Below are 115,343 nucleotides of genomic sequence, written 5' to 3' on the forward strand. Positions count from 1 at the left end.
AGCTGCCGACATGCTCAACGATCGGGTACTGCCGTTTTATGAGCAGCAGCACATAAGGCTTCTGCGTATCCTTACTGATAGAGGTACCGAATACTGCGGAGCAAGGGAACATCATGAGTTCCAATTGTACCTGGCCATTGAAGATATAGATCATTCCAAAACCAAGGCAAAAAGTCCACAGACCAACGGTATTTGTGAACGTTTCCACCGTACCATCCAGGACGAGTTTTACGCAATAGCTTTCCGTAAAAAGATCTACAATTCGTTAGATGAACTTCAACAGGACCTGGATAAATGGCTTGATTACTACAACAATGAGAGAACACATTCAGGAAAGCACTGCTTTGGCAAAACGCCTATGCAGACATTGCTGGATAGTAAGCATTTGGCTGACGAAAAAATGCTGGACTTGATTCATGAAAAAGTCGTAACTTTACCCATGCCGGGCGAAGCGGAAACAGGCTCTGGTGGCGACCAACCTGTCAGGAATATCCCGGCCGATCGAAATGACCAAGGGGCCGTCAAAAGCCCCTTATCTTACAATCATTTTGGGAGTAATATCCCTTAAGAAAACGCGGTCTAAATTTACCCAACTGTCAGATAATATCGGAGCTATTACAATTGATCAAAGCTGCTGAAGAAATACCATTCTTTAAATGGTCAACTCTAACCTAATAAAGCCCAATTCATCTGCTATATTCTCAAAAATCCAAATATCGCCCTCCCGGACAAAGTAACGCACCAGATTAGTTACCAGTTGGGGTACTGGGGCTTCTGCCACTAACGCAAAGTCTTTGTTGTAAACAGAAAGATGTATGTTCCTATCTATAGCTTCAGGCAAAAGTTCACCGGCTTCTTTTACTTCTGCAAACTCAATCCTATAGGAAAAGCGGTAATACCGCTCATTTTCATCATCCCAAACCGGTGGTGAAAAACTTACTTGTTCCAATACTTTTTGATAATCCACCATCAGGGTATCAATTTTAATTTTCAAATTATCGGTAGTGCTGGTTTCAGGCTTATTTCCACAGGAAAAGCCGATCATTGTCAATATGAGCAGTGGTATTTGTTTCATGATCTAAAACTTAGGACGGTGTAAATTAAAACTACTTTATCGAAAAGCGAGGTTAAAAAAAAAGTTAAGGTGACGCCTGATCGTAATGAACCAATAAATTGCCCGTATTTTTGAAAATATAACCACTGTTTGGGAGGTTACGGGCCCCATTTAGCGCCATTTTTTCCTTAAAATCAGTAACTTACCTGAAGTTATTAACCTCGCATTTTATTTTTACTCCACATGCCAATTATTAAAACCATGGTTCTATTATTCGCGGCTATTCTATTTGGAGGCTTGGTATTTTTGTTGGGCTTTTTACTTTGGATCAGCCCTGGAAAGCCCAGCCCTTTTCTGGACAGTGCCGGCAATCCCTTGCCAGAAAGTGTATCAGAAAAAGTGTTTGTACAAGTGGGCGGTGTACGACAGGGCATGTTTATAAGAAGCAAAAACATCCACCGTCCTGTTTTGCTCTATCTGCATGGTGGCCCGTCCTTTCCTAATTATTTTTTGATTGACAAACACCAACCTGGCCTGGAAGACTACTTTTCAGTCTGTTACTGGGAGCAAAGGGGAGGGGGACTTTCCTACAGCCCCGAAGTGGATTTGCAGAGCATGAGCTATGAGCAATTGGTAGCCGATGCGGTGGAAGTGACCCACTATTTGCGTAAACGATTTGGCAAAGAAAAAATTTATTTATTAGCTCATTCCGGGGGAACGCCTATTGCTTTACAGGCAGCAGCCCAAAACCCTCAATTATACGAAGCCTATATGGCCATGGCACAGATTACGGACCAGGCTGAGTCAGAAAAAATTGCTTACGAATACATGATGCAGATCTACCAACAAAAAAATGATCACAAATCGTTTAAGCAGATGAAGCAATACCCCATCCTGGAAAAAAATTCACTGGTTTATGACTTTTACACCTCACCCATTCGGGACAGAATGATGCACGAATTGGGTATTGGCACTATGAGGGAAATGAAATCCATTTTCAAGGATGTTTTTATCCCGGTATGGACCTGCATGGCCTATACACTTGCCGAAAAAATCAATATCTGGAGGTCTAAATTTTTCTTTTTACCCAAAACCAATCTCCCTAGAGAAGTGCTGTCGAGAAATTTTGCCGCTGAAGTGCCAAAATTGGATATACCGATCTATTTTTTCAGCGGTAGGTATGACTACACCGTGAACAGGGAGCTTTCCAAAGCCTATTTCAGAAAGCTTGAAGCACCCTTAAAAGGTTTTTACACCTTTGAAAATTCGGCACACAGCCCTTTATTTGAAGAAAACAAAAAAATGAGACTGATAATCGAACGAGACGTTTTAAATGGTAGGTTGGACCTTGCAGACAAAGAATAAATTCTTTGGAATAAGTTAATTGAAAGGACGGTAACCAATTTTAAATCAAGATTTTTCATCGGTTTATGGCCACCGGTAAGTCCCGGAATCAGGTCATAATTTAACCACAAAGCACATCAGGGTACCAAAATTCGCACCCTGAATGTGCCATGCGGTTGTTTTTCTAATTTTGGAAAACCAATCTTCTATTACATTGATCCAGACAAGTACCCCTTCCATTTGTAGGAATGAGGCTGTATTTCGACGGTACTTTCATCTACCTGGAACTTCAAAGGTTGGGGATTTTTTCAGTATGACTCGTGCTGAGAAGGTTTTGATATCAATTTCTAAGTTCAAAAGGGCCACTTGACATTGATTTCAACAACAACCCGATTTACAAACCATAAACAATTCCCAAACCTAAGGAAATGTAATTCAGATTGGCACCGATAGAAGTGGTACCGCTTGAAAAATCACGGGAAAGAGACCTGTACCTGATGCCGGGCTGGATTTTAAATCGCTCCGATACAGGTATCGAAATTCCGGATTCTAATTGCCAGCCAAATCCGTGTCCGGAATCATTTACTAACTCTCCGTTGCTATCTTCCAATTCAAGGTGATTCCAAAGCCCTCCTGCCTTGAAGAACACCCTGGAATCCCCGGTTCCCACCGGTACGAAGTACTGGACACCGTAGGTATAACCGGTTTCCTCAACATCCATATTAGGACCTGCAAAGGTTTGGTCAGAGGAAAATCGGTTCCAGCTCCATCCGGCATAGACTCCGAGTTGTGTCATAAAATCATAGGAAATGACCCCTTCAAAACCAAAACCTGTATTGAGCTTGGAATTACTATTTAAATCTGAGGTAGGGAAATTGGCACCTGGCCTGAATTCCAAACTCCAGTTCCTTTGGCTCCACCCTTCATGGGAAAAGCCCATCAAAATAACGAAAAGCATCCCGATCATCCATGACCGGTTTGCGGAGGAATTTTTTAAAATGGTTTTCATAGCTTGTTGATTATAATAAAACAAACTTAGTGAAAACTTAATCTTTATATTATGAAATAAATCAACTATAGTTATGATTTACTTCATAATTAAATTCGTATAAAAATACTATTGATCGTATTTCAGTTAGAAGAGGTCGAGGTTAGGATGGATGTATGGGTTCCGTTCATTCTGACGCAAGATCATAGCCATTCTATTGGAAAATTAATGCGGCAATTTGGGGATGTTAAATGTAATTATAAGCACTACTCATTTCCAGGAATGGAATCAGGCCAGGACTTACGGTACTTGTCTACTGTAGCTTCATAACTTTTCGCCAAGCTATCAGCCTCTTCCTCGCTATAGACACTTTTTGCCTTTTTAAAGAAATCCTCTTCCTCATCCTTTAAATGATGTTTTACTTTTTCTACCAGTTTTTGGAGGGTGCTCAACCAATGTGGAGAACTCATATCTGTATCATTTAATTCCTGGATCAGTTTGTCCATCTCATGATGTTCTGCCATGCCATGTCTGGCATCTTCCTGCATTTTATCTGTATCGATCAGCGGGGAGTAAAAATAGCGTTCTTCCGCAACGGCATGCACTTCCAGTTCTTTTTTTAGGTCTTCCCAAAGCTTCTTGCGTTCTTGAGATTCTCCGGAGGTAGTTACGATTTTGTCACAAAGGTTTCTTTGGATATCGTGGTCATTTTTTATGGCTTCGTAAATTTTCATTCGATACTATTTTTACATGTTTCAAAATAAAAACCTCTTGTCATTTTGAGTTATTCGAAATAAGTGGTCTAAGAAACTACAAGATACCATTTTTCGGTGGTAAGTTCGCTGCCCTTTGGCAATCGATTCCACCTGAAGTTTATGCTTTAGTTCAGATTGCTCCCTTTTTAGGCTGAGCCTGCCTAAGCCCGCCTCCGCTCAGGGACCGGGATGGGACCAATGGCGGTTAGTGATGATATGATTATTTGACGGTCTGATAGTTTGATTTACTGATGGCAACATTAATGTATCTGTCTATGTTGACTGCGGTGCCTGAGCGGAGTCGAAGGCAGCGCAGTCGAAGGCGATGGGCTAATGTGCTGATGGTTTAGTTACCACTGTTGGAGTCAACTAAACAGCTAACCGGTTAAACGATTAAACCATTACCCTTACCTTTACATCAAACCTACGCTACCATGAACCTCTTCGATTTCTTTGATACCATTTATCCGATCAGTCCTGAAGCAAAAAAGGCAATGGAACAGATTATCAGGGAAAAAAGCTACGCCAAAAATGAGATCGTACAGGAAATTGGCAGTAGGTGCCGGACGGTATATATCGTGAAATCCGGAAGCGCAACGATTTTTTACTATAAAGATGGCAATGACATTACCGAACATTTTGCGTTTGAAAACGACATCATTGTACGGGCTGAAAGCTTGTTTACCAGAAAACCCACCTCCAAAGGAATTCAGGCTATTGACGAAACCCTTATGCTAGGTATCGATTCGGAAAGCCTATTTCTACTTTACGATCGACACCACGATCTGGAAAGGCTTTTTCGGCTTATCTTTGAGAACGAATACGTGAATACAGTCAAACGTCTCGAAAGTTTGCAGTTTAAATCGGCTAAAGAAAGGTACCTGGAGTTGCTCGAATCCACCGATATTATTCAAAAAATTCCTTTGAAGTACATTGCCTCTTACCTGGGAATCACTCAGGTATCACTCAGCAGAATCCGGTCAGGGCTAGGCTGATTATTTAACATTTGTAAAAGGTTTTGTCTCCCAACCACCTGACCTTTGTCAGGCTAAATAAAGCGCGAGATGAATACAGACAACATACACCTTGGATTAAAAGAAAACTGGAAACAGTTTACTATTCTGGTCATTGTAAACGCCTTTGTGGGAGGGATGATCGGCATGGAACGAACCATCATACCCCAATTTGCCGAGATGGAATTTGGCATCGCTTCAAAAACAGCCATTCTGTCATTTATTACGGCATTTGGAATTACCAAAGCCGTCGCTAACTATTATACGGGACGACTTGCCAACCGTTTTGGTAGAAAAAATCTACTGCTAGTTGGCTGGCTCCTGGCCATGCCCATTCCGTTTATGCTGATTTTTGCAGGCAGCTGGAATTGGGTGATTTTTGCCAATGTACTTCTCGGGCTAAGTCAGGGGCTGACCTGGAGCAGTACCGTCGTCATGAAAATCGACCTGGTGGGAGAAAAGGACCGGGGGCTGGCAATGGGCTTAAATGAGTTTGCCGGCTACTTTTCCGTAGGTGTAGTGGCCTTTCTGACAGGCTACGTGGCCAACAAATACGGCATTACTCCCTACCCCTTTTACATTGGAATTTTCATCTCCGTGGTCGGTTTTGTTCTGACGGCACTCTGGGTAAAAGACACCCGGGCATTTGTGCACAAAGAAAGTGCTACCGATACTACCGGGCAGTTGAAGAATGTATTTGTGGAAACTACCTTCAAAAATAAAACCTTAAGTTCCGTGACCCAGGCAGGTTTGATCAACAACCTGAACGATGGCATGATCTGGGGCTTGCTGCCAATCATTCTTGTCTCACTAAACTACAACAATGAAAACATCGGCATCATCACGGCCATATATCCTACCGTTTGGGGTATCGGGCAACTTTTTACCGGTAAAATGTCTGACCATTATTCCAAAAAAGCGATGTTATTTTGGGGCATGTTATTGCAGGGTCTGGCCATTTTACTGATTCCCTTCAGCGATAAATTTTATATGCTGGCTTCCCTTTCGGCTATTCTCGGTTTGGGAACAGCCCTGGTATATCCCACCTTCCTTTCCACTATTGCCCAGGCCACCAGTCCGAAACAACGGGCAGAAAGCATCGGAACATTCCGGCTTTGGCGGGACCTGGGCTATGCCTTTGGTGCGGTAATTTCAGGAATAACAGCCGACTTGTTTGGCATTGAATACGCTATATTACTTATTGGGGTACTGACCATTGGTTCTTCTCTTGTCATTAAATTTCGAATGCCGGAGAAAATTTCCACCAAAGAGGAAATAACCTAGGAAAATTTGGGGCCCCAACATACCAAAAACAAAGAGACTTGGGTAGAAATACCGATCTCCTCCCGTCAGGGGTTTACAAATCCCATTTATCTGTACCACGGAATTGCAAATTCCGAGGAGCCGTGCTGTTCGACATTTGTAATGTCGCATCACAGATAGTCAGGATTTGCAATCCTGCATTCGAGAACTTCCGAGCAATGAACCTCCCTATTCCTTGCGTATCTTCACATTCCTGAACGGATACGGATTGTCGCTGAGACGTAATTCCTTGCCACTTTCCGTGGTCACATTTTTGAGAATCACTTCTTTGGTTCGCACATGAGGGTACTTTTCCTCATAGGAATCATCCGTCATTTCCGGGTTGAAATTGCCGAAAATGGCGGGACCCTGGTAATCCTCGGGGTGATTGGAATCCTCGATGTGCAGGTTTTCAATAACGATGCGCTCCGGCATGTAGGTCGTGTAGCCGAAATCATGCTGCCCGGAATTGGAGCCGCCAATCAAACTGGCGCTGGCCGTTCTGCCACCCGCAGGAATGAAAACGCAATCCCGAATAATAAATTCCCCCTCCCAGGTGCTGCCATAGTCGGAACGCAGGTTGATAAGCGTTCGGCCGTTTAGGGTAGAATTTTCCACCAGAAAAGTACCCGTACCGATGGCGTTAATTCCCATATGACCCAAGGTAGAATGGCGGACGGTAGCATTGGCCACGCCCATATGGGCATCAAAGCGGGAAAAGGTGCAATGATCCAAAATCAGGTTTTTGCAAAAATTGGAGCCCATAATGCCCCAATAGGTGCGATCGTTAATGTCATTGGTCTGGCTGCAATGCTCAAAGGATACGTTGATAGAGCGGCTCAGGGAGATATCGTAGCTGCCCATGGACACCGGAACACCTGCCGAGCCAATGGTCTGGTAGGTTTTGTGTCCGGTAAGTAACGTATTTCGAACCGTCACGTCGGAACAGTCGCGGAAATTGAGAAACCCTCCGTAGGGAGCACCATGCTCTCCTTCACCGGTAATGTGGTGTTCCAGGCCTTCCAGCAGTACATTCGAACGCCGGATGGCGATGCCTCTGCTGTAATAGGTGTATTTCGATTCGGCCTGGTTGGCAATGGTGGTAAATCGCCCTCCCTTAATGGTCAGAGGTATCTCGTCCATGGGTAGTGCAGTGATTTCTGTGATTTGATCGAAATCCCAGATGATCGGCGCATTGGGATCCACGTTCCCATCTTTGTCCACGATAAAAATGTCCGTTTGCGGAGAGCCATCGTTTTGGTTAGGACCATAACGAATATACCGTCTCACATTGGCATCAGTAACCGTCACCAGGCAGGGCCCGGGAAAGGGAACCTCTAATTTCTTTTGGTTTCTTTCAAGGGAAGAAATGCCTTCGAGATCAAAGGGACGGAGGGTGGAACTCACCAGAAAAACGGGTTCGGTGCGGTCCTCCACTTCGGTATCGTCAATGATAAATTCGGCCGTCCCGAAATCGGTGTCAGTCTGGATTACTGCTGTACGCACCTTCCCTCCAATATAGTACTTGGCTCCATCGTCGGCCTTCACCAAAAGGCCCTGCTGATTGGCAATCGCATGCGTCGCTGCAATCGCGTCTATATCATCCGTTTTACCATCCCCTTTGGCCCCCAAATCACTGTAGCGGACCAGCCGTTGATTTTTAAAAGTAAGGAGATCCTCAGGGGAAACATTTACGTGTAATTCCCCCTTTTCATTGGTCTCTACCTGAGTTTGACCGACGTTGTTGGTAATCAGGATATTTTTCCGGGGATCCTCGTTTTGTGCCTGTGCCGGAAGCATCCAGGCAAAGCAACAAAGAAAGGTAATTAACAGCAGGCTTTTCATAGTGTATGGGTTTATCATTGCGATCAATTTATAATGAGTGGGAGAAACAAGCATAGGGCAGTGCTTCTCCAAAACGTCAGCATAAACTAGAAATTTTCACGCGTAAACCCAAAGGATTTTCGATTAGCGGGACAAAATGAAAATGCAATGGTGTTTTTGGGAACAGAAACTAATTTTCAAAGGATCACCGCCATCAAAAGAACGTTTGGCTGGCTATTTTTGCCGCCGTGTGACTAATATCATAAAATTTACCCAAAACATTATGTACTTTTCGGCAACACCTTGGTTCCTTTTATGCCGAATACCATGCCAAAAATCAGAAAAAATATCGCCATAAGTGAATCGGGATTCGTCTTTGATCCCCTTTCGGGAGAGTCCTATTCCTTAAACCCCCTTGGACTAGAAATCATTCATTTGATCAAAAATGGGCAAACATATGAGGAGTTGTCGGAGGTCCTGCTAGCGAAATATGAGGTGGACCAGGAAACGCTCGACAGGTATTTCTATGATTTTATAGCTACACTCAAGCAGTTTAACCTATTAGAAGTGGAAACAGATGCCTAAGCTCACAATTGCACTATCCGGGCTCAACAATATCGATAGCCCCGGACCGGGTATACCTGTCATTCGTGGAATCCGGGATTCCAAAATACTGAATGCCCGGATAATCGGACTGGCCTATGAAAATCTGGAGCCTGGTGCTTACATGCATGATCTAGTGGATAAATCCTACAAAGTCCCCTATCCTTCCGACGGCGTAGAACCCTTGCTAGAGCGCTTAAAGTACATCCACGAAAAAGAACAAATTGACGTATTAATCCCCAATTTTGATTCGGAACTTTTCACCTTTATGAAGTCTGAAAAAACTCTTCGGGAAATCGGGATCACTACATTTCTACCTACAGTTAACCAATTTGAAGAACGGCATAAATCCAACCTTCCGGAGTATGGGAAAAAGTATGGGGTCAACGTACCCTATAGCGAACCCATCAGCAGTGTTCAGGATTTTTTGCAGCATAAGGAGAAATTCGAATTTCCTGTAGTCGTAAAAGGAAAGTTTTACGATGCGTACATGGCGTATGATCTGGATCAGCTCGGAATGTATTTCAACAAAATTGCCTCCAAATGGGGACTTCCCATCGTTATCCAGCAATTTGTCAAAGGTACCGAAGTAAATGTTGTGGCGTTGGGAGATGGCAACGGAAACACCATTGGGGCAGTACCCATGCGTAAAACGTATATCACGGACAAGGGAAAAGCATGGGGAGGAATTACCTTGGAGGACCCTTCCATGCTGGATCTGACAAATAATATTATCTCCCAGACACATTGGAGGGGAGGCATGGAACTGGAACTGATTCGCACGGCCAAAAATGAGCTATACCTGATCGAGATCAACCCCAGATTGCCTGCGTGGGTTTACCTGGCTGTTGCGGCAGGACAGAATCTACCCGAGGCTTTGGTCCGGCTGGCGTTAGGAGAAGAGGTTAGACCTTTTCATGGGTACGCTACTGGAAAAATGTTTATCCGGTATTCCTATGATATGATTGCAGACTTAGACGAATTTGAAAAACTGTCCACCAAAGGTGAACTGTAACCCCTAAAAAGCACACCGCCATGGAAAAGCTACCCTTTGAAAGACCCACGATCCAAAAAATCAGTGCGGGTATACCCAGCAAACACGGTATTTCAAGAAAATTGGAACCACTATCTCATATAGATGGCCTGTCCATCAAATCCCTGATTGATGATTATGGCTCACCCTTATTCATCTTATCAGAATCCAGCATTAGAAAAACCTACAAGGAAGCTTACAGGGCCTTTAGTTCCCGGTATCCCAATGTGCAATTTGCCTGGTCGTACAAGACCAATTACTTGAATGCGGTTTGCAATGTATTCCATCAGGAAGGCGCCTGGGCAGAGGTGGTTTCTGGTTTCGAATATGACAAAGCGGCTGCCAATGGCGTTTCTGGGGAATCGATTATTTTTAATGGTCCAGATAAAAGTAAAGAAGACCTGAGAAAAGCCATTCAAAATAGTTCCCTGATTCATATCGATCACTTTGACGAGCTCTATGAGATTATCCACCTATCCAGGGAGGTGGAAGAGAGGCCAAAAGTTGCCATCCGAATCAATATGGACGTAGGCGTTTATCCAAAGTGGGACCGGTTTGGTTTCAATTTTGAAAATGGAGAGGCTTGGGATGCGCTTAACAGGATCAAGGCCAGCAAAAATCTCGACCTGATCGGGCTGCATACCCATATCGGTACCTATATGATGACGACTGAAGCCTATAAAATTGCAGCGTCAAAACTTGCCCAACTGGCTGTTAGCCTGGAAAAAAAACACGGTCATGTCATCCAGTATATAGATATGGGAGGGGGTTTTGCTTCTAAAAATACACTCCGTGGAGCCTATTATCCTGGTACTGATACTACTCCCTCTTTTGATGATTTTGCAGAGGCCATCACTTCTGCTTTGATGAGTTCTGAAATCAAACCAGATCACCTACCCATGCTCATACTGGAAACTGGTCGGGCGTTGATAGACGATGCCGGTTACCTGGCAGGCACTGTATTGGCTAACAAAAGACTATCCGACGGACGAAGAGCAACCATCATTGATACAGGGGTTAACCTGCTCTTTACGGCATTCTGGTACGAACACGATATCCGCCCCATCGAACCCATTTCAGACCAAATGGAGGATACGACCATTTATGGGCCTCTTTGTATGAATATTGATGTCATCCGGGGAAACGTCATGTTTCCCTTGCTCAAAAAAGGCGATCACTATGTGGTAAGGCGTGTAGGCGCCTACAATACCACCCAGTGGATGCAATTCATCAACCTTCGTCCCCAAATTGTGATGCTGGACATGAAAGGCAAGGCGCATTTGGTTAGAAAAGGCGAAACCCTGGATACTATTAACTCACAGGAAATAACACCGGAACATCTCCAGAATTTTAACCTCTAAAAGGCCCGGATCCATGAAGAAGCTGGAATGGTTTCCACATGCCCTGTTCAACAGTTATGCTCAGGTGTTTTTTTCGAACAACAAATGGTTTGGAATCATCTTGTTGCTGCTCACTTTCGTGGACTTTTATGTGGGAATTTATGGCTTGCTTTCCGTTTCCGCAGCCCTGCTTACCGGATATTTCATCGGGCTAAGTGAGTACCCTATCCGTCAAGGATACTATGGATTCAATAGCCTACTGGTAGGAGTCGGTCTGGCGATTTATTTCCAGCCAGGTCCTCTACTTTTGTTCCTAATATTGATTTCCGGGGTATTAACGCTTTTTATTTCACTGGCCTTTGAGGGCATCTTAGGAAAATACGGTCTTCCATTTCTTAGTTTGCCTTTCATACTGGTGTTTTGGCTGCTCCGCCTGGCTTCCAGACAGTTTGAAGCCCTCGGACTGAATGAAAGAGGCATTTATGTGCTGAATGAACTTTATCTTCTGGGAGGCAATCAATTGGTGAGTCTTTATGAATGGTGGAACCAATTTCCTTTTCCTTCTTCGCTAAAGGCCTATTTCCTATCGTTAGGGGCCATATTCTTTCAGCAAAATGTGTTTGCCGGAGTATTTGCAGCAATCGGCCTGCTGATATATTCCAGAATAGGCTTCACGCTTTCCCTATTAGGATTTTACATAGCCTATGCCTTTTATTTGGTGTTAGGGGTTCCTTTTACGGAGATCTCCTACAGCTTTATTGGCTTCAATTATATCCTTACCGCAATCGCTCTGGGGGGATTTTTCATTATTCCCAACAAAAGCTCTTTTGCCAGTCTATTGATCATTATCCCGATAGTTGCTGTCCTGAGTATTTCCCTACAGGAAATCTTCAACCTGTTTTACTTACCTGTACATTCCTTCCCTTTCAATCTGGCCGTACTGACGTTCCTGTATGGATTAAAGTTTCGGATGGACAACCGCATAGGCCTAAGCACCATTTTCTGGCAACAGAATTCCCCTGAAAAAAATCTATACAACCATCGCAACTTCATGGACAGGTTTGGTAAGGACAGTCCTATTCCTATCTACCTCCCCTTTTTCGGGGAATGGACAATTACCCAAGGCCATAAGGGATCTTACACCCACAAAGATGAGTGGAAGCATGCCTGGGATTTTGAAATCAAAGACGAAGAAGGAAAAACCTTTAAAGATGAAGGAGACTATCCTGCTGATTATTACTGTTTTGACAAAAACGTTCTTGCACCTGCCTACGGCACGGTAGAAAGTGTGGTGAACGATGTGGACGAAAACCCTATTGGAAAAAGAAACCTGGAAAAAAACTGGGGCAATACCATCGTCATCAGGCATTCAGATTTTTTATTCAGCCAATTAAGCCATTTACGAAAAGGAAGTATTGTCCCGCAAATAGGAGATAAAGTCAAAAAGGGGGACATCATTGCCCGATTGGGCAATTCTGGAAACTCTCCCTATCCACACTTGCATTTTCAGCTACAGTCTACTCCCCATATCGGTTCCAAAACAATAGATTACCCGATTTCGGATGTTTGGATGCGTTATCAGGATAAAGACTCCTTGTTATCGGTAGCCAATCCACCTGTTGGAGCGTTGGTGTCCTCATTGAATCCGCATTCAGCACTGAAAAACGCATTTTCATTTGTTACCGGTGAGCAATTAATATTTAAAAGTAAGGATGAACAGGAAATTACCTGGAATGTAAAAAAGGATTATTCACTAAACCGGTACCTGGAATGCGAGCCGAGTGGATCCAAAGCCTATTTCAAATTGGATGAGGCGATGCTGCATTTTACTCACTTTGAAGGAAACCGAAGATCGACCCTATACCGATTTTATTTGGCTGCTTACAAAATCAGTTTCGGTTTTACCAATGGCTTAGAGTTGAGGGATAGCTTTCCAGTAAATATGGTCTTCCATCCCAGGAAAATCTTCTTGCAAGATTTTCTCGCTCCCTTTTACAGATATCTGCGAGGAGAATACAGACTTCGCTATCCTGAAAAAGGCAAAGGACTTTCCCTCAAGCCTGTTGAATTAAAAGGAGAAGTCATCAAAAGTTCTTTCGGCAGAAAACTGGACTCGTATTCCTTTGAATTCCTTATCGACAATACTGGAATCAGAAGTTTTCATTTTCAATCCAGAAATTCAAACCTCGAAACTACATGGATAGAATCATTATCAGCATAAGCATTATTTTGGTGCTATTCGGGTCCAATTTTGTAAATGCCCAGGAACAAAAAAGTCTGCCTGAAACTGACAGGCTCACCTATGTATTATTCCAACAAAAAAATTGGGATGGATTGATTTCTGAAGGTCGAAAGGCCTTGAAATCTGGTATAGACTACTATTACCTGAGGGTCAGATTGGGCTTGGCTTATTACGAAAAACAAAATTTCCATCTGGCGGCCAAGCATTTAGAAAAAGCCTTAAAAATGAATGATTCCGAAGCTTACGTGAGCGAATACCTGTATTATTCGTATTTGATGGCGGGCAGACAAGCTGAAGCCCGTTTGATGGCTGCGGGGCTTTCGCTTGAACTCAAGAGAAAAACAAAAACGGAAAACCGGAACTTTATTGCTGGTTTGGATCTGGCTTACAACTACACGGGAATCTCTGAGACGGATGTTTTGGACAATTTTACTACAGATATCCCCATGGATAAAGACGGTACTCAATTCATTCCAAAACAGCATCATTATTTTTTCCTGGGCCTTCAGCATCAAATATCCTCACGTTGGTCTTTCTACCACGGATATTCCAACCTTCAAGTTAATCAACTCCGGTACACCCAGGCTTCCAATGAGTCCCAATTGGAGAATGATTTCCAATCGGAACTGCATCAATATTACGGCCATATGAGTTTTTTGGTTACTAAAGGACTTACCTTGTCCGGAGGCTTACATTATGTCAATTCAAATTACCAGACATTGACTGAGGTATCGACCGGATCTCCTGGCCGGCCTTCCATTCGCACAGTTGCTACTACCGTCAACAATAATAATAGGGTCGGCTTTGTCTCGCTTTACAAGCGATTTGAATACATCACCTTTGGAGCTAGCTATTATAGAGGAAACATTTCCGATTTCATTCAAAATCAAACTGACTTTAAACTGATCGCCTATCCCTTGGGAAACCTCCATTTGTACTCCATCACAACAGCCTCTTATCAAAACCAGGACTTCAAAGACGGAAGCAATAACAACAGGCTGGTCATTGATCAGCAATTGGGACTGAAGGCTACTGAATGGCTTTGGTTAGAAGCCTATGGCACCTTTGGGGAAATCGAGAACTACTTTATGAAAGACGGGTTGGTCATCTTTAACCGCATGGATTTGGTCAGGCAAAGGTTTGGTGGACGCTTAATCTTCCAAGCTAGACCTAAATGGTCCTTTACAGTGGATTATACCTACTTGAAGAACCAAAGTCAGTTTATTCAGACCCCCTTTACAGGAGAAATTTTCAATCAAAAAAACTATCAATTACATTCCTTAACTGCAATTACATCATGGAGATTCTAATATTCCCCCGCAAGAAAGGCGTCCTGGCAGCTTCACGGCCCTTAATCAAAAGCTACTTACTGGCTTTTATGCTTTTGCTATCTTTTTACGTGCGCGCGCAGGATAATGTCATCAATGCTTTCAAGCAAAGTTATGAGCTTGAAAAAACAGGGGATTACAAGGCAGCGGCGGAAGCGTTACAAGCCATCTACCAATCAGATGGCTATGAGATCAATTTGAGACTGGGTTGGCTCCAATTCCAGGCAGGGCAGCTCGAAGAATCCGTGAATTATTACCAAAAAGCAGTCAACTTGAAGCCTTATGCCATTGAACCAAAGTTGGGCTTGGTTTTACCCTTATCCATGCAGGGAGACTGGAATCAGATCATAGGGATATATCAGAAAATCCTGCAATCAGATCCGCAAAACTCCCTGGTAAACTACAGGTTGGGGCTAATAAATTACAATCAAGGAAATTTTGACAAAGCGGATCCTTATTTGGAAAAGGTGGTCAATCTTTACCCTTTTGATTACGATGGTTTGATTCTTTTGGCCTGGAACAAATTAAATCTTCAAAAGACAAGAGAGGCTTCGGTACTTTTTCAAAAGGTACTGATGAACAATCCTGACGACAAATCAGCCCTGGAAGGGTTGAAATTGATTAAATAGTTTTTAAAAGTTCAGTTGACACATTTCAGCCTTTGCTCGAATACACCGGACTTGGTGCGCACAGGGACAGCAATACATCGTTCCAAACGGTGTTAAAGACGAGCTTGGATCCACCCTCCAGGTATTCGAGTGTTGTGTGCAGTGGGTTAGGTTGCTACATGGATTTCGACTTCTATAAGCTCTTCAAAAGTACCCCATGCAGCGTCAATACCGATATAGAGATTCTGAACCGCTTCAAAAGCGATTGTTTTTCCATCCAGGGTATAGGTGCCTTCCTGAAAATGATAATACCCCACGATTGTATCCGGGTCCCGAAAGGTAATGGTCTTTTGATAGCTGCTATCCCGGTTTAGCAGCAGCGAAAAAAGGGGCGGTATCTTTTTTAAATACCGCCCCTTAATCAGGTGATTATTTACAACTCTTATTAGATTGTTAAACCCGTTCCAATTTTATGGGATAGGTTTTTTGGGAAGCCCATTGGGGAACGTAGATGTTTTCATCCCGATCCACACAGACATCATGCGGATGCATGAAACCCTGGAAACTCATGTCTTTTCGTTGTTCCTGAAGGTTCCCGTTTACGTATTCAGGAGCAGTACCTCCGGGAGTAGAAACTACCCGATCCTGGTTGTCCAAAACGGTGATATAACCCGAATTGGGATAGGCCTGTGTGGTGCTTCTGTATACGGCAGCATAAATATTGTCTCCGCGCAACACCGGTCTGCACACAAAAGAACCTGGAGTAGGGATGGTTTTCATGTATTGTCCATCCAGGGTAAATCGCTTGTACTGCATATTCCCCCGGTCGGTAATGAGTAAGGTAGGGTTGTTTTTGTCCCTTGTATCCACCAGAATGCCATGACAGCAATTGAAGGTTTCATCGGTATTTCCGGAACCACCAAATTGCCGAATCAGTTTACCTTTGGCATCGTACTGGGTGACGTAATTTTTGCCATACCCGTCCACCACGTAAATGTCGCCATTGGCGGGATTGATGGCCGTTTCGGTAGGCACAAACTGGCGCGGATAGTCGTAGTTGCCGGTTTCCCTCGGATAATCCAGTACCATGATTTCTTTTCCTTTCAGATCGGTTTTGATTACCTGGCTACGTGTATTATCACAAATGTACAAGAACTCTTCCCCACCCTCATCGCTAATGGTCAGGCCATGGGCTCCGGGATAGGTAGTACCCCAGGTTTCCAGCAATTTGCCCGATTTGTCATAAATGATGACGTTATTTTTGGTTTCATTGGTCAGTAGGATCAGCCTTCCCTTTGCGTCCTCCACCATCTCGTGGCAATCATTCACAGGGTTTTTGGCGGGATCCAAGTCTCCCCATCCTTCGATGACCCGGTAGCGGTGGCTACCATGTCCTAAAATGGTTTCTTTTTTCATGGCATGGGTTTTATGAGAAATGATGTTGGGAATCAGGGCACCGCCAGCAACGGCCAAGCCTGTTTTTCGGATAAATTCCCTTCTTGGGTTTGAATTTTCTTTCATCTGTTTATATTTTTTTTTTAGCGGTCAGGTGGCATTTCGCATGATTGAAAATCATCCCTCCGTGGGTTGCTTGCGGTATGCTCGATTTCATGATTGATGATTAAGCCAATAAGTCCAGTTCCGCTTCTCCTTCTCCATCAGGAGTGGTGTAAAACGGACGTTTTTCGATTTCATAATTCGTTTCCGGGTGAATGCCCAGGGCATGGTAGATCGTTTGATGCAGGGCCGCTATCTTGATGGGCTTTTCTATGCTTTTACATGGCCGCTCATCAGCGGTTTTGCCATATACATGGCCTCTTTTGGTCCCTCCCCCAAACATCAATATAGAACATCCATCCGTAAAATGCCGGTGCATGCCGTAATTCTTCATGTCATCAATAATATCGGGCACCTCCACCTGATCTTTCACCTTAGCACCGGGCCTTCCTTCAGTAAGCATGTCCCGGCTAAATTCGCTGGCAACGATAATCATGGTTCGGTCCAGCCTGCCGCTCTCGTCCAGGTCTTTTACGAGTTGTGCTATGGGCGCATCGATCAGTTTTTTCATATCTACCAATCGGGTATGTCCGTTTTCGTGGGTATCCCAACCTACAAACGGTTCGTATTCGGAGGTCACACTGATAAAACGGGCACCTTGCTCTGTCAGCCTTTTGGCCATCAGGCATCCCAATCCAAATTTTCCCGTATTGTAAATATCGTATTTTTCCTTGGGCTCCTTGCTCAGATCAAAAGCCTGTGCTTCGGGAGATTTCAAGAGGCGGTAGGCCTGCTCCATGGACCGCTTCAGCGACTCTTTTTGGTAATCGCTGCCCAATTCACCCATCGCACTTTCCTGCACCAGGCGTTCATACAATTGGTTCCTAGCTTCAAACCGCTTGGTAGACATACCTACCGGAGGCCGCACGCTTTCCAGCCCGGAAGTAGGATCAGGAATTAGAAAAGGCCCGTATTCACTACCGAGAAATCCGGCACTGTGAAATGCCTTTAACTCTTCCCCTTCTCCAACGGTAAATCGCTGCCCAATGTTAATAAAGGGGGGAATAACCGGATTGACCGGACCCAATTCTTTGGCCATCCAGGATCCCATATGAGGCACCGCCACCGATTGGGGAGGCTCGTAGCAGGTATGCCAGTGGTATTGATGACGGGTATGCAGAATGTGACCCAGGTCTGCCGCCACATAAGAGCGAATCAGCGTACCACGATCCATCACCTGTCCAATATTCTCCAACCCTTCCGAAAAATCAATGCCATCCAGCGCCGTAGGAACGGACTTAAAAGTGCTTAGCACTTCCTTGGATTCCATGCCCTTACGGAAAGGGGTGTATCTCTTTGGATCAAATGTTTCTGTATGGGCCATTCCTCCGGCCATGTACAAAAGAATCACCGTATCGGCGGAACTTTTGATTTTATCCTTTGAAGTACAGGATCCCAAAAATCCAGACATAGGCGCTCCCGCAGCCATGGCTGCCAGGGTGGCAGCGCTGGTCTTTTTCAGAAAATCCCTTCTTCTCCAATTATAATTCATCGTAAATGCTTTTAATCAGTAAATTAATTGAAATTCAGGAAGTAACAAAACGGCCCAAAACAAATCTTGTATCGCTTCCGGCGGTGGGTCCTCCCCCAATACTTCCATGGCCACGTTGAATTCACTTTGATGAGGATCTCGACCCAAAAGCTTCCGGTACGTCTCATGGATAATGATATCGCCATCCTCGTATTTTTCCTTCCACTGCTTTGCGCCTTCTTGTAGCGCTTCGTTCAGTGTCTCCCCATTGGTCAGTTCCAGTGCCTGCAACAGGCTGGCCTGGCTGTCTCTGCTGGTGGAGACCACCTCCCGGTTGGGTCGGCCTAACGCTTTTAAGAAATCCGTATTAGCTACCAGGGAAGCTCTCGCAAAAGGCATGGAAGCCTCTTCGGAAACCGCCAGTTCGTTGGGATCGTATTTAAGGGCCTCTTTTTCAAATATGGGATAAATGTACTGGCTGACGCCATCGGAAAACTGCTCGGCTGTAAGTCTTCTTCGCACCACCCCTTCAAATACAAAACTATCATCCGTCAAAAGCAACGGATCATCAATACCTACCGAAGGCTGTTGATATGCCTGAGAAGTGGCGATTTTGAAAATCAGGTCTTTCAGGTCATAACCCGAGTCTTCAAAATCCGTCGCCATCCAATCCAGTAAATCCTGACTCCAGGGAATGTTGTCCATCTCATCAGCAGGCTCTACCAGCCCTCTACCCATCATTTGCTTCCAGATCCGATTGACAATCGTTCGGTACATCCTTCCATTAGCTGGTTGGACCAAATACGTGGCGAGTTGCTCCAGTTTCTCCTTGCGATTGGCTGTACTATCGATTTCACCCAATTCTTCCCACAGTATTTTAGTACTTGCTTTTTTACCAATGGGCTTTTCACATCGGCTGACTTCCAGGGTGCTGTCCGCGAAAATATTGGCAAAGGCATAAGCTTCTTCCAGCTTCCAATCGCTGACAAAGCTATCATGGCAGGAGGCGCACTTCAGGTTCAAACCCAAAATTACCTGTCCCACGTTTTGTGCGGCCTGCATTTCGGTAACCTGACTGGCATTCACATCTCCTCTCCACCTTATACCCTCTATGAATCCTTTGGATTCTTCGGTTGGATTGAGCAACTGTTTGACAAATTGGTCATAGGGCTTGTTATCCCGGATAGAGGTGTACAACCAATCCGTAATGGCAAACCTCCCCTTCGTGATGTAACCGGTGCCTGTATAATCGTTCCTCAGGGCATCATTCCAAAAGGTCATCCAGTGGGTGGCGTAATCGTCATTTCGGTTAAGCAACGTTTCTACCCAAGCGGCCCGCTTGTCGGGACGGGTGTCCTTTTGAAAGGCTGCGTACTCTTCAGGACTTGGCAACAAGCCAATAATATCCAGGTATATTCGGCGCAAATAGGTCTTATCGTCCACCGGCTCTTTCCAGGAAATGGAATTGTCTTGAAAATATTCATCTACCCAAATATCTATGGGCTGAACCAGCCCGTCCCTAGGCGCCGGTACATTTGGCCGCCGCGGAGCCAAATCCGCTACCCGGAACTCGCTGACTTCACTTGCCGCATCCGGCCAGGGGGCTCCTCTATCTACCCATAATGAGATCAGGGCAATCTCATCGGCAGAAAGCACCTTCCCTTTAGACGGCATGGCCTCTTTGTGATCCTTGGGTAATTTTATTCTCCTCACCAACTCGCTTCTACCGGATTCTCCGGGTACAATCACCGGACCGGACTCTCCTCCGGTAAAAACATACTCTTTTTCATCCAGTCGGAGTTCGCCTTTAATCTTGGCATCGCTGTGGCATTTGTAGCAGTTGTGGGCGAAAACAGCCCGTACCTTTCCGACCAATTCGATTTGCTTTTGCTCGCTGAGATCTCCTTCGCCTTCAAATGCCACCAAATCCACCTTTAGGTCTTCCGGTGCGTATTCTTCTTCGGTCCAGGGAAAGGTACTAGTTAGGTAATCTTCTCCATGGGTAAGCGAGGCTCCAAAATGACCGGCCACCGAGACCCCTATGGCGGAAACAAATAGCACAGATCGAAAAGCCTTTACTGCCTGCAGGTTACGACCCTCATCTGTCTTCTTTAGAAAATAAATCAGCAACAGGCCAATAATAGCGGTAGCTATACCTGTCCATTGGTGCACATCCAGAGTGCTGCCTCCATAGTCTTCCACAGTAGCCAGTATCCAACCGAGACCCGCAGCCAGAACGGCTCCGGCTACTCCAGCCCATACCAGCAAGTCTATGCCCGGTCTTAACTTATGGTTAAAATTTCTTAAGGTAAATAATTCCAAAAGGGCTGCAAACAGTAATAAACTCACTGGAAAGTGTACCGCCAGGGGATGCAATCGTCCCATAAACTTCCAAAGCCAGAAGGGCTCAGTACTCTCCGCTGCTTCCTGAAGTCCTGCAGCCAGCAATCCATCTCCCAAACCGACACAGAGCAATACAACTGCTGTCACCAAAAAGATGGTCGTTCTTTTATATTTCATTTTATTCATATCTTTCTACCTACACCGAGTATTTTTAATCCGCCCTCAGGCAGCATCCCACATCAAGAGGAACGGAAAGTTGCTTCACCACTTCCGAAATTAGGATCAATACATCACAATAATAGTTAAATTCATTAAAATTACTAGCCTGTACTATCCTGTCTATAACTCAAAATATAAATAAAGCAACATAGAATAGCAAACTGTTTTACACCTGTGCTACAGTACAGTACAGGATTGGGCTTTGACAATGATGGTATAAATTGCTACTTTTAGAATCTACGCAGACGCAAATTAGATGAAGAGCCGTAATCTCTTACTTGTATTGCCCTTTCTGGCACTTGCTATTTATTGGTCATGGCCCAAAGATGACCTGATAAGTTACAACCGTGACATAAGGCCCATCGTCAACCAAAAATGCATTTCCTGCCATGGCGGCGTGAAGCAATCTGGCGGATTTTCCCTGCTTTTTGAATCGGATGCCAAAATGCCTACTGAATCCGGAAAACCAGCCATCATTCCCGGGGATGCAGATGCCTCCGAAATGCTTACGCGCCTACAGCACTCAGACCCCGAAATGCGAATGCCTCTGGGAAAAAATCCCCTTTCCGAGACAGAGATTAAGCTGATAAAAAAGTGGATCAATCAAGGTGCCAACTGGGAAAAACACTGGGCTTACATTCCTCCGGAAAAAGATATATCCCCGCCTTCACTTCCCAGGGAGCTTGAGGCGAAAAACGAAATTGACCACTTCATTTTCAGCAAACTTTCGCAAATGGACCTGGCCCCTAATCCGCCAGCCCCCAAAGAAATACTTCTACGCAGGTTGGCCCTGGACATTACCGGCATTCCTCCTACATTAAAAGAATACGAGGACTTTCTCAAGGATACTTCTCCGGAAGCCTATGAAAAGACAGTAGACCGCTTGCTGGACTCTCCGCATTTTGGGGAGAAGTGGGCCTCTTTTTGGCTGGACCTGGCCCGATATGCGGATTCGAAAGGTTACGAAAAAGACCTGCACCGTGAAATCTGGAAATACCGGGACTGGCTCATCGAGGCTTTCAACCAGGACATGCCCTATGATGAATTTACCGTCAAGCAGCTTGCCGGCGATTTACTTCCTGATCCCACGGAAAACGACTTGCTGGCAACCGCATTTCACCGAAACACCATGGCGAATGACGAGGGAGGCACCAATGACGAAGAGTTTCGGGTCGCAGCGGTAATGGAGCGGGTAGGCACTACTTTTGAAGTTTGGCAAGGCACGACTATGGCCTGCGTGCAGTGTCACAGCCACCCTTACGATCCGATACGACACGAAGATTTCTATAAATCCATGGCCTTCTTCAACAATACCCGCGACAAGGATCTGTACAATGAACAACCAAAAGTATTTACCTACGAACCTACCGAAAAAGCAAAGGTCCGACAACTGCTGACCTGGGTTAATGAACAAATTCAACCTGAGGATAAATTGCCTCAAATAACGGAGGCCTTTTTGCACCGGCAAAAAGAAACCCTGCTTTACAAGCTCGGTCATCGGAGAGTGGAAGCCGAAGAGTTTCAGGACAAAAGCCGCTTTATAGAACTGGTAGGGCATGATCAGGCTTCCATATGGCAAGTCCAGGACAGTTCCTGGGTCATGTATGAGCAGGTAGACCTGACAGAAGTAGAGGCGATTTCCCTGGGCTATGCTTCGCTGACCGGGGGTAAGGTAGAAATCCGGCTGGACTCCATACTGGGCACCAAAATCGGTGAAGGAACGTTTGAAGTCACGGCGAAGGGTTTTCCCGGAAACCGGCCAGAACAATGGCAAACCCTCACTATTCCAATTCAGCCTACGGAGGCAAAGCGTGATGTCTATTATTATTTTAAAAAGGACCGGGTTTTTGCGCAGGACCTTGTGCGGGTAGACTGGCTTTATTACCAGGAAAAGTCACCAGAGATAGCCGGCTATTCAGCAGAAATCCGGGCAAAAATAGACTCCCTGCAGGAAATCAAGCCCGTGCAAACGCCCATACTGGGAGAATTGCCAAAAGACCAGACCAGGAAAACGGCTGTTTTTGAACGTGGTGACTGGCGAAGCAGGGGAAAAGAAGTGCAGGCCGGTATCCCGGAAATCATGGGCACCATTAACCAAGCAAAACCCAACCGAATGGATTTTGCACAATGGCTGGTCAGTGAAGAAAATCCCCTGACTGCCCGCGTCATGGTAAATCGCATTTGGGAGCAGCTTTTTGGGTTTGGCCTGGTGGAGAGCATGGAGGACTTTGGAAGTCAGGGCATCCCTCCCACCCATCCCGAACTACTGGACTGGCTGGCCGTAACCTTTCGGGAGGACCTGAACTGGTCGGTCAAATCCCTGATCAAAAAAATCGTTATGTCCTCCACCTACCGTCAACACTCCACTGTAACTGAAGAAAAGCAAAATAAAGACCCCTATAATAAGTACCTGTCCCGGGGCTCTCGTACCCGACTACCGGCAGAGACGATCCGGGACCAGGCGTTGGCGATCAGTGGCTTATTGAACCCCGAAAGCTATGGGCCCAGCGTGATGCCTTTTCAGCCGGAACACATTATCAGTTTTGGCGGTAAATTCTGGAATGTAAGCGAAGGAGAAGATGCCTACCGACGGGCTGTCTACACGTATTGGAAACGAACACATCCTTATCCCTCGATGGTAACCTTTGATAATCCCAGCCGGGAAGTATGTACGTCCCGAAGAATACGCACAAATACCCCACTGCAATCCCTGGTCCTACTCAATGACCCTGTTTATTTGGAAGCAGCTACGGCCTGGGCACAAAAAATACTGAAAGAGTATAAAACGGACATCAAAACAGGCATCGAAAAAAACCTGCAGCTCATTACCGCCAAAGTCCCTGAAAAGGAAAAGGTCGCCGTATTGCACCAATTATACCAGGAATCTCTCGCCTACTATATGCAAGAGGGAGCGGATTTGGATGAAGATCCGGAACTAGCGGCCATGCGGCTGGTAAGCAATGCCATGCTAAATTTAGACGAATTTGTAACCAGAAGATAAGATGACTATTTGGGAAGAAGCATTTCTCCGGAAAGCACAGTACAATAGCCGCAGGCATTTTTTAAAAAAATGTACTTCCGGCATTGGAGCGCTGGCATTGGGCTCGCTGATGGGTTGCGGTCGGGAAGGTAGTTCGGCTGCTGAGACAGCCTTCCTCGCCGGGCAGGGACCCCATTTTGCTCCAAAAGCCAAAAGCGTCATTTTCCTTCACATGGCAGGAGGTCCTTCGCACCTGGAACTCTTCGACTACAAACCCACCCTTCAGAAGCTAAATGGACAAGCCACCCCGGCGTCCCTGATGGAGGGAAAGGAGTTTGCTTTCCTTAAAGGAACACCCAAACTACTGGGACCTCAGACCAATTTTGCGCAATATGGCGAATCCAGAGCTTATGTCTCCGATTACCTCCCCGAATTCGCCAAAATGGTGGATGAGGTTAGCTTCCTGAAAGCCATGCATACCAACGAATTCAATCATGCACCGGCCCAATTGTTCATGCATACCGGAAGTCCAAGACTGGGCAAACCGAGCATGGGTGCCTGGTCAATTTACGGATTGGGATCGGAAAACGAAGACCTGCCGGGCTACGTGGTGCTCAATTCAGGAGGAGGGGCCATCAGTGCCGGAAAAAGCGCCTGGGGCAGCGGCTTCTTGCCTACCGTCTACCAGGGAGTGCAATGCCGTTCTCAGGGAGATCCGGTATTGTTTTTATCTAATCCCAGTTCCATTGATGAACATCTCCGGAAAAAATCCATTGATGCCATCAACCAAATCAATCAGATGGAATACGAACAGGCTGGAGATCCGGAAATTTTGACCCGGATAGCCCAATACGAGCTGGCTTTTCGCATGCAAACTTCTGTGCCGGAAACCATGAATATCAATGATGAACCCGCGCACATTCATCAAATGTACGGTACAGAGCCCGGCAAAGCTTCCTTCGCCAACAATTGCGTTCTGGCCCGAAGACTGGTGGAAAAAGGTGTTCGTTTTGTGCAGCTATTTGATAACCGCTGGGATACCCATGGCGTAGGCGCCGGAAACGGAGTGGGAGAAGGAATGCGCAGATCCTGCAAAGCCATTGACCAGCCCATTGCCGCTTTACTGAAAGACCTGAAACAACGCGGGCTATTAGAACAAACACTGGTGGTATGGGGAGGAGAGTTTGGCCGAACGCCCATGATGGAAGCACGTACTGGTGAAGGATTTGACGGTAGGGACCATCACCTGGCGGCCTTTACCATGTGGATGGCAGGTGCCGGTGTCAAAAAAGGAAAAGTTCACGGCGTCACCGACGAAATCGGCTACTATGGCATCGAAGGGCAGACCCATGTGCACGACCTCCAGGCCACAATTCTTGAAAGGCTAGGCTTTGACCATGAAAAGTTAACCTATGAATTCCAGGGAAGAAACTTCAGGTTAACCGATGTGCATGGAAAAGTTATTAATGAAATCCTTTCCTGATTAATGACAACTGTTTTTGAATACAAATTTGCTCCGATCAACCCAATTTAGAAAGCTAAAATGGGTTTGATGGCGGCCCCTTCCTTATCCACACTTCGTGAAGTAACGGTTGCGGTCGTTCTGAAAAGCCCTTCTGTCGCTACTTCGGAGGATGGATTGAATGGGGTAACTTGAGTTAGTTCGGCACCCTGGCCGGTTAGCATCAATCCATTTTTCCCCATGGCCATCAGTTCCCCTTTCTGATCCAGGACAAATCGAAAATTGTTTCCTCCTATCCGGATGCTATAATTAATCTCGCTGGAATCGGCAAAAAATTCAAGAGCTGAATGCTTATTTACAGGCGGGTACCTCCTGTGAAAATCGCTTTCAGTGAGGACCTTCCCATCGGCCACATGGGCAGTTTCCCAAAGCAATTGACCGCTTGAATCAAATTTGCTGACATAAAACCCGTTGTATTTTTGGGCTTTAAACCGGAACGGATTTTTTCCAAAGGACTTTTCACCAGATAAACCGCTGATATAAAACGCTCCGCTGCGCTCATCAAGGCTAAAGCCAAAGAAGGCTCCAATTCGGTAGGCCTTTCGGGACGGACCAGGTCCAAAAGAGGAATAGTTGAAATAATTGTAATCCTTTGCCAGTACAAAATGGCGATCATTTTCATCCAGATGGAGAGAAGGGCGGATCGCTTGATTTTCAGGACTGTAATCTAGATCGAAATTTTTGATCAATTGCCCGTTGGAATCGAAACTGACTACCTGACAATGCAGTGTATTGGATTCCATGTCTGCGTCCTTCAACACCATGTATTTTTCCGTACCTACCTGTCCGGCAAAGGTCCACTGTGGGTTCCACCTGCTCTCAGGGATTTCGGGCAAACTAACCACCACCTGATCAAATCGGAAATCAGAAATCCGGAACCGATTGAGCAAAAAGTTCAGATTCGGGGTTTTACCCAACCTGAATTTATCAGGATCTTGATCTGCTGTCAAAAAATACAGATAGGCCTCATCGGCAAATACCGCATGAAGCGATTCGCCCATCAGCTTTTGCTGGTCTTCAAAAGACAGGCTACGAAGCAACTTTCCATCGTGCATGTGATAAATGAAAGCTGTACCCGGGCCTTTGAGGGAGGGGGAAATTTCCACCACAAAAACCTGCTCCCCGTTGGGAGATGCCAACAGCTCTGTTTGTCCGTTTGCGGAATGTGACGGGAGGGATATCTCCCATCGTTTCTGCCCGGATTCATCGAAGTGAAGGACGGTAAATTGCCTTTTTTGACTTTTAAATCCTTCCAAAATACCTTCTTTTCCCAAGTCCAAAACCTGACGCTCAACTGCTGGCTCATTTACCAGGCAAGCATTTTGCCGGGCAATTAGTCCGGTGAAGCTAATCAAAAGAAAAATCAACGTAAAAATCACCACTCCCCTCATAATGCACTAGTTTAAAAGTTGCTATTTGCTGTTTATAATTCAAATTACATAATTATTAATGTGAATTACAAATTATTAGCTGTTAAAAATTAAAGTGTCTGGAAAAAATCCACCATAAGCGGGATGTTGGTTAGATTTAAAAGGATGATTAATGAAAACATTACCGGTCAATTCTAGGTTTTTACTCTAAAATGGAATTTCTATATTACTTATTTTAGTTATTTTTATCCAAAACCCTTTTATCTCTAGCAATTAATCAGTCAATCGTCTAAAGCGTCAAATCATAAAATGTCTGAAAAACGACTAAGAAAGACTTTACGGCTGTTCGATGTGTATGCCATAAGTACAGGAGCCATGTTCAGCTCGGGTTTCTTTTTATTGCCCGGGCTTGCTGCAGCCATGACGGGTCCTTCGGTGGTATTGGCCTATCTGGTGGCTGGTGCCATGATGTATCCTACCATGCTTAGCGTAGCTGAATTGGCCACTGCCATGCCGCGAGCTGGGGGTGCTTATTATTTCATTGACCGAAGTTTAGGACCCTTGTTTGGAACTATTGGTGGCATCGGATCGTGGTTTGCTTTGATATTTAAAAGTGCTTTCGCGCTGATAGGAATGGGAGCTTACGTGTCAATTTTTATAGATGTGCCCATTACACCTGTTGCCATAGGATTGACCCTAACCTTCGGATTTACCAATATTATTGGTTCAAAAGAGGCCGGTTGGTTACAAAAAGTGTTGGTTGCTACGCTAGTGATAATCCTTACCTTTTATACGGTTCAAGGTTTGGCAAAAGTATTTCAATTCGATTTTTTCAACCATCTCAGGGAAGAATACGATGTTTTTTTTCTTGATGGAACCAGGGGATTTTTTGGTTCCATAGGCCTCGTCTTTGTTTCTTATGCAGGCCTGACCAAAGTGGCAAGCGTGGCGGAGGAAGTTCACAATCCGGATAAAAATATTCCATTAGCCATGTTTCTATCATTGGCTACCGCAACCATTATCTATGTGGTGGGCGTTTTTATCATGGTATCGTTGCTTGACAAGGAGGTGTTTTTTTCGGATTTGACACCCGTCGCTACTGCAGGAGAAGTATTCATGACATGGCTGCCAGGAAAAACCGGATTGATTCTGGTGGTTATTGCAGCCATTGCGGCTTTTGCTTCTACTGCCAATGCAGGTATCATGTCAGCGGCCAGGTATCCACTGGGCATGGCCCGAGACCAGTTGATTCCTGCCTATTTTGGGAAGTTGGGGAAGTTTCAAACTCCCTTTTATGCTACACTGGCCACTACAGCATTGATGGTCTTCCTGTTATTGGTTTTTAATGTAGAATCGGTTGCCAAAATTGCGAGTACCTTCCAGCTCCTGTTATTTGGGTTGCTAAATATCTGTGTCATCGTCATGCGCGAAAGCGAACTAAAAGGCTATGACCCCGGTTTCAGGTCGCCCTATTATCCCTGGGTGCAACTTACGGGCTTACTTTTTTCGGTGTTTTTAATCATTGAAATGGGTTTTTTATCGCTGATTTTTACCTTTTTGATTATCGGCGCCAGTATTTTCTGGTATTTCAGTTATGCGAAGGATAAGGTCAAACGAGAGGGAGCCATGTTTCATGTATACAGCAAATTGGGCCAACGGCGTTACGATGGATTGGAAATGGAGCTTTGGTCCATGATGAAGGAAAAAGGATTGAGAGCGGAAGACCCCTATGAAAAAGTGATAAGCCGGGCATTAATAATGGATACCAATGCCGACAAGGTTAATTACGAGCAGTTGCTTGAAACAGTGTCCAGTCATTTTGCCACAAAGACCGGTTTGCGAAAAAAACAGTTATTGAAAGCTTTTAGAGACGAAAATGAGGAGGGATTAATTGCCATTGGGAAAACCACTGCATTAAAACACATCCGGTTTGAGGAAGAGTTGGAATCGGAAGTAGCCATCGCTCGCTTCAAGGAGGGCTTACCTGTTAAGTTTGAGTTTTTTGAATTGTTTAAAGCAAAGAAAAGAAACTGGAGCAAAAAATTGCATGCCGTGCTGTTTCTCATAAGCTCCAAAAAACATTCCGGCCAACACCTGCGGATGCTTGCTCACCTGGCAGAAATCCTGGACAATGAAAATTTCCCCAAACGATGGTTGGAAGCTGCGGATGAGAGCGAGTTGCGTCAGATCCTGCTCAGAGACGAACGGTTTATCAACCTACTTCTCGAAACCGGAAAACCCTCAGGCGTACTTATAGGAAAAATGATTCAGGATTTGAAACTTCCCGAGAAATCACTGATCACGGTGATCAAAAGGGAAGGAAAGATCATATTCCCTCACGGAAATTCGGTGCTTAAAGAAAGAGATGAACTGTCAATCATAGGAGAAAAGCAGGAAATTGATGAAATTCGCAGCTTGTACGAAGCCGCTACCCGGACGACCAACGAAAAGAGATCCGAGTAGTGGCCCTTTTTATCCATCTGCAGGAAAGCTTTTATGAATCTATTGAAGGACAAATCCAGCAATAGCTGGCTTATATTGGGCATTTTGCTGGTGTCTTTTAATCTTCGCCCCTCCATTACGGCTGTGGGCCCACTCATTCCCTTTATTCGGGAGGACATGAACTTATCCAATGGCCTGGCTGGTTTTCTAACGACATTACCACTGCTTACTTTTGCTACCTTTTCTTTGTTTTCGGCGGCCATCGGCAACCGCCTAGGCAAGGCGAAAGCGATTTTTTTGGGTTTGCTAATCCTGGGAACGGGATCGGTACTCCGGGTTTCGGCAGGACCTTTTGCCTTGTACCTGGGCACGGCACTGACTGGAATTGGCATCGTCATCTGCAATGTGCTGCTGATTCCCCTTGTAAAATCACGGATGCCTTCCAATACAGGAAAAGTAATGGGCATGTTCAGTACGGGTATGTCTTTACTGGCAGCAATTGCGACCGCAGTGAGTGTTCCCCTGGCCCAAGGTCTTGGTTGGGGCTGGAGAGGGTCCTTGCTATTCTGGACATCCTTTCTCTTTTTAGCACTGCTGGTTTGGTGGCCGCAATTGGCCTTTTCCCCGAAACCGCAAAAGCAAATCGAAAAAACGGGTATATCCGTCTGGCGCTCGCGCTTGGCATGGCAGGTAACCTTGTTTATGGGGGTCCAATCCCTGTTGTTTTTTACCCTGATTACCTGGTTACCCGACATGATGATCGACAAAGGGCTAAGCGCCACCCATGCGGGTCTTATGGCATCCATGATGCAGGTGGTGGGGTTGCTGGGGACGTTATTTGCCCCGGTAGTTGCTAGCCGTTTCCGGCAGCAATCCGGCATTGCCGTTTCCATTGGGGCGATTTATCTGCTGGGATTCAGCACCTTGTTTTCACCAACCATCTGGCTGAACGTATTGGGCATCGCTGTGGTGGGACTGGGAATGGGAGCGAGCATCAGCCTGGCCTACCTCCTGATCGCCCTGCGGACGAAAAATGACCGCTACACCGCAGGACTATCCGGGATGGCGCAATCTGCCGGGTATTTTCTAGCTGCCTTTGGCCCCATGCTTTTCGGAATGGCATTTGACCGATGGCAGGATTGGGACATGCTGGTCTACCTGATGCTGGCTTCTTCCCTCTTTTTCACTGGCTTCGGGTATTTAGCAGGAAGAAACCGAACAGTATAATACACCATCCCCCCAGCAGATCCTTTACAAATTATCCCCATATTTTCCGTACGTTTGTGTTTTCGAACCATACAGTTATTTCATGCAGGAATTATTAGAATCCCTGGGCATTTCCCAATCGCTTTTTGACTACCTGGTTATGCCCTTGTTTATCTTTTTTGCCCGGGTAGTAGATGTTTCGATCAATACGCTGCGCATCATGTTTGTATTGAACGGCAAGAAAACAGTAGCTCCTGTGCTGGGATTCTTTGAAGCACTGATTTGGCTAATCGCTATCGGACAGATTTTTCAAAACATCAACAATCCGCTTTCTTACATAGCCTATGCTGGCGGTTATGCCATGGGTACGTATGTAGGCATGGTCATTGAAGAACGTCTTGCACTGGGCAGGGTATTGGTAAGGATCATTACTCCCGAACCCCTGCCTGAACTGGTAGAATTTATGAAAGAAAAAGAATACCGCTTTACCTCTGTCGGTGCAGAAGGCCGTTTTGGTAAAGTCATACTTATGTTTACCGTCATCAAAAGAGAACGTTTGAAAGAATTTATCGGCAAGCTCAGGGAAAGCAATGAGAAGGCTTTTTACACCATTGAGAGTGTCAAAAGGGTTTCAGAAGACGAGGTCAACGTCATGGAAGACCGGCCCCGATTCACTACCCGCCTTCGAAATCTTATCCGAAAATAGGGCTACTCTTTTTTCAGCGGAAGCTCCCCTAAGTTCCGCATGTTTCGCAGAATCCATGCCTGTCTTTGCCGAATGTAAGAAGTGGGTTGATCGGGTCTCCAGCGCAAGGGATTGGGCAACACAGCCGCTATTAGTGCAGCTTCCTGCCTGCTAAGATCTGCTGCCGCTTTACCAAAATAAAACTGAGAGGCTGCTTCCGCTCCATAGATTCCGTCTCCCATTTCAATGACATTCAGATACACTTCCATGACTCTTTCCTTAGACCAAAAAAACTCTATCAAAAAGGTTAAATAGGCCTCCATCCCTTTTCGAAGTAGGTTTCTTCCAGGCCATAGAAAAACGTTTTTAGCGGTTTGATTACTAATGGTACTTCCGCCTCTGATCCTTTTCCCTTCCCTGTTCTCCTCCAGGGCACTTTCGATTGCCTCCCAATCAAACCCCCCATGATCCAAAAATTTCTGGTCTTCAGAAGCAATGACTGCACGGTACAAATTAGGAGAGATGGCTTCTATTCGCACCCAATCCTTTTGAAATCGAAAGTCCCTATCATCGTCCAGAACCTGCTCCACAGCCCGGATCCCCATCAAAGGAGTAAAAAGAACTGGTAATATACCCAGTGCGATTACTGCCATGATGGAAAATAAGAACAGCCCAAGGAATATCCTGGCCAACCAAACAAAGGTTTTTTTCACAAACGAATTATTTCGATAAATAAACCCATCACCCTATCCAAAGCGGACAGGGGATGGGCGTTGGCTAACTAAAAGGGTTTGAGTCTCGTATTGGTAACGTATATGGAAATCAATCTAATAACCAGTGTCTGAAAGAATTCCGATTACGAATGAACTCATCAATCTTCTACACTGTATTGGGACAAATCCAGAACTTCGTCCTCCAGGTAATGCGGGTAAATCTTTAGATGTATTTTCTTTACCTCCGCGGTAACCACTTTTCGAAATCCTTCAATGTTGGTCCCATTTCCGGCTGCCATAAAGACAGGGCTGATGGAGGATTTCTTTGCATAACTCTCCTCAAGCTTCTCAAAATCGATAAAATTAGCTTCTTCTACTTCGTGCGCGGACATCAACATCAGTTCTTCCTCAGAAGGCATTTTTGGAGCCACATCGATTTTATTAAACACCATGATCACAGGCTTGTCACCCGCACCCATTTCGTTTAAGGTTTGATTGACCACCGTAATCTGATCCTCAAAATTAGGATGCGAAAGATCCACCACGTGTATGAGTAAGTCTGCCTCTTCAATCTCTGCCAGCGTGGATTTAAAGGATTCAATCAGGTGAGTAGGCAGCTTACGGATAAACCCAACCGTATCGGAAATCAGAAAAGGGATGTTTTCAAGGACCACCTTCCTCACGGTTGAATCCACCGTTGCAAAAAGCTTGTTCTCGGCTAGAATATTTGCTTTGGTAAGCAGGTTCATCAGCGTACTTTTTCCCACATTGGTATACCCAACCAAAGCTACCCGTACAATGCCCTTTCGGCCTTTGCGCTGGGTATGTCCTTGTTTCTCGATTTTCTTTAGCTTTTCTTTTAGCAAATCAATTTTTTGCCGGATGTCTCGCTTATCCGTTTCGATTTCCTTTTCTCCAGCACCACCCCTGGTGGCCGTTCCTCCACGCTGTCTTTCCAGGTGCGTCCACATTCGGGTCAGCCTGGGCAATAAGTACTGGTATCGTGCCAGCTCCACCTGCGTTTTTGCCTGCGCTGTCTGCGCCCTGCTTAAGAAAATATCAAGAATCAACATGGAGCGGTCATATACCTTAATCTTGAGTTCGTTCTCCAATATTTTCACCTGTGAAGGGCTGAGATCCTCGTCAAAAATCGCCATATCGACGGAAAAGTATTCGATATAAGTCTTGATTTCCTCCAATTTACCGGAACCAACAAAGGTTCTGGCATCCGGTTTATCCATTCGCTGGGTAAACCGATGTATGGATTTTGCACCCAGCGTTTCTGTCAGGAAGGCCAATTCGTCCAGGTGCTCCTGCACTACTTGTTCTGTTTCCTGCTGATGGATTAGCGCAATCAAAACTGCCGTCTCCTCTTTTGGGGCAGTATCTACCAATTTAGCAATTTTTCTGCTGTATTTACTCATTCAAAGGTTTGTTCAAACTATCATTCAATTGTCCGAAGATTTATAACGTAGTTTCGCAGCAATAGATTCCTGATGGGATGAATTTGTACGTTGCGAATTGCTCTTGCAATCAATTTTTGATTTCTTATCCGGAAACCCCAGGCAAAATTCATCCACAAGTACTGCGTTTTCAATACATATTTACCAAATTGCACCGTTTTAGTCATTAATAAACAAAAAGAGGCATGGAAATCAAAAAGACAGCAATCCAGGACGTTTTTGAAATCTACCCAAAAATTTTCGAAGATGCAAGGGGCTATTTTTTAGAAAGTTACCGGGAGGACTTGTTTCAAAAACACGGAATGAACACCCGTTGGGTGCAAGACAATCAGTCCTACTCACAGGCTGGAATCGTGCGCGGACTCCACTTTCAGACCGGAATGCATTCCCAGGCCAAGTTAGTAAGGGTCATCAGCGGAAAGGTGCTGGATGTGTGCGTAGATCTTCGCAAAGGATCACCTACTTTTGGTGAATACCATTCGGTGATTCTGGACGAAGCACTTCAGAACATGCTCTACGTTCCTACCGGTTTTGCTCATGGTTTTGCCGTGATAAAAGATGCAGTTTTTACCTATAAGTGCTCCAACGTTTATCACAAAGAAAGTGAGGGGGGAATTATTTGGAATGATAAGCAGTTAAGCATTGATTGGGGAGTGGATAATCCGCTCCTATCCGAAAAGGACCAATCCTGGCCTGATCTGAAAAAATTCGAAGAATTAAGCAGAGGAGGACTTTAATGTCTATATTCGATTTATTCACTAAACAAAGAACATCATCCGAAAAGCAGGCGCTGGATCTTAGTTGGCTCCAGGCCGATATGCACAGTCACTTGATTCCAGGAATTGATGATGGCTCGCAATCAATGGAAGAGTCCGTACTATTGGTAAAGCGGCTGGCCTCCTACGGATTGAAAAAACTCATCATTACCCCGCATATCATGAGTGAGTTTTTTAGAAATACGCCTGAGACTATCCAAAGCGGGCTTAGGAAATTGAAAAGAGCCGTTGGAGAAGCCGGAATTACAATTGAGCTGGAAGCAGCAGCGGAATATTATTTGGATGAGATCTTTTTTGAAAAGGTAGAAAAGAACGAACCGCTACTTAGCTTTGGAAAAAACAAAATGGTGCTGGTAGAGACCGGGTTTATGAGTAAGCCCCACATTCTGCTGGAAACCTTTTTCCAAATGGAAATGGCCGGATACCAACCGGTATTTGCCCACCCCGAAAGGTACATCTACCTGCACCAGGAAAGCAGTACACTTGAGGGCCTGGCAGACCGCAACATCCCTTTTCAGTTAAACCTGCTTTCACTTACCGGCTATTATTCTAAAGGAGTAAAGAAATTTGCCGAAAAGTTAATCGATCGGGAGCTGGTAAAACTTGCCGGAACGGACTGTCACAACGAAAAATACCTGGATGCGTTGGAAAAGTTACCACAGGAAAAGTATTTTAACAAATTGCAGGATATGGACCTTTGGAATAAAAATTTGTAAGCACCGCTCATGATGCTAAAGTTGTGAAAAAGATACTCATCACCGGCATAACCGGTCTATTGGGAAGCTACCTCGCTAAAAGTCTTTCCGGCAAAGCATTGATTTCCGGAACTCGAAGAGCCGGCAGCAACACGGATTTGCTAGGAAGCCTGGCTGAAAGTATCCAGTGGTACGAGGGAGAAATCACCGATGTAGAAATGCTTACCGAAGCCTGTCAGGATCAGGATTTGGTCATTCATTCCGCGGGACTGGTCTCGTTTGACGATTCTAAAAAGGAAGCACTGCTGAAAACCAATGCTCAGGGCACCGCTTGCCTGGTGAATGCCATGCTTCCTTTAAAGCAAAAAAAACTGGTTTTTATCAGCTCGGTAGCGGCATTGGGCAGACAGGAGAATCAGCTCTCCCTTACAGAAGAGCAAAAATGGCTCAATTCCGAACTGAATACCCCCTATGGTATTTCAAAGCACCTGGCAGAACTGGAAGTCTGGCGAGGGGCTCAGGAAGGGTTGCAGGTGATGGTTTTTAATCCCTCCGTTTTGCTTGCAAAAATAACTGATGAACGCAGTAGCAGTCAGATCTACCGGTACGTGTTGGACGGCAATCGCTACTACCCTAAAGGCAACATCAATTATATCGATATTCGAGATGCGGTTGCGGTCATGCTTCAACTGATAGAAGAGGGGGAATGGAATCAACGGTATATCATTAGCAAAGAAAGCCTTCCCTATAGGGATTTTTTCAACGAAATGGCCCTGGTTTTCGGAAAGAAGCCCCCGAGCATCGCCCTTAGCAATTGGTTGGCTGCTTGGGTAATCCGCTGGTCCCGTTTACACAACTGGTTTTCAAAAAGCAAGCTACCCATCAGCCGCCAAACCGTTCGAGCGGCTCAGACCAGAGTAGGGTACGACAACAGCAAAATTAAAGAAGCAACCGGATACGCCTTTACCCCTTTGAAAGACACCTTTGAGTGGGCTATGGCAAATGAAAAGGAAAAAGGCGAAAGTAAAAGAACCTAAAATGAAAATATTTGGTATCTTAAACGTAAAATTCATATCAAACCTATGACAGGAGATTTTGACAATCACTCGGATCAGGAGAAGGAATTGGTACAGCGATTTGAAAATTCTCTCAAATCCAATATGGGCCTATTTTTTGGTGAAGAAGAATTGGAGGATATCATCAGGTATTACCATGATCATTTCAAATACAAGAAGGCCTATAAAACCAGCGAATGGGCTTTGCAGAAATTCCCTTTTTCGGTAGAAATAAAACTTTTGATGGCTCAATCCCTCCTTTTCATGGATGAGTTGGAAGAAAGCCTGGAACTACTGGAAAACCTAAATAACCTTTCCCCGAACAATGAGGAAATCGTATTGACCATGGCCAATGCTTTGTCTTTACTGGACCAATACGAGGATGCTATCCAGCTGCTGAAAGGGTTTTTGCCTTTGGCCGAGGACAAGGCTGAGGTATATTATCTGCTTGGGAATTTCTACCGAAGCGACAAAAAAATGGACGAGGCCATCAACTGCTTTAAAGAGGTGGTAAAATTAAAGATCAATCACGAAGATGCCCTCTTCCAATTGGCCATGATGACTGAAGAAGAAGGCTCCTTCGATGAAATCCTCAATTTCTACCAGGAATTTATCGATCAAGATCCTTACAATGCCAATGCCTGGTACAATCTGGGGGTGGTCTACAATCGCCTTGGTAAATTCACAGAAGCCATCGATGCGTACGATTACGCCCTGCTCATTGATGACTCATTTGCTTCGGCCTATTTTAACCTGGGAAATGCGCTGATGAATACCCTTCAGTACGATAAAGCCCTGGAAGCCTATCAAAACACCATCAACTGCGAAGGCAGTAATGCAGAAAACTGCTGTTACCTGGCCGCTTCCTATGAAAAGCTGGACCAGATAGAAATGGCCTTCAAATACTTCAAGAAATCTGCCAAACTAGATCCGGAATACGACGATGCCTGGTTTGGTCTTGGTATGTGCATGATGAAGAAGAAGAAATTTTTTGAAGCTATCCATTATTTCAAAAAAGCGTTGAATTTAACTTCAGAGAATGCTAATTACTGGGTAGGTCTTGCAGGAGCCGAATACGAATTGGGAAACCTTCAGGCCAGTTCGGAGGCATACGAAGAGGCCATTAACCTGGAGCCTGGTATTATTGAGACTTATATAAACCTTTCTCTAATCTATTTCGATCAGAACCGCTTTGAAGAAGCAGAGGATGTCATCAAAGAAGGAATGGAGGAATTGCCTGAGGAAGCAGAACTCTATTACCGACTGGTGGTATACCTTATTAAAACAGGTAAATACAAAGAAGCCTTTTCAATTTTGGAAAATGCATTAACTTTGGACTTCGAAAAACACGAATTGCTTTACGAACTGATGCCCGAGTTGGAAAAACAGAAAGCAATATTTAAAATTATCAACCAGTATAGAGAGGATTTTAAAAGATAAAATTTCTTTTGTCTCAATTTTATCAAAATTTTATTGAATGAATTACGATCTTAAGAGCATTCCATCCCGGACTGACAAACCTAGAAATTCAGGATTTACCATGGCCATGGATAAGGGGCTTAGCCTTCGGGAAGTGGAAGATTTTATTGAAGTCAGTGGAGATTACGTAGATATTGTCAAACTAGGATGGGCGACTTCTTTTGTCACCAAAAATTTACGTAAAAAAATTGATATTTACCGAGCGGCTGGAATCCCGGTTTATTTAGGAGGAACCCTCTTTGAAGCATTCGTCATCCGCGATCAATTTGACGATTATGTACGACTTTTAGAGGAATACCAACTTGAGTTCGCTGAGGTATCCGACGGATCCATCACCCTGGACCATAACAAAAAATGCAAGTACATTGAAACGATGGCCAAAAAGGTAACCGTTTTGTCCGAGGTGGGTTCAAAAGATGCCGCCAAAATTATTCCTCCTTACAAATGGATCGACCAGATGCAGAAAGAATTGAATGCCGGAGCCTGGAAGGTAATCGGTGAATCCCGGGAAGGGGGAACGGTCGGCCTTTTCAGGGATTCCGGAGAAGTACGGCAAGGCCTGGTAGAGGAAATCCTCACCCAGATACCCGAAGAAAAAATCATCTGGGAGGCACCTCAAAAAGAACAACAGGTATGGTTCATTAAACTTTTGGGATCAAATGTAAATCTCGGAAATATCGCGCCAAACGAAATCATTCCCCTGGAAACATTAAGGCTGGGTTTGAGAGGGGACACTTTTGATTTCTTTTTGAACCTCTGATTTTTTTTGGTTCTACTACTAAACAGGGCACACAATGAAGCGGATCAGTGACTGGGTAATTTTGTTCCTAAAGGGAATGGGTATGGGAAGTGCGGATATTGTACCCGGTGTGTCGGGCGGATCCATCGCTTTGGTTACGAAGATATATGAGGAATTATTGGAAAGCATTAATTCCTTTGATCTGCAAGCACTACATTTGCTAACACGCCTGAAAATGGCTGAATTCTGGAAACACGTCAACGGAGGGTTTTTATTGGTGCTGTTTCTTGGCATTATGACCAGTATTTTTGCCTTCTCCAAGGTAATTACCTTCTTTATTGACCATTTTCCCATTCCACTCTGGTCCTTTTTTTGCGGATTGATCCTTATCAGCGCCATCGTGATCCTGAGAGATATCAAACGATGGAACCTCATAGCCATTCTGATGTTTCCGCTGGGTGCGGTCCTGGCCTATTTTATCACCGAATTGCCCTTAATCACTTCGCCCGAAACCCTCTGGTTTACATTTATTTCAGGAGCTATCGCAATTTGTGCCATGATTTTACCGGGTATATCCGGAAGCTTTCTATTGCTCATCTTGGGCAAATATGAGTACATACTCACCGCAGTAAACAATAAAGACCTACTGGTCCTGGGTGTATTTGCACTGGGTTGTGTAATTGGATTACTTCTTTTTAGCAGGGTAATTTCCTGGTTTTTGAAAAATTTCCACGCGCTTACCCTATCCCTGCTTTCGGGATTTATGATTGGATCTATCAATAAAATCTGGCCCTGGAAAAAAGTGTTAAGTTATCGCATTTCCAGTTCTGGCATGCAAAAACCGCTACTAACGGAAAATATCCTTCCTCATGTTTATCTGTTAGAAACGGGAGAGGACCCCGGTTTCCTTCTGGCCATTTTTGCGTTTTTATTTGGTGTCCTGCTCGTAGTAGGGCTCGAAAGACTGGCACATAATTTTAGCAGAGAATGAAAAAATACGGACTCATCGGATTTCCACTGACCCATTCCTTCTCCAAAAAATACTTTTCTGAAAAATTCCGGAAAGAAGGCTTGAGAGGGTGTCAATACGAGCTTTATGAGATACCCAATATCCAGGCCTTCCCTGCTTTGCTAGCTAAAGAACCTGACATCATTGGCCTGAATGTAACCATTCCATACAAGCAGCAAGTTATCCCGTACCTTGATCGGCTAGAAACCGCCTGCCGCGAAATTGGAGCAGTTAATTGCATCAAAGTTAGCCCCGACGAATTGGTAGGATTCAACACCGACTATATTGGATTCAGAACCTCTCTTGAAAACTGGGTGGGAAAAGAACGGCCGGCTGCCCTTGTCCTTGGCACAGGCGGTGCGTCCAACGCCGTAGCGCAAGCCCTTAACGACCTGAATATTTCTTTTTTTAAGGTCTCCAGGACTTCCCCTCCGGATTCCAAATCCACCCTATCTTACAAGGAACTGTCTCCCGAAATCATGGCGGACTATCACCTAATCATCAATACCACCCCGCTGGGAACCTATCCCAATACCAGCGAAAGTCCCCCTATTCCCCTGGAACACATCGGTTCGAACCATTGGTTTTATGACCTGGTCTACAACCCGGAGGAAACCAGTCTGATGAAGGAAGTCTCCCGCAGGGGAGCAAAGACCAAAAACGGGATAGAAATGCTTCACCTGCAGGCAGAAGCTGCATGGGAAATCTGGAATGCCGAAGAATGATACTTATGAAAGGCCAGAGCTCCATCGTTGGGGCTAGATTGACCGTTGTTCGTAAATGCCAATTGCTTAATAGGTTAGATCTCGATTGCATAAGTAAATAATATGATTGCACTTTATTTTCAGTGGTTTCATTAAAGTTTGTCGATTAAAATAAGTATTATTAATCGTCATTCCACTCCAATTTTGTTTTTATGGTGAAGAAAGCAACGACTCAGGACAGAAAGATTTTTGTTTTAGACACTTCTGTCATTTTGTATGATCATTACTCCATAATGAATTTTGCCGAACACGATGTTGTGATTCCGATTACGGTGTTGGAAGAACTCGATCAATTCAAAAAGGGCAACGACACCAAAAATTTTGAGGCAAGGGAATTCATTCGCCTGTTGGACCGATTGGCAAAGGATCAAATGATCCAACACTGGACGCCCTTAAACGGAAAAACCAGGGGTTCTTTTAAGGTAATGATGAATCCGGAAAACTCCCTGAATGCCAATGAAATTTTCGGAGAAGAAAAAAATGACCATAAAATCCTGAACGCAGCCTTAAGTCTAAGGCAGACGGAAAAAAATCGAAAGGTCATATTGGTGAGCAAGGATATCAATCTCCGTCTCAAAGCCAAATCCCTGGATATTCCGGCAGAGGATTACGAAACCGGTAAAATTAAAAACATATCCGAAATTGAAAATACGGGCAAAGAAATAATTGAAAACGTAAACCAGGAAATCATCAACACGCTTTATGAAAAAAGCTACCTGGATGCGGAACAGGTCTTTGGTAAAAAACGAAAATCCGTACCGTCCAATAATACCTACTACATCCTGAAAGGAACAACACCCAACGCATCTATTCTGGCGTTTTACCATGCGGTAGAAAAATCCTTTGAAAAAATCTCCAAATCAAAGGCCTACAACGTTAGTCCCAAAAATGCGGAACAGGCTTTTGCCTTGCACGCTATCATGGATCCAAAAATCAAATTGGTTAGTATTCAGGGGGTAGCCGGTACAGGAAAAACCTTATTAGCCCTGGCAGGGGCCTTGGAGCAACGCAGTAACTTTAAGCAAATTTTCCTTGCGCGACCCATCGTCCCATTAAGTAATAAAGACATCGGTTTCTTGCCGGGAGATATTAAATCCAAATTGAATCCCTACATGGAACCACTGTGGGATAATTTGAAATTTATCCAAAACCAGTACAAGGAACATGACAAGGAGTATCAGCGAATTTCGGACATGGTAAACCAGGAAAAATTAGTGATCCAGCCACTTGCTTACATCCGGGGCCGCTCGCTGTCCAACATCTTTTTTATAGTGGACGAGGCGCAGAATCTAACTCCCCACGAAGTAAAAACCATTATTAGTAGGGCAGGAGAGAACACAAAAATTATTTTTACCGGAGATGTTTTCCAGATTGATACGCCCTATTTGGACAGTCAGAGCAACGGCCTTTCTTACCTGATCGACCGGGTAAGGAACCACCCCCTTTATGCTCACGTGAAATTGGAAAAGGGGGAACGTTCCGAACTAGCCAATCTGGCAAACGACTTGCTGTAGATTAACTTTCTGTGATGGTATTCAATTTGGCCAGGAAGCTATTGTAATATTGCCTCCCCACCTGTACCACATCGCCAGTTTTCAAGTTGATCTCTTTAGTGTTAAAGCTTTCTATTTGGCCTAATTGAACAATATAGGACTTCTGTACCCGAAGAAAAAGATTGGAAGGCAGCTTTTCCTCCATGTCTTTCATTGACTTACGGATGGTGAAATTACGGTTTTTGGTAAAAATGGTCACCATATTCCCGTTGGCTTCCACGTAGTAAATATCCGAGTAATCCACACGTTCAAAACTGTTGTCGGCCTTAATGTATACGGCATCTACCACCAGGTAAGGGCTTTCGACTATTTTAGTACTTACGCCCTCGGAAAGTGCCGGCCTGGTACGCTGGTTGTACAGAACGATTTCCACCATGGCATGGATATCGTTGCTGTTGAAAGGCTTCACGATGAAACCAGCCGGGTGAGTTCTTTTCGCACGCTCTATGATGGCAGGATCGCTGTAAGAGGTTACGTAGACAATAGGCGCATCCACCATTTGCTGAATAATCTCTCCCAGTTCGATACCGTCTTTGTCACCTTTTAGTTTGATGTCCATGAAGACCATGTCCGGGCGGTATTTCTTGACTACTTTAATGGCCTGGTTGGCTGAATTGGCAATGTCAATATTGACATAGCCTAAAAGCTGCAAAATTTCTTCGATGTTTTCAGAAATATTTACATCGTCTTCGACAATCAGTATCCTTTCTTCTTTCATGATCTTAATTTTAGGGAAAAATTTAAATAAAAGCTGTTTTGACCAATTTACAAATTAAAACACAAATTAATGCACAGATCCCCCTATTATATGCCTACCTGACAGAATGACCCTGGTCATTTCGATTAAAGACTCATCAAATCTTTGAACCGTGCTGCCTGTCGCCGGCTCACTTCAATTCGTTCTCCTCCCTTTAAGGTTACTACCAGGCCTCCGTTAAACCAGGGTTCAATGGATTCCACCCAACTCAAATTTATGATGTGTTTTCGACTGGCCCGAAAAAAGGACTTTTCGTCCAAGCGCTCGTCCAATGCGTTGAGCGATTTATGGATCATGGGCTTGTTATTTTCAAAATACACCTTGATGTAATTCCCGTCCGATTCAAAGAGGCGCACATTAGCCAGTTTTACAAACCAACACTTGTCGCCATCCTTTACAAAAACCTGATCGTTCAGAGCAAGTTGGCTTTTCGAAGTTTTTGAAGCGGCTTCGTCTTCTTCCTTTTTCAACTCCTCCAATTTTTTCTCGAGTTTTTTAAGTGTATCGGTGAGACGCTCCGGCTCTATGGGTTTCAATAAATAATCCAGTGCATTTACCTGAAAAGCCTGCAAGGCAAACTCATCATAGGCGGTAATGAATACCACAAGTGGTACATGATCCAATTCCTCCAGCAGATCAAAACCGGTCTTTTCCGGCATCTGGATATCCAAAAAGAGTACCTCTGGGTTCAATTCCTCTATTTTTTCCCGGGCATCATCTACATTGTTGGCCTCACCCAGTACTTCTACATTGTCATTTTGATTCAATAGGTTGATGAGCTCCTTCCTTGCTAATCTTTCATCATCTACTACTAATACGCGCATATCTCTTTTAATTTTATCCTAAATTAAGGTTTTGTTTTGGAATTTTAATTTCTGTGACCACGAATTCATTCCCATAATTGAAAATTTTGAAGGAAGCACGGTTACCGTAAATCAGTTTTAGACGTTGCACCGTGTTAGCGATGCCATGCCCCTCGCCCTTCTTCCTGGGGGATTTGTCCTGTTTCAGGTGACCACTATTTCGAACCCAAATATACAAATCATCTAACAGTCCTATGGTGCATTTTATTTCTATTAATCCCCCTTTCATCAAATTAGATATCCCATGCTTGATACCGTTTTCAACGATGGTCTGTAACATCATAGGCGGAATTTTGTACTCATAGGCCTTGGGTTCCACGTCGTACGAGACCTTTAGCCGCTCCTCAAAACGGATGGACTCCAGGTTCAAATAGTCTTTCACCGTATTCATCTCTTCCGAAAGCGGAATGGTTTTATGCTTATCCATGACCAGAGAATACCGAAGAATATTGGAAAGCTGGGTAATGGCAGTCTTGGCGTTGGTGGGATTTTCGTCTACCAGTGCCCTGACACTATTCAGGGCGTTGAAAATAAAATGCGGATTTAGCTGATTTCTTAAGTGGATCAGTTTGATTTCATTAATTCTTGCCTGGTATTTGAGACTGGAATTATAATTATCCAGAAAATAAAACAGAAAATAGAGCAAGGACCAAAGGGAGTAAAACAGAAAACTTGTAAAAAGGTTCGCCAAAAGTACCAATGGTCGAAAATCTTCCCGGAGATGCAGCGTTCCAAAAACCCAATTTATGATAATTTGAGCAAAAGTGTTTAAAAAACTGAGAATCAAAACCGCAATCAATACGTGACTGATCAATTTGGTAAGCTCAAATTCCAGCCAGCTTTTATTTTTAATCAGAAATCGGAAAAAGTGCGTCGACAAAAAATAAAAAATGGCTAGTGAAAAATAAGCACCAATCTGTATCGGCGTGATCCCCCTGACCATTGAGACAAAAAACAAATTGACCAGGGCGAAACAGAGCCAACCAAATATTTGTAATAGCCAATATAACTTGTATTTATCCATTCATTACCCTTCTCTCCACATAGGACCGCTGGTTAGCGGACACCAGCAACTTTGTTCAGGGGAATTTTATCGAGAATTTTATGAATCAGATCCCTAGTACTCACATTATCTGCTTCAGCTTCGTAATTTAAAATGATCCGGTGATTCAAAACATCCTCTGCTATGGCCTTGATATCCTCCGGCAACACGTAGTCTCTTCCTTCCATAAAAGCGGTGGCTTTTGCTGCCAAATTCAAGTTGATGGATGCCCGGGGAGATGCCCCAAACTGAATGTATTTTGCTTCTTCCTGCATGCCGTATTTTTCAGGAAAACGGGTGGAAAACACTAATTCAATAATGTAATTTTCCAAAGCCTCAGCTATTTGTACTTCATTGATGGCATTTCGAATCGCAAATATATCCTCCTTATTCAAAATGGGGTTTACCTCAGAAGAAAAGTGGGCGTTGGTCATCCGGCGCATTACTTCCAACTCATCCGACTTGGAAGGGTAATCAATATTAACCTTCATCATAAATCGGTCTACCTGAGCTTCCGGAAGTGGATAGGTTCCCTCCTGATCCACGGGGTTTTGAGTAGCCAGAACCAGAAATGGTTTGTCCAAAGTAAACGTTGTTTCTCCAATGGTCACCTGCTTCTCCTGCATGGCCTCCAACAATGCCGACTGGACTTTGGCAGGAGAACGGTTGACCTCATCTGCCAGGATGATATTGGAAAAGATCGGGCCTTTCTTGACCTCAAAATTAGCATTGAGTTGGTTGTAGATCATGGTACCCACCAAATCAGACGGTAGAAGATCCGGTGTAAACTGGATCCGTTTGAAATCCAAATGAAGCACCTGAGACAAGGTGTTTACCGTCAAGGTCTTCGCTAATCCGGGAACCCCTTCCAAAAGAATATGACCGTTGGTAAATAAGCCAATCAAAAGCCGGTTTACCATCTTATCCTGGCCGACTACTATCTTTTTCACTTCCTGAATGACTTCCTGTATCTTCTCCTGATGCATGTTGTTTGATTCAAATTTCAATTAAATGATTAAGGCAAGGCCCCAAAATAGAAGCCTAAATTAGAATATTTCGTGGTTTATCCCAATTCAGAATCTTCTCTTATTTCTTTCTGGGTGAAATTTGGGCTTTTTTCCCTGAGAAGAACCATTAATCAATAACGGAATTCTCAAAAATTCGTACAACGCTTCCTGTTCAAGAGACCTCACTTCTCCCGGTTGAAAGCCCTGTATCGTTAACGATTCGATAGACCACCTTACCAGGCGCAAGGTAGGAAAACCCACCGCTGCTGTCATCTTGCGAACCTGTCGGTTTTTGCCTTCTTTTAACGAAAGCGCTATCCAGGAATCGGGTACATTTTTTCGGTACCGAATGGGAGGAACCCGCTCCGGTAATTCAGATTCTGCCTCGGGATGGAGATTCGCACTGGCCCCTGAAGTCTTGTAAGGCTTTCCATTTATTTTAATCGTTAGTCCCCGCTTCAGTTGCTGCAATGCTTCATCAGAAATATCCCCTTCTACTTGCACCCAGTATGTCCGCTCGTGTGCATGAAGTGGATCCAGCAGCAAGTGATTAAGTCTATTGTCATTCGTTAACAGAAGCAAACCCTCACTGTCCTTATCCAACCTGCCGACCGGATAAACATCAGATGGGAAATCTCCTAGCTCGGCCAGCGTTTCAGCCTCTCCGCTAAATTGGCTCAACATGCCGAAGGGTTTGTATACAACGAAATACCTGTAATCCATAAAACTGGTATATTACCTCAATAACTGAAACAATTCATTCAAACGAGGCGTGAGAATGATTTCGGTCCTTCTGTTTTTGGCCCGTCCTTCCTGTGATTCGTTAGGAGCTTTGGGTTCGTAAAAACTCCTGCCAGCTGCAATTACTCTTTCCGGTGCCACATCATAAGTGCCGGTCAATATCCGAACAATTGCCGTGGCCCGAGCTGTGCTCAGTTCCCAGTTATCTTCAAAACTTCCCCGAATAGGTACATTATCGGTATGGCCCTCAACCATGATCTGTATATCCGGACTGTTGTTCAGGACTACCGCGAGTTTTCCCAATGCTTCTCTACCTTCCCGATTCACAGTAGCACTTCCGGAGGAAAACAAGAGTTTATCTTGAAGCGATACATACAACTTGCCATCCTGCTCATTTATCTGTAGTTCGTCGGAACGGTACTGTACCAGGGCTTTATCGATGGTTGTTTTTAAATTCTCCATGACTGCCCGTTGTTCATCCAGTAGGTTTTGAAGCAAATCCAGCCGCTGCTGCTGCTCCGAGAGACGTTGCTCCTTTTCGGTAAGCTCCTGACGGACGGAAGAAGAAGTGGACATGGCACTTTCCAGCCTGCCTGCCAACTCGGAATTTTCCTGCCGTTCTGCTTCTAATTGCTCCTGAAGGTTCTCGTTAGATTCCTGGAGGCTGGCAAGTTCTCGCCTGGTGCTGTCTAACATCTCCTCCGTATTTCTTAAAGAACGCATCATCTCCGCATTCCTTATATTTACTTCATGGTATTTCTTCTGGGGTACACAGGACTCTAACAAGACCATCCCAATTAAAAAACAACCGAATAGAAAGGTTCTCCTCATAATGCATCTGGATTTTAAATGGTAGTCACCAAAAACATACCAATTTACTGGGATTCTAATAAAATCCCGGCCTATACTTGAAAATGATCAGGAAATTCTACTCCAATTCAACTCGTTTTTCCTAAGTCGAGCCACCTGATCAGCTATGGGCTTATTCTCGGCAGAACTCAGATGTGGATCCTTTTCTAAAATTTTACGTGCTACCTCTCTTGCTTGCACCAATATTTCTGCGTCCTTGCTTAAATCTGCCATTTTTAAGTCCGTAATGCCTGATTGCTGGGTGCCGGAAAGGTCTCCTGGACCTCTTAGCCTCAAATCCACATCCGCAATCTCAAACCCATTGGTCGTCCTCACCATGGTTTCTAACCGCACCCTGCTATCCTTTCCCAACTCGTATTTGCTCATCAGTATACAATAGGACTGCTCTGCACCCCGTCCTACCCTGCCCCGCAATTGATGGAGTTGAGATAAACCAAAGCGCTCTGCATTTTCGATGACCATCACGCTGGCATTGGGAACGTTTACACCGACTTCTATTACCGTGGTGGCCACCATTATCTTGGTCTCTCCCTTCGAAAATCGGGTCATTTCAAAATCCTTGTCCCCTGCCTTCATATTGCCATGTAATATACCAATGGGATAGCCTGGAAAAGCCCTGCAAATGCTTTCGTAACCGTCCATAAGGCTCTTCAAATCACTCTTTTCGGATTCTTCGATTAGCGGATACACGATGTAAACCTGCCGTCCCTGTTCTATTTGCTTTCTTAAAAATCCAAATACCTTCAGCCGATCTTTATCATATCGATGAACAGTCTGTATGACTTTCCTTCCTATCGGCAATTCATCTATCACCGAAATATCCAAGTCTCCATACAAGGTCATGGCCAAGGTTCTGGGGATCGGTGTAGCCGTCATTACCAACACATGGGGATAAAAATCCTCGTTTTTTGCCCATAATTTAGCCCGCTGTGCCACACCAAACCGGTGCTGTTCGTCAATAATGGCCAAGCCAAGGCGGTGAAATTTCACTACATCCTCCAACAACGCATGGGTCCCTACCAACAAATGTAACTTCCCGGAAACTAATTCCCGATGAATTTCTTCCCGCTTCTTTTTACTGCTGGATCCTGTCAGGAGTGCGATTTTTAAACCCATTTGCTCTGAGAAGTCCTTCAGCCCTTCATAATGTTGATTAGCCAAAATTTCGGTGGGTGCCATCAAACAGGTTTGGTAGCCCGAATCCACCGCCACCAATAGGCAAATAAATGCCACAATGGTTTTGCCGGAGCCCACATCTCCCTGCACCAGCCGATTCATTTGCAAGCCGGATTTGAGGTCTGCATAGATTTCTTTAATGACCCGCTTCTGTGCCTCCGTCAACTGAAAAGGAAGCATCTCTTTGTAAAATCGGGTGAGGAGTTGGGTTTGATCCAGCACTTTGCCTCTGAATTTTTCGGTTCTGGCCAGCTTTAACTTTAATAGCCGAAGTTGTAAGAAGAAAAACTCTTCAAATTTTAGCCGGTACATGGCTTTCCGCAAGGCATCGCTTCCAGATGGAAAATGAATCTCTTTTATCGCGTCCCTTTTGGAAACCAGTTTCAAGGAATCAAGGATGGGTAAAGGTAGGGTTTCGGGAATTTTTGGTAAGGCCAGGGGCAACAGGCCTTTTAATATTTTGGAAATGCCTTTGCTATCTAAAAACCGATGCCTGAGTTTCTCAGTAGTCGTATAGACCGGCTGGAAAAAAGGCTCTTCTTCCTGCGTTCCACTAAGAGGCTCGAGATCCGGATGCGCCATACTGTACCGGCCTCCAAACCGCTGCGGTTTGCCGAAGGCCACCATGGAAACTCCCTTTACCAGTCTTTTGCCTATCCAGTTCAACCCTTTAAACCAAGTGAGTTCCATAATGCCCGTTTCGTCGGCAAACTGAGCCACGAGTCGTTTTTTTCTTCCCTCACCTATGGACTGCACGGATATAATTTTTCCGATGACCTGTACCTGCTGCAGATCGGATTGGATTTCGCGTATTTTATAAAACCGGGTTCTATCCTCATACCGAAACGGATAGTGTTGCAGCAATTCTCCAAAAGTAAATACGTCCAGTTCTTTATTTAGCAGCGCTGCTCTTTGGGGGCCAACCCCTTTCAGGTATTCGATTTTGGTGTCAAAAAAACCGGTCAATGTTTGCAGTTTTAGCCTAAATTCATCGTATCAGGGCTTTCCTGAGCTTTCCTTCCAATTCGCTAATGTCCTCCCTTTTTTCGATCAAAGCGCTCAGAAGCGCCGCCTGATTTTTTGCCCGGTGCAGGTTTTGCTCCTGGTAGTCTACCTGGTAGTATATGTTGCCATTCAGGTGGTCTGTCAAAAAGCGGACCCCCATAATTAAGGTCATCATTTCCCCTCCAAAAGGCAAGGAGTCCAACTCTTCGTCCTGAATTTTCCCTCCCAATATGGAGTAAAAACCTTCCAACAAGCCCTCGTATTTTTCCATATCGACTTGGATTTGATCCCATTCCAGGGAGGATTCATCCCGGGTACAGGCTACTGTACGGACCAAATCTCCAAAATCATAAAACACAAAGCCGGCCATAATGGTGTCCAGATCTATAAGCGCATTTACCCGGTCCAGGTTTTCCGCAAAAATTAGATTATTTATTTTTGTGTCGTTGTGGGTTACCCGAAGGGGGAGTTGTTTTCGGAATTGACCGTACTTTTCAAGAAGGTCTTTCCTCTCCAGGTAAAAATCAACCATTTTCTCGGTCTCGGAATCCTTTTGGACACGGGGATTTTTAAGCGCTGCATCAAATTGCTGATACCTGATTTCCAAATTGTGAAAATGAGCAATGGTATCCTCCATTCTTCCTGCGTCCGCTTGCAAAAAAATCTGAATAAACCGTGCAAATGCTTCGGAGGCAATTTTCGCATGCCCTTTTTGTACGATAGCATCCTGTGTAACCCCACTTACAAAAGGAAAAAGGCGGTAAAGCCCCTCGGCCAAATGGGTAAAAAAGGCGCCCCCCTTATTAGGTATGGGCAGAGGCAAGACAAAAGGCAAATCACTTGGATCAAATTGCCCCATCAGGTATTCCAAATTTCCGGAAATACGCTCGGGGTGCGTAAAAACAGCATCATTAAATTCTTGCAAAATAAAGGCATTGGCATCCACATCCACCCGATACGTCTTGTGGATATGACCGGAACCAAACCTTTTTATCCTAATTTGACCGGTTTTCAATCCATATGCTTTTGCCAATGCATCCAATATTGATTCGTTCATAGGCGCTATTTTCTGACTATTTTCCGAGTTGTTTTCTGAAATCATATTAATTTGTCGTGGTAAAATTACAATACTTTTGATTATATATTTTGAAAGGGACTATATTTACCTGAGAGGACTTTGATTTCAACGGATCCTGGCTAATTTCACATCCGTAAAAATAATTCTGTATTATTTAAAATAATTGAAAAAGTTTTATTTAATTAGAAAAATTTTCTCATAACCTATTGAGGTTAATATGAACCACGTATCCTGGACCAAAAACCATCTTAATCCAAGTTTACCATGAATATTTCAATCATCGATTGGGCAATAATCATTTCATTTTTTGTGATATCCATGTTAATAGGTGTAATCGCCTCCAAAACAGCGGGTAAAAATGCCAAAGAGTTTTTTCTTTCCGGAAGAAACATGCCCTGGTGGCTTTTGGGAGTAAGTATGGTGGCAACCACCTTTTCCGCAGATACTCCCAACCTGGTTACAGATATTGTCCGTAAAAATGGAGTTTCTGGAAACTGGGTTTGGTGGGCTTTTCTACTGACGGGAATGCTGACCGTATTTGTTTATGCCAAATTATGGAGACGCTCGGAGGTTACAACTGATCTGGAATTCTACGAGTTGCGGTATGGAGGAAAAGGCGCTGCCTTTTTGCGGGCCTTTCGGGCATTGTACCTTGGTGTGTTTTTCAATGTGGTAATCATGGCTACGGTTTCTCTTGCGGCCATTAAGATTTTTGGAGTGATGTTGGGATTAAGTTCCTGGGAAACGCTTTTGATTGTTTCGGTTGTGACAGTGATTTACAGTTCACTGGGAGGTTTGAAAGGCGTATTGCTCACTGATTTTTTTCAATTTTTTATTGCCATGGGAGGCGCATTTGGTGCAGCCATTTACATCGTAGGCCTACCTGAAATCGGGAGTTTGAGCAATTTGCTAAGTCATCCCAATGTGTCTGACAAATTAAACATCATTCCAGATTTCAGTGATTGGAACCTGCTGATTCCTTTATTTATAATGCCTTTGGCGGTACAATGGTGGGCTACCTGGTATCCAGGAGCAGAGCCGGGAGGCGGAGGCTACATTGCCCAACGAATGCTGTCTGCAAAGGATGAAAAAAATGCCATTGGTGCGACACTACTTTTTAATATCACCCATTATGCTATCCGTCCCTGGCCTTGGATTATCATTGCGCTTTCTTCACTGATCGTTTTTCCTCAATTAAGCGACATGCAGGAAGCATTTCCCAATATTGAATCGAGCAAACTTGGGGATGACCTGGCTTATTCTGCCATGTTGACTTTCCTGCCAACAGGTCTGATTGGCGTGGTGCTTGCCTCACTGATTGCTGCAGTTATGTCCACCTTATCGACACACCTGAATTGGGGTTCTTCCTATGTGGTAAATGATTTTTATGCCCGTTTTATCAAACCAGAAGCATCTGACAAGGAGTTGGTGGCCGTAGGTCGCCTTTCCACAGTTGGTCTTATGGTACTTGCTGCCTTATTGGCAACGGTCCTTTCAAATGCCTTGGAGGCATTTAATATTTTATTGCAAATCGGAGCGGGAACCGGACTCATCTTTATCTTAAGGTGGTTTTGGTGGAGAATCAATGCGTACACCGAAATTTCAGCCATGATTGTTTCCTTTATCGTGGCCATTTATTTCGAATCCATACACAACAAACTTGGATTTTGGCCCATCCCAGATGACATGGCCTATTTGAAATTGTTATTTGGCGTGACCCTTACCACCATTACCTGGGTGTCGGTTACATTACTTACCAAGCCGGAAGACGATAAAGTCCTGCTTTCGTTTTACAGAAAAGTAAGGCCTGCTAGCTGGGGCTGGAAAAAGCTTTTGGCCAAATACCCCGATGAAAAAGAAGAAATCGGCCAACTACCTATGGAAATTGGATTGATGTTAATTGGTTCCGTCATGGTTTATGCCGCCTTATTTGCCGTAGGTTTTTGGATCTATGGGGAAACTGTATCGGCCATCATTGCGACGATCGTCTCGTTGGCAGGAGGTATTCTGGTATTTAAAAGTTGGAAAAAAATGAGATAAACATTGCGTTCTAACAGGAAATGATGGGAATTTTTCTGAGTAAACGTTGGTTTTCTCGGTAAATCCGGGTAGAAAAGTTAATTTGCATCAAGTTGAGAAAGCAATGGCAGTCAAAACAGCTGATATTTTAAAAGATAGTAACCTGCGGGTAACTAGCTGCAGGAGAGATGTTCTGAAGACATTTTTGGGAAGGAAAGTTGCTTTATCCCATGGTGATTTGGAAGAAGCGTTAAAAGAGAATTTTGATCGGGTCACTATCTACAGAACCCTTAAAACATTTTTAGAAAACGACCTTATTCATAAGGTATTGGATGACACGGGAGCGGCCAAATACGCCCTTTGCAATCACAGCACCGAAGAGCCTCACCACGACCACGAGCATGTCCATTTTAAATGTGAAGTATGCGGAAATACGAATTGTCTGGAAGAGATTGCTTTGCCAAGGCTGATGTTGCCAAGAGGCTATCAGGCACGCGAAATGAGTTTGTTAATTCAGGGTGTTTGTAAAAATTGCAGCTAAAAATTTAATAAACTACAGGCTTTTCCGATTTGTCCCGGTCCTCTGATGGCCACACAATTCCTGGAGGAAGGTCAATTTTTGGCGGAGTAAAATCTTCTACTCCACCATCACCATCATCATCGTTATTTTTTCTGTTTCTGTTGATTTTGGCTTTGGTAAGGGTGGCAACAAAATATATAAGTACCACGTAGGCCACTCCGCACAACACCAAATCGATTACCAGGCTACTCATCATATCAAAAGATTTTCATCAAATTACAATATAATTTTTAATTAATCAACAAGTTAACACTGAGAATGATAGCAATGTTAGAAAATAAATAAAAATAAAAAGCCAAACCAAATAAACTTGCTATCTATGAGATAACATGAGATATTTGCGGATCAAAATGAAAAGCAAACCATGATTGTCAAAACTAAAAAATACAAACTGGAAACAGGAACCTATATCAAGCAGGGATTGAAGAATATATTTAAAGAACAGTGGTGGGTGATTTTCATAGCGATTGCCATTGCCTGTGGCTACTTTTGGATCCCTTCCTGGTGGTGGATTAGCATGGCCCTGCTTGCTTATGCCCTGTATTGGCTTTTTTGGGTCATTCAATTCGCCGGGGTAACCCAAATGGAACAAAATAAAGTGATGTTTGAAAAACTTTCCTACGAAATAGATAGCCGACAAGTATTGATGAAAATTAATAGCAAACAAGGCATGCCTATTAAGTGGGAAATGATTAAAAAAGCCCAAATAAAAGAACATGCCTACATATTGGTTTTATCCAAGGCCCAATTTATTCACCTGCCTTTCAAGATATTTCATTCCCAGAATGAAATAAAATTTATTGAAACCATTTTGAAAAGAAAAGGGCTTGTAAGCTAAAAAAAGGGACCGGCTTGTCAGGCGGTCCCTTTTTTATTTTTTTAGCTCGCTAAGTGCCTTAAAGAAAGTTATCGGCTTTCCGGTAAGCCGCAATTACGTCTGCTTCCCCCTCTTTACCTGGATTGGCGTTTCCATGTTCCATTCCGCAGACTCCTTTAAATCCCTTCTCATAGATATATTTAAACACGTTCTGGTAGTTGATCTCACCTGTGCCCGGTTCTTTTCTTCCGGGATTATCTCCAATTTGAATGTAGGCGATCTCGTCCCAACACATTTCCATCAGGTTTATCAAATTTCCCTCATTTTTCTGCTGGTGGTAAATATCATAGAGAATCTTACAACTTGGGCTGTTCACTCCCTTGCATATCATATAAGTCTGAGGCGAATACCTTAAAAATAAATTGGGTGTATCGCTCAATGGCTCCAATACCATGGTCAGGCCATGTGGCTCCAAAATTTCGGCTCCTTTTCTCAAAGCTTCAATAACATTAGCCGTCTGTATATCCAAGGGAAGGTCCCGCTGGTAATCACCTGGCACCACCGTAGTCCATTTAGCGTTGACTCTTTTAGCGACGTCGATGGCCTTTCGGCAACCGTCCAGAAAGATATCCACGTGCTCCTGTTTCCCTGCTGCCAGGGTATTGGCACCATTGCCCCCTTTATTTAGAACGAAAACCCCCATGGTCATTCCCAATTTGGCCAGGTGGTTGCCAATTTTTTCCTGCATCTCGGGAGTTCTGCCCATCATGCCGTTGTCTTCCAGACTCCGAAAACCTTTTTCATGCATAAAGGTAATCTGATCCAACAAATCATCCCCGGCATGATGCTTAAACATCCCAAAATGAGGGGCGTAGTCCAGATTAAAAGTCTGATCGGCAGGAAGGGTGCCTGGCTGCGCTGCCCTCAAAGTGCCCATGCCGGTTAATCCAGCAGCAACTGAGCCTAGCGATACGTTTTGTATGAATTTTCTTCTTTCCATGCTTACACAACTTTAGTTTTTCCAGGTACCGCAAAGGCGTAGTATCCCTCTTCGTTCGGAACCACTTTTGGTTCGGCATCCCAGGCCAGGCGATCCGGCATCAAGCTAATATCAGAATTGATCGCTTCGTCCCAGGTAATGGATTTGCCGGAGTAAGTGGCGTATCTTCCCAAAATAGAACTCATGGTACTTTTCGCTGCATTTTCTGCGTCTGCAAACTTGTATTCACCCTTGACGATGGCATCAAATAACTGGTCATGCTCTACCTGATAAGGGTTGGCATTATTTTTCCCGTCGTGCTCATAAAGGCTGTTTCCCTTGTAGTCAGTCAATCTTCCCGTATGACCTGCATTCATATACACCTTCCCGTTGGTTCCCTGGAAGCTTTCGTCTACCCTATTGGTCGCTCCCGGGAAGTGACGGCATTCACTATGGATGACGGTTCCATCTTCATAGGTAAACAAGACCACATGGTGATCAAAAATTTCGCCATGTTCTTTTCCCCTACGTACCGTTCTTCCTCCAGTGCCCTCGGCCTTGACCGGGTAGCCTCTTTTCACCCAGTTGGCAACGTCTATATTGTGCACGTGTTGTTCGGTGATATGGTCTCCGCAAAGCCAATTAAAGTAATACCAGTTTCTCATTTGGTATTCCATTTCTGTCTGGCCTGGCTGTCTCTCCCGAACCCAAACGCCACCATCGTTCCAAAACACCTGACCTCCAATGATGTCACCGATTGCTCCGTCATGGATACGGTCTATGGTTTGGATGTAGTTATCCTGGTAATGGCGCTGCAAACCGACCACAACATTCAATTTTTTGGCTTTCGCAATTTCTGCCGCTGCAAGCACCCTTCGAATTCCTACCGCGTCCGTAGCGACCGGCTTTTCCATGAAAATTTGCTTTTCCTGTTTGACAGCTTCCTCGAAATGATCCGGACGAAAACCGGGAGGAGTAGCGATGATCACTACATCTGCCTCTTTCATGGCATGTTTATAGCCATCAAATCCAGTAAACTTCATTTCTTCCGGAACGACTACTTTGTCCTTTCCGTATTTTTTAAAAATCCGCTCGTAACTTTGGTCCAAACGATCTTTAAATGCATCTGCCATGGCCACTAATTGAATGTTTTGACCGGTTTCAAATGCTTGGAATACAGCACCTGTTCCTCTCCCTCCACAACCGATCACGGCAATCTTGATGGCATCATCCCCAGCCGCATAGGCTCCGGGAAGGCTAAACGGACTCAACATCGCGCCACCGGTCAACAAGGCGGAGGTCTTGATGAAATCCCTTCTTTGGTTATTTTTCTTGATTTTCATATTACTTTGAGTTAGATTATTAATAGTCTTCCATTGGTGTTTTGCCATAATAGTCCGCTATTTCCTCGGGGCTGGGCGGGTTCAGGGGCCGCACCAGGCGCATGCCCAGAAAAGGAGCCTCTGGAAACCACCATTGGCTTTTGGGAATTTGCGGGTCAATTCTTTTCCATTCAGCGGTACTGGCAAACCGTTTACTGCTTTTCAGAAGCGCTGCTTCACTGTCATAACTTCCACCCCGAATCACTTTGGGATACAATTCCTCGGATACCTTCAGTGGGTTTTCAGCAGGCTTTTCCCTTGTTTTGTAGGCTTCCGGATCGTAATGATCCATAGTCCATTCGTTGACATTACCTAAAATATCATACAGGCCCCAGGGATTGGGTTCTTTTTTACCCACTTCATGGGTTATGCCCTCGCTATTGGCCTCATACCAAGCGTATTTATCCAAATCTGCAGGATCGTCGCCGAAAAAATAGGCGGTCTCTGAGCCTGCACGGGCGGCATACTCCCATTCCGCTTCAGTGGGAAGCCTGAAAAATACTCCGGTTTTGAGATACAACCACCTGCAAAACTGAATGGCACCATATTGGGTCATGGCTATGGCCGGCTTGTTCTCCTTTCCCATCCCAAACGTCATGTCAAGATAGGGTATGGAAGGCCGGGTAAGACCATCTACCTCCGGGCTAAGTGGCCCTTCGCTGGTAGAAGTTTCAAACCCTTTGTCCAGAAACAACTCAAACAAGTCCCAGGTCACTTCGTGGGAGGCCATCCAGAAAGGGGCCAGTTCCACCGTATGTGCCGGACTTTCGTCCGGATCCCCGTTATTACTTCCCATTCTGAAAGATCCTTCCGGTATTGGAACCATGGAAAATGACATTCCCGTCCCTGGGACTTCTTGTTGGTAAGGTTCAAATGGGTCTTCGACCTGATACCCGCTGCCTATCAGCAGCACTGCAGCTACCGAACCCAGCAAGGCGGTCCTTCTTAAATTAGTAATCATGGAATTCGTTGAGAAAAGCTTCAATTATATGAATGATTCATTTATCGTTTCTGAAGTAATTACTTTAGAATCGGTAAATTACTTTTATTTTTTAATAATTGAAAGTGCAATGCCAGGGACGGCATTTTGGTCCGGTTTCCGGTATCTCGCCTCTTGATTTTCTAATCGGCAACAGCCCACCTTATGCCTTATTCCCGTTATAATAAATTACGATCCGTAGATGAGAATTTGTAAATCACCGCATTCTTGGGGGAATAGGACCTGATCTCCCGAAAAATAATTTTTGCAACCTCTTCTGTAAAATGAACAGGATCTCTAAAATTATCTTTATCGCGCGTCAAAGGGGAAGCATAGTTAAAATCAAAAACATCCCCCAGAGATCTCAAATCTGCCAAAAACCGTTTGTTTAATTTTTCAACCGGATATTCTTCCACTAATCGCTGGTAATCTATGTGTAAAGGCGGAATCCAAAAAATCAGTTTAATACCTCGCTTCCGGCAAAAGTCGGTTATCTCCTCCAGTTGCTGATAATATTCTGTGGGATAGGCCATATTACTATGAAACTTCCCCACGCCTTCCAGTTTTTTTTGCCAGTAATAGTCTTTAGCATCCGGATTATCTTCTTCGGAAAGAACCGTTTTCTGGTCGTTGTCATGGCTCAATAAGGCAATGGCTCCGTTGAACGTATAATTATTAAAAGAGTAGCTGAAGAAATTACTTTTTCTGGAAATGGTCTCTTCCACCCAGAATCGTTTGTTGTATTTATTATACAGACTGAGGTTAATACCCATTAATACCGTATCCGGTTGTTGAATACTATTCGCCCACCAAAAAGACTGGATCATTTCCTTTAAACTGGCACCTCCATAGGCCAGGTTGGCCCAACGTTTTTCTTCCGTGACGTAATATAGACCATTGCTTCGGGAATCACCTATGATCCAATTGGGTTTCGGATCATTTTCAAATGCCAGCATTTTGAATAAATGGGGCTCAATATCGCTGACTACTTGCTTTTTGGTACGGGTGGAAAAAGCCCCCTCACGGTCTAAATAATTGTAGGGATCAATAACTACGATCAGCAGGCAATAGGCGGCGAAAGGAATAGAAAAGAATAGTATTTGAAGAATAAATTTTTTCATTTGCCTTAAAATTGAAAGTAAATAAATTCCTGTTGTACTCCGTTCATGATAAAGCAACAGATGATAATTACGTAATAGGCAACCCATCTGACCGGTTTAGGAACTTTTTCCGTATCCAACTCCAATCCGTGATTCTTTTCACGTTGAAGCCACTCGACCAAAACAAATCCAATGATCAGAAAGAAAAGGTATAACAGGTGATTACCGGTATTCATTGTCCAAAAATCACTTATTGGAAGTTCAAAGATCCGCATGGAAAAAATAATCGACAGGTAATCAAAAGCCATGGAAAGGCTATCAGCCCTAAAAAACACCCAGGCAAGCACTGTCAGAAGAAAAGTACTGCCCATTTGAACGAGCTCTTTAATCGTTGGCAGGTATTTTCCGGCGGCAACAGTGTCGGTAGTATGCGTCCTGTTTCTTTTTGCCAACAAAAGGGGCAGGTAAAACACTGCGTGCAAAGCGCCCCAAAACAAAAAGGTCCAGTTTGCCCCATGCCAGAACCCACTCACGATGAAAATCACAAATATATTTCGGATAGTTTTTCCTTTGCTCACCTTACTTCCTCCTAGCGGGATATACACATAATCCCTAAACCAGGTGGATAGGGATATATGCCAGCGCCTCCAAAACTCGGCAATGTCTCTTGAAAAATAGGGAAAGGCAAAATTTTTCCTCAAATCAAATCCAAATAAACGAGCTGTACCAATGGCAATATCCGAGTAACCGGAGAAATCCCCGTAAATCTGAAGGGCAAAAAGAACCGCCCCCAAAAATAGCGTGCTACCGGAATAATCTCCATAATTTGAAAAGATATCGTTAACATAAATGGCACAATTGTCTGCAATTACAACCTTCTTAAACAAGCCCCACAATATTTGTCGCATGCCATCGAGTGCCTTACCATATTCAAAGGTGCGCTTTTCAAAAAACTGGGGAAGTAAATTTGTGGCCCTTTCTATCGGACCAGCTACCAATTGTGGGAAAAAACTGACATAGGCAAAAAAGGAAACGGGATCAGTGGCCGGAGCGAGTTTTTTCCGATAGATGTCTATGGTATAACTCATCGTTTGAAACGTATAAAAACTAATCCCTACAGGTAAAACAATGGAAAGCCTCTCCGGATCCATTGACCTGCCAAAAAAAGTGAACGCATCGGCAAAGCTTTCCGCAAAAAAATTATAATATTTGAAAAACCCCAAAAAACCGATATTCACCACCATACTGGCGGCCACCAACCATTTTCTCTGTTCTTCTTTCTGATTCCGGCTGAGTTGAATTCCGATAAAATAATCCACCAGGGAACTAAAGGCAATCAGAGATAAAAAACGATAATCCCACCAGCCATAAAAAATATAACTGGCTACCAATACCCAGAGATTTTGAATCCGTATGTCTTTATTGAATACAAACCAGTATAAAATAAAGACCAATGGCAAGAAAATCAGAAATTCAATCGAATTGAATAACATGATAAATTAGCTAATAATGTAGGGTAAAAATCTTCAAGATGACCAAAACATCTGATTCTGCAACGCAAAAACAGTACCATGGCTCTGTTTATGGACAAAACTATATATAAAAACCAATAAAGTGATACTAAATCACAAGTTTTTAATTTTGAACGGTGAATTTATTATGAACTGCTATGCTGACCTGTGGAACTTTTCCCCAGTTCATTCAAATACATTCCCGTAAAATTACCTTTCTCCAGCATTAATTTTTCCGGCTCGCCTTCGAAGGTTACCATTCCTCCTTTTTCCCCACCTTCCGGACCCAGGTCAATTACCCAGTCGGCTGCTTTGATCACTTCGGTATTGTGTTCGATAATGAGCACCGTATGTCCCTGCTCAATCAAGGCATTCATGGAATGCAACAGTTTTTTTATATCGTGAAAGTGCAAACCCGTGGTGGGTTCGTCGAAAATAAATAAAATCCGGTCCTTGGATTTGGTTTCCCCTTTTCCTAAAAAAGAAGCCAGCTTAACACGTTGAGCCTCTCCTCCACTCAACGTGTTCGAGGACTGTCCCAAGCCAATATACCCCAATCCTACTTCCTGCAGGGGTTGTAACTTTTGAAGAATGGTATTCTTTCCTTCAAAAAAATCCATGGCCTCATCAATGCTCATCGCCAACACATCGGAAATATGTTTATCCTTGTAGGTGACATCCAGAATCTCATTTTTAAATCTCTTCCCCTTGCAGGATTCGCAAGTAAGGTAAATGTCAGCCATAAACTGCATTTCGATTTTTTGGGTACCTTCACCCTGGCACGCTTCACACCTACCACCGTCTACATTAAAGCTAAAAAATGCCGGTTTGTATCCACGCTGCCTGGAAAGGGGTAAATCAGCATACAGTGCCCTAATTCCATCATAGGCCTTTACATAAGTGACCGGATTGGATCGGGAAGACTTCCCGATGGGATTTTGGTCTACAAATTCTACTCGGGTGATTTTTCTAAAATCCCCGTCCAATTTGTCCAGCTTTCCGGATTCCTCCGAAACCGTACCCAGGAATTTTCCCAATGCCGGATACAATACCTTCTTTACCAAGGTTGATTTACCCGATCCACTCACACCGGTAATTACCGTCAGCACGCCTAGAGGTACCTTCACCGTGATGTTTTTCAGGTTGTTTTCCCTGGCTCCACGAATCAAAATATGATCCTTCCAGGCTCTGTTGACTGTCTTATGACTGATGGATTCCTGCCCGCTAAGGTATCTGGAAGTGTGCGTGTTTCCAGCAGCCATTAATTCCTCCAAATTTCCCTGAAAAACCAACTCTCCCCCGTGTATCCCGGCATCCGGACCAATATCGATTACCTGATCTGCAGCCCGAATGATTTTCTCTTCGTGCTCCACGACTATAACGGTATTTCCCATATCCCGCAGAGTTTTCAATACCGCTACCAATCGTTCCGTGTCTCTGGGATGAAGGCCGATGCTTGGCTCATCCAGAATATACATGGACCCCACCAGGGCACTTCCCAAAGAGGTCGCCAGTTTAATACGCTGAAATTCGCCTCCAGATAGGGACGAAGTGAGGCGATTGAGGGTCAGGTACCCCAAGCCAACCTGATCCAGGTAGAGCAGCCGATTGGAGATTTCCTTTAATAACCGATCGGCAACTTTTTGATCGCTTTTAGCGAGGTTCAGATTTTCAAAGAAATGCAGGCATTTATCCAGGGGCAGTAAAACCAAATCAGTAATGGACTTACCATTGATTTTTACGTATGAAGCGTCCTTCCGGATTCGGGTACCATGGCAATCGGGACAGGTAGTCCTACCCCTAAACCTGGATAACATGACGCGGTACTGAATTTTGTGTAATTTGCTCTCAATAAAAGCAAAAAAGTCATTCAACCCTTTGAAGTATTCGTTTCCGGTCCATAAAACGGCTTTGTCCTTTTCATCCAGATCTTCATAAGGACGATGAATCGGAAAGTCAAATTTAATCCCATTTTTTAGTAATGGCTGCACCCATTTTTTGGTAGTCTCTCCCCTCCATGGGGCAACGGCACCCTCGAATATCGACAGACTTTTATCAGGAACCACCAAATCAGGATCAATACCCAAAACTGATCCAAATCCCTCACAAGTTCTGCATGCCCCATAGGGATTATTGAAACTAAAAAAATTGACTGACGGCAACTCAAAGCGAATCCCGTCCAGCTCAAATTTATCACTAAAAACACGCTTATCCTTTTCCGGAATCACCACCGTGCAGGTGCCATGCCCTTCAAAAAAAGCAGTCTGAACACTATCTGCAATCCTAAAGTGGTTGTCCTCATCATCGGAATTAACCGAAACCCTATCAATGAGAATTTCATAATTCCCCTCAGGCAGCTCCTCACTTGTTAACAGATCCTCAACAAAAAACGCTTCCCCATCAATTAATACCCGGGTGAATCCTTTTTGAAGCAGAATTTCCAACTCTTTGCCCTTTTCCCTTCCTGCCAGCAGATGCAGGGGACAGCTAATCATGACGCGCTCACCCTCCTCAAAAGAATGAATGTAATCCACTACATCCGTTACGGTGTGGTGTTTTACTTCCTCCCCACTTACCGGAGAATAGGTTTTTCCAATTCTGCTGAAAAGCAACTTCAGGTAATCGTATACCTCAGTTGTTGTTCCTACCGTGGACCTGGGGTTTTTGGTGTTTACGCTCTGCTGAATGGCGATAGCAGGGGAAACACCTTTTATATATTCTACCTCCGGCTTTTCCATGCGACCCAAAAATTGGCGTGCGTAAGAACTGAGGCTTTCCACGTACATGCGTTGACCTTCTGCAAATAGGGTATCGAATGCGAGCGAGGATTTTCCGGAACCAGACAAACCGGTAACCACCACCAGCTTGTTTCTGGGAATCGCTATGCTCAGGTTTTTTAGATTGTTTACCCGCGCATTCTTTATAATAATGAAGGATTTTGGATCCAGGTTTTCCAGTATAGTTGTGTTCTCGGTAGTGATTGCGCCCATAACTTGCAAAGATACCAACCCAACCCCGGAAATGACAAAATGTTACGGAAAATTAACGTATTTGCACGATCATTATCTGCCTGCTCTTGATTACCTTTTAAAGATTTTGAACGTCCTTTTTCCCTTGTTCGTGGATAGGCTAATCAAATAATGGTTACCTGGATAAGGACGTAAATCAATCCTGTACCTGGTTTTTCCGATTTTTTCCAGGTCTGGTTCTAGTCTTATCCGTTGGTCCTGGCTTATAAGCTCCGCCTGGAGTACCTCTTCTCTTTCATCAAAATGAACAAAGTCCGTTGTTGGGTTGGGAAAGGGAAGTATGGTTTCAATGACCTGAGTATTGGAGACGCGGATTACTTCGGAGTAGCTGCTTTGCCCGTCCCGGTCTACCTGCCGGATCCGGTAATAGCTCCAGCTGGACTCAAAAGTGCTGTCCATAGCCTCGTATTGTACCTTTCCATTGGTTACTCCCCCAGACGGAATCTTTTCTTGCAGCTCTTTCCATGAAAAACCATCTGAGGACCGCTCCATGACAAAATGGCTCGTGTTTTTTTCCTGAAGAGTTACCCAGCTCAGGCAATTATTATCCCCGCAAGCTTGTCCCTCAAAACTTCCCCAACGCAAGGGCAAAAACAAACTCACCAATTCGTAATCGAAATCCATTGTATTTCCTCCAGCTTCTTCGTAATATTCCATCACCAGATCCAATTGATCCACGCCATCCGGCACATCGAATTGCGCCGTGTACTCCTGAGCTGTACTACCACCTGATTCCCATTGTCCGGAGAGCATCCAGGTCGTTCCTCCATCCAGGCTTAGCCTAAACCCATCATCGGCACGAATGGCAAAATTCAGCGTGCCTGGCTCTACATCAAGTCGCATCTTATACCGAATTGAAAACCGGTCTGTTAGAAAAGGACAACCGTAATCAGGAGTAAAAGTAACCGGCGAGGAAGGCAGTCCGTTGTAATCAAAATCCTGGACTAAAACCGCATTTTCTGTTACCCGGCCTAAATAATTTTCGGAATCAAAGTTTTTAGCACCGGAATACACATGACCTATCCATTCGTTGGTACCATAGGCTGACTGATCCAGGTCCTCGATCACACTGATAGTAACTTCTAACACGTTGGAAGAAAAGGTATTTACCAGTGTATTTCCCTCGGCATCCAAAGCCGTATTTTCTGCCTTTCTTCTATAATACCGGGTACCGGTCCAGGCGTTTTCAGGAATAGACTCATCGTAGGCAGGGATATCATAAGTCAATCCGGCAGCACCGGAAATGGATATCCAGTCTGACTCCGAGGGATTTTCTACACTGGTATATTGCCATTGATAGGTGGGCACGGTTCCTTCTGCAAAAACAGCAGGACCCAGGGATTCGAAAGGCTCGGGATCAGGTGCTATCCCGCAATAAGAGCGGACACCGGTTTCATTTCCAGCATTGCGAACCTCCCCCGGACCAAAATAGAGCTCAAAATTAAAACTCAACCGGTTGTTTCCCTCCTTTTCGTAAAAGTGCAAGTCCATCCAGATAGATTCCCCACCATCAAAGGGAATGTAATAGTTTCTTATATTTTGATTGTAGACAAAATTGTAATACCCATCACTCCCATCCTTGTACCAGTTGTCATGTGCCACAGGGTCTCCATTAACGTCCGGAGTAAGATCGGAAGTACTCCCATTTTCAAACATCCTGAAAAAAGATCCGTCATCACTTCCAACACTGACCTTGTAAATACCAGGCTCATCTATTGTCTTTTTACTCCTCAAAATCACTCCAAAGTTAGATAGCTGGGTATCACAGCCCCCTGCCACTGTCTGACTCGTTCCCGTAGGAAAGAAATCAGAATCCCTACTGTCCCCATCTATGCTGTAATCCGAAAACCGGGAATCGAAGGCAAGTCCGGTGGTGGACAAAAAGTGGTTTCCATCTCGAAGTAAATAACCTTTGTATTTACGGTCTGCACCGGAAATTCCTGTAAAATTCCTGTTCCAATCACTTTTTGGCTGGTAATCCGGAGATAGTTGAAAAACATAGCCATCCCAATTGTCAGCGGGTCGAACCCAAGGTTTGGTGAAATTGGCGGGTAGGGTGCCCTCACATGCCAACTGTGCCTGACTTTGTACAAAACTGCCCATGGAAAGGCAAAAACCAATAATAACTGAACGGGATAGATTCCCGATTTGCTGTCTAAATCCTCTCATAACCCTCTATTTTAAAAAATGCTTTTTACTAAAAGCGTTTATAATGCTGTCAAATACAATATTATATATTCAAAATTGATTTATCAAGGAAAGTGGAGAAAATTTATCTATCTTATGTGTTGTAAAGCAGGGGTTTAAGTGGATTTCTTTATGTCAATCCGGCTATCCAGCCATGGTTTTATTTGAAGAAATTGTTTCCACTTGGCATACCTGGTAATATCGTGGATTTCCTGAACCTCTTTAAAAATAGCTTTTGCCTTAGATAAATTCCCTTTCCGGTAGGCATCAAAGGCATAGGGCAGGGAGGCGAAGGCCCGCTGTTCTTTTAAGTCTTCTTCAATTTGCGATTCTTCCTGACGCTGCAAGCTAAAATTCAGGCTGTCCTGACTAACCTTTACGCTTTGCATGCCAATAGGTGCTTTCAATACCAATCCTTCCAGATTCGTACAGCGACTTAGGGCTACATATACCTGCCCTGCTTCAAAAGATCGCCCAATGTCTACGATGCATTTATCAAAGGTTAGGCCCTGACTTTTATGAACCGTGATGGCCCAGGCAAGTTTGAGAGGAAATTGGGTAAACTTGCCAATCACTTCCGCATCCACTTTTCCTTCCTTATCATTGAATCGGAAATCCACATGTTCCCATACCTCTCTTTCCACTTCCAGAAAAGCGCCGGCATTGTTTTCCACCACCACTTTGTTCTCATGCATCTCAACCACCTTTCCGATCATACCGTTATAGTAATTCTTTTCCGGATTATTTTTCATGAAAATCACCTGTGCGCCTACTTTGAGGGTCAGGTCTAAGGGGTCAAAGGGAGCCATGGAAGGAGGAAATTCCCCTTCCATGGAAGCGGGATAGGTCCGCACCGGAGATTCCAGCAGGTCCAATTTTTGCTGATTAATACGAATTATAGAATGGTTATGTGTCCCCAGCATGATGTACCCCTGATCCAGCAGATCAAAATGATATGATGAGGCCCTCTTGTTCAGAAACGCGATGTCATCAAAGGTATGCTTACTTTCGCGGATTCGGTTTAGTAAATTTTTAAAGACCTCGTCCTTTTGCCGGTAAATTTTTTGCAAGGCTATATGGTAGGGCCTGAGCTGTTGAAATGCATGAGAGCTGAAAAAAAACCGCGTTTGATAGTGGGCAGATAAAAGCGACCAATCGTTTTCACGGACTACGGGCGGCAACTGAAAAGGGTCTCCAATCAATAATAATTGGACTCCACCAAAAGGCAAGTGCCTTTTTCTCCGAAATAAGCGTAGAATCTGGTCCAGGACATCCAACAACTCTACCCGGACCATGGATATTTCATCGATGACTAGGAGGTCTAGGTTTTTGATCAGGCTTAGTCTGCTCTTGTTATACTTGAACGTATCAAATATAGATCCATTTGGACCGGTGGCTTTGGGCTCCAACCGGGGATCTCCGGGCAAAAACAATTGCCGGGGATCAATCTTAAAAAAGCTATGGATGGTTTTGCCTTTCGCATTGATGGCGGCTACCCCGGTTGGTGCCACAACTACCGTGTTTTTTGAGGTGTTGATCCTTCTCAAGGTATGTAGAAAGGTCGTCTTTCCAGTACCTGCCCGACCTGTTAGAAACAGAGATTTATTGGTATATAATGCTATTTCCAGTGCCTGAATAAAGGGCTCGTTTGACATGTCCAAACCCTTTGCTTCAAATTCCTGCCTGAAAAATGTTTTCAAAAAAGTCATTGGCCCATTTCATTTATTTGTTGCTTAAAATTATAAATAAATAAACCTGTTTCGTATATATTCTGCCTAAATTGGAAATAATAATGTACAATCCCTGCTAACTTAAAATTACAACTCCCATGGAACTGGCCCTAAACCTGACCAAAATTTTCCTTGCCTCCCTTTGTTTGTTAGCTGTTGCAGCTAGCATATTAAAACTAGGCCATTGGTCGGTAAGAATGTTTGATTTCCCAAGGTTACAGCTGCTGGCTATTGCCTTCGTTACCATGGTTCTGTTTTTTATTCCGTCCCTAAATACCGATCCCTGGAGTTTAGGCTTGCTGGCGGGAGTCGTAGCAAGTTTTATATTTCAGGCTTTCAAGATCTATCCTTATACTTTCTTTGGAAAAAAAGAAGTTCGGGTCGCAAAGGAACATTCCCGGGAAAATGAAATTTCACTGCTGGTTAGTAACGTCTATACGCCAAACCGGCATGTAGAAAAACTGATCGCACTGGTAAATCGGTACCAACCCAACCTGGTCTTAACCCTGGAATCTGATGAATGGTGGGGAAAGCAACTGGAAATCATCGAAAAAGACTATCCCCAGCAAGTCAAAATTCCTCTGGACAACCAATATGGAATGCATTTATATTCCAATCTTCCTTTGGACAACATCAAAGAGCTATACCTGGTGGAAGACGATATCCCCTCCATACATGCCGAGGTAATCCTGCCGTCCGGAAGAAAAGTACAAATACATTGTGTTCACCCGGAACCCCCCAGCCCTTCCGAAAGTGACAGTTCTGTGCCTAGGGATGCCGAATTATTAATTGTCGGTAAAAATGTAAAGGATGCCGATTTACCGGTATTGGTTTTCGGTGATCTGAACGATGTGGCCTGGTCCCGGACTACCCGCCTGTTTCAAAAAATCAGCGGTTTGCTGGATCCCAGAAAGGGCCGGGGATTTTTCAATACCTTTCATGCCAAATACCCCGCCCTTCGCTGGCCACTGGACCATATATTTCATTCCAAGCATTTCCTTTTGACAAAAATCAAACGCCTTCCCTCCATTTCATCCGACCATTTCCCCATGTATGGCCGGTTTCAACTTGCACCTGAAAACGAACAAGAAAACCAGAAAGAAAAATTAGATAAGGAAGAAAAGGATTGGACCCAAGAAACCATCGATCAGTCCAATCCAAACATCCTTACTATTTGAACTATGCTATGGGAATAAATTGTCTGAGGTAATTTCTTGCTGTCAGAATGGCCATTTTTACGTCCTCCGGGGATTTTTCAAAGGCCTTGTCTTCCACCTCGATACAACAGGGTCCTCTATAGCCTACATCTGTTAATGCCGCAAAAAACCTTCCCCAGGGAACATCTCCCAGCCCCGGGATTTTTGGGGAATGGTATTCCAGTGGATTGGCCAGAATGCCAACCCTGTTGAGCTTTTCGGGATAGAGTTTCACATCTTTCAGGTGGATGTGGTGTAGTCGGTCCCGAAACTCGTACAAGGGTTGTACCGGATCCATTTGCATCCATACCAGGTGGGAGGGATCGTAGTTTAATCCAAATTGAGGGTCGGGTATGATTGAAAACATTTTTTCCCAAATGGCAGGGGAAATGGCCAGGTTTTTACCCCCAGGCCATTCATCATTGGTAAAAAACATGGGACAATTTTCGATCCCAATACGAATCCCCTTTTTTGAAGCGTGCTTCACTACCGCCGGAAATCGCTCAGCAAACATTTTCAGATTGTCATCCATGTTTAGCGAGGGGTTTCTCCCTATAAAAGTGTTTACCACAGGTATCCCCAGCTTTTCCGCACCGTCGACGACGGCCTTGATATGGGATAAGGCAGCTTCTGCTTTGGATTCATCCGGATCCATGGGATTGGGATAAAATCCCAATCCGGAAACAAACACCTTTTTTTCCCGCTGGTACTCTCTTATGTGGTTAATTTGGGCGGTATCCAGTTGGGCTACATCAATATGAGTCACCCCTGCATACCGTCTTTCTGCCTTTCCTTTTGGCCAGCACATCATTTCTACACAAGAAAAATCTTCTGCAGCGGCAAAATCAATCACTTCTTCAAAACTTTTTTCCGCCAGAATGGCGCTAACAAATCCTAATTTTAGCATGTAAATAACTTTTAAAGTTTAGAAAGTATCTCACCTGCCTTGTCCAGGATCTCATCATCCTTGGCAAAGCAAAACCGAAGTAATTTATCGTCCTTTTTGTCTTTGTAAAACACGGAAACCGGAACGGAGGCCACCTTTATCTCTTTGGTCAGGCGTATGGCCAGATCATAATCATATTCGTCGGTAATTTCCCGGTAGGAAACAATTTGAAAAAAACTACCTTTCGACGGCGTAAAACTAAACCGGGATGCCCTGAGGGCTTCATTAAAACGATCTCGCTTCTTTTGATAAAAGGCGCCCAACTTCTCGTAGTGCTCCGGAAGTTTTAGAAAATCTGCTAAGGCATATTGCATGGGGGTGACCGTGCTAAAGGTTATGTATTGGTGAATTCTCCTGAATTCTTTCGACAGGGCTTTGGGGGCCAGGCAATAACCGATCTTCCATCCGGTGGTATGATACGTTTTTCCAAGCGATCCACATACGAAGGTCCGCTCCTGCAGTACCGGATGCGTCATCATGGAACGATGAATTTCACCGTCAAATACGATGTGTTCGTATACCTCGTCACTGATGATATAAATATCCGTATCCCGAACAAGCTCTGCCAGGGAGTCCAGGTCGCTTTTGCTAAATACCGTTCCAACCGGGTTGTGGGGCGTATTGACCATAATGGCCCGAGTCTTAGGAGATATTTTTGCCTTAACTGCCTGCCAGTCTATTTTAAAATCCGGTGCATCCAGCGTGACATAGACAGGAACACCCCCATTCAGATCGATGGCCGGGACATAGCTGTCGTAGGCTGGTTCCAAGACGATCACCTCATCGCCGGGATGAACTACGGCGGTCACGGCACAAAAAATGGCCTCCGTTGCGCCAGAGGTAATGGTCACCTCGGTTTCCGGGTCGTAGTTCACTCCATAGACAAGACTGGATTTTTCAGCCAGGCTTTCCCTGAACGCAGGCACCCCGCTCATTGGAGCGTATTGATTGTAGCCATTTTTTACATAATGGCTAACTAGTTCACTTAGCCTGGGAGAACAGTCAAAACTCGGAAATCCCTGTGATAAATTATGTGCTCCCTCTTTGGTAGCCAAACCGGACATCACCGTAAAAATAGTGGTGCCCACATAAGGCAATTTGGAGGGTAATTCCTTTTCTTTTTGCATAAATAAAAAAGACCGGAAATTGCCTCCCGGTCGACTGATGGTACAACTAAATTTAAAATGATTCCAATCCGGCTGCCGCAATGATCCCGTCCTGAGCAGATGTTACTCCGCTAACGCCAATGGACCCAATCACCCTATCACCGTCTCTTATGGGCAAGCCCCCTTCCACAGCTACAACACCGGGCAGGCTGATGATGTGTACGTTGCCGGATTTGACGGCATCTTCAAATACTTTTGTGGGTCTTTTGAATTTCAGCGCCGAGGTGGCTTTTTGAATGCCCACATCCACACTCCCAATTTGAGTTCCATCCATTCGGCGCAATGCTACCAAATGGCCTCCTGCATCCAGAATGGCGATGACCACATTCCAATTGTCTTGCCGGGCTCTGGACTCTGCAGCATCGGATATCCGCTGGGCATCCTCAAGGCTGAGTAACCGAGTTGTCTCCTGTGCATGGACAGAATAGCTGAGACAGAAGACCAGTACTACCCAGATTGATACTATAAGTTGCTTCATTATCGTGGTTTTTTTAGGTTGTAAATTGGTGTTGTCTTAAATATAAAGAAATAATGGCTATTCTTAAATTTTTTATATTTGAGAATCGACTCAAACGGACAAAACCATGAAAATTTTTCAAAAAGAAATCCGATTACCAGCCTATAAAAGAGGCTTTCACCTCATTACAAGGGAGGTTGTGGATAACTTCCCCGAAATGAAAAATATAGGTTCCGGCATGCTCCAGGTCTGGATCAAACACACCTCCGCCGGGTTAACCATCAATGAAAATGCAGACCCCTCTGTCCGTCAGGACTTTGAAACGTTCACAAACGACTTGATTCCAGAAACTTACCCACACTTTGTCCACACCTATGAAGGGGCCGATGATATGCCTGCGCATCTGAAAGCAAGTATTTTTGGCTCTTCAGTGCAAATTCCCATTTCCGGGGGAAAACTTAACCTCGGAACCTGGCAAGGAATTTATTTGGGAGAATTCAGGGATCATGGTGGTTCCAGAAAACTCGTCCTAACCGCATTCGGAACCTGAACCTGTTTTTTGCCTCTCAAACAAAGGCCTGAACCTGTTTTATTTGTTTTATCCACAGCTTTATCCACAAGCTTCCTAGGTATTTGGAAGGGAAATACCTTTCACCCTACGGTAAAGCGAAAGGGCGTATTTATCGGTCATCCCGGATACAAAATCCATTAATCCCCGAAGTATGGAGTAGGCGGATTGCGGACCTGATAGCACCAATTGGTCCGGAAGCAAGCGCAAAATACTTTTATTTTGACCCGAAAACCTTTCCTTTAAAAAATGATGGTGATACAACGCCTCTCCAAAGGTTTCCAATAACCCTTCCAAGACCTGATATCCGGCGGCCTCCTTCTCCAACACCGGCTGCGAACGGTAAATCTTCTCTACAGACAAAGCACTGATAGCGCTCAATGCCGCAGCTGAGGGTATGCAATCTGTAAGGGCCTGGTCAAATTCCCCGATCAACAACAGCGACTCTTTTTCCTGGAACACCTTATCGGTCTCTTCAATAAGTTGGTTGATGGCCATGGCTCTGAGAATGGCCAACTTTTGTCGATTCGCAGGGTATTTTTCCAATTTCTGAGCAGAAAACCTATCCCCAATTATCGCTGCCAGCAGCCCAATGGTTTCCTCCAGGGAAACCAAACCCATGGTACAGCCATCCTCCAGGTCAATGATGCTGTAACAAATATCGTCTGCCGCCTCTACCAAAAAAGCAAGTGGATGCCGCATCCAGCAATTAGGAGCCAGGAGTGGAATGGCCATCATTTCCATCAACTCAGTATAATCTGCTAAATTACTGGTAAAAAACCCGAACTTTTTCTGGCTGCGCCGCTTTTGGTCTTTTGCTGAAGTCCAGGAGGGTCTCGGGTATTTGGTAAAGGCAGCCAAGGTAGGGGGAGAAATATAAATTCCGTTATTACGGTCCATTAGCATGCGATAGCCCTGCGCATTTCCTTCAAAATGCGTCAAATCTTCCCATTCCTGACGGCTGCAGTTGCTCTCCCAGCGTTGTCCTTTGGGGTGAAAGCGGAAAAAATCCGAAATGGCTTCTTCACCGGCATGCCCGAAAGGTGGGTTGCCAATATCATGGGCCAGGGCTGCAGCAGCTACTATCCCACCGATATCAAAAGGTTGCAGTTGCTTCGTTTTCAATTCCGGATACTTTTCCAATAGAAAACTTCCGGCAGATTTTCCCAGAGAACGGCCCACACTGGATACTTCCAGACTATGCGTCAGCCTTGTATGGACGAAATCCTGCTCGGGCAGGGGAAATACCTGAGTTTTAGCCTGCAGGTTCCGGAAGGGTGATGAAAAAATGATTCGGTCATAATCCTTTTCAAATTGACTGCGTTGCTGCCCAGCTTCTGAAGCGTGAAGTCCCTCCGGAACGATTAATTTTTCCCAATTCATCATATGCTGCCAAAAATACAAAGCTCTCGTATGGGGAAAAAGAAAACTTTTCTATTTCCAACCCCCGCCCAACGCACGATACAGATCCACCACAGTGAGAAACATTTCGATACGGGTATTGGTTTTACTCAACTCAGCCTCCAATACCCTGGATTGGGCGGTAATCACTTCGAGATAGGTGGCATAGCCTCCACGAAATAATTCATTGGAAGTAGATACAGCATTTAATAATACTGCTGTTTCTTCGTCACGGAGGCTATACACCGTCCGGAGGTTTTCGATGCGCTGCAGTTTATTCATTACTTCCTGATAGCCGTCCAGTATTCGTTGCTGGTAGTTATATAACGCAATTTTATTGGATGATACTGCCCGATCAAAACCTGCCTGTATTTTATTTTGCGCAAAAATCGGAGCAGTAAGCCCGCCCAGCAAACCAATGGTAAGCCCGCCAGGCATTTTCAATGCAGCCGGAAGACTTCTGTCGTTTAACCCCACATAGGGTGTAAAACTAAAGGAGGGCAAAAACTCTTTTCTTGCTGCCTCCACATTGAAGTTGGCGGCACGAAGTTCGTGTTCCGCCTGCTGAATATCCGGTCTTCTCAACAGCATGTCGGAGGGGAGGCCCACATCCATGGCATAAGGCAATTTAATCTCCAGCAAGGAGGAGGCCCTGGCAATGGGTTGCGGAAATCTTCCAAGTATAAAATTCAGGTAGTTCTCTGTTTCCAGAATCTCTTGTTGCTTTTCAATGGCCAGACTTTTGGTTGAAAGTAACTGGGCGGAAAACTGCTGCACGGCCAATTCAGTGGCTCTTCCGGCCATCTTCTGAATTTTAATCAACTCCAGCGCCATCTCCTGAAATTCGATATTTCGCTCAATGGTCTCCAATTCAATGTCCATACCCAATAGCTCGTAATACAATTTGGATATTTCCGCAACCAAGTTGGTCACTACCAAATGGCGCCCTTTTTCAGTGGCCAAAAATTCTTCAAAGGAAGCTTCTTTCCTGTCCCTGAGCTTTCCCCAGACATCTATTTCCCAGGTGCTTTGAAAACCGATAAAATTATTTTCAAGGCGGTTGACAACATTTCGGTCACCATTGATTGTTCCGCCCAACAAATTGGGACGAATGTCACCTGAACGATACCGAACGATGCCATCCATAGTTGGATAAATGGCTCCTTTACTAATCCGAAATTGGGTGCGGGCAATTTCGATCCGCTCCAAAGCGGTTCGAAGGTCCAGGTTTTTCTCGAGTCCTTCGTCTATGAGCCGAACGAGATTGGGATCGTTAAAAAAGGCTTCCCAGGAAATATCCCCTATACTGGAGGAATCCGTTATATCCAGAAAAGCTTCAGGCAAAGGCTCCATCACAGGTAGTGTCGGAACCTCAATGCTTTTGCAAGAATATACCAGAGCCAGGGCACAGGTGATTATAGCAAGGCGTGTGTAGGACTTATTACGTAAAAACATGGAATTTCAGTGGTTCAATTATTCGAAAAAGATACCGGTGCCTCCTCTTCTTTCACGATTATTTCCGGCTCGGAATCAATTTTTTTAAAGGTAAAATGGGCGAAAATCACATACAGGCCGGGAATGACGATTAACCCGAAAATGGTCCCAATCAACATCCCTCCGGCTGCCGCCGTACCGATGGATCTATTCCCAAGGGCACCTGCCCCCGTAGCCATGGCCAGTGGCAGCAGACCTGCTATAAAAGCAAATGAGGTCATTAAAATTGGCCGGAGCCTGGTGACGGCACCTTCTACTGCTGCCTGAATCACCGAATGTCCGGCATCCCTTTTTTGAATCGCAAATTCCACAATCAATATGGCATTTTTACCTAACAGTCCGATCAACATGATCAGTGCCACCTGAGCATAGATATTGTTTTGCAATCCAAGCACATACAATGCGAAAAAGGCGCCGAAAACGCCAATCGGTAGCGATAAAATCACCGGAAGGGGTAATAAAAAGCTTTCGTATTGCGCCGACAAAATAAGGTAAACGAACAAGAGACAGATCAGGAAGATGACAATGGCCTGGTTTCCGGAACCCACCTCTTCCCTGGACATGCCATACCAATCGTGACTATAGCCCTGTGGTAGTTTTTCTGCGGTGATTCGCTCTATGGCTGTGATGACATCCCCACTACTATAACCTGGAGCGGCCGATCCTTTGACGGTTGAGGAATTGTACATATTAAACCGTGTCAGTTGTTCCGGTCCATAGGCTTTTTCCATGGTAAGAAAGGAAGAAATGGGAACCATCTCTCCCACATCATTTTTTACTTGCAAATTCATGACATCTTCCGGCCTTGCACGATATTGAGGTCCTGCCTGAAGCATTACATCGTACATCTGCTCAAACCTAACAAAGTCGGAGACGTACATCCCTCCCAGTAAAATCTGCATGGTACTCATGGCTTTGGCTATGGTGACCCCATTCTTTGCGGCCATGTCCTGGTCTATGTGAACCAGAAACTGAGGAAAGGTGGGATCAAAATCCGTGAAAGCATTGTTGATTTCCGGTGCTGCTTCCAATTCTTTTATCAAATCGTTGGTAATGGTGGCCAGCCGGTCAAGATTGCCGGTACTGGTTTGATCCAGTACCTTCATTTGGAAGCCACTGGAATTACCGAAACCCGAAACGGTAGGAGGCAAAAAGAAATCAATTTTGGCATCAGAAATCCCTTGGGACAAGCTTCTGAACTCGTTCAAGGTTTCCTGTATAGGCAGGTCTTTTCTTTCATCCCAGGATTTTAGATTGACCATAGCCATGCCGTAAGAAGCACCTGAGAGTCCGTTTCCAAGGGAATAGCCAGCCAAACTGGAGACCGATTCCACCGCTTCGTTGCCTTCAAGCTTTTGAATCAATTCGTCAAGCACTTTCTCGGTTCTTTCCACTGTCGCCCCTACCGGAGTAGTTACATTTACATAGACCATACTCTGATCTTCGGTAGGAATAAAACCGGTAGGCAGTATTTTGCTGATCCCCCAGGTGGCTACAAAGAAACCTACCAATATTAAGGTTGTAATCCCTCTTCTGGGAACGAGATAGGTAATGTATTGGTAGTATTTGCTTTCAAAGAACGAATAAGTGCGGTTAAACCGGTCAAAGAACCCCTGCAAAATTGTTCGCTTTTTTTCCTTCCCGTAATGATTTTGCAAGAGAATGGCACAAAGCGCCGGGGTAAGGGTAAGGGCATTAATTCCTGAAATAAAGATGGCAAAAGCAAGGGTGAGCGAAAATTGCCGGTAGAAGATTCCCACGGGCCCCGACATGAAGGCCACCGGAATAAACACGGCAGACATCACCATAGTAATGGCAATGATGGCTGCGCTGATTTCTTTCATGGCAGCAAAGGTGGCCGCTCTTGGTGCCAAACCTTCTTTTTCCATTTTAGCATGCACGGCTTCTACCACCACAATGGCATTATCCACCACAATCCCTATGGCTAATACCAGGGCGAATAAGGTCAGCAGGTTGATGGAAAAACCCAACCACTGCATGAAAAACAAGGTACCGATCAGGGCAACTGGTACGGCCAACGTCGGGATCAGTGTAGACCGAAAATCCTGAAGGAAGATAAAAACAACGATAAAAACCAGAATAAAGGCCTCTACCAAAGTCACCAGTACTTCCTGAATAGAAGCGTCGAGAAATCGGGAAACGTCATATGAAATCTTGTAATCCATCCCTGCCGGAAATGTATTGTTTTTTATTTCCGCGACCTTCTTTTTTACGTTGGCGATCACTTCACTTGCATTGGACCCTGGTCGTTGGATAACCATGACCGAGGCTGCCGGCCTGCCATCCAATTTGGCAATTCTTCCATAATTCAGGTTTCCAAACTCGATATCTGCAATATCCTTTAAGCGAAGGATGGATCCATCGGAATTGGCACGGATGACCAAATTTTCGTATTGCTTGGGTTCAGAAAACTTACCCGTATACTTCAATACGTACTGCAGCATTTGCATGTCTTTACCCGAGCTGATACCCAACTGTCCCGGAGCTGCTTCTACATTCTGATTACGAATGGCCTCCACTACGTCATCTGCGGATACTTTATAAGCCGTCATCCGGTCCGGTTTCAGCCAGATTCGCATGGAATAATCCTTTGTACTCATGATCTCCGCCAGACCGACGCCGTCCACCCGTCGCAATTCCTGAAGTACATTCAGATCGGTAAAATTATATATAAATGCTTCGTCTAAAGAGGGGTCTTCGCTGGCCACATTAATGTACATGAGCAAGCCCTCCACTTGTTTTTCCACTGTGACGCCTGCCTTAATGGCTTCCTCGGGCAATTCATTCACCACTGTAGAGATTCGATTTTGTATCTCTACAGCCGCAAGGTCGGGGTCGGTTCCCGCTTCAAAATAAACCTTAATAATAACCGTTCCTCTATTACTACTTACAGAGGTCATGTAAGTCATACCAGGCACCCCGTTGATCACCTTCTCCAATGGGGTAGCAACTGTTTTAGCCGCCACTTCCGCATTTGCTCCCCGATATTTGGTTCTTACGGCCACTGAAGGAGGCGCAATGTCCGGAAATAACTCTATGGGAAGCGTGAAAAAGGACAATAAACCCAAAAGCACAAAGAATAGGGAAATGACCAGGGATAATACCGGACGCTTTATAAATAAATTGAACATGACTGATATCGCTTAACGGGTCTGCACTACTTCGGCTACTGCATTATTTTCCTCTATCGATTCGGTAGCTGCATCTTCAGTAGCTACGATCTTTGGCTGTATGGTCATCCCGTTTTCAATGTTTTGAATGCCTTCAAATACCAGGCTTTCGCCTTCTTCCAATCCGGACTCAACGATGTAATAATGAGAAAACCTCGCCCTTGGGATAAAACTTCTCATCTCTACCTTGTTGTTTTCGTCCACTACATAGACAAAACTCCTGTCCTGAATTTCAAAAACTGCCTTTTGGGGAATAATGATGGCATTCCGAACCCGGTTGGTCAGAATGATTTTTCCGGTAGATCCATGCTTAAGGATTTTACTCGGATTAGGAAACCGGGCTCTAAAAGCGATGGAACCAGTATTGGCATTGAACTCGCCCTCCATGGTTTCAATCATTCCCTTAAATGGATAGGGGGAACCATCGGCTAAAACCAGTTCTACCACATTATTTTCTGCCGTTTCGTCCTTGGCCTTAATGTATTCCAGGTATTCACGTTCCGACACATTGAAATACACGTGAACCGAACTGACATCAGATACGGTGGTCAGTAAGCTACCTTCATCGATCAAACTTCCGGTACGCAGTGGAATCCTATCCGTAATACCGTCAAAAGGAGCGCGGATTTCCGTATAAGACAATTGCACAGCTGCATTGGCCTCGGCAGACCTTGCTTCTTCTATTTTAGCCATTACGGCATCGTATTTTGCCCGGGTCAGGTTCAGCTCGGATTCTGAGATCACGTTGTTGTCTACCAAAATCTTCAACCGCTCCACCTCAAATTGCATTACCTTTGCTTCTGCCTTAGCACTTTCCAGGTTGGCCTTGGCTTTGGCCAGGTCTGCTCTGTACTCCTGATCATTGGTTTTGAAAAGAATCTGACCCTTCTTTACCTGCTTCCCTTCATCCACAAATACTTTTTCCAGAAAACCTTCTACCCGAGCCCTTAATTCCACATTTTGGATGGCTCTGATATCGGCTACGTAATCCCGATGCAAAATGGTGTCTTTAGCCACTACCTTAATTACCGGAAACTCTCTGATTGCCGAATCACTTCTTTTCACTTGCCTTTTTTCACTACATGAAAAAATAATACTGCATGCGGAAAGAAAAAAAACGATTCCGACACCTTTTAATTTACTTCTTTTCATTACAAATTCTCCTACGATAAACTTACACACCCATCCTCACACCTACGTATATGAAGATTCAATAAACACGACATAAATAATACAATTTATCTTTCCAACCAAGAGATAAATCTCTCAGGGAGGATATTGCAGCGATCAACGGGGAATATGCTGGATAAATAAAACGTATTTCAACTTTTAACTCAATAACATGGGTTTTCTATTATTTTTGTGATTGATTTCACTTTCCCCAATCCTAACAACGATGCCATATATGAATAAAATCCTTACGGGAATGCTTGTTCTGGTTCTTTCTCTCCAGGAAAGCTACTCTCAACCAGTCCCAAAACCCCGGCATTACCTGGCCTACTTTGTGACAAATGCGTTGACCATGGATGGAAAGCTGACGGAACCTTCCTGGGAGCAAGCCTCCTGGTCGGAACCTTTTCTGGATATACAGGGACCGGACTTCCCGAAACCACAGCAACTTACCCGAATGAAAATGCTTTGGGACAAAGAATTTCTATACATAGGTGTACGGCTGGAAGAAACTCACATCTGGGCAACCTATACCGAAAGGGAATCGGTGATCTTTCATGAAAATGACATCGAAGTATTTCTAGATCCCGATGGCGATACCCATCATTATTACGAATTGGAAATCAATGCCCTCGGAACTGTCTGGGATTTGATGCTCACACGCCCCTACCGCGACGGTGGTAAACCCATCAACGGATGGAACATCAATGACTTTCGCCATGCCGTACACCTGGAAGGAACCCCAAACGATCCCTCTGATGAAGATGACTACTGGTCCATTGAGATGGCCATTCCCTGGAAAAGCCTTTCCCAATCCGGACCTAATTACCGGGCTCCAAAATCTGGCAGCCAATGGAAAATTAATTTTTCGCGGGTTCAATGGCAGATTGAAGCCGATGAGTCCGGCTACAAAAAGAAAATCAACCCGAAGACGGGAAAACCCTTCCGGGAGGACAACTGGGTCTGGTCTCCCATGGGGTTGGTAAACATGCACCTACCCGATCGATGGGGTCTGGTCCAGTTTTCGGACTTTCCGGTAGGTACGGGAACGGATACCTTTGTGCCAAACGAGGACGAAAAGGTGAAAAGGGCATTGCGTGAAATTTACGAAGCCCAGCGGAAACTTTATGCTGCCCAGGGACATTATAGCACGGACCAGGTAGGCTTACAGTTAAACAATGAATTGGAGGAAATATTTTTTGAGGTAAGCAATACGCGGTTTAAGATTTCTTCCCCTTCATTGGTAACGCAAGACCAGCAATGGTACATTACGGAAGACGGCAGAATATGGAAAGAATGATACAAACCCTAAGAGATGGAGAAACTAAAAAGTAAGAGGGAGGGACCAGCCGTAAACTATCCCGGTATGAATATCCTAAATCGGCTACTGCTTTTCTGTTTGCTACCTGGATGCCTGGCAGCTTGCGAAGACGCCTCCCTGGAAAACCGCTCGCTGGTAAATATTTTGCTAATAGATGCCCCGGGAGATTTTGATGAAGTGTGGATAGAAGTGTTGGGCGTTGAAGTGTTGCCCTCCGGGGTCAGAGGCAGTGCGGAAAATGCCTCCTGGATTGATATTCCGTACCAGGCAGCAAGCAATACCGTACGGATCAGTGACCTGGTAAACGACCAAAGGCTGTTGATTGGCAGGGCAGAAATCCAATCCGGAACCATTTCCGGAATTCGCCTTCGACTAGGTGAAGAAATGTACCTGGTTCGGGATGAAATCCGAATTGATTTGACCCCCAGTTCAATCCTGGAAGAATTACTGGATCTGGAGGTATCCATTGACGTAGAGTCCGGCCTCTCATATGACGTGTATATTGATTTTGACCTGGCTCAATCCATTCAACAAAGCCCGGGAGAAAGTTTTCAATTAATCCCCGAAATAAGGGCTTTTGTCACCGACCAAACTGCAGCCATCAGGGGCACGGTGGTACCCAGGAATCTGCGACCTCATATTTTTGCGATAAACAATACCGATACCCTTGCCACACTAACCGAAAGCACCGGAGGCTTTTATCTGAAAGGTCTGCCACCTACAGATTACGGGATTTTTATTGATGCACCGAGCGGCTACCTGGATACCGCCTTCAGGGTGAGTACCAAACCGGATACGGTGATAGCTTTGCCAAATATAACCCTTCAGCCCCAAAACCCTTGATGGAAAAGAATCGCCTAACCCCTGCCCAAGACCTGCTGTTTATGCGTAGGGCCTTAGATCTGGCGTCCTTAGGCCAGGGGAAGGTCAGCCCCAACCCCTTGGTGGGCTGTGTGATTGTTCATAACGGGTTGGTAATCGGAGAAGGCTACCACGAGCAGTATGGGCAGGCGCACGCCGAAGTCAACGCCATCGCCAGGGTAAATGACAAGGAACTTCTTCCTTTCTCCACCTTATATGTCACCCTCGAACCCTGCGCCCACCATGGAAAAACCCCGCCTTGTGCGGATCTAGTCGTTCGTCATCAACTCAAAAGGGTGGTTATCGGTGCTGTAGACAGTAACCCGCTGGTTGGAGGAAAGGGAATCACTAAACTTGAGAAAGCAGGTATCAGGGTGGAAACGGGAATATTGGAAAAGGAAATACGCTATCAAAACCGGCGCTTTTTTACCCAGATGGAGAAAGGAAGGCCTTTTATACTGCTAAAATGGGCGCAAACCAGGGATGGTTTTATTGCACGGAGCAATTACGATAGCAAATGGATTAGCAACCCCCTGAGCCGGCAGTTGGTCCATCGCTGGCGGGCGGAGGAAAGTTCGATTCTGGTGGGAACAAACACTGCCCATTACGACAATCCGCAGCTGACGGTCCGGGACTGGACCGGAAAAAATCCGTTACGACTGGTGATAGATAGGCAACTGAGGCTTTCTCCTTCCTTAAAGCTGTTTGATGATTCCCAGCCTACCCTTATTTATAACCAGAAACAGGATAAGATTACCGGACAAACCCAATGGGTCCGATTGGATCCGGGTTTTACATTAAAAAGTATACTCGAAGACTTACACCAACGAAACATCCAAAGCCTGATGGTAGAGGGAGGCGCTGCCCTGCTCCGTGACTTTATAGGCCAGGGGTTATGGGATGAAGCCCGTGTGTTCACCGGGACGAGTCGATTCGGTTTGGGGATTCCGGCACCAATGCTTCCCGTGTACCCAACCGAACAAATCATGCTGGATCAGGACCTGCTGCAAACCTACACAAACCATGAGTGAAGAACTGAGCTTACCGGCCAATAGCGGAAAGAAAGAAATGTATATGGCGCTGCTTCCCCAACTAGAGGCCCTATTGGCAGGCGAAACTGACCTGACCGCCAATCTGGCGAATATGGCTGCCGTTTTAAAAGAGGCATTTGGGTTTTTATGGGTAGGCTTCTACCTGGTCAGGGAAAATCAACTGGTATTGGGACCCTTTCAGGGACCAGTGGCCTGCACTCGAATAGGTTTTGGCAAAGGTGTCTGTGGAAAAGCCTGGGAAACCGGCCAAACACTGCTCATTCCTGATGTTGAGGCCTTTCCAGGGCACATCGCCTGCAGCAGTGCCTCTCGCTCAGAAATAGTGGTGCCCCTTTTTTCCAACGGAAAGGTGGTAGCTGTACTGGATGTGGATTCCGAAAAATTGGCCCACTTTGATGCCACGGACCAGCTGTACCTGGAAAAAATGGTACAGCTAATTTCCTTTCCCGGATAAGCTGCCTTAATTTCACATTATGAAATCGAGCATGACTAGAACGTCACTCAGTGCGATGATAATAAGCATGCGAGATTCTCCCGATTAAGGATCGGGACAGGCTATGTGACCACCAAAATACAATTATAAACACATGAAAATTTGTTTTGCTACCAATAATCTGAAAAAGCTGGAAGAGGTAAAAGCTGCTTTGGGAGGTGAGTTTGAGATTGTATCCCTGGCAGATATCGGCTGCAAGGAGGAATTACCCGAGACGGGAGATACCCTACAGCATAATGCTTTCCAAAAAGCGCGGTTTGTGAAATCCCAATATGGTGTCGACTGCTTTGCCGACGATACCGGGCTGGAAGTGGACGCTCTGGACGGAGCCCCAGGGGTGTATTCCGGGAGGTTTGCCGGAGAACCACGAAGTGACGAAAGAAATCTGTCCCTCTTATTGGAAAAAATGGAAGGAAAGACAAACCGTAAAGCTTCATTCCGAACGGTCATCGCCCTACTTGTGGGGAGCGATTCTCATTCCTTTGAGGGTAAAGTAGCCGGTGAAATTCTTCAGCGCCCCTCCGGCAAACAGGGTTTTGGGTACGATCCCGTATTCCGGCCCGAAGGCTATGAAAAAACCTTTGCAGAATTAGCCCTACAGGAAAAAAATGCCATCAGCCATCGGGGCCGGGCTGTCCGGAAATTAGCCGATTTCCTGAAAGCTCATCATGCCGGAAAAAATCAGCGAACGTAATTGACAATCATTTTCATTCATGAATAACCCCTACATTATCGGCATTACGGGAGGAAGCGCCTCTGGAAAAACCCATTTTTTGGATCGATTGCTACACGCCTTTGAACCGGGACAGGTCTGCCTTATCTCCCAGGACAACTACTACAAGCCCCGCAACCTGCAGCCTCTGGATGAGCGAGGCATTACGAATTTTGACACCCCACATTCCATTGATTTTGAGCAATACGCAAGCGACATCCGAGCCATTCAGCAGGGGAAAAGAGTGCAGCGGCAGGAATATACGTTTAACAATCCCAACAAGAAACCCCGCATGCTCACCTTTGAGCCAGCGCCGGTGGTGGTGGTGGAAGGAATATTCGTGTTGTATTATCCGGAACTCGCCGCCCTACTGGACCTCAAAGTATACATTGATGCCAAGGACCATATCAAATTAAAAAGGAGGATCGTGCGGGATAAGGTAGAGCGAGGATATGACCTGGACGACGTGCTTTACCGGTACGAACAGCACGTGATGCCTACCTATGAAAAATACATTGCCCCATTCAAGCAGGATGCGGACCTGATTGTCCCCAACAACTATGGATTCGAAAAAGCGCTGGAGGTAATCCGAACGTTTCTACATGTAAAAATAGAAGGGACCCCATAACTACCACTTGGATGTACTACTGCTGGTCGGCTACAAGCCATCGAACTCCAATTAGCTAACCACTTGAAATACAAGTGCTTTGTAAGTTAAAATAATCATCAGAATAACTGGTATCTAAAAAAATATTTCTATATTTGCGGCCCATGGAAAATAACAGGACAAATAGCGGAATCCTACGCGAAAGGCTCACCCTCATGCTGGTGTTGCTTTTTTGTACCTTTATTTCTGTCTCCGAATTCACCGTACGGATGGATGCGGACAGCAGCCAATTTGATCTTCAGTTTGATGTGAGTGGAGACAACTCGGAGGGGGATTCGGGCGAAGAGGAAACATTTATCCATACAGCAATTGATGCCGTAGTTCCGTTTGCATTGGTAGTGGTAGATCATGCCTATCACCTCATTTATGAGGTTTCAGGTATAGGAAATCCGAGCTTAGCCTTCGATGCAGGCATTGGGCCTTCTTTCAATCAGCTGTTTGAAATACTTTTTGAGCAAATAATATCCGTGAACGCTCCCTGAAAGCAGGCTTATATAACTTCTTTCATTTTCGCCTGCGAACAAATCCTTTCGACTGCAGGAATATAGTCAACAAAAAATCACTTTATTAATCTAGAATCATGAAAAACAAAGGCATTATCGTTTTTTTAACGGTGGTCATTACCGGGTTGTGTTTGTACTACCTATCCTTCACACTGGTATCCAATAGTGTGCAGGAAAAAGCTACCACCTACGCTACGGATGAGTCAGGTAACATTGACTTTGACAAAAGGCAGACTTACCTGGATTCCGTTTGGCGGGAGCCAGTATATAATTTCCTGGGTATTCCCTTTACTTACCAGGAGGTAAAAAACACCGAATTGGGATTGGGATTGGATTTACAGGGAGGCATGCATGTGACCCTGGAGGTTTCCCCCATAGAAATCGTCAAAGGCCTGGCAGGAGGAAGTGAGGACCCGGAATTTAACGAAGCAGTAGCCGTTGCCAGTGAACGAGCTAAAACGGCAAACGAAAGTTTCGTGAACCTCTTTTACACTGCCTGGCAAGAAGAGGCGGGCGACCGGCAGCTAAATACGATCTTTGCTACTGCTGCCAACCGCGGAAGAATTTCTCTGGAATCTTCAGATACGGAAATTTTAAACATCATTGATGCAGAAATAGAAAATGCCATTGATCGGTCTTTTAACATTTTAAGAACCCGAATCGACCGGTTTGGCACCTCGCAACCTAATATCCAACGAATTCAGAACACAGGTAGAATTCAAATAGAACTTCCCGGTGTAGACAATGCAGAAAGGGTACGTAACCTTCTGCAGGGAGTAGCGAAATTGCAATTTTGGGAAGTAGCCGAATTTGATGAATACGGAGATGCCCTACAGCAGGTCAACGCCTTTTTGGTGGAGGAAGCCCAAAGCGAACAGCCACAGGCAACTGCAGAAGAAAACGATGCCCTGGCGGACACAACGGACCTGGAAAGTGATTTGGCCAGGCAATTGGCTGAAGAGAGTTCGGATGCGGATTCCTTAGGCATGGAGGTTTCTCCATTATTTTCGTTATTAAAGGCCAATTATGGGTTAGTTTATGAATTGAGGGACACCATTACCATAAACCGAATTCTTAATAGGGAGGATGTTCAATCCCTGCTTCCCCGGGACATTCGCTTTATGTGGTCAGTAAAACCCCAAGCTCAGGACGACATGGAATTACTGGAATTGCACGCCATCAAAGCTCCCCGTGGTACAGACCAGGCACCTTTGGAAGGAGACGTCATTACCGATGCCCGGCAGTCGCTTGATCAAACTTCCAGACCGGCGGTAAGCATGCAGATGAATGCTGAAGGGGCCAGGAACTGGAGACGCCTTACTGCTGCAAACATTGGCAATAGAATCGCTGTGGTTTTAGATAACTATGTTTACACCGCACCCACCGTTCAGGGGGAAATCCCTTCCGGGCAATCCGAAATTACCGGTAATTTCACCATGGAGGAGGCCAAGGATTTGGCCAATATTCTTAAGTCAGGAACCTTGCCAGCTCCTACCAACATTGTAGAAGAGGCCATCGTGGGTCCTACGTTGGGAATTGAAGCCCGAAATCAGGGTATCAACTCCATGATTGCCGGTTTAGTGCTGGTGGTTTTATTTATGGTATCCTATTATTCCAAGGGGGGATTTGTGGCCATCGCCGCCCTGCTTTTCAATATCTTCTTTATTCTTGGAATTTTGGCCCAATTGGGAGCCGCTCTTACCCTTCCGGGTATTGCCGGTATCGTACTGACAATCGGTATGTCCATTGATGCCAACGTCCTTATCTTTGAACGTATTAAAGAAGAATTGAGAAATGGAGCAGGTATTTTACAAGCAATCAGCAGTGGGTATGACAAAGCATTTAGTGCTATTCTAGACTCAAACGTCACGACCTTTCTGACAGGAGCCATTTTGTATGCGCTAGGTCAGGGTCCGGTTAAGGGCTTCGCCATCGTGCTGATGATTGGTATTGCTTCTTCGTTTTTCTCAGCCGTGTTTATTACCCGGGTAATCGTATACTGGATGAGCAAAAAAGGGGACAAAAGTTCCATCTCTTTTGCGACATCCTTTACAAGAAACTTGCTATCCGATCTTTCCATAGATTTTCTAGGCAAAAGAAAAATTGCCTACCTGATTTCGACTTCTATCATCGTCATAGGAATGATATTGGCACTCACCACCGGCTTGAAATTCGGAGTGGATTTTACAGGCGGAAGGTATTACATCGTGGAATTTAATGAAGCAGTTCCTGCTTCGGAGTTAAAAGTCGGATTGGATGGTGAATTTGGCGGATCCGTAGAGGTAAAAACGTACGGAGCTAATAATGTATTGAAAGTAACCACCTCTTATCTGGTAAACGAAGATAATGAGGAAGCAAACCGAGAGGTGGAATCAAAAATAAGGGAAGGTATTGGCGAAGTCACCGGTTTCAATTACATAGAAGATGCCACTCAAATGACAGAGGGTACTTTTGCGATCACCGGATCCAATAAGGTAGGAGCCACCGTAGCCGATGACATCAAAAATTCTTCCCTGGAAGCCATGTTTTTCTCCCTGGTAGCCATTTTCCTCTACATCTTGTTGCGATTCCGAAAATGGCAGTTTTCATTGGCGTCTATAATTGCATTGATACATGATGCTTTCTTCGTCATTGCTGCATTTGCCATCGCCAGTGCCTTTGGTGCTACTTTTGAAATTGACCAGGTATTCATAGCCGCGATGCTTACAGTAATCGGTTATTCCATTAACGATACCGTGATTGTGTTTGACCGGATTCGAGAAAATATCTCCAACCGGGGTACCGGAAAATTGGTTCAGATGTTCAACGATGCCATTAATCAGACCATGGCTCGAACTCTGATTACCTCTGCCACGACGCTGATCGTGGTGCTTGTCTTACTCGTTTTTGGGGGAGAAGTATTAAGAGGCTTTTCTTTTGCTTTATTGATAGGTGTACTGGTTGGTACTTATTCGTCCATATACATTGCCACCCCAGTAGTGGTGGATTTGATGAAGCGGGAGTTGGCCAATGAAGCTACGCCAACCACAAAAAAAGTAACAGAAGTAAAAAGTTAATTTCGATTTCCCGATTCTCATCACTTGAGAAAAAAGGTGTATAAGAAAAGCCGGTTCCTTCAGGACCGGCTTTTTTTGGTATAAAATGCAAAATTTATACCCCAAACAGGGTATTGATCAAGATTCGTGGTTTAAATAACTTGCAGTCAAAAATTTGCCCTTATGCCGGTCTCTTTTTATTCCATAGCCTTAGTTCTTGGGATCGTACTTTCTGCAGTGTACCTGCTTTTCGGAGATGAACTGAAAGAATATAAGAAAATCAATTCCCTGGTTTTACTGATTCTCATGAGTGAACTACTATCGGAGTCTATTTGGACGCTAAACAGCGCGAGTGGAAAGGATTCCTTTCTGCTATATAATATACTTTACGTCTACCTGAGACCAACGGTCATGCTCCTCCTCTTCAGTCATTTGCAATATTCATGTCACCTTCAAAGGAAAGTTTTACCTACTATGGGCGTATTTCTATTGCTTGGAATTCTGAATAGTTTATTTTTTCAATCCATCTTGGCAGACATCCAATCCTACAGTTTCCTGATTGGCCATGGAATGGTGTTGTTTTATTGCATTATTTTTTTTAAAGATATCCTTCATCAAAATAGGTACCGCGACGTAAACCTACTTTCCTTGCCTTATTTTTGGATGGCCTCCCTAATTCTATTTTCTTTTGGAGAAAGTTATATTTTTTTTATTTTAACCTATTATTTGCCCTCTCTGGGAAATTACAGCATGGGCCATATATTTCACTGGGTACAGTCCTTTGGGGGCATTATGTACCTTACCTTAGGCTTGTCTTTTTATGCTCCGTTGATTTTTAAGAGACGCTACAGTTATTAAGACAAGGATTGGTGAAAATATAGCTTTTTAATTTTAGCTGTAAGATGTAAATTTACCCACTCATTTTAAAAACGCTTTGTATGTCCTACTTATTTACTTCGGAGTCGGTTTCCGAAGGACACCCGGATAAAATATCCGATCAGATATCCGATGCCATCATTGATCATTTTTTGGCTTTTGATCCCAACTCCAAAGTAGCCTGCGAAACACTGGTAACTACCGGTCAGGTTGTCCTTGCAGGAGAAGTCAAATCTGACACCTACCTGGATGTTCAGAAAATCGCCAGGGATGTGATCAATAGGATTGGTTATACCAAAAGTGAATACATGTTTGATGGCAATTCCTGTGGGGTGTTATCCGCCATACACGAGCAATCTCCTGATATCAATCAGGGCGTGGACCGAAGCGATCCTGAAGAGCAAGGGGCCGGTGATCAGGGAATGATGTTTGGTTACGCCTCCAATGAAACTGATAATTATATTCCACTGGGTTTGGACCTCTCCCACCGATTATTAAGGGAATTAGCAAAACTTCGCCGGGAGAATAACCAGATCCAATATCTGAGGCCCGATTCCAAAGCGCAGGTGACCATTCAATACAGCGACGATCATATTCCTGAAAAAATCAATACCATCGTGGTGTCTACCCAGCATGATGATTTTTCAGAAGAGGCCGACATGCTGAAAAAAATCAAAAAGGACATCATTGAAATTCTTATCCCCAGGGTAAAGGCCCAGTTGCCCGCTTCGATTCAGAAGTTATTTACCGATGATATTATTTATCACATTAATCCGACGGGCAAATTTGTCATTGGGGGTCCCCATGGAGATACGGGGCTTACCGGAAGAAAAATTATTGTCGACACCTACGGAGGCAAAGGAGCTCATGGCGGAGGAGCCTTTTCTGGCAAGGATCCGTCCAAAGTAGATCGGTCTGCAGCCTATGCGACCCGCCATATCGCCAAAAACCTAGTGGCAGCCGGGGTAGCCGATGAAGTACTGGTACAGGTATCCTACGCCATAGGAGTGGCCAAACCCATGGGTATCTTTGTCAATACCTACGGCAACTCCAACGTGAAACTATCGGATGGTGAGATCGCAAAAAAAGTGGAAAAACTATTTGACATGCGGCCTTTCGCCATCGAAAACCGCCTCAAACTTCGCAATCCCATCTACGAAGAAACCGCTGCCTACGGCCATATGGGAAGGGAAAATGAAATCGTTTCCAAAACCTTCGTCTCTCCGGGTAGAGCCTCCATTACCTTGGATGTGGAATTATTTACCTGGGAAAAATTGGATCAGGTAGCCGCGATTAAAATGGAATTTGGTTTGTAATTACTGAATTTCTTACCCCATCTGAAAGCTGCCTCATCGGCGGCTTTTTTTATTGCTCCAATTCCGGTAAATTGTACCCAGCCTGCATTACGTAATCCACAAAATGAAACCGATGGACCATTTGAAAAACTACCTGGATAGCAGTCTCAACCTATTCCGGTTTTACAAAAGCCTGGGAGAAAAAGCCCTGGAGCAGGTTGCAGATGAAAACCTTTTCTGGCAACACAATGCCGACAGCAATAGCATGGCGACAATTGTCAAGCACATGGCAGGAAACATGCACTCCCGCTGGACGGATTTTTTAGAATCGGATGGAGAAAAGCCCTGGCGAAATCGTGATGGGGAGTTTGAAAATGATATCCGCAGCCGGGAAGAAATGATGCAGGTGTGGGAGGAAGGATGGAAGGTATTGTTCGCGGCTATAGAACCCCTTGCTCCAAGCGATTTTGAAAAAACCGTTTACATACAAAACAAGGCCCACACAGTAATGGATGCCATCAACCGACAGCTAACCCATTATGCTTCGCATGTAGGACAGCTGATATATTTAGGCAAAATGCTTCATTCCGATGCTTGGCAAAGCCTGAGTGTTCCCAAAGGACAATCAAAAACATTCAGTCAGAATGCCTTCAGGCAAGCAGGAAACGATTCCCTCTCTCCAAAGGAATTTCCTAAAAAATGATGAATATAAAACATGACTGGCACCGAAAGTGAAGCTGACAGGTTGTATGAAAAGCTGGTTCGGGAGGAACTCGGCATTTGGTTGTACCAAACCAAAAAGAAACCCTCCCTTGTAAACCGGCTGACCAAAGGCACGCAACGGTCCCTCAACAACCTCATACCTGAGAAAATACACCAAGCTATTACTTTCGCCATTGAAAAAATGGTCAAAGGAGTATTGGCCGGAAATGAATTCATTTCGCCAAAACCCTATCAAATGGAATACCTACGGCTTAAAGAATTCAAGGCAAGGAAAGCCATCCGATTTTACAAGAGAACTGCTTCCGTGGAGGGCGCCCTCACTGGGGCCGGCGGTATCTTAATGGGTTTCGCTGACCTTCCCGCATTTTTAGCCATCAAAATGAAAATGCTCTTTGAAATTTCTGCAGCCTATGGGTATGACGTCAGGGATTTCAAAGAGCGGGTATTTATCCTTACAATTTTTAAACTCACCTTTTCCAGTCAGAAAACCAGAAACGAAACGGTACTGCTGGTCGAAAACTGGAAAGAAAAGGCACTGGAGCTTCCCGATAATTTTGACAAATACGATTGGCGTACCTTCCAACTCGAATACCGAGACTACATGGATCTGGCCAAACTGGCACAATTAATCCCCGTAATTGGTGCCGGCGTAGGTGCAGTAGCCAACTACAAACTTACGCAACAACTTGGGGATACGGCCATTCAGGCATACCGCCTCCGGTTTTTCGCAGATAGAGAAGCCAGGTTGAATAACCCTTATTTCAAATAAACCCGCTGTCCCTTTGCTGCACTTTCTCGGGCGGCATCCAGAATTTCTACTACCACCATGTTATTTTCCAGGCTGGAAAGATCTCCAGGACTTACCTTTACGGTTCCCCGAACCACCGCAGCGAGGTACGAAAAGGGATCGTCGTAGGGGTATTTTCTAGCGGGAAGGGTTTGCACTGATTCTGAACCTTCTCCGGCAGTTCTGCTGACCAATCGGGTATTATTCTTGGCGACAAAATAGCCGGTTTTTCCATATACCTCCATGTCTTTACGGCTAAAAGGCCAATTCCAAGAGGCTTGGATGACCCCCTGAGTCTCCGGATAATCCAGGAGAATTGTCGCCTCATCATCCACTTCGGGATAAATATCCGGCTTTATTTGTTTGAGTTCGGCGGTAACTGAAATGGGCTTCTCCCCATTCATTAGCCAGGTCATCAGATTGGCTCCATAGCAGCCGAAATCTATGACCGCCCCTCCACCATTCTGCACCGGATCGGTGAGCCATTCCAGAAATTCCTGATTGACTCCAATTTCCATAGGCCCTTCGTGTCCGTCATTAATGATTACTCTTCGAAGGGGTCCTATAGGGGAATCGTAAGAAACCTGCTTTTTGACTTCATGATTACTCGCATACCAGGTAGTTTCGTAATTGGTCAGCAGGTGAATGTTGTGTTTTTTGGCCAGGGACTGCATTTCAAAGGCATGCTCCATACTTACTGCCAACGGCTTTTCCACCATCACGTGGATTCCTCTTGGCGCACAGGCTTGCACCACTTCCAAATGTTCGTAAATAGAACCAAAAGCAGTCACTGCTTCGGGACTGACTTCCTGAAACAGAGACTCCATATCCGAATACACCAAATCCATACTTAATCCATGACGGGCAGTAAACCTGCGGGCCAGGTCTTCGTTGGGCTCCACAATGCCTACAATCTCTATGTCGCCTTTATCCTCTCTTCCCAGGATCCAGTGCACGTGAGAATGCGTGAGTCCCACTACCGCAATTTTTACCGGTGATTGGGCCAGGCTTATCTGGATGCCGGAAAGAAGACAAAAAACAGTAATCAAAAGGGTTTTCATTTTCAGTTATTTTTAAAGGGTTCGAGTATCTTTTTGAAGTAGCCCTGGGAGTTTTCTCGTCTTCTTTCCCTGGCCTTTTGCCTCCGTTTTTTATTTTGCCTGGAACCTTTGACCAATACAGACCTGACGGATATTCCTACCTGCCCGCTGTACCAGGGCTCCCGTCCCAGCAAGTTTACATTCGGTTTATAATCTACAGAAAAGGTAATGCCCATCAAAGTCATTTCTACACCTCCTATAATATCCACTCCAAGTGTGTGATTGCCGTAAGTCTGAATAATTGTTCGGGTTTCTGGCACTTTCTTCCAGCTTTCCTCCAAGCCCAGTGCTATTCCTGCACCATAATAATAATTTAATCGTTTAGATAGCAGCGGTCGGTGTTTTTTAATTAACGCATGTACGGTCGTGTTGACGTTAAAATCGGATTGAAGAATGGCTTCCACCGAAAGGCCCTTTTGAATCCGCTGCTGTGCGGTAAGTCCCAACATACGGTAGGAATTGTTGTTGGCCAGTCGCAGACCCAAGGCAGTGCCGTAGGACTGCCCATAAGATTTACCTGCCATAGCGCAGCCAGCAAGGAACGTTATTATTACTACAAAAATGATTTTTTGCATAGGACATACCGGTAAGTTTGCCAAACCTCACAAAAAACCAGCCAATTCGACGTTTATTTCTGGATAAATGGCTTCACGTGCCACTGATTATCTATTTGCCAGTAGATTCCACATTAAAAATTTTGGGGTATTGCGAAACACAAATTAATAAGTAAATTTAACCTGTTTTCTAAAGCCAACGACTCATGAAATCCTTCCTATTCCTTATTTTTATTACGATTTGTCCTCAGCTTCTGGCACAAGATTTAGAAGGAGCATGGAAACTCACCCATCAAAACGGGGATCCAATCACCGATGAGGAATTTATTAAGATCTATCAGGATGGCTATTTTGCATTTGGGGCAAAAGAAATCGCCGGAGACAAATTTATGTATGCAGGAGGCGGTGAGTTCAGCCTGGATGGGAACACATACGAAGAGACCCTTGACTTTTTGACACTGGATCCGGAACAGGTAGGAACTACAAACGAATATACCTTGGATTTTGCCGATAACCGGATCGTTATATCAGGTAAAATAAAAGGGGAAACCTTGATTGAAATTTGGGAAAAAGTATCCTCCAGGGAAGACGATCTCACCAGAAATTGGGTGATTACGGGTAGAAAACGAGATGGTGAAATTTCTGAAATGACGCCAGGAGCCAGGAGGACAGTAAAAATTCTAAGTGGAGGTCGGTTCCAATGGATCGCATTTAATTCGGAAACAAAAGAATTTAGCGGTACCGGTGGTGGTACTTATGAAGCAGAGGATGGAAACTATACCGAAAACATCACTTTTTTTTCCAGAGATGATAATCGGGTGGGAGCGAAGCTAGAGTTTAAATACGAAATAATCGATGGCAAATGGCATCATAGCGGATTGAGCAGTACAGGTAATCCGATCTATGAAATCTGGTCTCCGTATGAAGAAGCCTATCAGCCATCAAAATAAGGATAAGCTGAATCGTACCACATTTTTTTCTTTATATGAATAGGAAAGAAATCAAGGAAAGAAGGCAATTTTTACTAAATAATCTACTGAAAGGTCTTTTTTATCTCGTTTTGCTGGTAGGCGTGTTTTTTTTGTTGCGTCATTTCAGTACCGAAGACCAACGATATGCCTGGTTCGGAAGTATTTACGACAACGTCGTATTGGTCGTAGGCCTTTTCGTTTTGTCTGAAATTTTCTTTGGTATCATACCACCGGAAGTTTTCATGCTTTGGTCACTCGAAACCGGGATGATCGGTCCCTATTTTTTCAGTATTGGCATCCTGGCCAGCATTTCTTATGGTGCCGGCTTTCTAAACTTTAATATGGGCAGATGGGTTCGGGATAAAGATTGGATCAATCGCACCCGGTTTCCGCGATTGAAAAAGTACATGGGTTTATTTGAAAAATTTGGTGGCTACCTGGTGGTAGTGGCCTCAATGACTCCGCTACCTTTTTCGGCCATTTCCTTACTTTCCGGAATGGGTGGGTTGGTTCCCAGAAGTTATTTGCTACTGAGTCTCTTTCGGATTCTCAGGTATTTTTTATATGCCTTGATTTTGTTTGGAGTAGAAAACCTGTAATTGATAAAAGAGAAAAGTATCCGTAGGAGCAGTCTGCAAATAGTAGGGTAATTCTCATATTTTTTGCCAGATTCACTAAATCTCAGGCATTTTTTTTAAATTCTTTCTTAAATTCGACAGATAAATTAATCATGAATAAAAAAAGAATTGCCGTCAACGGTTGTGGAAGAATAGGTCGCCTGACCATCAAGCTAATCCTGGATCGACCCGATTTAGAGCTGGTCGCCGTAAATGATTTGACCGATACGAAAACCCTGGCCCACCTGTTGCAATACGATTCCGTTCATGGAAAATATTCTCAGCGATTTGTTGAAAAAGACGGCAACATCCTGGTAGGAGACAAAACTATTCGGATTTTTGCTGAAAAAAACCCAAAACGAATCCCTTGGGGAGAATTGGGTATTGATGTGGTTTTAGAAGCTACCGGAAAATTTACAGACCGGGAGGGAGCAGCCCTGCACCTGCAGGCTGGAGCCCGAAAAGTGATTATCACCGCCCCTTCCAAAAACTCCGATGTGCCCATGGTCGTACTAGGCGTCAACGAAGGGATCCTTAAAGGGGATGAAACCATTGTATCCAATGCTTCCTGCACCACCAACTGCCTGGCCCCAATGGTAAAGGTACTGGACGAAGCATTTGGGATCGTCAAGGGCTACGTTTCCACAGTCCACTCCTATACCAACGATCAAAACCTCCACGATGCTCCCCATCGGGATCTACGAAGGGCCAGGGCAGCAGCATATTCCATTATTCCCACCACTACCCATGCCGCTAAGGCCGTGGAGGTCGTTTTGCCCAAACTCATAGGTAAAATCGAAGCCTCCGCTATGCGCGTACCGGTGCCGGATGGTTCCTTAACGGATTTAATCGTCCTCTTAGAAAAGGATGTCGATGCCAATACGATCAACAATGCATTTCTTGAAGCTTCCCTGACTGACTTTAAGGGAATCATCGAATATTCAGAAGATCCACTGGTATCCATCGATATTGTTGGTAATCCTCATTCTTGCATTTTAGACGCCGGGCTCACTTCTTCTATGGGAAATCTGGTTAAAGTGGTGGGCTGGTATGACAACGAATCCGGCTATTCTAACCGGCTGGTGGAACTGGTTACTAAGATTTGATCCCTACCGAAGGGTATTCTCCAACCAGAGGTATGGTAAATCGCCCTCCACCCACTGATCAAAATACCGGGTATAATCCGAGCCAAAAACCATGGATCCCAGTAATATATCCAGATCTCCATCTCCATCCATGTCCCCGACATCCATAGCCATCCAGCGACCCGTCGAAGACCCAGGAAAAGTACTGGCTACAAAGCTACCATCACCTTGGTTTTCCAGGTATACAAAACCTTCCTGCGGAGCATTTTCAAAGTCAGGAAAAAAAGAAATTGCCGCAATATCCAGGTCGCCATCCCCATCAAAATCGGCCGGAATTGCCTTGTAAGCCCCGGGTAAAGGGTAAAACAATTCTTCCTCAAACCGGTTTTGGCCATCATTGATAAAAATGCGAATGCCGTGATAGGGTTTGGTAATCGGATCGTAGTCTGCGTTGTCACCAGCGGTATAGATAATATCCAGGTGCCCGTCATCATTGAAATCGACCAGATCGAAATAACTGGAACCGTAACTGGGAGGAAACCGCAAGACTGGTTCTTCAACGAAATTGCCATTACCTTGGTTATGGTAAATAAAAATGCCCTCATCTCCCTGCCCGAAAAGGGCGATGATATCCTGTCTCCCGTTGCCATTCAGATCACGCATATAGGCCTTGGTCGCACCAGGCTTGCTTTGCAAAACGAATTTCTGAAATTTACCGGCCCTGTCCTGCTTCCACCAGCTTAGACTCCCGGTTTGTTTGCCATATTCACAAATTAATAAATCATCCATTCCATCTCCATCCAAATCACCTTTATCCAGGTGAACGGGGCGTTGCAGGTTTTGTGCCAAAATACGGGTCGGGTCTCCGGGCCCTTCCGGCAGTTGCATCACATAGCCCAGGTCCATATCTGTAGGATTAAAGGTACCGATGACCAATGCATAAGTGCCGGAATCGTCTTTGTGGATCCAGGAAGTTCCCTCAGGAATCCGTGCCGTTTTCATTACCTGAAAATCGGAATCCATAATGGCCAAGACAGACCTGCCCACATCACTGATATAAAACCGGTTGGGCGCGTCTATTTTAACCATGAGCGTCATGGGATTTTTGGTTTTACTCCCGGGCTTTTTCAGGTTAAAATAAGGCAGGCCGACCCGGGCCGGCTCCCGTTCTATCAATGCCAATTTATCAGGTGCTTCTTCCAGATAGTAGGCGCTTATTTTTTGAAAAATCAGGGTGTCCAGCGTGGGGGTGAGCGGAAAGACGCCTCTTTGTTCCACGATCTGTCCAGCCCTTCCTCCTTCCAGTATCCAATCCCGAATGGTATCATTGGCATAAATCCCATAGTAATGTCCCATTCTGGGTAGGATGGTTTTCCAGGTTTCTTTATCCAATAGGTTGGGATCCGGCATTAGATGGCAGCCGGTACAATACCTGGCTGCCAGGGTGGATGCAGGCTGCTCCAAAAGGGAGGGATCAGGCTCTTTCCTGGATTCGCTCATCAACTGCGGGTTTTCCTTTTTCTCTTTGGACCCGGGCCCACAGCTCCAAAGAATTGCCAGAAAAATCCACAGAAACCAATGCCTGCTACCGCTAATGCCCAAATAGCCCATCATGCCGAAAAATATTGGTAAACGGATTGCTTAGCTATCAATTCAAGCAACATGATGCATGGACAGTATTTCATATGTTTATAATTGTCTTTAAGCGGCCATATGGAATCTCGCATGCTTGATAATCATCCCTCTGTGTGTCGATCTCGTCATGCTCGATTTCATCTGTTTATAATTTTTTTTTATTGGTCATAACTTGTCCCGTACGAATATAAAGGTTCGCCTTTACATGGGAATAGGATTTTTAACTTTTTAATCTTCCCCCTGTCATATATTTAGTGTAAGGGCAACGAAAACGTGACGACGTTTGACCAATAGAATCCTTCTTTAAATTGGCAGGCGAAGGATTTGTAAGCTAAACCTGCTTGCAATCAGCCTGCTTTGCTTCTTCTAATATGAAATAAATACTGAATAGTCGCATATAAAGTAGAGCCGTCCACAGGTTTGGATAAAAATTCATCAATCCCTACCCGAAGGCATTTTGCCCTGGCAATTTCTGAAAGGTCTGCAGTAATGGCAATGATAGGAATTTTTTGATATTCGCTGCCGCAATGGCCTGAACGAATGGCATGGGTAGTCTCGTAGCCATCCAAAACGGGCATCTGTAAATCCATTAAAATCAAATCGTATCCGGGCGTTTTCAATTGTTCCAACGCAGCGGCTCCGTTTACTGCCATGTCAAACCCGGTGTTTTGCCAGGCCTTAAAAGTCGCTTTCATTATCAGCCGAATAACCGGATCATCATCCACGATCAATAATCGCTTTCCTCCCAGGTCAAAAATTTTGTTTTCCATTTCCTTCCCCACGTCTTCTGTTCAAAAAAATAAGCTTAACGCTGTCCAATAATTCCGTAATAATAGATATTTCAAAATTATCTTACAAGAATTTAGGATATATTACATATTTGCGACAATTAATTTCATTTTTCTATAATTTAAATTATAATTGATGACATAAGTGATCCGCTCCGATGAGTAATAATACCCGTAATCATGATAAAAGAATCTTTCGTACCACTTCTTGCTTTTTTGATCCTTTCGATTTCTTGTAACGACAGGGATGAACCATCCGCTCAGGGACGGAGATGGGGTACCTGATGATCTGGATCGCGCTCCCGATGATCCAACCAGGTGGTAAATTCGCTAAGTAATTAAAATTGCCTATATTTCCCGAAACCCCAACCCAGCAAACCCATTTCCATGCCGAAAATCAGGGTCTTTTGTGAAGAAATAAGCCCTCCGGACTGGAAGGAAATTGAACCTTCCCAAACCGGTAGTTTTCTTGATATCTGGCGGATTCCCCTTTCTTCGCCCGATCATATAATTGAACATTTAAAAGGATTGATGACCGATGAGGAAATCCAACAAGCCAATCGGTATCTTAAAAAAGAAGACCGGATCAGGCATATATTGGGGAAAGGATTTCTCCGTAAACTAATACAGCTCTACCTGAATGAACCACAAAAATCGATTCAGTTTGGTAAAAACCGGTTTAACAAGCCCTTCCTGATCGAAAGGGACCATTTTCATTTTAACATCAGTCACTCCGGTGAATGGGTAGTTATTGTTCTTGCTGATTGTGAAGTGGGGATCGACCTTGAACCGCTAGATTCCCGCTTTGAATATAAGGACCTGCTTGCTGGCATTTTTTCATCCTCAGAAATCGAATTTATTGAAAATTCCCCCATCCCTGTTCGCTCTTTTTATAAAATCTGGACACGGAAGGAGGCTTTGCTCAAAGGGATCGGGCAGGGAATCACCGACCAACTGAGTGAATACTGTCTACTGGATGGTCTTCAAGGATTCAATTTCTCCGGAAAAACAACCTACGAGCAATGGCACATTCGAAGCTTTATCATGAATTCGAACTACTATGTAAGTCTTGCCCTACCGTCAAAAAACCATCAACTACGATTTTTAAATTGGGATTCCTTGCCCTTTGGCTAGAATCCCCAGTACCGAATAACCTGATAACTCAGGTTGGCTTCCTGTATTTGCATGCTATCTGTTTTAAATCAAACGGCGCCAAAGGGGTATTATCCCCTCCAGGGCACCCAAAAAACCATCTCCTTCTGCGGCTAGCTTGCTTTTTGATTCCTGGAGTTTCACGATTTTTTCTTCCACTTAAAAAAAACAAGATTCTCCCTCGGGGTCATAAATAGGTGAATTCCACTTTTTCATCCCGAAAGTTCAAATACACTCGGTAGAGCAAAACCGGATTCAAGAAGGATTTTACTTTGGCAAGCTGACTTTTGTGTAGATGTGTAGAAATGGCAGACTCATACATTAAAATTAATTTTCTTTTCGACGTATAAAATAATTTGCAGCGGAAAACCTTGGATTAATGATTCTAAATACTTAGTTTAAAAAAAGTATAATTATGAAACCCCTTCCAAGTCAACTTTTATATACTATCGTCATGGTGCTCCTGGCTTCCTGCCAAAAGGAAAGCATAAGCACAGGTGACTTGCCCTTGATGGAATTAGAGGACATCGAGTTGATCCGTACACCCTATACAATTGTAAAAGTAATCCCATTGGAAACCAATGAAAATAACCTTCTTGGGGACTTTTTGACGGTAAAATTCTCTGATGCTGCATTTTTCATTTTTGATGAAAATGCAAGAGATGCTATCCATACTTTTGACCGCAAGGGTAATTATCAGGGTAGGTCCGTTGAAACCGGTGAGGGGCCGGGTATGGTTGCCAACATTAGTGATTTTATCCCCACTCCTGAAGGCACGGAAATCCTCAACGCCCAAGGTGATCAGGCGAAAATCATCCGTTTTGATAACAGTGGGGAAATCAAAGGAAATCTTAATCTCGATTACTACGGATCTTCCTTTACCAAATTGGCCAATGGTCACTACGTGGCCTCCGGTAGCTATAACCTTCCTCTGGTCGAAAACAGGCTGGCAATTATGGATGGACATGGCAATACTGTAAAGACATTTTTACCTAATACCCATGAGATTTTACCCATGCAGGAAAAAAACTTCTATACAGCAAATGAAACTGTATTTTTCCATGAAATTTACAACAATACCACCTACAAGGTGCTGGAGGAAAGTCTTGCCTCCCAATATCAATTTGATTTTGGAAAATACAGTATCCCCGAACGGTTTTTCGAAATGGATTGGATGGCCGGGTTTGAAATGCTCAACCAACAGGGATTTGCTGTCATTTCCCAGTATTGGGAAAACGAGGAGAAGGCTTTCTTTGGGGTAGACGTACAAGTGAACGGGGAGCGAAAAAACCATCAAGTCATTTTGGACAAGCACAACATGCAGGCCGGAAAAAGAATAATTTCCGCGAATGATTTAAATGCCTTTTACCATCCTGTAGGCGTATTGGATGAGCTCTTGGTATTCGTCGCACAGGCTCCGGCTTACTTAAAACTTGAGGCAGATCAATTGCCGGAAAACAGCCCGATAGTTCAGGAGGGGGACAACCCGGTATTGTTATTCGTCGAATTTTGAATCATGAAATTTCCCGGCAAGTGGAAATTAAAACGTTGATGCTTTGAAACAGGGTAACCATAAAATTTCATCAATAAATTGAAACTACTATTGCTCCCCGTTTTTATATGCGTTTTCGTTGGGTGCGGCCCTTTTGAAGAAAAAATTATTTTTCCTGGGAATTTACAAACCTATCAGGTAACAGACAGCATTCCCTTTATGGATATCTTAGAGGAGTATGATAGGGACATCCCGGCGATAATTGTTATTTACCACCGAGGATAAGGAAAAAATCATTCAGACACTGACGGAATCTGGATTTCCCTATCCGTTTATACATGATCCGAACGATACATTCAATGAAGAAAACCGAATTTGGAAGCATCTGAATTTTAAATAGAAAAATTCAATCGCCACCTTTTTTATGGAAGGGGATTTCATATCCGAATTGGGTGGTGCCGAAATTGGTATGAGGCATCTTTTCAGGGAGTAATTGGATGCCTTTAAAACCTGGAAGGTTTTTTTACTAATCCTCCAAATGCTGTAACACCACCTCCACTGCAGCCAATTGCCTGGAGGGGGCTGATTCTATTTTGGAGATGACCTGCACCCCATTGTAAAGCGTAAAAAGCAGGTTAGCAAAAGCTTTCAGGTCTTTGCCACGAGCAATTTCGCCCATCACCTCTCCGGACTTCAGGTAATCAAAAAACAACTTCTCAAATTGGATTTGATTTTCCCGTAGCATCGCTTTCATCTCGCTGTCTTCCGGTACCAATTCGGTGGTGATATTCACTAAAAAACAACCCCTGCGATCCGTATTTTCGCGAACGACGTGTTCAAACAGCTTTCTAAAACCCTCCATGACATTCGGCTGTGCATACAATAACTCAAAGTACGCGTTTTTGGTGCTGTCCTTGTAATTTTCAAAAGCCCTCATAAAAAGGTCTTTCTTTCCTTTGTAGGTATCATACAGGCTGGCGCGGTTGATTCCCAGGTGATCGACCAGATCCTGCACGGAGGTGGAGTGGTACCCCTTTTTCCAAAACAGTTCCATCGCCTTTTCTAAGGTTTCTGTTTCATCAAATGATTTTATCCTGGGCATCGGCAAATGGGGTATAATAGGGGATACCCCATAAATATATAGTTTTGGAATATTCATTCCAAAACTTAAATAAAAATTTTTAGTGGTGTTTTAGTTGGCGAATGTTATTTTTCCCATTAGGTCTATTTCCAGAGAATTTTCAGTTTACTTTTGGATTGAATTTAAACCGGGTATTCTAACTCTCAATTTTTTTAAATTGCTCCTACGGGATTGAAGCGAAAACGAAAATTTCCTTACTTTGTCCGGATGAATCTATTTGACAATCCGGCTTTTCCATCCAAAAACTTATTACCGCAAGACGGCCAGGTGTACTATCATGGCAAGGTGATCCCCGGAACGAAAGCCGATGGTTATTTTAGGGCCTTGTGGGATACCATTGCCTGGAAAAATGATGAGGCTGTCCTGTTTGGAAAAAAAATAGTGACCAAACGAAAGGTAGCCTGGTACGGTGATCAGGCTTATGCGTACACGTATTCCAATACAACCAAAGAAGCATTGCCTTGGACAAAGGAACTAAGGGAGATAAAAGCGATTGCGGAAAAGGCTACCAATGAAACCTTCAATTCCTGCTTGCTAAACCTTTATCATTCCGGAGAGGAAGGAATGGCCTGGCACAGTGATGGAGAAAAAGACCTGAAAAAACACGGGGCCATTGCCTCTATCAGTCTGGGAGCAGAGCGGAAATTTGCCTTTAAACACAAGGATAGCAAGGAAACTGTCTCCCTATATCTTGAACATGGGAGCCTATTGCTTATGAAAGGTACTACCCAAGACCATTGGCTCCATCGCCTGCCGCCTACCAAGAAAGTTCAGGCGGCCAGGATAAACCTCACGTTTAGATATATTAATCGGTAGTAAATTTTTATTGCCTTTTCAGAACAGCTTTAATGTTCACGAATTCTTTTAGTCCGAATCCACCGTGTTCGCGGCCATAGCCCGAATTTTTGACCCCACCGAATGGCATGGCAGGATCAGCTAAACCAAAGGTATTGATAAACACCATTCCTGTGTCAAAATGCTTCTCTGCCATTTCGATGGCCGCGTCTTCATCTTTGGAGAAAATACCTCCCCCCAGTCCGAAGCGGCTGTCGTTGGCAATGCGCATGGCATCTTCGTTATCCCTGGCTTTGATCAATGAGGCTACCGGGCCAAAAAGTTCATCGTCGTAAGCTGGCTGGCCTGGCTGGACATTTTCCAACACAGTGGCGGGATAGAAGAATCCGACTCCATCGGGAATTTTCCCTCCACAGGCTATCCGGGCTCCGTTTTCAACGCTGTTCACCACTTGTTCATGCAACTCTTGGCGAAGATCCTGGCGTGCCATGGGGCCCAATTGAGTGCTTTCCTCATTGGGGTCACCCGTTTTTACTTCACTCATAGACTTCACGAATTTGTTCCGGAATTCGTCATACACTTTCGCGGTTACAACAAAGCGCTTCGCAGCAATACACGTTTCGCCGTTGTTGTAAATACGGCCTTTCACGCAGGCCTTTACCGCCAGGTCGATATCTGCATCTTCAAAGACCAGGTAGGCATCATTACTACCCAATTCCAATACCGTTTTTTTCAACTCAGCGGTGGCTGTTTGCCCGATTTTTCGTCCTGCACCGGGACTACCCGTGAGGGTTACGCCTCGCACCAGTTTATTTTTTATCACCGCATCAGACTGATCGTGATTGATCACCAATGTGGTAAACAGGCCCTGCGGGATGCCAGCGTTTTTGTATATATGCTCCAGCAGTTTACCCGAGCCGGTTACATTTGAAGCGTGCTTTAATAACACAGCGTTACCTGCCATCAGGCTGGCTATCGAGTACCGCACTACCTGGTAACTTGGATAATTCCACGGCTGAATACCGTATACCACCCCGATAGGGGCATATGAAACGCGCCCCTTGCTTCCATTGACCATGTCGCGCTCCTCAGTTTTCAACTCCCTTGGTCCAATCTCAGCCGTATACTGGCAAATGGCAGCGCATAAATCCACTTCTTGCCTGCTTTGTATTAGCGTCTTCCCCATCTCATCCGTCATCAATTGCGCCAACTCTTCCTTGGCACTGAGCAGCGCTTTTCCGATCGCTTTTATCTGTTCAGCACGTGCTTCGACGGGGACTCCCCTCCACGTTAGGAAGGCTTGATGGCATTTTGAAATGGCATCTTCAACCTCTTCGTTGCTCATGTATTGGTAGTGATCAAGCATTTCTCCTGTTGTAGGATTAATGGTTTCTATTGTTTCTTTTTCACGCATCGTATTTTCCATTTTTTCAGATTTATACTTTTTATCCCTGCTCTGTTGGCATCAGGTACACATCGTTGATGTTTACCCTGTCCGGCTGATTTAAGGCGTAGAAAATGGCATTGGCAATATCTTCCGCTTCAAGGGTGGTCATCTCCTTCATTCCTTTCAGTTTTTCCTTAATGTCATCGTCCGTGATGGTTTCAAACAGGCTTGTATTCACGGCACCTGGCTCTATGGAGGTCACGTTTATACCGTACAGGGGTGCCAACTCCTTTCTCAAGCCCTCGGAAAACATTTTTACCGCTACCTTGGTGGCACAGTAGATGGCCCCGCCGGGGAAGTAATTGTGCGCTGCCGAAGAAGAAATGTTAATAATATGACCACTTTTATTCGTGCGCATCGTCGGCAACACTGCTGCCACTCCGTTGAGTACGCCTTTAATGTTGACATCTACCATCTTCTCCCACTCATCGGTCTTGAGTTTTTCGACGAATGATAGGGGCATCAGTCCCGCATTATTGATCAATACATCAATGGAACCGTACTCAGCCAGCGTTTGAGAAACGGCTTCTCCAAATTCAGCTGGTTTTGTAACATCCGTTTTTACAACCAATGCCTTACCGCCATCGGATACAATCTTATCTTTTAATTTATTTAGTTCTTTTTCACTTCGGGCACATAATACCACAGAGGCACCTTCCTTTGCCAATTTAGCCGCTGTAGCTTTTCCAATTCCGCTGGAAGCTCCTGTTATGATTACTACTTTGTTTTTCAAGTCCATCTTTTATTTTTTAGGGGAGTTTGTTAAGTCACCTTAAGCCAGCCAAAGATTAAGCCGGAAGTTCAATCGCTGTAAAACGCTGTCATAGGGACATCTCTACGCCTACAGATAACTATTTTTGAGATGGGATGGAGAAAAATGGGAATTTTATGACACTACTCATTTATCAGACCAAAACGCACTGTCGTTAGGTTATTTTATTTAAGCTCCCCTTTTAACCTTACTTCCGTAAAACGTTATTCGGGTTCTGTATTGGTGTATAATGCAACTCCTGCTTAAAAAATGCCTTTCGTCAGAAGCTTTCTAAACAATATAGTCTTAGAGAAATAAAATTCAGGTTATTTAGAATTAATTAATTCCCTGAAAGCTTTCGATGGCAAAGAAATTACAAAAGTAATCGAAAAAAGAGCTCACACGTTGAAAGGCTCCCCTAGGATTGAATTGAAACCCTGGAAATCCTTCCACAAAAAGGACCTGGCCGTAACTCCATGGCTTTAGATAGGGCACGCATACGCCAACCAACCACATCCTGATATTTTCGGAATTGCCTCCGTATTATAGGAATACCGATTGGAACAGTTCTTTGGCCCCAATCTTCATCACGATTATCAATACCGCTGTGTATGGAAAGGGGCTATCGCTTCATTTTTTCTGTACGTTTTTCAAGCAAAAACTTCCTTAACCGGCAATTCATAAATCCGTTTCCCCTTTAATTTGTACAAAGCATTGCACAAGGCCGGGATAAAGGGAGGGACAGGAGGTTCACCTACTCCGGTCGGTTTTTCGGTGCTTTCTATAATGTGCGTGAAAATCTTTTTCGGGGCCTGGGGCATGCGAATGATCTGGTAGCCATCAAAATTATTTTGAATAACCCGCCCATTTTCAAATTGAATGGCCGAAGAAAGGGCCAGGCTGGTAGCAAATTGTGCGCCTCCTTCAAATTGGGATCGGATACGGTCTGTATTGACAGGGATCCCGCAATCCACGGCATAATGTACTTCCGGAATGATCAGTTTTCCGGATTCATCTTCGGCTACTTCGACGATGCAAGCCACATAGGTAAGAAAGCTCTTGTGAGCCGCAAAGCCGAGGGTTTTTCCTTCCGTTTCCGCGCTGCCCCATCCGGACTCTTGCGCCACCCGTTCAATCACCTTTTTCATCCGGGCTGTATCCCAGGGGTATTCCTCAATGGCCTCTCCGTAATTGGGATAGGCTCCTTTCATTTCTTCGCTGAAAGCGAGTTTACGGTCTTCACCTAACAAAGAGAGCACATAGGCTACCGGATCCATTCCCTGGTCTTCTGCGATTTCATCCAGCATGCTACAGATAGCAAAGGCATGGTGAATGTTACTTACTGATCGAAGCCAGCCAACCCGTGTATGGGCCTTGGCCTCGTGCGACTCGATCCGAATATTGGGTACGTCGTAGGGAAAATCAGTACAGCCCAATCCCATTTCTCCATCTGAAGGATGCAATTCGTCGGCACTGGAAGTTCCTCCAATTGCCGGAAAAACGGTATGGTGATTCCAGGCGGCCAATTTTCCATCAGCGTCCAGACTTGCTTTGATCCGCTGTGCACTGTGAGAATGATAAAAATCGTGATGAATATCATCTTCCCGGGTCCATTGTACCCTTACCGGCTTCTCTATGGCCTTGGATAGCAAGGCAGCCTCCACCACGTAGTCAGGCTTTGACTTCCTTCCAAAACCTCCCCCCAGCAGGGTCACATTTACCTTTACCTGAGAGGCATCTATTTCCAGGGCTTCTGCCACGGAATCCCGGGCCCATTGGGGGTGCTGGGTCGGCGCCCATATTTCGATACTCCCATCCTCCTTGTAATCAGCCAGCGCTGTAGGAGGTTCGATGGTGGCATGGGCATAATAGGGGGCCCGGAAGGTCTTTTCAAAGGTCTTTCCTCCGCTGCGAAACGCCTTCTTTACATCTCCTCTTTCCCTTCTCAATCGCCCTTCCTGCAGGGTGCTTTCGATCATGGCTTCCATCTGAGTCGCGCACTGGTAATCCTGATTTTCTCCCAGCTCCCAATCCACCTCCAGGGCTTCCCTTCCTTTCATAGCGGCCCAGGTATGGTCTGCTATGACTGCAAGCCCTTCCAAAGGCTTATTCAATCCGGGATGCACCCCGTTTCCTGAAATTTGAACTACCTTATTTACGCCCGGCACTTTCAGCGCATTCTCCTCATTGTACGTACGGATCTTTCCGCCTACCACAGGACTTCTTAAAATTACCGCTATCTGCTGTCCGGGGAGATCCACGTCTGCCCCAAAAAGGGCTTTGCCTTCGGTAATGTCTTTGACATCGTAAATTGGTACCGATTTGCCTACCAATTTGTAATCGTCCAGCTTACGCAAAGTCAGGTTTTCGATTTCCGGAACGGGCATTTGCTGTAATAGCTCCACCAAATCTCCAAAAGAAACTTTTTGGCCAGAAGCCTCATGAACGACCATTCCCTGCCGGGTATCACAGCCGGAAGCATCGACGTTCCATTCTTCGGCGGCTGCTTTCACGAGCATGTGTCGGGCCGTGGCTCCGGCCCGCCGCATGGGTTCAAAAAACATTCGAATCGAATAGGATCCATCTGTATTCTGATCTCCGTAAGTAGCTTCATCGCCCACGGCCTGTTGAATTTTTACGGCTTCCCAGTCAGCCCCCAATTCATCTGCGACAATCATGGGAAGAGTGGTCCGAATTCCCGTGCCCATCTCGGAACGGTGGGCAATAATGGTAACCGTATTGTCGGAACCAATACTTAAGTAGGCATTGGGAGCAAAGGATACTATTTCTCCTTTGGGTCCGGAGCATTGAAAATTAATTCCTAGCACAAAACCCCCACCGATTAGGGAGCTTAGTTTCAAAAAGTCCCTTCTGCCGGGAATGAACAGCTTGCTTTTGTCGGCAGGCGCTTTTTTCGATAAAAACGGAAGTTTTGGTATCATGAGCGGATGGAATTAAGTGAAATTAAGACTTGGATGCGGTTCGAATGGCATCCTTGATTCGGTTATAGGTGCCGCAGCGACAAAGATTTCCTGCCATGGCCTCCTCAATTTCCGTTTCGCTTGGATTGGGGTTTTCTTTCAGAAGGGCGGCGGCATTCATTAGCTGACCGGTTTGGCAGTACCCACATTGCGGTACCACATGCTTCTGCCAGGCCTTTTGTAAAGGGTGGTTTCCATCGGCTGATAGGCCTTCTATGGTGGTGATTTTTCGGTCTCCTACAGCTGAAACCGGCAAACTACAGGAGCGAGTGGCTACGCCGTCCACGTGGACCGTGCATGCGCCACAAAGCGCTTGCCCACAACCAAACTTAGTCCCTTTAAGTGATAGCAGGTCCCGGATGACCCAAAGCAGGGGCATGTCTTCTGGAGCGGAAACCTCTTGCGTGTTTCCATTTACGGATAGACGGTATTTTTCCATGGCATCTGTTTTATGATAAGGAGCTTTAATATAATAAATTTCTAAAAAACCTGCAGACATTAAGTTACTATTCTTCTTATTTCCACTCATTTAGCCGAAAAGTAAGCGCTAAATTCGTAGGATTACGATATTTTCGTAATTTTACGAACATTTCGTAGGAAAACTAATTATTAATTTTTATCTTTAAGTCATGGAAGCATTAACGAGCAACGAAGAACAGGTAATGGGAATCATTTGGCAGCTGGAAAAAGCCCTGGTTCGCGACGTGTTGAATCATTATCCGGAGCCAAAACCTCCCTACACCACCCTGGCCTCTATTATCAAGCAGTTGGAGAAAAAAGGGTATCTGGATCACCAGACCTATGGCACAACCCATGAATATTTTCCTGTAATCAACAAAAAGACCTATCAACACCGGAGTTTCAACCGGATGGTAAAGAATTACTTTGAAGGGTCTGCCAAAAATGTGCTGTCATTTATGGTGGCAGAAAATAAGCTCTCCGAAAAGGACCTGAACGAATTGGAAGAAATGGTTGAAAAACTTAAAAAAGATAAAAGATCATGAATGCACTGCTGAATTATTTGTTGGAAGGAACCGTCTGTCTGGCTTTGATGGGGCTCTTTTACAGACTTTTCCTGACCAGAAACACCTTCTTTACCTGGAACAGAGCCTATTTGCTGACCGCTTTTGGGATCGCCTGGATCGTGCCCGCCCTAAACATTCCACTGCTAACTGACACAGTAGTCTTTAAGGAAGTACTCACTTACCAGTTACCTGCGATGGAGTTATCTTCTATGAATCCGCAGACGGTAACAACTAGTTGGAATACGCTGAGCTTCTTGCTTTCAGGTATTTACCTGACTGGTCTTGTCTTTTTTCTCATTCGGTTTGGCTGGGGCCTGAGGACGTTATATACCCAGGCACTAATCGCCAAGAAATCTAGCTGGGGCAACTACACCCTTCTGGAGCATCCGGATTTTGAACCTTCTTCTTTCTTCCATTGGATCTTTTTACCTCCCGAACATAAAAACAGGGCAGATCGAGAATGGATTCTTGCCCATGAGGCTGCTCATGGGAGACTACTGCATAGCCTGGATGTCCTACTTTATCAAGTGCTAAAAATCACCTTCTGGTTTTTCCCATTTATCCGTTTTTTCGAAAAAGCCTTATTGGAGGTGCATGAATACCAGGTCGACCAGAAGATGACCGAAAATCATCCTAAGGAGGCTTATGTAGACCTGTTGCTACACTTAATACGACCGGTTCAGCAGGGCACATTAGTTAATAATTTCAATCAATTTCAACTCAAAAAACGACTCAACATGATGTATCAACCAAAATCCCCCGTCCTTGCCAGAATCAGTTATGCGCTGGTTTTGCCCTTAATAGGTCTGCTATTGGTATTCTTTGCCTGCGAAACGCAGGAAGAAAAACCAAATTTGAATCTATCCCCCGAGGAGCAGATCTCTGAGCGGGTAATGCAGGGAGAAGTATTCGATGTAGTAGAAGATATGCCTTATCCTGCAGGCGGAATGGAGGGCTGGAATGCCTTCCTGAGGGAAAACCTAACCTATCCGGAAGCGGCCCGAAAGGATGGCATCGAAGGAACCGTGTATGCGATATTTACCATAGATACGGAAGGTGACATCCATGATGTGGAACTGCTGCGAGGAGTGGATCCCCGTTTGGATCAGGAAGCCCTCCGGGTATTACGAAAGGCTCCCGCATGGACCCCTGGAAAACAAAAAGGAATAGAAGTACCAGTGAAAATGCGTGTTCCGATCCGATTTAAACTAAATTAAAGAGTACGGATTGTTGTTAATCCCTCCCTGGTGGATAGAAAAGGATTTTCTACCTTCCAGGGATTTTTTAGGCTTATTTCACAAAAAATTTTAGTAGTTTTACCCATGAAGGCAGAAGTTAATCGCTTAATGGTGTTAAAAAAGTTATTACTTTGAATTTTTTTTTTAATGTATAAATCCACTTTTGGAACCGGAGACGAGGAGAAGCGACTGGAGGTTTTGAATTCCTATGCGATTTTAGACAGCCCACCTGAGCAGGAATGGGATGCCCTGACCGAATTAGCTGCCAGAGTAAGTGGGACTGGGATTTCTTTCTTGTCTTTTTTCGGAGAAGCAACCTGCTTTACCATGGCTGCTTTTGGGTTGACAATCGAAGAAATAAACGGTATACCGTCACTCTGTCGGCTTGGGTTGGAGGACACAGTATCTCCAGTGATCATTAAGGATACCCGGGAATTAAATGTGGTGGTAGCCTCCGAGCATGCCGAATACAGGTTTTTTGCACGGTTTCTATTGGTTTCCCCAAACGGATTTCTATTGGGCTCTTTGTGCGTGCTGGACCAAAATCCCTCTGTACTGAACGAGGGTCAGGTACGCTCGCTAGAGTTGCTAACAGCCCAGGCTATTACGCTATTAGAAAACAGAAAAAAGCAACGGGTGCTGCAACAAAGCTTCCGCCTGCACCGGGACCTGGAAAAACAGCGAGCACTGGACCGATTAAATAACGATGCCCTTATCAATACTACTTCGGATGACATTTGGAGTATCGACAACAATCAAAAGCTAATCGCATTCAATAAGGCCTTTGCGACGAAAATGGAGCATTTAATCGGGTTTAAGGTCTTTCCTGGCTCCCCTGCCCTCTTTCCGGAAAAAATTCCGGAAGACATGCACCAGAGGTTTAAAACTTTTTTTGCCCGCGCTCTCGCAGGTGAATCCTTTACGGAAACCTATTGTCGGCCCGAAAAACTAAAATCCGGCATGGAAATCTGGATAGAATTGAGTGCCCATCCGATTCGGGAGAAGGAGAAAATTACCGGTGCTGCCTTCTTTGCCAGAACCATTTCGGAAAGAAAATTGGCTGAACTTAAAATTAAGGAATCGGAGACCAATTACCGGATGTTATTTGATCTCAGCCCTCTTCCCAAAATGCTGCTAGACGTGGATACGCTGGAGATTTTAGAAATCAACCAGGCCGCTTTACTAAAATACGGCTACGAACGAGCCGAAATTTCGGGTTACAGCATGGGTATCCTGTTTCAGCAGGAAGAGGTGGCCGTGTTTTACGAATCCATCCAGAAACTCGGAGGAAAGAAAGGTGCCAGTAAGCTGGATCCAGTCATTCACGTGAAAAAAAACGGAGAGCTGATACAGGGGGAATTGTTTGTGCATGAGTTGGTTTATAAGGGAAGAAATTGCATGATGGCCATATTGAATGATCAGACGGAACAGTTGCAGACCCTTTCTCTAAAATCTCAAATGGCAACCATCATGGAAAACAGCCTGAATGAGATCTACATTTTTGATACGGAAAGCCTTCACTTTTCCTATGCTAACAGGGGGGCGCTTTTAAATATGGGCTATAGTTTGGAAGAACTCCGAAAGTTGGCACCCTATAATATTAAACCGGAATTTAAAGAACAAGAATTTCGTGATTTCCTTCAACCGTTACTATCTGATCGAGAGGAAAAGCTGGTATTTGTAACCGTTCACGAACGAAAGGATGGGAGCCGCTATCCCGTCGAAGTCCACTTGCAAAAAATGCGGTACGAAGGAGACTCCGCAATGGTAGCCGTAATTATAGACATCACCGAAACCAAAAAAACGGAGCAAAAACTGGTTGAACTGAACGAACTTCTGGAGAAAAGTAACCGGGAGTTGGAGCAATTTGCTTCCATTACCGCCCACGATTTACAGGAACCTTTGCGCATGGTTTCGGGGTTCACCTCGCTCATAAAAAAGAAATATGAAGGGCAACTGGATGAAAAAGGCCTTCAATACATCCATTTCGCCATGGATGGTTCCATACGAATGCAACAGATGATCAAGGATATTCTGGAGTTTTCAAAGGCAGGAAAAGGGTTGAAAAGAATGGAGCACTTTTCCCTAATGGAAGTGCTGGATCCGGTATTGAATGACCTTAAAAGTAGAATCGAGTCAAAAGGGGCCAACGTTGAGATTCCTCCCCAGGACCTGCCGTTGCATGGGCATCAAAATTCCATCTACCGATTGTTTCTAAACCTGATCTCCAATGCTCTGAAATTTATCCCGAAAGACAAGTCCCCTGAAGTTCGGATCAGAGTGAGACAGGATCGTGAGAAATACCATTTTACGATAGAAGATAATGGGATCGGCATCTCTCCGAAAGATCTTCCAAAATTATTTCAGCCCTTTAACCGCCTCCACAATAAGCAAGCCTTTGAGGGGACAGGGCTTGGGTTGGCTACCTGCAAGAAAATCGTCGTAAACCATGGTGGTGAAATCTGGATCACTTCCTCACTGGGAGAAGGCAGCCAATTTCATTTTACGATGCCGAAATCTACTGATGATTGATGATCTCCTGATGTTTTCTAGTGTAAGATCGGTATTTCAATCAAACAAAAAAACATGACTTAGGAGAGCAGATTTAATTGGTAATGGATGCCTTTTTCCTAAAACCCCTGCTCCGGGTAAATCTGATCCATTGATTTTTTTCTTAATGAATTCCTACTTCTTTGATCTAGATAATCCATGAATCCCATGGATTATATATGAAATAATATGGCATAAAAATTGTGATTAAATTAGGTAATTAGTGCTAATTATCACAATTAATACTTATTTTATTTTTACATTCAATCACACAGACCCATGCAGTTACTAACCGAAAAACGCATACAGGATTTATTGGCTATTGAAAAAGCTCCCTGCCTTTCGCTTTACATGCCGACTTACCGTAACCACCCGGACAACCGGCAAGACCCCATACGATTTAAGAACCTTTTGAAAGAAATGGAGCAATCCTTGATTCAAAAATACAGCTCAGAGGAAACGAATACTTACTTGGCACCATTGGAGAAATTCTCCGAGGACGATGAATTTTGGAACAATAGCATGGACGGGCTGGCCCTATTTAGTGCTCCTGATTTCATGGAAGTTATAAAATTACCTATAGCGGTTGAATCCCTTGCCATCGTGGCTGATAGTTTCCACACCAAACCACTTCGGAACTATTTACAGTCCACCGACCGCTATCACCTTTTGGGTTTGAGCCTCGACGAATTCACTTTGTATGAAGGGAACAGGCATTCATTGCAGCAAATAAAACTTTCCGACGACATTCCTAACACTATGGAGGATGCCCTGGGGAAAGAACTGACGGATGAGCACCACACCGTAGCCTCCTATGGAGGAGCCGCCGGAGAAAGCAACGCCATGCACCATGGCCATGGGGGTAAAAAAGACCAGGTAGATTTGGATGCAGAGCGGTTTTTCCGAGTGGTATCCAAAGAAGTGGAAGAAAATTTCTCAAAACCGCTAGGGCTTCCCCTTATTTTGGCGGCCTTACCGGAGCACCACCACCTTTTTCAAAAGGTCAACAAAAATTCCGCCTTATTACAGGAAGGTATCCAGGTAAACCCTTCCTCCGTTCCGAAAGAAAAACTGGCCAAAATGGCCTGGGAAGTCATGGAGCCTGCCTACAAGAACAATCTAAAAAATTATGTTGATCAATATGAGGAGGCCAAAGCAGCCGGTAAAGGAACAGACGATTATAAAGAATTGGCCGTCGCTGCTGTTGAGGGAAGGATCGCTAGCTTAATTGTAGAAGCAGATAGGATCATTGCTGCCCGCATCACCAATTTAGTAACCGGCAACACCCAGAAAAAAGACATGGACAACCCCAGAGTGGATGATCTTTTGGATGATATGAGCGAGTTGGTCTTAAAGATGGGAGGCAAAGTGGTGGTGATGCCACCGGAAAACATGCCTACGGATACTGGATTAGCTGGGATTTTGAGGTATTAAATTCACGGCCATTCAAATTGATGCAAACTTCATCTTGTAATCCAGGGGAGACATGTCCGTATACTTTTTAAACACTTCCCTAAAGGCTTTAGGGTCATTATATCCAACATCGTACATGATTTCGCTTACCGTTTTACGGCTTGTCTCCAACTGTTTTTTGGCTGCCTCGACTTTTACACGCTGCATGTATTCCACAATGGTATTGGTAGTTGATTGCTTAAACCTCCTTTCCAGGGTCCTCCTCCCTACCCCAAACCGCTCCGCCAGGGTTTCCACGGTGATCTTTTGGTCGTAATGCTTTTCCAGGTATTCCTGGGCAGCTAATATAACGGTATCCTCATGGGCTTTTTGACCTTTAAAAATGCTAAAGGGCAACTGGCTGTTTTTCTCCATATCCAGCAAAAAGTATTTGGAAGCCAACACTGCCATTTCCCGGCTGGTGTATTTTTCCACCAGATAGAGCAAAAGGCTCCAATATGCATTGGCACCGCCGCTGGAATAGAGCCCATTTTGCTCGCTGATGACCCGGTCATCCACCAAATTCACATCCGGAAACATCGTGCGGAATATCTGGGCATGCATCCAATGGGTGGAACAGGTCTTTCCTTTAAGTAGCCCGGTGGCGGCCAAAATAAACGCTCCAATACACAAACTGGCCACCTCTGCCCCTTTTTGGTACTGCAAAAGGATCCAATCGATCATGGAGCTGTTTTTTTGTATGGCCTGGGAAATATCCCCGCTGATAGCCGGAATGATGATCAGATCCGTTTTTTCCTCTACTTCCAATAAGCGATCCGGCCGAATGACCAATAGGCCATTACTTAGTCTGATTTCCTGGTTGGCCCCAACTAAATGTACCTTAAAATAGGCCGGTTGCCCGGAAGCTTGCAAAAATCCATTAATGGCTGTAAACATGTACTGCGGATCGACGATGGCAGCGGGTACCGCCATTTCAGGTACAAGAATAGAGACAACTTTCATAAACGAAAGATACTACATAATCCTGTCGTATTCAACCCGTTACTTTGTCGTATTTGCACAGTTAGGGACTATTATAAATGCCTTAAATTTGTAGTATATATAGTTAATACGAATGACTAACAAAAACCTCAAAGACCATGAAACCAACGATTTTCATTAATCTACCTGTAAAAGATCTCCCTGCAGCCATGGAATTTTATGCCAAAATAGGATTTACCAACAATCCGCACTTCACTGATGAAACGGCCGCAGGTATGGTCTACTCCGACACCATTTCGGTCATGCTTCTCACCCGGGAAAAATTTCAATCCTTTACTTCCAAATCGATTGCGGATACCCAGACCCAGGTACAAGTATTGAATGCGCTGGCCTTGGCTAGTAAAGAAAAAGTGGATGAAGTAACCGAAACTGCGCTACAGGCAGGCGGGACAATCGAAAGGTCCGCTTTGGACTATGGTTTTATGTATAGCACATCTGTCAATGACCTAGACGGGCACATCTGGGAGTTTTTCTGGATGGATTCCAGTCAAATCCCCGTAGAAGAAAACCAATCCAGCACACCGCAATAAACTGGAAATGAGATGAAAACGATAAACCCCTACCTCGGCTTTGATGGAAACTGCAGAGAAGCCATGACTTTCTACCAAACATGCTTTGGAGGAGCACTCACCTTTCAGACCATAGGGGAATCTCCCATGGCATCCCAATGTCCAACTGGTAAGGAAGGCCATATCCTTCACTCGAGCCTAACCGGAGACAATTTTCTCTTTATGGCTACGGATATGACACCACCTGATGGCTTCAAATCAGGAAGTGAAGTTTCCCTTGCCATTAGTTTTGATTCTGAATCCGATATCAGAAAAGTTTATGAATTACTTAGTAAACAAGGAAATGTACTCGATGATTTAAAAGAATCGCTTTGGGGTTCGCTGTTTGGGGTCGTTCAGGATAGGTTTGGGAAAGTATGGATGCTTGACTTTGAAAAGAAACAACCATAGGAATCATGAAAAATCTGAAAAACGCTATTGTTCCCTGCCTATGGTTTGACCTGCAAGCAGAAGAAGCAGTGAATTTTTATGCCAAGGTATTCGGTAATACCACCATCCACAGCATTTCCAGGTATGCCAAAGCTGGCTCCGAACAGCATCAAAAACCTGAGGGGAGCGTGATGAGCGTGGACTTCTCGATGCATGACCAGGCGTTTCTGGCCTTAAACGGCGGACCCATGTATCCACACAGCCCGGGCATCTCTTTCTATGTCACTTGTGAGTCGGCAGCAGAAGCGGATAAGGTATGGGAGGCTTTGGAAGAGGGAGGTTCGGTCCTTATGCCATTTGACTCGTACCCCTGGAGTGAAAAGTACGG

The 115,343-nt window shown here is 44.6% G+C and carries 97 protein-coding genes and 1 pseudogene (1 of these 98 running past the window's edge); 53 read left to right on the forward strand and 45 right to left on the reverse strand.

Going from position 1 to position 115,343, the window contains the following annotated elements:
• Positions 1 to 406, forward strand: a pseudogene (locus tag GKS34_RS11525) (integrase core domain-containing protein); the annotation flags it as partial.
• 246 nt (positions 407 to 652) lie between these two features.
• Here the strand turns inward: GKS34_RS11525 and GKS34_RS11530 are convergent.
• A complete protein-coding gene (locus GKS34_RS11530; protein ID WP_163384982.1) occupies positions 653 to 1,075 on the reverse strand; it encodes a DUF4221 family protein in 423 nt (140 codons plus the stop codon).
• A gap of 240 nt (positions 1,076 to 1,315) precedes the next feature.
• On the opposite strand from GKS34_RS11530, the gene GKS34_RS11535 reads away from it, so the two are divergent.
• Entirely contained in the window at positions 1,316 to 2,419 is a 1,104-nt protein-coding gene (locus GKS34_RS11535; protein WP_163384983.1) for an alpha/beta hydrolase, read from the forward strand.
• A 373-nt stretch (positions 2,420 to 2,792) separates the two neighbouring features.
• Here GKS34_RS11535 and GKS34_RS11540 read toward each other — a convergent pair whose 3' ends face one another.
• Both GKS34_RS11540 and GKS34_RS11545 read right to left on the reverse strand, forming a co-directional pair.
• A complete protein-coding gene (locus GKS34_RS11540) occupies positions 2,793 to 3,407 on the reverse strand; it encodes an outer membrane beta-barrel protein (RefSeq protein ID WP_163384984.1) in 615 nt (204 codons plus the stop codon).
• A gap of 245 nt (positions 3,408 to 3,652) precedes the next feature.
• Positions 3,653 to 4,120 carry a hemerythrin domain-containing protein gene (locus tag GKS34_RS11545; protein WP_163384985.1) on the reverse strand — a complete coding sequence of 156 codons (468 nt, stop codon included), beginning with the start codon at positions 4,118 to 4,120 and terminating at the stop codon, positions 3,653 to 3,655.
• 455 nt (positions 4,121 to 4,575) lie between these two features.
• Here GKS34_RS11545 and GKS34_RS11550 point away from each other — a divergent pair, with 455 nt between their 5' ends.
• Positions 4,576 to 5,136 (forward strand): Crp/Fnr family transcriptional regulator, encoded by a 561-nt coding sequence (locus tag GKS34_RS11550; protein WP_163384986.1) that lies wholly within the window; start codon positions 4,576 to 4,578, stop codon positions 5,134 to 5,136.
• 69 nt (positions 5,137 to 5,205) lie between these two features.
• The gene (locus tag GKS34_RS11555) at positions 5,206 to 6,438 is read left to right on the forward strand and encodes an MFS transporter (RefSeq protein WP_163384987.1); all 1,233 of its coding nucleotides are present in this window, start codon (positions 5,206 to 5,208) and stop codon (positions 6,436 to 6,438) included.
• Positions 6,439 to 6,645: 207 nt separating this feature from the next.
• On the opposite strand, the gene GKS34_RS11560 is transcribed toward GKS34_RS11555, so the two are convergent.
• Entirely contained in the window at positions 6,646 to 8,301 is a 1,656-nt protein-coding gene (locus GKS34_RS11560; protein WP_163384988.1) for a hypothetical protein, read from the reverse strand.
• Positions 8,302 to 8,607: 306 nt separating this feature from the next.
• Between GKS34_RS11560 and GKS34_RS11565 the strand changes: the two genes are divergently transcribed.
• The 6 genes from GKS34_RS11565 to GKS34_RS11590 are packed head-to-tail and all read left to right on the forward strand — an operon-like array spanning position 8,608 to position 15,455.
• Entirely contained in the window at positions 8,608 to 8,865 is a 258-nt protein-coding gene (locus GKS34_RS11565; protein ID WP_163384989.1) for an HPr-rel-A system PqqD family peptide chaperone, read from the forward strand.
• Positions 8,858 to 9,898, forward strand: a complete 1,041-nt coding sequence (locus GKS34_RS11570; protein ID WP_163384990.1) for an ATP-grasp domain-containing protein — start codon at positions 8,858 to 8,860, stop codon at positions 9,896 to 9,898. The genes GKS34_RS11565 and GKS34_RS11570 overlap by 8 nt, the downstream gene beginning before the upstream one ends.
• A 20-nt stretch (positions 9,899 to 9,918) precedes the next feature.
• On the forward strand, positions 9,919 to 11,277 hold the full coding sequence (locus tag GKS34_RS11575; RefSeq protein ID WP_163384991.1) for an alanine racemase: 1,359 nt from the start codon (positions 9,919 to 9,921) through the stop codon (positions 11,275 to 11,277).
• Between the two features lie 13 nt (positions 11,278 to 11,290).
• On the forward strand, positions 11,291 to 13,477 hold the full coding sequence (locus tag GKS34_RS11580) for an urea transporter (RefSeq protein WP_163384992.1): 2,187 nt from the start codon (positions 11,291 to 11,293) through the stop codon (positions 13,475 to 13,477).
• A complete protein-coding gene (locus GKS34_RS11585; protein ID WP_163384993.1) occupies positions 13,453 to 14,808 on the forward strand; it encodes a tetratricopeptide repeat protein in 1,356 nt (451 codons plus the stop codon). Before GKS34_RS11580 ends, GKS34_RS11585 begins: the two co-directional genes overlap by 25 nt.
• Positions 14,796 to 15,455 (forward strand): tetratricopeptide repeat protein, encoded by a 660-nt coding sequence (locus GKS34_RS11590; protein ID WP_240459280.1) that lies wholly within the window; start codon positions 14,796 to 14,798, stop codon positions 15,453 to 15,455. Before GKS34_RS11585 ends, GKS34_RS11590 begins: the two co-directional genes overlap by 13 nt.
• Positions 15,456 to 15,601: 146 nt before the next feature.
• Here the strand turns inward: GKS34_RS11590 and GKS34_RS11595 are convergent, their stop codons facing one another.
• The 4 genes from GKS34_RS11595 to GKS34_RS11610 all read right to left on the reverse strand — a co-directional run bounded on the left by GKS34_RS11595 (position 15,602) and on the right by GKS34_RS11610 (position 20,982).
• Entirely contained in the window at positions 15,602 to 15,751 is a 150-nt protein-coding gene (locus tag GKS34_RS11595) for a hypothetical protein (protein ID WP_163384994.1), read from the reverse strand.
• Between the two features lie 136 nt (positions 15,752 to 15,887).
• Positions 15,888 to 16,955: an NHL repeat-containing protein gene (locus GKS34_RS11600; RefSeq protein WP_163384995.1), complete on the reverse strand. Its 1,068-nt coding sequence runs from the start codon at positions 16,953 to 16,955 to the stop codon at positions 15,888 to 15,890.
• A gap of 100 nt (positions 16,956 to 17,055) precedes the next feature.
• On the reverse strand, positions 17,056 to 18,483 hold the full coding sequence (locus tag GKS34_RS11605) for a DUF1501 domain-containing protein (protein WP_163384996.1): 1,428 nt from the start codon (positions 18,481 to 18,483) through the stop codon (positions 17,056 to 17,058).
• A gap of 15 nt (positions 18,484 to 18,498) precedes the next feature.
• Positions 18,499 to 20,982, reverse strand: coding sequence for a DUF1549 domain-containing protein (locus tag GKS34_RS11610; protein ID WP_163384997.1), 2,484 nt, complete (start codon positions 20,980 to 20,982; stop codon positions 18,499 to 18,501).
• A 298-nt stretch (positions 20,983 to 21,280) separates the two neighbouring features.
• Between GKS34_RS11610 and GKS34_RS11615 the strand changes: the two genes are divergently transcribed.
• The gene (locus GKS34_RS11615; RefSeq protein WP_163384998.1) at positions 21,281 to 24,025 is read left to right on the forward strand and encodes a DUF1553 domain-containing protein; all 2,745 of its coding nucleotides are present in this window, start codon (positions 21,281 to 21,283) and stop codon (positions 24,023 to 24,025) included.
• Position 24,026: 1 nt separating this feature from the next.
• Positions 24,027 to 25,487, forward strand: a complete 1,461-nt coding sequence (locus GKS34_RS11620; protein ID WP_163384999.1) for a DUF1501 domain-containing protein — start codon at positions 24,027 to 24,029, stop codon at positions 25,485 to 25,487.
• 47 nt (positions 25,488 to 25,534) lie between these two features.
• Here the strand turns inward: GKS34_RS11620 and GKS34_RS11625 are convergent, their stop codons facing one another.
• Positions 25,535 to 26,917: a hypothetical protein gene (locus GKS34_RS11625; protein WP_163385000.1), complete on the reverse strand. Its 1,383-nt coding sequence runs from the start codon at positions 26,915 to 26,917 to the stop codon at positions 25,535 to 25,537.
• Between the two features lie 288 nt (positions 26,918 to 27,205).
• Between GKS34_RS11625 and GKS34_RS11630 the strand changes: the two genes are divergently transcribed.
• The 3 genes from GKS34_RS11630 to GKS34_RS11640 all read left to right on the forward strand — a co-directional run bounded on the left by GKS34_RS11630 (position 27,206) and on the right by GKS34_RS11640 (position 31,250).
• Positions 27,206 to 29,359 (forward strand): amino acid permease, encoded by a 2,154-nt coding sequence (locus GKS34_RS11630; RefSeq protein ID WP_163385001.1) that lies wholly within the window; start codon positions 27,206 to 27,208, stop codon positions 29,357 to 29,359.
• 33 nt (positions 29,360 to 29,392) lie between these two features.
• On the forward strand, positions 29,393 to 30,565 hold the full coding sequence (locus GKS34_RS11635; protein WP_163385002.1) for a CynX/NimT family MFS transporter: 1,173 nt from the start codon (positions 29,393 to 29,395) through the stop codon (positions 30,563 to 30,565).
• An 82-nt stretch (positions 30,566 to 30,647) separates the two neighbouring features.
• On the forward strand, positions 30,648 to 31,250 hold the full coding sequence (locus GKS34_RS11640; protein ID WP_163385003.1) for a DUF2179 domain-containing protein: 603 nt from the start codon (positions 30,648 to 30,650) through the stop codon (positions 31,248 to 31,250).
• Positions 31,251 to 31,252: 2 nt separating this feature from the next.
• Here GKS34_RS11640 and mtgA read toward each other — a convergent pair whose 3' ends face one another.
• Entirely contained in the window at positions 31,253 to 31,942 is a 690-nt protein-coding gene (mtgA, locus tag GKS34_RS11645) for a monofunctional biosynthetic peptidoglycan transglycosylase (RefSeq protein ID WP_163385004.1), read from the reverse strand.
• A gap of 158 nt (positions 31,943 to 32,100) precedes the next feature.
• Positions 32,101 to 33,366: a GTPase HflX gene (gene hflX / locus GKS34_RS11650; RefSeq protein ID WP_163385005.1), complete on the reverse strand. Its 1,266-nt coding sequence runs from the start codon at positions 33,364 to 33,366 to the stop codon at positions 32,101 to 32,103.
• Between the two features lie 224 nt (positions 33,367 to 33,590).
• Between hflX and rfbC the strand changes: the two genes are divergently transcribed.
• The 8 genes from rfbC to GKS34_RS11690 all read left to right on the forward strand — a co-directional run bounded on the left by rfbC (position 33,591) and on the right by GKS34_RS11690 (position 41,436).
• The gene (gene rfbC, locus GKS34_RS11655; protein ID WP_163385006.1) at positions 33,591 to 34,142 is read left to right on the forward strand and encodes a dTDP-4-dehydrorhamnose 3,5-epimerase; all 552 of its coding nucleotides are present in this window, start codon (positions 33,591 to 33,593) and stop codon (positions 34,140 to 34,142) included.
• Complete coding sequence (locus tag GKS34_RS11660) at positions 34,142 to 34,897, forward strand: tyrosine-protein phosphatase (RefSeq protein WP_163385007.1); 756 nt, start codon at positions 34,142 to 34,144, stop codon at positions 34,895 to 34,897. The genes rfbC and GKS34_RS11660 overlap by 1 nt, the downstream gene beginning before the upstream one ends.
• Positions 34,898 to 34,920: 23 nt before the next feature.
• Entirely contained in the window at positions 34,921 to 35,913 is a 993-nt protein-coding gene (locus GKS34_RS11665) for an NAD-dependent epimerase/dehydratase family protein (RefSeq protein ID WP_163385008.1), read from the forward strand.
• A 45-nt stretch (positions 35,914 to 35,958) separates the two neighbouring features.
• A complete protein-coding gene (locus tag GKS34_RS11670) occupies positions 35,959 to 37,371 on the forward strand; it encodes a tetratricopeptide repeat protein (RefSeq protein ID WP_163385009.1) in 1,413 nt (470 codons plus the stop codon).
• Between the two features lie 37 nt (positions 37,372 to 37,408).
• Positions 37,409 to 38,170, forward strand: a complete 762-nt coding sequence (locus GKS34_RS11675; protein WP_163385010.1) for a phosphosulfolactate synthase — start codon at positions 37,409 to 37,411, stop codon at positions 38,168 to 38,170.
• 34 nt (positions 38,171 to 38,204) lie between these two features.
• A complete protein-coding gene (locus tag GKS34_RS11680; protein WP_163385011.1) occupies positions 38,205 to 39,140 on the forward strand; it encodes a DUF368 domain-containing protein in 936 nt (311 codons plus the stop codon).
• Positions 39,137 to 39,883 carry a shikimate dehydrogenase family protein gene (locus GKS34_RS11685; RefSeq protein ID WP_163385012.1) on the forward strand — a complete coding sequence of 249 codons (747 nt, stop codon included), beginning with the start codon at positions 39,137 to 39,139 and terminating at the stop codon, positions 39,881 to 39,883. The genes GKS34_RS11680 and GKS34_RS11685 overlap by 4 nt, the downstream gene beginning before the upstream one ends.
• A 191-nt stretch (positions 39,884 to 40,074) precedes the next feature.
• A complete protein-coding gene (locus GKS34_RS11690; RefSeq protein WP_163385013.1) occupies positions 40,075 to 41,436 on the forward strand; it encodes a PhoH family protein in 1,362 nt (453 codons plus the stop codon).
• Position 41,437: 1 nt separating this feature from the next.
• Here the strand turns inward: GKS34_RS11690 and GKS34_RS11695 are convergent, their stop codons facing one another.
• The 8 genes from GKS34_RS11695 to GKS34_RS11730 form a co-directional block, all read right to left on the reverse strand.
• Positions 41,438 to 42,193, reverse strand: a complete 756-nt coding sequence (locus GKS34_RS11695) for a LytR/AlgR family response regulator transcription factor (RefSeq protein WP_163385014.1) — start codon at positions 42,191 to 42,193, stop codon at positions 41,438 to 41,440.
• 125 nt (positions 42,194 to 42,318) lie between these two features.
• Positions 42,319 to 43,056, reverse strand: coding sequence for a LytR/AlgR family response regulator transcription factor (locus tag GKS34_RS11700; protein WP_163385015.1), 738 nt, complete (start codon positions 43,054 to 43,056; stop codon positions 42,319 to 42,321).
• Positions 43,057 to 43,069: 13 nt separating this feature from the next.
• Positions 43,070 to 44,119 carry a sensor histidine kinase gene (locus tag GKS34_RS11705; RefSeq protein ID WP_163385016.1) on the reverse strand — a complete coding sequence of 350 codons (1,050 nt, stop codon included), beginning with the start codon at positions 44,117 to 44,119 and terminating at the stop codon, positions 43,070 to 43,072.
• 32 nt (positions 44,120 to 44,151) lie between these two features.
• Positions 44,152 to 45,123 carry an AAA family ATPase gene (locus GKS34_RS11710; protein ID WP_163385271.1) on the reverse strand — a complete coding sequence of 324 codons (972 nt, stop codon included), beginning with the start codon at positions 45,121 to 45,123 and terminating at the stop codon, positions 44,152 to 44,154.
• A gap of 87 nt (positions 45,124 to 45,210) precedes the next feature.
• Complete coding sequence (locus tag GKS34_RS11715) at positions 45,211 to 45,867, reverse strand: pseudouridine synthase (RefSeq protein WP_163385017.1); 657 nt, start codon at positions 45,865 to 45,867, stop codon at positions 45,211 to 45,213.
• A 12-nt stretch (positions 45,868 to 45,879) separates the two neighbouring features.
• Complete coding sequence (locus GKS34_RS11720; RefSeq protein ID WP_163385018.1) at positions 45,880 to 46,716, reverse strand: OmpA/MotB family protein; 837 nt, start codon at positions 46,714 to 46,716, stop codon at positions 45,880 to 45,882.
• Between the two features lie 87 nt (positions 46,717 to 46,803).
• Positions 46,804 to 48,897 (reverse strand): ATP-dependent DNA helicase RecG, encoded by a 2,094-nt coding sequence (gene recG, locus GKS34_RS11725; RefSeq protein ID WP_163385019.1) that lies wholly within the window; start codon positions 48,895 to 48,897, stop codon positions 46,804 to 46,806.
• A gap of 22 nt (positions 48,898 to 48,919) precedes the next feature.
• The gene (locus GKS34_RS11730) at positions 48,920 to 49,993 is read right to left on the reverse strand and encodes a phosphotransferase enzyme family protein (protein ID WP_163385020.1); all 1,074 of its coding nucleotides are present in this window, start codon (positions 49,991 to 49,993) and stop codon (positions 48,920 to 48,922) included.
• A gap of 285 nt (positions 49,994 to 50,278) precedes the next feature.
• On the opposite strand from GKS34_RS11730, the gene GKS34_RS11735 reads away from it, so the two are divergent.
• Positions 50,279 to 52,054: a sodium:solute symporter family protein gene (locus GKS34_RS11735; RefSeq protein ID WP_163385021.1), complete on the forward strand. Its 1,776-nt coding sequence runs from the start codon at positions 50,279 to 50,281 to the stop codon at positions 52,052 to 52,054.
• 103 nt (positions 52,055 to 52,157) lie between these two features.
• Positions 52,158 to 52,574: a Fur family transcriptional regulator gene (locus GKS34_RS11740; protein ID WP_163385022.1), complete on the forward strand. Its 417-nt coding sequence runs from the start codon at positions 52,158 to 52,160 to the stop codon at positions 52,572 to 52,574.
• Positions 52,575 to 52,578: 4 nt separating this feature from the next.
• Here the strand turns inward: GKS34_RS11740 and GKS34_RS11745 are convergent, their stop codons facing one another.
• Complete coding sequence (locus GKS34_RS11745) at positions 52,579 to 52,806, reverse strand: hypothetical protein (RefSeq protein WP_163385272.1); 228 nt, start codon at positions 52,804 to 52,806, stop codon at positions 52,579 to 52,581.
• A gap of 171 nt (positions 52,807 to 52,977) precedes the next feature.
• On the opposite strand from GKS34_RS11745, the gene GKS34_RS11750 reads away from it, so the two are divergent.
• A complete protein-coding gene (locus tag GKS34_RS11750; RefSeq protein ID WP_163385023.1) occupies positions 52,978 to 53,451 on the forward strand; it encodes a YcxB family protein in 474 nt (157 codons plus the stop codon).
• A gap of 58 nt (positions 53,452 to 53,509) precedes the next feature.
• On the opposite strand, the gene GKS34_RS11755 is transcribed toward GKS34_RS11750, so the two are convergent.
• The 8 genes from GKS34_RS11755 to GKS34_RS11790 form a co-directional block, all read right to left on the reverse strand.
• The gene (locus GKS34_RS11755) at positions 53,510 to 54,430 is read right to left on the reverse strand and encodes a hydroxypyruvate isomerase family protein (RefSeq protein ID WP_163385024.1); all 921 of its coding nucleotides are present in this window, start codon (positions 54,428 to 54,430) and stop codon (positions 53,510 to 53,512) included.
• 2 nt (positions 54,431 to 54,432) lie between these two features.
• Positions 54,433 to 55,752 (reverse strand): Gfo/Idh/MocA family protein, encoded by a 1,320-nt coding sequence (locus tag GKS34_RS11760; RefSeq protein WP_163385025.1) that lies wholly within the window; start codon positions 55,750 to 55,752, stop codon positions 54,433 to 54,435.
• Between the two features lie 19 nt (positions 55,753 to 55,771).
• Positions 55,772 to 56,752, reverse strand: a complete 981-nt coding sequence (locus GKS34_RS11765; RefSeq protein WP_163385026.1) for a formylglycine-generating enzyme family protein — start codon at positions 56,750 to 56,752, stop codon at positions 55,772 to 55,774.
• 197 nt (positions 56,753 to 56,949) lie between these two features.
• Positions 56,950 to 57,891 carry a hypothetical protein gene (locus GKS34_RS11770; protein WP_163385027.1) on the reverse strand — a complete coding sequence of 314 codons (942 nt, stop codon included), beginning with the start codon at positions 57,889 to 57,891 and terminating at the stop codon, positions 56,950 to 56,952.
• Positions 57,892 to 57,896: 5 nt separating this feature from the next.
• Complete coding sequence (locus tag GKS34_RS11775) at positions 57,897 to 59,363, reverse strand: MBOAT family O-acyltransferase (RefSeq protein ID WP_163385028.1); 1,467 nt, start codon at positions 59,361 to 59,363, stop codon at positions 57,897 to 57,899.
• Between the two features lie 164 nt (positions 59,364 to 59,527).
• Positions 59,528 to 62,371 (reverse strand): excinuclease ABC subunit UvrA, encoded by a 2,844-nt coding sequence (gene uvrA, locus GKS34_RS11780; RefSeq protein WP_163385029.1) that lies wholly within the window; start codon positions 62,369 to 62,371, stop codon positions 59,528 to 59,530.
• A gap of 90 nt (positions 62,372 to 62,461) precedes the next feature.
• Positions 62,462 to 64,579 (reverse strand): hypothetical protein, encoded by a 2,118-nt coding sequence (locus GKS34_RS11785; RefSeq protein ID WP_163385030.1) that lies wholly within the window; start codon positions 64,577 to 64,579, stop codon positions 62,462 to 62,464.
• A 134-nt stretch (positions 64,580 to 64,713) separates the two neighbouring features.
• Positions 64,714 to 66,306, reverse strand: a complete 1,593-nt coding sequence (locus GKS34_RS11790; protein WP_163385031.1) for an ATP-dependent DNA helicase — start codon at positions 66,304 to 66,306, stop codon at positions 64,714 to 64,716.
• A 119-nt stretch (positions 66,307 to 66,425) separates the two neighbouring features.
• Between GKS34_RS11790 and GKS34_RS11795 the strand changes: the two genes are divergently transcribed.
• Positions 66,426 to 67,505: an endonuclease/exonuclease/phosphatase family protein gene (locus tag GKS34_RS11795; protein WP_163385032.1), complete on the forward strand. Its 1,080-nt coding sequence runs from the start codon at positions 66,426 to 66,428 to the stop codon at positions 67,503 to 67,505.
• Position 67,506: 1 nt separating this feature from the next.
• Here GKS34_RS11795 and GKS34_RS11800 read toward each other — a convergent pair whose 3' ends face one another.
• The 3 genes from GKS34_RS11800 to GKS34_RS11810 are packed head-to-tail and all read right to left on the reverse strand — an operon-like array spanning position 67,507 to position 70,113.
• Positions 67,507 to 68,430, reverse strand: a complete 924-nt coding sequence (locus GKS34_RS11800; protein ID WP_163385033.1) for a sugar phosphate isomerase/epimerase family protein — start codon at positions 68,428 to 68,430, stop codon at positions 67,507 to 67,509.
• Between the two features lie 11 nt (positions 68,431 to 68,441).
• Entirely contained in the window at positions 68,442 to 69,596 is a 1,155-nt protein-coding gene (locus GKS34_RS11805; protein ID WP_163385034.1) for a methionine aminotransferase, read from the reverse strand.
• A 52-nt stretch (positions 69,597 to 69,648) separates the two neighbouring features.
• On the reverse strand, positions 69,649 to 70,113 hold the full coding sequence (locus GKS34_RS11810) for a GlcG/HbpS family heme-binding protein (protein WP_163385035.1): 465 nt from the start codon (positions 70,111 to 70,113) through the stop codon (positions 69,649 to 69,651).
• A 106-nt stretch (positions 70,114 to 70,219) separates the two neighbouring features.
• Here GKS34_RS11810 and GKS34_RS11815 point away from each other — a divergent pair, with 106 nt between their 5' ends.
• Positions 70,220 to 70,642 carry a secondary thiamine-phosphate synthase enzyme YjbQ gene (locus GKS34_RS11815; protein ID WP_163385036.1) on the forward strand — a complete coding sequence of 141 codons (423 nt, stop codon included), beginning with the start codon at positions 70,220 to 70,222 and terminating at the stop codon, positions 70,640 to 70,642.
• A gap of 75 nt (positions 70,643 to 70,717) precedes the next feature.
• On the opposite strand, the gene dgt is transcribed toward GKS34_RS11815, so the two are convergent.
• Genes dgt through GKS34_RS11835 form a run of 4 tightly spaced genes read right to left on the reverse strand, consistent with a single transcriptional unit; the run spans position 70,718 to position 77,898 of the window.
• Positions 70,718 to 72,046, reverse strand: a complete 1,329-nt coding sequence (gene dgt, locus GKS34_RS11820; RefSeq protein ID WP_163385037.1) for a dGTP triphosphohydrolase — start codon at positions 72,044 to 72,046, stop codon at positions 70,718 to 70,720.
• A gap of 48 nt (positions 72,047 to 72,094) precedes the next feature.
• Positions 72,095 to 73,516: a TolC family protein gene (locus GKS34_RS11825; RefSeq protein ID WP_163385038.1), complete on the reverse strand. Its 1,422-nt coding sequence runs from the start codon at positions 73,514 to 73,516 to the stop codon at positions 72,095 to 72,097.
• A gap of 14 nt (positions 73,517 to 73,530) precedes the next feature.
• On the reverse strand, positions 73,531 to 76,707 hold the full coding sequence (locus tag GKS34_RS11830) for an efflux RND transporter permease subunit (RefSeq protein ID WP_163385039.1): 3,177 nt from the start codon (positions 76,705 to 76,707) through the stop codon (positions 73,531 to 73,533).
• A 12-nt stretch (positions 76,708 to 76,719) separates the two neighbouring features.
• A complete protein-coding gene (locus GKS34_RS11835; protein WP_163385040.1) occupies positions 76,720 to 77,898 on the reverse strand; it encodes an efflux RND transporter periplasmic adaptor subunit in 1,179 nt (392 codons plus the stop codon).
• A 253-nt stretch (positions 77,899 to 78,151) separates the two neighbouring features.
• Between GKS34_RS11835 and GKS34_RS11840 the strand changes: the two genes are divergently transcribed.
• The 12 genes from GKS34_RS11840 to GKS34_RS11895 all read left to right on the forward strand — a co-directional run bounded on the left by GKS34_RS11840 (position 78,152) and on the right by GKS34_RS11895 (position 90,223).
• Positions 78,152 to 79,216, forward strand: a complete 1,065-nt coding sequence (locus GKS34_RS11840) for a carbohydrate-binding family 9-like protein (RefSeq protein WP_163385041.1) — start codon at positions 78,152 to 78,154, stop codon at positions 79,214 to 79,216.
• 15 nt (positions 79,217 to 79,231) lie between these two features.
• Positions 79,232 to 80,080, forward strand: coding sequence for a DUF4382 domain-containing protein (locus tag GKS34_RS11845; protein ID WP_163385042.1), 849 nt, complete (start codon positions 79,232 to 79,234; stop codon positions 80,078 to 80,080).
• Positions 80,080 to 81,129: a bifunctional diaminohydroxyphosphoribosylaminopyrimidine deaminase/5-amino-6-(5-phosphoribosylamino)uracil reductase RibD gene (gene ribD / locus GKS34_RS11850; protein ID WP_240459282.1), complete on the forward strand. Its 1,050-nt coding sequence runs from the start codon at positions 80,080 to 80,082 to the stop codon at positions 81,127 to 81,129. Before GKS34_RS11845 ends, ribD begins: the two co-directional genes overlap by 1 nt.
• Complete coding sequence (locus tag GKS34_RS11855) at positions 81,122 to 81,604, forward strand: free L-methionine (R)-S-oxide reductase MsrC (protein WP_163385043.1); 483 nt, start codon at positions 81,122 to 81,124, stop codon at positions 81,602 to 81,604. Before ribD ends, GKS34_RS11855 begins: the two co-directional genes overlap by 8 nt.
• 133 nt (positions 81,605 to 81,737) lie before the next feature.
• Complete coding sequence (locus GKS34_RS11860) at positions 81,738 to 82,337, forward strand: non-canonical purine NTP diphosphatase (protein WP_163385044.1); 600 nt, start codon at positions 81,738 to 81,740, stop codon at positions 82,335 to 82,337.
• Between the two features lie 19 nt (positions 82,338 to 82,356).
• Positions 82,357 to 82,983, forward strand: a complete 627-nt coding sequence (udk, locus tag GKS34_RS11865; protein WP_163385045.1) for a uridine kinase — start codon at positions 82,357 to 82,359, stop codon at positions 82,981 to 82,983.
• Positions 82,984 to 83,126: 143 nt separating this feature from the next.
• Positions 83,127 to 83,504: a hypothetical protein gene (locus GKS34_RS11870; RefSeq protein ID WP_163385046.1), complete on the forward strand. Its 378-nt coding sequence runs from the start codon at positions 83,127 to 83,129 to the stop codon at positions 83,502 to 83,504.
• A gap of 98 nt (positions 83,505 to 83,602) precedes the next feature.
• Positions 83,603 to 86,581 carry a protein translocase subunit SecDF gene (secDF, locus tag GKS34_RS11875; RefSeq protein WP_163385047.1) on the forward strand — a complete coding sequence of 993 codons (2,979 nt, stop codon included), beginning with the start codon at positions 83,603 to 83,605 and terminating at the stop codon, positions 86,579 to 86,581.
• A 162-nt stretch (positions 86,582 to 86,743) separates the two neighbouring features.
• Positions 86,744 to 87,418 (forward strand): hypothetical protein, encoded by a 675-nt coding sequence (locus tag GKS34_RS11880; protein WP_163385048.1) that lies wholly within the window; start codon positions 86,744 to 86,746, stop codon positions 87,416 to 87,418.
• An 80-nt stretch (positions 87,419 to 87,498) separates the two neighbouring features.
• Entirely contained in the window at positions 87,499 to 88,752 is a 1,254-nt protein-coding gene (gene metK / locus GKS34_RS11885; protein WP_163385049.1) for a methionine adenosyltransferase, read from the forward strand.
• Positions 88,753 to 88,864: 112 nt separating this feature from the next.
• The gene (locus tag GKS34_RS11890; protein ID WP_163385050.1) at positions 88,865 to 89,434 is read left to right on the forward strand and encodes a DUF1572 family protein; all 570 of its coding nucleotides are present in this window, start codon (positions 88,865 to 88,867) and stop codon (positions 89,432 to 89,434) included.
• Between the two features lie 12 nt (positions 89,435 to 89,446).
• The gene (locus tag GKS34_RS11895) at positions 89,447 to 90,223 is read left to right on the forward strand and encodes an EcsC family protein (protein WP_163385051.1); all 777 of its coding nucleotides are present in this window, start codon (positions 89,447 to 89,449) and stop codon (positions 90,221 to 90,223) included.
• Here GKS34_RS11895 and GKS34_RS11900 read toward each other — a convergent pair.
• Both GKS34_RS11900 and GKS34_RS11905 read right to left on the reverse strand, forming a co-directional pair.
• The gene (locus tag GKS34_RS11900) at positions 90,211 to 91,302 is read right to left on the reverse strand and encodes a Gfo/Idh/MocA family protein (RefSeq protein WP_163385052.1); all 1,092 of its coding nucleotides are present in this window, start codon (positions 91,300 to 91,302) and stop codon (positions 90,211 to 90,213) included. The genes GKS34_RS11895 and GKS34_RS11900 overlap by 13 nt on opposite strands.
• A 2-nt stretch (positions 91,303 to 91,304) precedes the next feature.
• Positions 91,305 to 91,916, reverse strand: a complete 612-nt coding sequence (locus GKS34_RS11905) for a hypothetical protein (RefSeq protein WP_163385053.1) — start codon at positions 91,914 to 91,916, stop codon at positions 91,305 to 91,307.
• A 185-nt stretch (positions 91,917 to 92,101) separates the two neighbouring features.
• Between GKS34_RS11905 and GKS34_RS11910 the strand changes: the two genes are divergently transcribed.
• From GKS34_RS11910 to gap, 3 genes are all read left to right on the forward strand, one after another.
• Entirely contained in the window at positions 92,102 to 92,845 is a 744-nt protein-coding gene (locus GKS34_RS11910) for a DUF4488 domain-containing protein (RefSeq protein WP_163385054.1), read from the forward strand.
• A 35-nt stretch (positions 92,846 to 92,880) separates the two neighbouring features.
• Positions 92,881 to 93,465, forward strand: a complete 585-nt coding sequence (locus GKS34_RS11915) for a VTT domain-containing protein (protein WP_163385055.1) — start codon at positions 92,881 to 92,883, stop codon at positions 93,463 to 93,465.
• Between the two features lie 131 nt (positions 93,466 to 93,596).
• The gene (gap, locus tag GKS34_RS11920) at positions 93,597 to 94,589 is read left to right on the forward strand and encodes a type I glyceraldehyde-3-phosphate dehydrogenase (protein ID WP_163385056.1); all 993 of its coding nucleotides are present in this window, start codon (positions 93,597 to 93,599) and stop codon (positions 94,587 to 94,589) included.
• A 3-nt stretch (positions 94,590 to 94,592) separates the two neighbouring features.
• Here gap and GKS34_RS11925 read toward each other — a convergent pair whose 3' ends face one another.
• Positions 94,593 to 96,182 (reverse strand): FG-GAP repeat domain-containing protein, encoded by a 1,590-nt coding sequence (locus tag GKS34_RS11925; protein ID WP_240459283.1) that lies wholly within the window; start codon positions 96,180 to 96,182, stop codon positions 94,593 to 94,595.
• Positions 96,183 to 96,550: 368 nt separating this feature from the next.
• Entirely contained in the window at positions 96,551 to 96,973 is a 423-nt protein-coding gene (locus GKS34_RS11930; RefSeq protein ID WP_163385057.1) for a response regulator, read from the reverse strand.
• Between the two features lie 405 nt (positions 96,974 to 97,378).
• On the opposite strand from GKS34_RS11930, the gene GKS34_RS11935 reads away from it, so the two are divergent.
• Complete coding sequence (locus GKS34_RS11935) at positions 97,379 to 98,125, forward strand: 4'-phosphopantetheinyl transferase family protein (protein ID WP_163385058.1); 747 nt, start codon at positions 97,379 to 97,381, stop codon at positions 98,123 to 98,125.
• Between the two features lie 433 nt (positions 98,126 to 98,558).
• On the forward strand, positions 98,559 to 99,656 hold the full coding sequence (locus tag GKS34_RS11940) for a DUF4934 domain-containing protein (RefSeq protein ID WP_163385059.1): 1,098 nt from the start codon (positions 98,559 to 98,561) through the stop codon (positions 99,654 to 99,656).
• A gap of 505 nt (positions 99,657 to 100,161) precedes the next feature.
• Here the strand turns inward: GKS34_RS11940 and GKS34_RS11945 are convergent.
• Positions 100,162 to 100,737: a TetR/AcrR family transcriptional regulator gene (locus GKS34_RS11945; RefSeq protein ID WP_163385060.1), complete on the reverse strand. Its 576-nt coding sequence runs from the start codon at positions 100,735 to 100,737 to the stop codon at positions 100,162 to 100,164.
• Between the two features lie 246 nt (positions 100,738 to 100,983).
• On the opposite strand from GKS34_RS11945, the gene GKS34_RS11950 reads away from it, so the two are divergent.
• Positions 100,984 to 101,592: an alpha-ketoglutarate-dependent dioxygenase AlkB family protein gene (locus tag GKS34_RS11950; RefSeq protein ID WP_163385275.1), complete on the forward strand. Its 609-nt coding sequence runs from the start codon at positions 100,984 to 100,986 to the stop codon at positions 101,590 to 101,592.
• Positions 101,593 to 101,599: 7 nt separating this feature from the next.
• On the opposite strand, the gene GKS34_RS11955 is transcribed toward GKS34_RS11950, so the two are convergent.
• The 4 genes from GKS34_RS11955 to GKS34_RS11970 form a co-directional block, all read right to left on the reverse strand.
• Positions 101,600 to 102,997 carry an NAD-dependent succinate-semialdehyde dehydrogenase gene (locus tag GKS34_RS11955; protein ID WP_205602064.1) on the reverse strand — a complete coding sequence of 466 codons (1,398 nt, stop codon included), beginning with the start codon at positions 102,995 to 102,997 and terminating at the stop codon, positions 101,600 to 101,602.
• A gap of 19 nt (positions 102,998 to 103,016) precedes the next feature.
• Positions 103,017 to 103,757, reverse strand: coding sequence for an SDR family oxidoreductase (locus tag GKS34_RS11960; protein ID WP_163385061.1), 741 nt, complete (start codon positions 103,755 to 103,757; stop codon positions 103,017 to 103,019).
• A gap of 662 nt (positions 103,758 to 104,419) precedes the next feature.
• Positions 104,420 to 106,711 carry a xanthine dehydrogenase family protein molybdopterin-binding subunit gene (locus GKS34_RS11965; RefSeq protein ID WP_163385062.1) on the reverse strand — a complete coding sequence of 764 codons (2,292 nt, stop codon included), beginning with the start codon at positions 106,709 to 106,711 and terminating at the stop codon, positions 104,420 to 104,422.
• A 22-nt stretch (positions 106,712 to 106,733) separates the two neighbouring features.
• Complete coding sequence (locus tag GKS34_RS11970; protein ID WP_163385063.1) at positions 106,734 to 107,189, reverse strand: (2Fe-2S)-binding protein; 456 nt, start codon at positions 107,187 to 107,189, stop codon at positions 106,734 to 106,736.
• Positions 107,190 to 107,379: 190 nt separating this feature from the next.
• Between GKS34_RS11970 and GKS34_RS11975 the strand changes: the two genes are divergently transcribed.
• The 4 genes from GKS34_RS11975 (at position 107,380) to GKS34_RS11990 (ending at position 112,997) form a co-directional block, all read left to right on the forward strand.
• Entirely contained in the window at positions 107,380 to 107,754 is a 375-nt protein-coding gene (locus tag GKS34_RS11975) for a BlaI/MecI/CopY family transcriptional regulator (protein ID WP_163385064.1), read from the forward strand.
• A complete protein-coding gene (locus GKS34_RS11980) occupies positions 107,751 to 108,992 on the forward strand; it encodes a TonB family protein (protein ID WP_163385065.1) in 1,242 nt (413 codons plus the stop codon). Before GKS34_RS11975 ends, GKS34_RS11980 begins: the two co-directional genes overlap by 4 nt.
• 168 nt (positions 108,993 to 109,160) lie before the next feature.
• Entirely contained in the window at positions 109,161 to 111,545 is a 2,385-nt protein-coding gene (locus tag GKS34_RS11985; RefSeq protein WP_163385066.1) for a PAS domain S-box protein, read from the forward strand.
• 297 nt (positions 111,546 to 111,842) lie between these two features.
• Positions 111,843 to 112,997, forward strand: a complete 1,155-nt coding sequence (locus GKS34_RS11990; protein WP_163385067.1) for a baeRF3 domain-containing protein — start codon at positions 111,843 to 111,845, stop codon at positions 112,995 to 112,997.
• A 12-nt stretch (positions 112,998 to 113,009) separates the two neighbouring features.
• Here the strand turns inward: GKS34_RS11990 and GKS34_RS11995 are convergent, their stop codons facing one another.
• Positions 113,010 to 113,978: a GlxA family transcriptional regulator gene (locus GKS34_RS11995; RefSeq protein ID WP_163385068.1), complete on the reverse strand. Its 969-nt coding sequence runs from the start codon at positions 113,976 to 113,978 to the stop codon at positions 113,010 to 113,012.
• A 137-nt stretch (positions 113,979 to 114,115) separates the two neighbouring features.
• Here GKS34_RS11995 and GKS34_RS12000 point away from each other — a divergent pair, with 137 nt between their 5' ends.
• The 3 genes in view from GKS34_RS12000 to GKS34_RS12010 are tightly spaced (at most 12 nt apart) and all read left to right on the forward strand, a layout consistent with a single transcriptional unit that may run on beyond the window.
• Positions 114,116 to 114,547 (forward strand): VOC family protein, encoded by a 432-nt coding sequence (locus tag GKS34_RS12000; protein WP_163385069.1) that lies wholly within the window; start codon positions 114,116 to 114,118, stop codon positions 114,545 to 114,547.
• A 12-nt stretch (positions 114,548 to 114,559) separates the two neighbouring features.
• Complete coding sequence (locus tag GKS34_RS12005; protein WP_163385070.1) at positions 114,560 to 114,976, forward strand: VOC family protein; 417 nt, start codon at positions 114,560 to 114,562, stop codon at positions 114,974 to 114,976.
• 5 nt (positions 114,977 to 114,981) lie between these two features.
• On the forward strand, positions 114,982 to 115,343 hold the 5' end (the start) of the coding sequence (locus GKS34_RS12010) for a VOC family protein (protein ID WP_163385071.1). Its footprint extends 547 nt past the window's final position; 362 of the gene's 909 nt are visible here — the first part of the coding sequence; the start codon lies at positions 114,982 to 114,984; its stop codon lies off the right edge, out of view.

It is taken from the genome of Cyclobacterium jeungdonense (assembly GCF_010994275.1).
In the GTDB taxonomy this organism is placed as follows: domain Bacteria; phylum Bacteroidota; class Bacteroidia; order Cytophagales; family Cyclobacteriaceae; genus Cyclobacterium; species Cyclobacterium jeungdonense.

Excerpts from the sequence above, each read along its gene's own strand:
- GKS34_RS11580 (WP_163384992.1), top strand. The coding sequence starts at position 11,291 with ATGAAGAAGCTGGAATGGTTTCCACATGCCCTGTTCAACAGTTATGCT.
- GKS34_RS11855 (WP_163385043.1), top strand. The coding sequence starts at position 81,122 with ATGAGTGAAGAACTGAGCTTACCGGCCAATAGCGGAAAGAAAGAAATG.
- GKS34_RS11815 (WP_163385036.1), top strand. The coding sequence starts at position 70,220 with ATGAAAATTTTTCAAAAAGAAATCCGATTACCAGCCTATAAAAGAGGC.
- udk (WP_163385045.1), top strand. The coding sequence starts at position 82,357 with ATGAATAACCCCTACATTATCGGCATTACGGGAGGAAGCGCCTCTGGA.
- GKS34_RS11845 (WP_163385042.1), top strand. The coding sequence starts at position 79,232 with ATGGAGAAACTAAAAAGTAAGAGGGAGGGACCAGCCGTAAACTATCCC.
- GKS34_RS11800 (WP_163385033.1), bottom strand. The coding sequence starts at position 68,430 with ATGCTAAAATTAGGATTTGTTAGCGCCATTCTGGCGGAAAAAAGTTTT.
- GKS34_RS11825 (WP_163385038.1), bottom strand. The coding sequence starts at position 73,516 with ATGTTTTTACGTAATAAGTCCTACACACGCCTTGCTATAATCACCTGT.
- rfbC (WP_163385006.1), top strand. The coding sequence starts at position 33,591 with ATGGAAATCAAAAAGACAGCAATCCAGGACGTTTTTGAAATCTACCCA.
- GKS34_RS11605 (WP_163384996.1), bottom strand. The coding sequence starts at position 18,483 with ATGAATTATAATTGGAGAAGAAGGGATTTTCTGAAAAAGACCAGCGCT.
- GKS34_RS11565 (WP_163384989.1), top strand. The coding sequence starts at position 8,608 with ATGCCAAAAATCAGAAAAAATATCGCCATAAGTGAATCGGGATTCGTC.
- GKS34_RS11620 (WP_163384999.1), top strand. The coding sequence starts at position 24,027 with ATGACTATTTGGGAAGAAGCATTTCTCCGGAAAGCACAGTACAATAGC.
- GKS34_RS11715 (WP_163385017.1), bottom strand. The coding sequence starts at position 45,867 with ATGGATTACAGGTATTTCGTTGTATACAAACCCTTCGGCATGTTGAGC.
- GKS34_RS11575 (WP_163384991.1), top strand. The coding sequence starts at position 9,919 with ATGGAAAAGCTACCCTTTGAAAGACCCACGATCCAAAAAATCAGTGCG.
- GKS34_RS11970 (WP_163385063.1), bottom strand. The coding sequence starts at position 107,189 with ATGGAAAAATACCGTCTATCCGTAAATGGAAACACGCAAGAGGTTTCC.
- GKS34_RS11720 (WP_163385018.1), bottom strand. The coding sequence starts at position 46,716 with ATGAGGAGAACCTTTCTATTCGGTTGTTTTTTAATTGGGATGGTCTTG.
- GKS34_RS11975 (WP_163385064.1), top strand. The coding sequence starts at position 107,380 with ATGGAAGCATTAACGAGCAACGAAGAACAGGTAATGGGAATCATTTGG.
- GKS34_RS11530 (WP_163384982.1), bottom strand. The coding sequence starts at position 1,075 with ATGAAACAAATACCACTGCTCATATTGACAATGATCGGCTTTTCCTGT.
- GKS34_RS11795 (WP_163385032.1), top strand. The coding sequence starts at position 66,426 with ATGGAACTGGCCCTAAACCTGACCAAAATTTTCCTTGCCTCCCTTTGT.
- GKS34_RS11810 (WP_163385035.1), bottom strand. The coding sequence starts at position 70,113 with ATGAAGCAACTTATAGTATCAATCTGGGTAGTACTGGTCTTCTGTCTC.
- GKS34_RS11965 (WP_163385062.1), bottom strand. The coding sequence starts at position 106,711 with ATGATACCAAAACTTCCGTTTTTATCGAAAAAAGCGCCTGCCGACAAA.
- GKS34_RS11835 (WP_163385040.1), bottom strand. The coding sequence starts at position 77,898 with ATGAAAAGAAGTAAATTAAAAGGTGTCGGAATCGTTTTTTTTCTTTCC.
- GKS34_RS11730 (WP_163385020.1), bottom strand. The coding sequence starts at position 49,993 with ATGAACGAATCAATATTGGATGCATTGGCAAAAGCATATGGATTGAAA.
- GKS34_RS11945 (WP_163385060.1), bottom strand. The coding sequence starts at position 100,737 with ATGCCCAGGATAAAATCATTTGATGAAACAGAAACCTTAGAAAAGGCG.
- GKS34_RS11960 (WP_163385061.1), bottom strand. The coding sequence starts at position 103,757 with ATGGACTTGAAAAACAAAGTAGTAATCATAACAGGAGCTTCCAGCGGA.
- GKS34_RS11635 (WP_163385002.1), top strand. The coding sequence starts at position 29,393 with ATGAATCTATTGAAGGACAAATCCAGCAATAGCTGGCTTATATTGGGC.
- GKS34_RS11675 (WP_163385010.1), top strand. The coding sequence starts at position 37,409 with ATGAATTACGATCTTAAGAGCATTCCATCCCGGACTGACAAACCTAGA.
- GKS34_RS11765 (WP_163385026.1), bottom strand. The coding sequence starts at position 56,752 with ATGATTACTAATTTAAGAAGGACCGCCTTGCTGGGTTCGGTAGCTGCA.
- GKS34_RS11555 (WP_163384987.1), top strand. The coding sequence starts at position 5,206 with ATGAATACAGACAACATACACCTTGGATTAAAAGAAAACTGGAAACAG.
- GKS34_RS11615 (WP_163384998.1), top strand. The coding sequence starts at position 21,281 with ATGAAGAGCCGTAATCTCTTACTTGTATTGCCCTTTCTGGCACTTGCT.
- GKS34_RS12000 (WP_163385069.1), top strand. The coding sequence starts at position 114,116 with ATGAAACCAACGATTTTCATTAATCTACCTGTAAAAGATCTCCCTGCA.
- GKS34_RS11585 (WP_163384993.1), top strand. The coding sequence starts at position 13,453 with ATGGATAGAATCATTATCAGCATAAGCATTATTTTGGTGCTATTCGGG.
- GKS34_RS11640 (WP_163385003.1), top strand. The coding sequence starts at position 30,648 with ATGCAGGAATTATTAGAATCCCTGGGCATTTCCCAATCGCTTTTTGAC.
- GKS34_RS11660 (WP_163385007.1), top strand. The coding sequence starts at position 34,142 with ATGTCTATATTCGATTTATTCACTAAACAAAGAACATCATCCGAAAAG.
- GKS34_RS11535 (WP_163384983.1), top strand. The coding sequence starts at position 1,316 with ATGGTTCTATTATTCGCGGCTATTCTATTTGGAGGCTTGGTATTTTTG.
- GKS34_RS11760 (WP_163385025.1), bottom strand. The coding sequence starts at position 55,752 with ATGAAAATCAAGAAAAATAACCAAAGAAGGGATTTCATCAAGACCTCC.
- GKS34_RS11985 (WP_163385066.1), top strand. The coding sequence starts at position 109,161 with ATGTATAAATCCACTTTTGGAACCGGAGACGAGGAGAAGCGACTGGAG.
- GKS34_RS11785 (WP_163385030.1), bottom strand. The coding sequence starts at position 64,579 with ATGAGAGGATTTAGACAGCAAATCGGGAATCTATCCCGTTCAGTTATT.
- GKS34_RS11860 (WP_163385044.1), top strand. The coding sequence starts at position 81,738 with ATGAAAATTTGTTTTGCTACCAATAATCTGAAAAAGCTGGAAGAGGTA.
- GKS34_RS11705 (WP_163385016.1), bottom strand. The coding sequence starts at position 44,119 with ATGGATAAATACAAGTTATATTGGCTATTACAAATATTTGGTTGGCTC.
- GKS34_RS11895 (WP_163385051.1), top strand. The coding sequence starts at position 89,447 with ATGACTGGCACCGAAAGTGAAGCTGACAGGTTGTATGAAAAGCTGGTT.
- GKS34_RS11735 (WP_163385021.1), top strand. The coding sequence starts at position 50,279 with ATGAATATTTCAATCATCGATTGGGCAATAATCATTTCATTTTTTGTG.
- GKS34_RS12005 (WP_163385070.1), top strand. The coding sequence starts at position 114,560 with ATGAAAACGATAAACCCCTACCTCGGCTTTGATGGAAACTGCAGAGAA.
- GKS34_RS11925 (WP_240459283.1), bottom strand. The coding sequence starts at position 96,182 with ATGATGGGCTATTTGGGCATTAGCGGTAGCAGGCATTGGTTTCTGTGG.
- GKS34_RS11880 (WP_163385048.1), top strand. The coding sequence starts at position 86,744 with ATGCCGGTCTCTTTTTATTCCATAGCCTTAGTTCTTGGGATCGTACTT.
- GKS34_RS11990 (WP_163385067.1), top strand. The coding sequence starts at position 111,843 with ATGCAGTTACTAACCGAAAAACGCATACAGGATTTATTGGCTATTGAA.
- GKS34_RS11890 (WP_163385050.1), top strand. The coding sequence starts at position 88,865 with ATGGACCATTTGAAAAACTACCTGGATAGCAGTCTCAACCTATTCCGG.
- GKS34_RS11540 (WP_163384984.1), bottom strand. The coding sequence starts at position 3,407 with ATGAAAACCATTTTAAAAAATTCCTCCGCAAACCGGTCATGGATGATC.
- GKS34_RS11570 (WP_163384990.1), top strand. The coding sequence starts at position 8,858 with ATGCCTAAGCTCACAATTGCACTATCCGGGCTCAACAATATCGATAGC.
- GKS34_RS11685 (WP_163385012.1), top strand. The coding sequence starts at position 39,137 with ATGAAAAAATACGGACTCATCGGATTTCCACTGACCCATTCCTTCTCC.
- GKS34_RS11750 (WP_163385023.1), top strand. The coding sequence starts at position 52,978 with ATGATTGTCAAAACTAAAAAATACAAACTGGAAACAGGAACCTATATC.
- GKS34_RS11980 (WP_163385065.1), top strand. The coding sequence starts at position 107,751 with ATGAATGCACTGCTGAATTATTTGTTGGAAGGAACCGTCTGTCTGGCT.
- GKS34_RS11805 (WP_163385034.1), bottom strand. The coding sequence starts at position 69,596 with ATGCAAAAAGAAAAGGAATTACCCTCCAAATTGCCTTATGTGGGCACC.
- GKS34_RS11840 (WP_163385041.1), top strand. The coding sequence starts at position 78,152 with ATGAATAAAATCCTTACGGGAATGCTTGTTCTGGTTCTTTCTCTCCAG.
- gap (WP_163385056.1), top strand. The coding sequence starts at position 93,597 with ATGAATAAAAAAAGAATTGCCGTCAACGGTTGTGGAAGAATAGGTCGC.
- GKS34_RS11770 (WP_163385027.1), bottom strand. The coding sequence starts at position 57,891 with ATGAAAAAATTTATTCTTCAAATACTATTCTTTTCTATTCCTTTCGCC.
- GKS34_RS11560 (WP_163384988.1), bottom strand. The coding sequence starts at position 8,301 with ATGAAAAGCCTGCTGTTAATTACCTTTCTTTGTTGCTTTGCCTGGATG.
- GKS34_RS11630 (WP_163385001.1), top strand. The coding sequence starts at position 27,206 with ATGTCTGAAAAACGACTAAGAAAGACTTTACGGCTGTTCGATGTGTAT.
- uvrA (WP_163385029.1), bottom strand. The coding sequence starts at position 62,371 with ATGGGCGCAATCACTACCGAGAACACAACTATACTGGAAAACCTGGAT.
- GKS34_RS11950 (WP_163385275.1), top strand. The coding sequence starts at position 100,984 with ATGAATCTATTTGACAATCCGGCTTTTCCATCCAAAAACTTATTACCG.
- GKS34_RS11680 (WP_163385011.1), top strand. The coding sequence starts at position 38,205 with ATGAAGCGGATCAGTGACTGGGTAATTTTGTTCCTAAAGGGAATGGGT.
- GKS34_RS11745 (WP_163385272.1), bottom strand. The coding sequence starts at position 52,806 with ATGAGTAGCCTGGTAATCGATTTGGTGTTGTGCGGAGTGGCCTACGTG.
- GKS34_RS11900 (WP_163385052.1), bottom strand. The coding sequence starts at position 91,302 with ATGAAAACCCTTTTGATTACTGTTTTTTGTCTTCTTTCCGGCATCCAG.
- GKS34_RS11600 (WP_163384995.1), bottom strand. The coding sequence starts at position 16,955 with ATGAAAGAAAATTCAAACCCAAGAAGGGAATTTATCCGAAAAACAGGC.
- GKS34_RS11905 (WP_163385053.1), bottom strand. The coding sequence starts at position 91,916 with ATGCAAAAAATCATTTTTGTAGTAATAATAACGTTCCTTGCTGGCTGC.
- GKS34_RS11790 (WP_163385031.1), bottom strand. The coding sequence starts at position 66,306 with ATGACTTTTTTGAAAACATTTTTCAGGCAGGAATTTGAAGCAAAGGGT.
- GKS34_RS11670 (WP_163385009.1), top strand. The coding sequence starts at position 35,959 with ATGACAGGAGATTTTGACAATCACTCGGATCAGGAGAAGGAATTGGTA.
- hflX (WP_163385005.1), bottom strand. The coding sequence starts at position 33,366 with ATGAGTAAATACAGCAGAAAAATTGCTAAATTGGTAGATACTGCCCCA.
- secDF (WP_163385047.1), top strand. The coding sequence starts at position 83,603 with ATGAAAAACAAAGGCATTATCGTTTTTTTAACGGTGGTCATTACCGGG.
- GKS34_RS11740 (WP_163385022.1), top strand. The coding sequence starts at position 52,158 with ATGGCAGTCAAAACAGCTGATATTTTAAAAGATAGTAACCTGCGGGTA.
- GKS34_RS11915 (WP_163385055.1), top strand. The coding sequence starts at position 92,881 with ATGAATAGGAAAGAAATCAAGGAAAGAAGGCAATTTTTACTAAATAAT.
- GKS34_RS11700 (WP_163385015.1), bottom strand. The coding sequence starts at position 43,056 with ATGCGCGTATTAGTAGTAGATGATGAAAGATTAGCAAGGAAGGAGCTC.
- GKS34_RS11910 (WP_163385054.1), top strand. The coding sequence starts at position 92,102 with ATGAAATCCTTCCTATTCCTTATTTTTATTACGATTTGTCCTCAGCTT.
- GKS34_RS11930 (WP_163385057.1), bottom strand. The coding sequence starts at position 96,973 with ATGGAAAACAAAATTTTTGACCTGGGAGGAAAGCGATTATTGATCGTG.
- GKS34_RS11775 (WP_163385028.1), bottom strand. The coding sequence starts at position 59,363 with ATGTTATTCAATTCGATTGAATTTCTGATTTTCTTGCCATTGGTCTTT.
- GKS34_RS11590 (WP_240459280.1), top strand. The coding sequence starts at position 14,796 with ATGGAGATTCTAATATTCCCCCGCAAGAAAGGCGTCCTGGCAGCTTCA.
- dgt (WP_163385037.1), bottom strand. The coding sequence starts at position 72,046 with ATGATGAATTGGGAAAAATTAATCGTTCCGGAGGGACTTCACGCTTCA.
- GKS34_RS11690 (WP_163385013.1), top strand. The coding sequence starts at position 40,075 with ATGGTGAAGAAAGCAACGACTCAGGACAGAAAGATTTTTGTTTTAGAC.
- GKS34_RS11995 (WP_163385068.1), bottom strand. The coding sequence starts at position 113,978 with ATGAAAGTTGTCTCTATTCTTGTACCTGAAATGGCGGTACCCGCTGCC.
- GKS34_RS11710 (WP_163385271.1), bottom strand. The coding sequence starts at position 45,123 with ATGCATCAGGAGAAGATACAGGAAGTCATTCAGGAAGTGAAAAAGATA.
- GKS34_RS11935 (WP_163385058.1), top strand. The coding sequence starts at position 97,379 with ATGCCGAAAATCAGGGTCTTTTGTGAAGAAATAAGCCCTCCGGACTGG.
- GKS34_RS11610 (WP_163384997.1), bottom strand. The coding sequence starts at position 20,982 with ATGAAATATAAAAGAACGACCATCTTTTTGGTGACAGCAGTTGTATTG.
- GKS34_RS11625 (WP_163385000.1), bottom strand. The coding sequence starts at position 26,917 with ATGAGGGGAGTGGTGATTTTTACGTTGATTTTTCTTTTGATTAGCTTC.
- GKS34_RS11695 (WP_163385014.1), bottom strand. The coding sequence starts at position 42,193 with ATGAAAGAAGAAAGGATACTGATTGTCGAAGACGATGTAAATATTTCT.
- metK (WP_163385049.1), top strand. The coding sequence starts at position 87,499 with ATGTCCTACTTATTTACTTCGGAGTCGGTTTCCGAAGGACACCCGGAT.
- GKS34_RS11550 (WP_163384986.1), top strand. The coding sequence starts at position 4,576 with ATGAACCTCTTCGATTTCTTTGATACCATTTATCCGATCAGTCCTGAA.
- GKS34_RS11755 (WP_163385024.1), bottom strand. The coding sequence starts at position 54,430 with ATGGAAAGAAGAAAATTCATACAAAACGTATCGCTAGGCTCAGTTGCT.
- GKS34_RS11870 (WP_163385046.1), top strand. The coding sequence starts at position 83,127 with ATGGAAAATAACAGGACAAATAGCGGAATCCTACGCGAAAGGCTCACC.
- GKS34_RS11830 (WP_163385039.1), bottom strand. The coding sequence starts at position 76,707 with ATGTTCAATTTATTTATAAAGCGTCCGGTATTATCCCTGGTCATTTCC.
- GKS34_RS11940 (WP_163385059.1), top strand. The coding sequence starts at position 98,559 with ATGAAACCCCTTCCAAGTCAACTTTTATATACTATCGTCATGGTGCTC.
- ribD (WP_240459282.1), top strand. The coding sequence starts at position 80,080 with ATGGAAAAGAATCGCCTAACCCCTGCCCAAGACCTGCTGTTTATGCGT.
- GKS34_RS11955 (WP_205602064.1), bottom strand. The coding sequence starts at position 102,997 with ATGGAAAATACGATGCGTGAAAAAGAAACAATAGAAACCATTAATCCT.
- GKS34_RS11545 (WP_163384985.1), bottom strand. The coding sequence starts at position 4,120 with ATGAAAATTTACGAAGCCATAAAAAATGACCACGATATCCAAAGAAAC.